Raw genomic sequence first — 113112 nt, 5'->3', positions numbered from 1 at the left:
TGACGGTGACGGGGACGGGGAGTCCGAGGGCGACGGGGACGGGGACGGGGAGTCCGAGGGTGACGGTGACGGCGAAGGTGAGTCCGAGGGTGACGGGGACGGGGACGGCGAGTCCGAGGGTGACGGCGACGGCGACGGGGCGGGTCGGACCTCGTCGACCACCCACGGTGCCTCCGTGGCGAGCAGCGGTCGCGTCGTGCCGTCGGTCTGGCGCCGGTCACCGGCGATGGCGATCTTGTTCCAGGTGCGCTCGCCGCCCTCGAACGGCTCCCCGTCGGGGCCGCGTTCGGGCACGTCCATGGTCCAGCGCAGCGTATAGCGCTCTCCGGCCGAGAACACATGGTCGCCGAAGTCGAAGCGGACCGAGCGGATCCGGCTCCAGTCGGTGACCTGGCCGGCGGGCACGAAGGACGGGTCGGGCCGGCCGTCGCACTGGAAGGGGGCGCTGTCGTCCGGGGTGTTGTCCATCTCGGGGCGGCACGGGTCGGCCTTCTCCGAGTAGGTGAGGGTCACGGGCGCCGAGCCCGCGTCGATCGGCCCGGTGAGCCGGGGCCGCCACTGGCTGGTGACGTCGTCCTCGTACCGTCCGCTGGTGACGCCCGTGGTGCCGGGGGCGGGCAGCAGGTCGTAGGCGACGACGTTGGTGAGGGTGGTGTTGCCCATGTTGCCGAGGACGGTGCGGTACTCGACGGTGCCGCCGATCGTCGACTGGCCGACCTCGTCCTCCTTGCCGGGGACTTCCGCGGAGCCCTTGAACGCGTCGTCCTTGTCGCCCTTGACCTCCTTGGTCACGAACAGCGCGGAGGACTCGGCGATCGCGAAGTCGTCGGTGGCGTCGGCGACGTTCTCGCCGGTGTCGCCGTCGCCGTCGATGTCGTGGCGGTCGGTGGTGCGGGTGTTGATGGGCCGCTCGGCGTCGTAGAGCCCGGCGCGGTTGCCCGCGTAGTCGGCGTCGCCCGGTGAGCCGCCGTAGGTGCCGCTGGCGACGCCGGGTTCGACGGTCGTGCGGAAGGTGTAGACGCAGGCGGAGTCGTCGGCGGGGATCTCGGCGCCGGGTTCGGCGGTGAGTTCGACGCGGGTGCGGCCGCCGGGGATCTCGGGGCCTTCGGTGACGGTCTCGGTGAAGCGGTCGCCCGCGGGGCAGTAGTCGGGCTGGTCGTCCGCGAGGGTCCAGGAGCCCTTCTCGTAGGCGAGCTGGCGGGGCACGAGGTCCACGAAGCGGGGGCGCAGCGGGGAGGAGCCGGTGCGGTAGCGGTCGTTGGTGAGGGTCACGGTCCAGGTGTGGCGCCCGCCGGGGCCGACCGGTGCCGGGTCGGTGGACTTGGCGAGCTCGGGCTGGGAGACCTCGGGTTCGATGTGGAAGCTGGCGCAGGACTCCTCGTCGGCGGTGCCGCTGCCGCCGGTGAGGCCGAGGCGGGCGCAGTTGTCGATGTCGCCGCTGCCGCCGGGGACCTCGGAGCCGTCGGCGCGGCCGGAGATCTGCACGACGAGGTTGGTGCCCGCGGGCAGCCGCGGCACGTCGACGCGTACGGCGACGAGGTCGCCCGCGCCGCTGAGGTCGATGGTCTGCCCGGACGGGTTGATGGTCTCGGTGCTGCCGTCGCGTCGGGTCACGACCACCGACCAGTCGCCGCCGTAGGTTCCGCCGGACGGGGTGGACAGGCTGAGCGTCTGGGGGTCGAACCCGCGGGGCAGGGTGTCGCTGAGGCGGGCGTCCGCGGCGTCGGTGCCGGTGTTGGCGAAGCGCAGGACGTACGAGACGCGCTGGCCGTCCGCGGCGAGCGGCGGGTCGACGGACTTGTCGAGGGTGCCGGACACCTCGCCGCCGCCGGTGCCGACGACGGTGTCGGCCGTGTCGGACTTGGTGATCTTCCCGGTCTCCGGCCCGAACGGGTCGCCGGTGATGGACGCGGTGTCGGTGAGGGTGGTGCCGTCGGCGACGCCGTCGCGCACCTTCACTCGGATCTCGTGCACGACGCCGTAGGGGTAGCTCTTCACCTGCGCCAGCTGGTCGCCGGGCCGGTCGGGTTCGGTGTCGACGGGCCAGCTGATGGTGCGGGTCGCCGCGTCGTAGGTGTAGCCCGCGGGGGTGGCGTCGACGAGGTCGACGCCTTCGGGGAGCACGTCGGTGAGGACGGCGTTCTCCAGGGCGAGGTTGCCGCGCGGGCGGTTGGAGTTACGGGGGTCGTTGGTGGCGGTGACCTTGTACGTGAGGGTCTCGCCGGGCCGGGCGCGGGAGGGGCCTTCCTTGCGGATCGCCGGGTTCGGCTCGGCGCTCACCTCGACGACGGCGTCGTCGGTGCTCGGGGTGCCGTCGCCGTTGGTGGCGGTCGCCGACATCTGCGCCTCCTGGCCGCCCGGCGGCGTCCAGTAGTCCTCGGTGGGCCAGCTCACGGTGAGCTGGGAGCTCTGCCCGCTGGCGATGGAGCTGTACGTGACGGTCACGGTGCCGTCGTCGTTCGCGGTCACGCCGGTGACGCCCGGCGGGTAGGGCTGCGACACCACGCCCTTGCCGGAGGCGCCGGGCGGGGGCGTGAAGGTGACGGTCACCGACTGGCAGTCGCCGGGGATCGAGCACTGGATGAACCCGTTGTACGTGACATGGTCGCCCGCGGGCACGGGCGACGTGCCCGGGTCGAGGCGGACACTCATCCGGGGGTCGACGCGGGCCGCGCTGTCGTGGGGCACGAGGGCGAGCGCGGCGAGGGCGGCGACGAGGACGGCCACCGCGGCGACGAGGGCGCGACGGTACCGGCGGGCGATGGGGACCACAGCACTTCCGACCACGAGGGGACCTGAGGACGCGTCAACTGTGGGGTGGTGGGGGGCGGCTTCGGCCGCTACGACAAGGCGTTAAGCGCACGTTTCACCTGAAAGGCCCTGTCTCCGCACCGGGGCGCGGCCCGGTCCGCCGGCGCCGACGGCCACCGCCGGCGCCCGCCTGACCCGCACGGTCGGCACCGGCCTGGGCTCGCGCAGCAGCTCGCATACCGGGGGTGTCAGGGGCGTGGGCCCATCGGGCACGTCTTAGGGGGAGACGGCAGCGACTCCAGGAGGAACACCGCCGCGTCCCGTACGGACGCCGGGGCGCGGTCCGGTCCGTGCAGCAGGCGGCGCGCGGTGCCCCGCAGACTCTCGGTGGTGCGCGCCGAGCCGAGGGCCGCGGCGCGCGGGGCGAGGTCCACGACGAGTCGCTCCGCTTCGGTCCACGCCCCGGCGCCGGTCAGGGCGGCCAGGAGGTGGGCCGAGAACAGGTGGCGGTAGGACGGGTCGCCGGGCCCCGTGGCGGCGCGGAGCAGCAGCGGGACGGCGCGGTCGAAGTCCCGCACGCGGGCGGCGACCCAGCCCCGGTGGCCGGTCAGCTCCCGCTCGTCGAGCCACCAGGCCCACGCCGGGTCGTGCCGCGAGACGCCGTCCAGGAACAGGCTGTCGGCGCGGGCCATGAGGTCGACCGGCTCGCGCCGGGCGCCCCGCAGCGCCGTCGCGTGTGCCTCGCGGATCAGTACGAGGGCCGCGACGCGCGGCGGCAGCGGGCGGGGGTCCCGGGCCCGGGCGGCGGCCGCGAGGGCGGCCCGTGGGCGCCCGGTGTGGGTCAGGAGCATGCTGTCGTTGAGCAGGGTGAGGCGGGCCGTCCAGCGGTCGCCGCACAGCTCGGCGAGGGCGAGCGCGCGGGCGTTCATCCGGTGGGCGGCCCCGTGGTGCCCCGCGTCGAAGAGGATCCACCCGATCACCTCGCACAACTCCGCGAGCACGGCGAGCCGGTCGCTGCCCGCGCCCGCGAGGACGGCGGGGTCGGCGGTCACCTCGGGCACCTCGCGCACGACCGCCCGCACGAGGGGCACGGCGGCAGCCCCGCCCCCGGTGGAGTCCAGGCCGATCAGACGCCGGGTGACGGCACGGAGGGCACCGAGATCAGGTCGGCCGCGAGGGTCGCGGACGTCCAGGTCCACGCATGTGTCCGTGCCCGCGCATGTGTCCGCGTGGGGGTCACGGAAGCCCAGGCCCGAGCAAGCGTCTGTGCCTGTGCCTGTGCAAGCGTCTGTGCCTGTGCAAGCGTCTGTGCCTGCGCACGTGTCCGTGCCTGCGCACGTGTCCGTGCCTGCGCACGTGTCCGCGCACGTGTCCGCGCGGTGGTCACGGACGCCCAGACGCACGCACGTGCCCGCGCCCGCACCGACTTCCGCGCCCGCACCGACGTCCACGCCCAGCCTCCCCCCACCGGCCCCGACCCGCCCCTCCCTCGATCATGCCAAACCCCGTGCCTGCTCCCGGAGACCCGCCCGAGCGGGCCCGTGCGCGGGCCCGGCCGCCGCCTCCGCCCGGACGGGCGCCTCCGCTCCGCGCCACTCCATCCGTGACCAGGGCAGGGCGAGTTCCGCCAGGGAGGTCACCGTGCGGGGCGCGAGGCCGTCCAGGTCGGCGGCTTCGGCGTGGCGGGCGAAGACCGTGTCGACGTACCGGTGGCCGGTGTCGGCCGCGATGAACACCGTGGTGCCGCCCGGCACTTGGGCGTGTTCCCAGCGGGCCGCCGCGTAGCTCGCTCCGGTGGACAGGCCCGCGAACACGGCGTGGCGGCGCAGCAGGTCGACGCTTCCGGCGAGGGCGGTGTCGAACGACAGCCAGTGGACGGTGTCGTACGCCGTGTGCGACACGTTGGCGAACGGGATCGAGCTGCCGATCCCCGCGATGATGATCTCCGGGTCGGCCACGTGCTCGCTGCCGAACGTGACGCTGCCGAAGGGCTGCACGCCCGTGAGCCGCACCGGGCCCGCGCCGTCCGCGCGCAGGTAGCGGGCCAGGGCGCCGGTCGACGCGCCCGAGCCCACCCCGCCGACCAGGGTGAGCGGCGATCCGTCCGCGGGCGCCGCAGCGCGGACGCGGTCGGCGATCGCGCGGTAGCCGAGATAGTGGATGTCGTCGTGGTACTGCCGCATCCAGTGGTACTCGGGGTGCGCGCGCAGGATCTCGTGCACGCGGGCGACCCGCCGCTTCTGGTCCAGCTTCAGGTCGGAGCTGGGCGGCATCTGCTCCAAGTGCGCCCCCAGGATGTCGAGTTGGGTGCGCAGGGTGTGGTCGACGGTGGTGGAGCCGATGATGTGGCAGCGCATGCCGTAGCGGTGGCAGGCCAGGGCGAGGGCGTACGCGTAGATGCCGCTGGAGCTGTCGAGGAGGGTGTCGCCCCGGCGTACCGCGCCCGTGGCGAGCAGATGGCGGACCGCCGCGAGCGCCGACACGACCTTCATGGTCTCAAAGCGCAGGCAGATGAGCCCCTCGTCGACACGTATCAGGTCGGGGCGGCCGATCGCCTCCGCGATGTGCTCGTCCGTCTCGGCCATGCGGGGACTCCTCGCTGTTGGGTGCACTCGTGCAGGGGGTGGGTGGATGAGGTGAGTGGTGCGGATGGTGCGGGGCGTGCGGGGTGGCGCCCTGCGAGGTCGTCGCGAAGGTGTACGTGGCCGGGATGCCCGCCGCCGCGAGCGCCTGGGAGCAGCGGCGCAGCCGCCCCCGCAGGTCCGGTGCCGCCGGGTCGAAGAGCAGGCCCGCCACATTGCCGCTGTGCGCGACCTGCACGCCCACGGCGCCGACCCGGCCCGCGATGGCCGTCAGCTCGCCGAACTCCTCGTGCGGAAGCACGCGTTGGCCGCGCCGGGCGCTCTCGGTCGCTACATGCCCGAGCAGCACCGGGTCCGCGGTGGCGACGGCCCGCCGCAGCAGGGCGCGCAGCCGCTCGTACGCGCGCACGTCCTCGTCGTCGTACCCGCGCGTCGGCAGCGACAGGGTGTCCACGGGCCGCCCGCCGCCGAGCGCGCAGCCGACGACGACCGCGGGCGGCAGCGCGGCGCCCAACTCCTCCAGGACCCGGCCCTCCCGCTGGGCGAAGAGCAGCGGGCGGCCGTCCAGCATCAGCGGGTCCGAGGCCCGCTCGGCGCGCACCGCGAGCCGCGCGATGGCCTCCGGTGCGAGGAGCATCCCGAACGCGTCCGCGACCGCGCGCACCGCGGCGATCACGTCACTGCTCGACGAGCCCATGCCGAGGCCCACGGGCACGGCGCCGGTCAGCCGCAACTCGCCGCCGCACAGCGGCTCCTGGCAGTGCGTCGCGCACTCCGCCATCGCGTACGTGGCGGCCCGCAGCGCCTTGGTGCGGTCGGCGGGCACCACCGTCACGTCCTGGGCCCCCGGGCGGCGTACGAACTCCGCGCGGGTGCCGAGGGCCGGCATCGGCAGGGTGACCAGGCCCGCGTGGCGCCGCCCGCGGTCGTCGAGGAAGACGCCCTGGAGGATCTCGCCGTGGTGACAGGCGGCGTGACCGGTGCCGACCGCGTCCTCCGGCGCCGCGTCCGTCACGACCCGCCCTTCGCGCGCGGCGCCGCCCGGTACCGGTACAGGGCCGTCGGCTCGGCGCTGAACTGCGAGAACGGGAACGGCTCCGCGGACAGCGCGGTCACCCCGGCGCCCAGGAACGCCCGGGCCACCGCGCTGCCCGACTGCGCGTACACGATCAGCGGCACGTCGCGTTCGCGGCAGCGGGCGAGGATCGTGTCGAAGGTGCCGTTGCTGAGGGTCATGCCGGTGGCGACGACGGTGTCGGCCGCGGCGAGCACCTCGTGCATGTCGTCGCTGACGGGGTCGCCCCACTGGGTCGTGCGCAGGTTGAGGTCGCAGGGCAGCGGGTCGCCGCCGCGCTCGCGGATCGCCGCGACCAGCGGGTTGACGACGCCGATCAGCGCGACCTTGGCGCCGGGCTCGATGTCGAGGAGGCCCGCGATGGCCGTGTCCCGCGCCACCGCGCGGACCTCCGGCGGGCCCGCGGGCAGCGTCACGGGCTCGGCGCCGGGGGCCTCGCGGTGCGGCGAGACGGTGGCCAGGTAGGCGTCGAGCGCGGCCGTCCGCAGCGCCCGCGGCGCCTCCCGGAGGAGCGTGGCGAGCGAACTGCCCGACGCGTCCCGGCAGATGGCCGGGTCGATCTCGCCCGCCTCGAAGGCGCAGCCGCCGAAGGCCCCGCCGACGCGCACGAGGACGTACTGGTTGAGGTAGGTGACATCGCCGCCCGCGAGGCGCGTGCCGTGGTGGATCCAGAACACGCTGGTGGCTGTCAACTCGGCCGGATCGGGGCCGAGTTCACCGGCGAGGACGGCGGACAGGAGTTCGTCGACGGTCTTCACGCGAGGCCTCCGCGGATCAGCTGGGAAGCGGGTTGGGAGGTGGACTGGGGCGTGGGCTGGGAAGCGGTCCGGGACGCGGGCCGGGACGTGGGCTGCGAAGTCGCCCCGGGCGGAAGCCGGAACTTGAGGAGGAGCGTCAGCACGCCGTCCTCCCAGTCGTGCAGATGGTCGACCTCCGCCGTGAAGCCCCTGGCCAGCGCGTCCCCGACGATGGCGCGCAGATCGGCGGTGTTCGACACGATCACGTACACCTCGCCGCCCGGCGCGAGCAGGTCCCGCTCGGCGAGCTGCGCGAAGAACCGCGCGAGCAGCGGCGCCCCCACGCACACGTTCCGTACGACGTCGGGGTCCTCGCTGACCGGCTGGCTGACCGCGGGCGGGTTGAACGTCACGACGTCGAGCCGGACGCCGTCGGGCAGTCCGTCGAAGAGGTCGCCGACGACCGGGACGAGGTCCGCGCCCGAGCGCTCGCCGACCAGGCGCGCGTAGTGCCGGGCCGCCGTGGCGACGCTCTCGGGGTGCACGTCGAGCGCGTAGATCTCACGCGCCCCGCGCACCCCCGCCGCCACCGCCTCCACGCCGAGCCCGGCACCCATCGCCGCGTACCGGCGAAAGCGTGTCTCGATGCGGCCGTCGAGCAGCCGCTCGTGCACGAGACGGCTGGTCCAGCCGGGTATGAACACGCCGGGCGGCACGTCGAAGGACCAGCCGTTCCAGGTGTACGAGCGAGGGGTGTGCAGGTCCGCCTTGGGCTGGTTGAGCGCGATGACGCGCTCGGCGGGCAGCGGCGGCGGCAACTGGTCGAGCAGGGCGGCTCCGGTGGCGGTGCTGTCCATCAGGTCTCCTTCGGGGTGGGGGAGTCGACGAGTTCGGGGGTGGGGTGGCCCACGGGGGCGCGTGCGGGGACGTGGGATGAGGAGGCGGGGGACGTGGGGACGGGGGAAAGGGGGGCGTCCGGGTCCGCGGCGACAGGGGGCGCGGCGGCACCCCGATACGCGACCGCGAGGTGCCCCAGCGCGTCCGGGCCGGTCACCGCGTCCACCTCGAACACCTCGGCGAGGAGCCGTGGCGTCAGGACGTCCCGCGGCGGCCCTTCGGCGACGAGGCGGCCGCCGTGCAGCAGGAGCAGCCGGTCGCAGTACCGGGCGGCGAGGGACAGGTCGTGCAGGGCGACCAGGACGGTCTGGTCGGTGGCCGCGAGCAGGCCGAGCAGCTCCAACTGGTGCTTCACGTCGAGGTGGTTGGTCGGCTCGTCGAGCAGGATCGCGTACGGCTGCTGCGCCAGGGCCCGCGCGATGTGGGCGCGCTGGCGCTCACCGCCCGACAGCGCCTTCCAGGGGCGCTCGCGCAGCTCGGTGAGGCCGAGGCGGGCGAGAGCCGCGGCGACGACGGCCCGGTCCCGCGCACCGAACCCGCGCCACCGGTCGCCGAAGGGCGTACGGCCGAGGGTCACGACGTCCTCGACCCGCAGGTCGCTGTCGGTGTCGGCGGCCTGCTCCACGAACGCCACACGGCGGGCGACGCGGCGCGCGCTCCACGACCGGATCGGCTCCTTGTCGTACGAGACCGAGCCGGACGTCGGCGTGCGCAGACCCGTGAGACAGCGCAACAGGGTGGACTTGCCGGAGCCGTTGGGGCCGATCAGGCCGACCGTCTCGCCCGGCGCGATGTCCAGGTCGACGCCGGAGATGACGCGCTTGCCCGCCACGGACCAGGCGAGGCCTTCGGCGGTGATCCTCACAGCTCCCCCCGCTTGCGCAGGACCAGCAGGAACAGCGGCACGCCGAGCAGCGCCGTGAACACCCCGACGGGCACCTCCTGCGGCGCGAACGCGACCCGCGCGAGCGCGTCCGTCCACACCAGGAACACCGCGCCCACCAGCGCCGACAGCGGAAGCAGCGTCCGGTGCCGCGGCCCGACGAGGAACCGCACGCCGTGCGGCACGATCAGGCCGACGAACCCGATGGCGCCCACGGACGCCACCGCCACCGCCGTCATCAGCGACGTCACGACGAGCAGCACCCAGCGCGTCGTACGGACGTCCACACCGAGCGACGACGCCGTGTCCGTACCGAACGAGAACCCGTCCAGGGCGGCCGAGTTGAGCCACAGGACGAGCAGCCCCGCCGCCGTCACCGCCGCGGTCACCGCCGTGGTGTCCCAGCGGGCCGGGGCCATCGAGCCGAGCAGCCACTGCGTGATCGCCCGGATCGCCTCGGAGTCGCCGGACGCCATCAGGACGAGCGAGGTCAGCGCCGTGAAGAGCTGCGACACGACCACACCGGTGAGGACCACCCGGACCGAGTCCAGGCCGCCCTTCCTGAGCAGCAGCATCAGCAGCCCGAACGACACCATCGCGCCCACGAACGCGCCGCCGGTCACCCCGAGCGAGGCGGACCCGACCCCGAGCACGACCACCGCGACCGCGCCCGTCGACGCCCCCGAGGAGATGCCGAGCAGATAGGGGTCGGCGAGCGCGTTGCGCGTGATCGCCTGGAGCGCCGCGCCGCACACCGCGAGCGAGGCCCCCACCAGCGCCGCCATCACCACCCGCGGCACCCGCAGCTCCCAGATGAGCGAGTCCACCAGGCGCGGCAACGGCTCGACGTCCAGGCCCAGATGGAACCCGGCGGTGCGCACCACGTCCGCGTACGACACGTCGGTGGTGCCGATCCGGACGGACGCGACGAGGGAGACGGCGAGGGCGAGGCCGGCGAGGAGGTGGAGGGTCGCCGCCGAGGGGGCGGACAGGCGCGCGCGGCGCGCCGTCCGCTCCGGGGCGGGGTCCACCGGGGACGCCGGCGCCGCGGTGTCCCGGGCCGAGGGGTGCAGCAGGTCCGGGGCGCCCGGGCTAGCGGGCATACCCGAGGTCCTTCATCCCGGCCGTGAGGCGCGGCAGCGCGCCGACCGTGCGGACCGACGGGTCCATCTCCGTGCCCGGGATCTCGATGAACCGCTTCTTCTCGACGGCGTCGAGCTTCGCCGTCACCGGGTTCGCGCGGATCGCCTTGAGCTTGTCGGCCGCGCTGTCGCCGGGCTTGCCGCGCTCCGACAGATCGCCGATCACGATGAAGTCCGGGTCGCGCTCGGCGATCTGCTCCCAGGTGACGGTCGGCCAGTCCTCGTCGATGTCGTCGAAGGCGTTCTTCGCGCCGACGGCCCGGCTCATCTCGCTGGGGATCGCGCTCTTGCCCGCGACGTACGGGGTGTCGCCGTACACGGAGTACAGCCACACGACGGTGGGCTTGCCCTCGACCCGGTCCGCGGTCCTCGCCGCCTCGGCGAGCGTGGCCCGCTGGTCCTTGACCAGCTTCGCGGCCCGCTTCTCGACGCCGAAGATCTCGCCGAGGTCCCGGTAGTCCTGGAAGAGCAGCTCGAAGGGGGACTTCGTGCCCTTGGCGGCGTTCTGCTTCGGGCAGTCCACGGCGCTCACGAACGACGGCAGGCCGAGGTCGGCCAGCTCCTCGCGGGTGCCGACACGGTCCTTGGTGAAGTAGTCGGTGAAGCCGCCGATGGTGAAGTCCGGTGTGGCGGCGCGCAGTTGCTCGCTGGTGAGGATCTTCGGGCTGAGCACGTCGACCTTGTCGTACGCCTTCTTGTACTCGGGCGCGATCTTCGTCTTCAGGTTGGACGTACCGGCCATGCGGTCCTGGAGGCCGAGTTCGAGCAGCACCTCGGTGGAGGACTGGTCGAGGGCGACGGTGCGCTCGGGCGGCCCGTCGAAGCTCAGCTTCCGGCCGCAGCTCGTGACGGTCGTCTCCCGGCCGCCCGCCCTGTCGTCCGACGCGGAGCCGCCGCCGTCGGAGGACGAACAGCCGACGGCCGTGAGGGCGAGTGCGAGGGCGGCTATGCCGTAGCGGGCGGGGTGGCGGTGGCGCATGGGACCTCCGGTCTCGGGTGGGACGCGATAAGGGTACTGTAATGGCAATCATTTTCATTAATGGGTTCCGGGGTGGCTGTCGTCGGTCGATGGCGTGCCGCTGGTCCGTCTCAACTGCCTTGTGTCGCAGGTCAGTTGAGCGCCGATGTCGGACCGCATAACGATTTCGAGATCCGTACGAGGGCCGCGGGAGGCCCGTGCGGACGATCAGGAGAGGAAGTACGTCACGTGGCGACTACGCCGATACGGACGGGGGCCGAGGGGGCCCGGGAGGCCGACGGGGCTAGCGGTGTCGAAGGGGCTGGCGGTGGCGAAGGGGCTGGCGGGGCCGAGGCGGCCGGGGGAGCGGGCCGGGGGCCGGGTGTGCTGCGGGACCTGGCCTTCCTGCGGCTCTGGTGCGGGACCACCGCGTCCGGGCTCGCGACCTGGGCGCTGCCCTTCGTGCTCGGGCTCGCCGTCCTCGACCGGACCATCGGCGCGGCGACGCTCGGCCTGCTGCTCGCCGCCCGTACCGCGGGCTTCCTCGTGGCCGTCGCCGTCGGCGGGGTCCTCGCCGACCGGTACTCGCGGCGCGGCGTCGTCCTCTGGGCGGGCCTCGCCGCCGCGGCCGCGACCCCGCTGCTCGCCCTGGGCCTCGGGCGGTCGCTCCCGCTGATGCTCGCCGCCGCCGTGGTCGCGGGCGCGGGGCAGGGCGCGTGCCGCCCCGCCTTCCAGGCGCTCACCGCCGAAGTCGTCGACGAGGACCGCCGCCAGGCGGCCAACGCCGCGATGACCCTGTCGGTACGGGCCACCACGCTCGCCGGACCCTCCCTGACGGCGCTGCTCGCCGTCGCCCTCGACACCTGGACGCTGCTGCTCGGGATCGGGGTGCTGTGGCTGGTGGCGGCGCTGATGCCGGGGCCAGGGGCGAGGCGGTCGGGGGGCGCCGCGGCCGAGGGCGCGGGCGCGGACGGCGTGAGTGCGGACGGCATGGACGGTGACGGCGTGAGTGCGGACCGCGTGGACGGTGACGGCGTCCGCCGACGGCCCTCGTTCCTCGCGGAGTTCGCCGAGGGGCTGCGCGAGGCGCGCCGCCACCCCTGGTTCCTCGCCGGGCTCGGCGCGCTCACCGTCGTCATCAGCACCGGCTACTCGGCGACCGGCGTCGCGCTCCCACTGGTCAGCCGCGACAAGTACGACACCGGCTTCGTCCTCGCCGCCGCCATGACCGCGTACACGCTGGGCGCGCTCGGCGGGGCCGTCGTCGTCGCGCGCTGGCGCCCCCGCGCGCAGGGCTGGGCCGCGCTCGCGGGCCTCGGCCTGTACGGCTTCGCGCCGCTGAGCCTGCTGCTTCCCGTGCACTGGGTGGTCGTCGTGGCCGCGTACGCGGTGGCGGGGATCGGCATCGAGCTGTTCAACGTGCCCTGGTTCACGGCGACGCAGCGCGAGGTCGCCCCCGACAAGCTGGCCCGGGTCTCGTCCCTCGACTTCATGCTGTCCTACGGCCTCGCGCCCGCAGGGCTCGCCCTGATCGCCCCGGCCATCGAGCAGTTCGGGCCCCGGCCCGTGCTCGCGGTGTGCGCGGTGCTGTGCTTCGCGGCGCCCGCGGCGGCGGCGCTGGTGCCGAGCGCGCGCGGGTTCGCGCGGCGGGAGTCGCGTGCGGAGGGCGTACGGGATGAGTGACCCCCTGTCGAACGGCGGTCGCCTGTCGGACGGCGGTCAGCCGCCGCACGGCGATCGCTCCTCGGCCGCCGTGCCCGGCCACGGCATCGTGCCGCCCCGCGTCCCGCCCGAGCGCCTCGACGAGGCGCCCGCGCTGCTCGCCGCGCACGGCGCCGTCGTGCTCTCCGCAGACGCGACGGGCGGCGCCGACCCCCTCACCCTCGCCGCCGCGCGAGTGCTCGGCGCCCGGCTGCGCGAGCTGTACCCGCAGCGGCTGCGGACCTCGCGGGACGGCGGCCCCGTCCACCTGCACGCGGACAGCTTCGACGTGGCGGTGGACGTGGGCGGCGTACCCAGCAGGCGTCGCCACCCCGACGAGGACCACGTCTTCGTGCACTGCGTGCGCCCGGCCCCGTCCGGCGGGCACTCCTTCGCGCTGGACGCGGGCCGGTTCGTGGACGGGCTCGCGGCGGCCGACCCGGAGCTGGCGGACTTCCTGACGGGGTGCGACGTGGATCTGTACGGGGCGTGGGCGGGCCTGCGCGGGCTGCCCGCGACGCCGCGCGTCGGACGGCACGTGGAGTGGACGCGCACCGGGCGGCGCATCGTGCGGCGCACCGACGGCGCCGTGCCCCTGCACCGCGATCCGGACGCCGAGCGCGTCACCGCCCTCCTGGAACGCTTCACGCGGACCGTGCACGGCCTCGAGGACGCGCTGCCGCGCTTCCGGCTCGACGCGGGCGACATCCTCGTACTCGACAACTACCGCTGCTGGCACGGGCGGGACGGGCACGCGGGGGAGCGGTCGGTGCGGATCCTGACGGTACGGAGCGCGGAGGCGCGGTGACGGACGGACCCCTCGGCCGCGCTCCCGGGCCGCCTTGGCGCTTCGTCCAGCCGGTGGAGCGCCCCCTCGCATCTGCGATGTAGGTTCGCCTGAACTTTTACAATTGCCAGGCAAACGGGCTTATCGTGCTGCACATGCAGTCCTACACCATCGGTCAGGCCGCCCGGCTCCTCGGCGTCAGCCCCGACACCGCCCGCCGCTGGGCGGACGCCGGGCGGGTCGCCACGCGGCGGGACGACGCCGGGCGCCGCGTCATCGACGGGCGCGACCTGGCGGCGTTCTCCGTGGAGCTGGCCCAGAACGGTCCTGGCACCACCGAGGACGAGGACACGTACACGTCCGCGCGCAATGCCTTCCCCGGCATCGTCACCGCCGTGAAGCTCGGCGACGTGGCCGCGCAGGTCGAGATCCAGGCGGGCCCGCACCGCCTGGTCTCGCTGCTCACCCGCGAGGCGGTGGAGGAACTGGGCCTTGAGGTCGGCATGGAGGCCACCGCCCGGGTGAAGTCCACCAGCGTGCACATCGACCGCGTCTGAACCCTCGAACGCCCTCCTAGGAGTCCCGCTCATGTCCCCCGTTTCCCCTGCCTCGCTCCTGTCCCGCGCCGCGCGCTCCCGGCGGGGCAGGCGCCGCGCCGCCGCCGCGGTGGCCGCCGCCGCGCTGCTCCTCCCGCTCGCCGCCTGCGGCGGTGACGACGACGGCGGCAGCAAGAAGGACAAGGGCGGCAAGGGCGGCAAGAGCGGTGCCGTGCCCGAGGCCGACCTGACCGTGCTCGCCGCCGCGTCGCTCACCGACGTGTTCAAGACCGTCGAGACCACGTACGAGAAGAAGCATCCGGGCACGAAGCTCACCTTCTCCTTCGCCGGTTCGCAGGAACTGGCCGCGCAGGTCAAGCAGGGCTCGCCCGCCGACGCGCTGGTCACCGCCGACACCAAGACCATGGACGGCCTGAAGTCCGACGTCGGCTCGCCGAGCGTCATCGCCAAGAACCGCCTCGTCATCGCCACCCGCGACGGCAACCCCAAGAAGATCAAGAGCCTCGAGGACCTCACCGACAGCGGCCTGAAGGTCGTGCTCGCCGCCCCCGAGGTGCCCGTCGGGCGCTACAGCCAGCAGGTGCTCGACGCCCAGAAGCTCAAGGTCGAGCCCGTCTCGCAGGAGACGAGCGTGCGCGGGGTGCTCAGCAAGGTCGAGCTGGGCGAGGCCGACGCGGGCATCGTCTACAAGACGGACGCCGCGACCGCCCCCGACAAGGTCGACGCCGTCACCATCCCCGACGCGCAGAACGCCGTGGCGTCCTACCCGGCCGCCACGCTCAAGGAGTCCGGCCACAAGGAGGCCGCGGACGCGTTCGTGAAGTGGCTCAGCACGCCCGAGGCGCAGAAGATCCTTCAGGACGCGGGTTTCCAGAAGCCGTGACGCGACCAGGGACCCGGGACCCCTGAGCCCGTGATCCTCTGCCCCTCTGACCCCCTGCCCCTCTGACCCCCTGCCCCTCCGCCCCGTACGTCAGGACCCACCGATGAACCGCTTCCGCAGCCGACCACGGCCGGGCGGGGGCCGCGTCCGCGCGCCGTTCGTGCTCGCGGTGCCGGCGCTGCTCGCCGTCGCGTTCCTGCTGATGCCCCTCGTCGGGGTCCTGGCGCGTACGGAGTGGGGGCAGCTCCGCGCGCACCTGACCAGCCCCGGAGTGACCGAGGCGCTCCAGCTGTCGCTCGTCGTGTCCCTCTGGGCGCTCGGGCTCTCCCTGCTGCTCGGCGTGCCGCTGGCCTGGCTGCTCGCGCGGGTCCCGTTCCCCGGGAAGGCGCTGGTCCGGTCCCTCGTCCTGCTGCCGATGGTGCTGCCGCCGACCGTCGGCGGGGTCGCGCTCCTCCTCGGCTTCGGACGGCGCGGGCTGCTCGGGCCCTGGCTGGAGGACACCTTCGGCGTCGTCCTGCCCTTCCACACCTCCGGTGCCGTCGTCGCGGCGACGTTCGTCTCCATGCCGTTCCTCGTCATCAGCCTGGAAGGCGCGATCGCCGGGCTGCGGCCCAGCTACGAGGAGACGGCCGCGTCCCTCGGCGCGTCCCCGGCGCGGGTGTTCCGCACCGTCACGCTGCCCATGGTCGCGCCCGGTCTCGCCGCCGGGGCCGCGCTCACCTGGGCGCGGGCGCTCGGCGAGTTCGGCGCGACGATCACCTTCGCGGGGAACCTGCCCGGGACGACGCAGACCCTTCCGCTCCAGGTGTACCTGCTGCTCCAGGACTCGCCGGAGGCGGCCACGTCGGTGTCGCTGCTGCTGCTCGCCATCGCGATGGCGGTGCTGGTGGCGCTGCGGGGGCGGTGGACCGGGGGAGGCGGGGTCGCGGGGGCCGGTGGTGGCGGTGCGGAGGGGGTACGTGGGGCGGGTGCCGACGCGGTACGGGAGCCGGGCGCCGATGGTGTGAGCGGGGCGGGCGGCGATGCCCTGCGCGGGCAGGGCACCGACGCCGTACGGGATTCGCCGGCCGGTGATCCCCTCGCCAAGGTGCCAGAACCCGGCGGGAGTTGGGCGCTGCGCGCGGACGTCACCGGGTTCACCCGCCTCACCCTCGACGCCGAACCCGGCACCACCATCGCCGTCGTCGGGCCCAACGGCGCGGGCAAGACCACCCTCCTGCGCGCCCTCCTCGGCCTGACGCCCCGCGCGCACGCCGCCCTGCGCCTCGGCGACGCCGACGTCACCGCGCTCGCCCCGCACCGGCGGGGGGTCGCCTGGGTGCCCCAGGACGGCGCCCTCTTCCCGCACCTGACCGCCCTCGGCAACACGGCGTACGGGCTGCGGGCCCAGGGCGTACCGCGTGCGGAGGCCCGGCGGGCGGCGCAGGCGTGGCTCGACCGGCTCGGCGTCGGGCACCTCGCGCACCGCAGGCCCGCGCAGCTGTCGGGCGGGCAGGCCGGGCGGGTGGCCCTCGCCCGGGCCCTCGCCGCGCGGCCGCGGCTGCTGCTCCTCGACGAGCCGCTCGCCGCGCTCGACCAGACGACGCGGGCGCACGTGCGGCACACCCTGCGGGGGCACCTCGACGGCTTCGGGGGTGTCTGCCTCATCGTCACGCACGACCCGGTCGAGGCCGTGTCCCTCGCCGACCGGGTCCTCGTACTCGACGAGGGGCGTGCCCTGCAGGACGCGCCGCCCGCCGAGGTCACCCGGCATCCGCGGTCGCCGTGGGTGGCCCGCATGCTCGGGCGCAACGCGTGGCCCGGCACGGTGGCCTCCGACGGTACGCTCGCCCTTGCCGGGGCGGGGCGGCTCGTCGTCGCCGATCCCCTCGACTCGGGGGCCTCGGCGCTGGCCGTCATCGCCCCCGAAGCGGTGTCCGTCCACCGGGAGAAGCCCGCGGGCAGCCCGCGCAACGTGTGGCCCGGGACCGTCCGCGAGATCACCACGGCCGGGAGCCGTCTGCGCGTCCTCATCACCTCGCCGGACGCCCCCGACCTCGTCGCCGAGATCACCCCCGCCGCGGCGGCCGAACTCGCCCTGACGGACGGGGCTCCCGTCTGGACGAGCGTGAAGGCGACAGAGGTGTCCGTCGTACCTCTGTAGCCCCCGATCGGCGCTCCGCGCCGATCCGGGGAGGACTGTCCCACCCGCACGGGACACCCACCCCCGGGGTCCAGGGGCGAGGCCCCGGTTTCGGGAAGGGGCGGGACTGGGGAATGCCCCGCAGGGCTACAGCGGCGCCTGCCACGTCACCGTAGTCCCCGCACCCACCCCGTCCGTCTCCCCGTCGTCGTACACAGTGAGCCGCACCCCACCCCGCCCGTCGGGCAACCCGACCCCCGCGTCGACGGCGACGTCGACCCGGGTGACGCCGGCCCGCCGGGACGCCGCGGCGAGGGCTCGCCGCAGGGCCCGCAGAAGCCGCCCCGCGGCCGGATCGGTGACGCGCGTGTCGACGGCGCCGCTGAAGTGGACGGACGGCTGCACACCGAGCAGCGCACCCGCCCCGGCCGTCTCCTTGAGCACCTTCCCCCGGAACGTCGTCGGCGCGTCGGCAGGCGGCTGCTGCAACGCGAAGATGGCCGTCCGCACCTCCTGGATGGTGGACTCCAGCTCGTCCACGGCCTGGTCGAGCGCCGTCTCCACCGGCGCCGAACCGGCCCTGCGCCGCGTCGACTCCAGCATCATGCCGGTGGCGAAGAGGCGTTGGACGACGAGGTCGTGCAGGTCGCGGGCGATCCGGTCGCGGTCCTCGAAGACGGCGAGCCGCTGCCGGGACTGCTGCGCGTCGGCGAGGACGAGGGCGAGCGCGGCCTGGGAGGCGAACTGGGTGGCGAGGAGCCGTTCGACGGCCGTGTAGGGGCGGTCGCCGCGGCGGCGCGGCAGGGCGAGGGTGCCGATGAGGCGGCCGCCCGCCTGGAGGGGCAGCATCATGCTGGGCCCGAAGCGGGACCGCACGTGGGTCGTCATGCGCGGATCGGTCGCGGAGTCCTCGATGAACACCGGTTCGCCGCCGAGGAGTTGTTCGAGGACGGCGCTGCCGGGCTCGATGGTGGTGCCGATGAGGTCGTTCTGGGCGGCTGCGGCGGGGTGCCTGCGGCGCTCGGGCGGGAGCCCGCCGCCCGCGGCGTCCGTGGCGGCCGCCACGATGGACATGCCGCCGGCGGGCGTGGGCTGGAGGACGACTCCGGCCGCCGCGCCCGCGAGCAGCCGCGCCTGCTGAGCCACCGTCATCAGGGCGTCGGCGGCGGCCTCGCCGGTGAGCAGGGCGGTGGTGACGGCCGCGGCACCCTCGATCCAGCGTTCGCGCTGCCGGGCGGTCTCGTACAGGCGGGCGTTGCCGACGGCGATCCCGGCCTGCCCCGCGAGGATCCGCAGCAGCCCGCGGTCGGCGTCACTGAACGGGCGGGCGGCCCCGGGGGCGAGATGGAGGGTCCCGAACTCCTCGTCGCGCACGAGGATGGGAACACTCAACGAGCCCGGGCCGACGCCGGACGCGGAGGCCTCACCGTCGTCCGGGAGTCCGTCACCGCCCGGGGCCTGCCCGGACCCGCGCGCCGTACCCGTGGTGTGCGCCCCGCGGGAGTCGTCCGTCTCGCCATGGCCCGTGGCCCGGTCGGTCTCGTGCGCCGCGCTCACGGACTGCGCCCCGCGGGTGCCGCCCGCTTCACCGTGGCCCGGGAGGCGGTCGCCGTCCGGAGCCCCGCCGGACCTGCGTGCCGCACCGGTGGCGGGCGCGTCGGGAGCTGCGCCCGTCCTGGCGGAGCTGTCCGTCCTGGCGGAGTCGCCCGCCTCGACGCAGCCCTCCACCCCGGCGGAGCCGTCCACCCCGACGCAACCGCCCACCCCACCACCCCCCAAGCCTCCGCCAGCCCCCGCCCCCGCCGTGAACACCTCGCCCGCTCCGCTCCCCGCCCCCTCGCCGACCTCGAGGACCCCCCACCGCGCGCCGGTGAGGCGCACCGCGCTGGTCACGATGTGCTGGAGCGTGGCGTGGAGTTCGAGTTCGGTGCCGACGCTGAGGACGGCGTCGAGGAGCAGGGGGAGCGGGGGTGCGGTGACGTCGTCGGTCATGGCGTCGGCGTACTCCCCGTCGGTGCGGGACCCGGTGTTCGGGACCCGGTGTTCGAGACCCGGTGTTCGAGACCCGGTGTTTGAGACCCGGTGGCCGGGGCCCGGGCCCCGGCCACCGGCCCCGGTCGTGGTCAGCCTGCCAGCGGGTCGAGGACCAGTGGTTGGATCTTGCCTTCGAGCATCGCACCCAGACCGAGCACCGCGCACACGTCGGGCCGCTCCGCGATGCGTACGGGCATGCCGGTCGCGTTCACGAGCATCTGGTCGAGGCCGGGGAGCAGCGCGCTGCCGCCGACCATCATGATCCCGCGGTCGGCGAGGTCGGCCACCAGGTCCGGCGGGCAGTCCCGCAGGACCTTGCCGATGCCGTCGAGGACCGCGGTCAGCGGCGTGTGGATGGCGTCCCGGACGGCGGCCGTCTCCACCTGCACCGAGCGGGCGAGGCCGGTCGCCACGTCCCGGCCGTGGATCTCGGTGGACTCCGGGCCGTGCGGGGTCAGACCGTTGCCGCTGAGGGCGAGCTGGAGCGGGCGTACCGACTGCGACGGCAGCATCAGCTCGTGCTGGTGGCGCAGATGCTGCACGATCGCGTGGTCGATGGCCTCGCCGCCGACGGGGATCCGCTCGGCCGTCACGATCGAGCCGAGGGAGAGGACGGCCACCTGCGTGGTCGCGGCCCCGCACACCAGGATCATCGTCGCCTCGGGGCGCTCCACGGGCAGCCCGCAGCCGACCGCGGCCGCGATCAGCGTGTCCACCAGCTCCACGCGGCGCGCGCCGAGCCCGACCATCGTCTCGACCGCGGCCCGCTGCGCCAGTGGGTCCGCGTCGTGCGGGGTGCACGCGGCGGCCCGCAGCCGCGGCTTGCGGCGCAGCGTGCGGCGCAGCTTCTCGCCGAGCAGGTGCCGCAGCATCCGCTGGCACATCTCGATGTCGACGACGGTGCCGCCGGACACGGGCCGCACCACGCGGATGTAGCCAGGTGTACGCCCCGTCATCTGCTCCGCGAACTGGCCCACCGCGATCAGCGCGCCGGTCCGGGTGTTGACGGCGGCGGCGCTCGGCTCGTCGACGACGAGGCCCGCGCCCTTCACGTACACGCGGGTCCGCGCGGCCCCCAGGTCGACGGCGATATGGCAGCGACGCAGCTGTTCCAGGCTGACGGTCATGGCAGATCCTCCCGAGAGCGCAGACCGTGCGGACCGCCGGACGGCGTTCCTGTCTCGCATCGTGCGGCGGCCCGGGGCGGAGCGCGCGCTGGGGTGCGCCGGGCGGGGCGCCGCCGGGCGGGTGATCCTCGGTTCGACAACGGCTTGAGGCGGGGGCCCGGGTGCCGGTCAGCATCCCGTGTGACACGAGCATCTGGGGAAGACGCACCTGGCGACCGGTCCGAGCGGGACGACCCGCGGCTCGGCGACTTCCTGGCCGGGACGGTCGGCGAGGCGGTGTCGCCCCGGGTGGCGATCGTCGGGGGCGGTGTCGCGTGCGTCCTCGCCGTGGCCCTGCTCGCCGCGCGGTGGCGGGCCTTCCTGCGCTACGACGCGCGCTCGCCGGAGGCCTGACGGCGGCTCAGGCGGGGGTCCGAGGACAGGATCTCAGGGGCGGCGCACAGCCCCTCAGGCCCGGCATACGGCGTCGACGATCTGGGAGAGCGCGCTCACCGCGTGCCGGGCCCCGGCGGCGAGCAGGCGCTCCCGGACGCGGCGGTCGGGGGCGTACCCGACGAACGGGACGTCCAGGGCGCGGGCGGCGGTCGCCTCCGCGACGGTGGCGCCGATCATCAGGCAGCGGTCGGCGGTCACGCCCGGCCGGGCGAGCACGCGGCGCAGGCCCTCCGGGTCGGGCAGGAGCCGGGTCAGGTCGCCGGTGCGGCAGTGGATGCGGTCCGCCCGGACGGCCAGCTCATGGGTGGCCACGTACGTCGCCACGGCGCGTGGGGCGGTGTCGGTGACCAGGCACACGGCGCGGGGCCGGGTGCGGGGGCGGGGGGCAGGACCGGGGCCGGTGCCGTCCGCCAGGAGCCGGACGAGGGCGGCGGCGTGCGGCACGGGCTTCGCGGCGAACACGGCCTGCCGCTCGATGCGGTCCAACTGGTCGGCGAGGTCGGCCGCGAGGGGGCCTTCGGCGGCGAAGGCGCGCAGGACGTCCAGCGGGTGGACGTACTCGCTGCCGCCCTCGACGCGGGACACCGGCGTGCCGCCGAGCGCCGCCTCGGGGCCGCGCCGCTCCACGACGAGGGCGAGCAGCCGGAGCGTGGCCTCGCGGGCCTTGCCGGGGGCGTAGAGCCGGGTGAGGGTGCCGTCGAAGCCGAGGACGACGGTGTCGGCCCGGTCGAGGGCGTCAGGCAGCGAGGGGAACGTGCCGGTGGGGCGGCCCGCGACGGCCGGGACCCGGCAGACCCAGGCGGTCGACCCCGGCACCGGGTTGAAGCGCGTCATGTCGGCCGGGCCTTCCCGGTACAGCTCGTCGTGGACGTCACCCGGGACCACGACGACCGCCTCGTCGGCCCCGGCGGCGGTGCCGGTGCGCGGCTGTCCTGCCGGGGCCGGGGCGTCCCCGACGGTGACGAGCAGCCCCAGGCCCGCGTACGCGCCCACGGTGAACGGCAGTTCGCGCAGGATCGCCGCCAGCAGCGGGGCGCGCGGCACCTCGGCGGAGACCACCGCGTCCCAGCCGCGCTCGCGGGGCAGCAGGTCGAACTGCTCCGCCGCGGCGCCGCCCTGCGTGAGCAGCCGGGCGACGGTCCGGCTGAGCTTCATCAGGGTGTCCGCCTGCCAGCCCGGGCTGGTGGCGAAGGCGAAGGCGAGGGTGGTGGGCGCCTGGGCCGTCGCTTCGGCGGCGCGTAGGCCGGCCAGCTCCTGGCGGAGTTCCCGCAGCACGGCGGGCGGTTCGGTGCCGAGTTCCGCCAGGCACAGGGTGCGGTACTCCTCGTACGCGGTGATCGCCTCGTCGACGCGGCCCTGGCCCTTGAGCGCCACGAGGTGGAGGCGGCGCAGGTCCTCGTCGTGGGGGAACTCGCCGAGCGCGGCCCGGAGGTCGGCCAGGGTCCGGTCGAACTCCTCCATCTCCAGGCCGAGTTCGGCGCGGGTGCGGAGCAGCGCGGTGCGCAGAAGACGCAGCCGTGCGCGGGTGTCCTTCGCCGCCGGGCCGGGGACGTCCGGCAGGGGGTCGCCGCGCCACAGCTGGAGGGCGGACTCGACGAGCGCGCGGGCGCGGGCGAGGTCGCCGGAGGCGCGGGCCTCCTCGGTGTCGGCGGCCAGCCTCCGGCAGCGCACGACGTCGACGTCGTCAGGGGAGGCCGACAGGGCGTATCCGTCACCGCTGGGCTCCACGGAGCCCGGACCGAGGGCGTTGCGCAGGCGGGACGCGTACGTCCGCACGAGGCGGTCGCCGTACCCCGGGTGAAGGGGGGGATTCCACAGCCCGGCCGCCAGCTCGTCCTCGTGCATGGCTTCGCCCTCGCGGAGCAGCAGCATGCAGAGCACGGCCTGTTCCTGGGGGGACTCGACGGCCAGGGGGTGCCCGCCGCGCGTGACGCGCAGCGGGCCGAGCAGGTCGTAGCGGCGTGGGTGCTCTTCACGCGGGGTGAGGCGTGCGAGTCGCTGGGCGCCCCGCGCCTGGAGTGCGGCGTCCTGCGACACCAGTTCCTCCACGGCCCGCCGTAGCTCGTGTTCCAGGTGCTCCGGCAACGAGTGGTCCGCGCCGTGGGGCAGCGTGAGCTGTTCCGGCCGCGTCAGCCAGTCCCCGGTGCGCATCAGGTGCACGAGGCGGCCGAGGTCGCGGAGGTCGGCCGCGCGGGTCGTGTCGTCGAGGGCGAGCAGGCCGAATCCGTAGAGGACGGGGCCGTGGTCGGCGAGGACGACGCAGCGGGATGACAGCTGGCCGTGGGCGATCCCGTGTGTGTGCAGGGCCAGCAAGCCTTTCGCCGACTGACGTGCCAGGTCCACTGGTTGATTGACGGGAAGGCCGCTCGGCTGCCGGTCGAGGGCGGTGTGCAGCGTCTCCCCGTCGTGGTGCTCCAGGATCAGATGGGGTACTCCGCGCAGGGTGCCGTCGCCCAGCAGGGCGGCCACGTTCGGGTGCCGCAGGCCCGAAAGGGCGCGCCGCAGCGTTTCGAAGCGCCAGAGCGAGTCCGGCGGCGCGTCGCGGTAGCGTGCCACGACCACGGTGCGGTCGCCTCGCTGGGTGTCCTGCGCGCACAGGTCGTGACCGTGCCGGAACCGGCGCGTCACCCGGTACCGCCCGTCGATCAGCCCGGAGACCGAGCCCTCGTCCTCTGCCGCCACCCCCGCCAACTGCCGCACGCTCTCCGCGCTCACCGTCGCGAACGGCTCTCCCTCGACCGCCGCCGGGGCGGCCCCGGCGCCCCGCCCGGCCCCCAGCGCCACGGCCCGCAGCTCCCCGGGCGCCACCCCCGCCCGCTCGTCGATCAACGCCCCTACCCGGGCCAGGAGTTGCCGGGTGCGCCCGCGCGCCGACCTCGGCACCGTCCCGAGCAGCACCTCCCGCACGCCGTCCCGGAACGCGTACGACCCCGGCGGTCCTTCGGGCGTGTCCGTGAGCATGCCGCTGAGGATGACCTCAGCCAGGTGCTGGGCGCGGGGGCGCCGCTCCACCGCCGCCTGGACGAGCCGCATGACCGGCAGGTGCGGCTCGCCCACCGCCAGATGCCCGGCCAGGCGGAACGCCTCCGGCGACGCGGTGGAACGGAAGCGCAGGACGAGGTCCTGCGGGGACAGGAGCGTGACGTCCGCGCGCTCCACGCCGTCCTGGGCGAGCGCCGCGGCCGGGCGCGGCGCCAACCACCCGACGGAGCCCGGCAGTCGGCGCCCGCCCACGTCGGCGACGAGCGACGACCAGTTCGCCAGCCACCGCGGGGACGCGTCGAGGACGGGCACGGGCAGGGCGTCCGGGGGGACGGCGGACGGCTCGGCGGCATCGGGGTCGAAGGGCTCGAACGTGTACGTGGCGGCGGGGGCGGCGGCGTGTGGCGCGGCGAGCAGGCCCGGCGTCGCGGGCAGCGCGGTCGTGGACCAGAGGCGTTCGGGCAACGGCTGGAGCACGGCGAGGGGCAGCCGCGACGCCCAGTGCCGCAGCGTGCGGTACCAGCGGCGTCCGGCCCCGCCCTCCCGCCACTGCGGGCCCATGCAGTCGCTGACCAGGAGGACGACGGTACGGCCCGCGGCGGGCGCGGCGGCCGCGCGGGCCGGAACCGTGCCGTCGGGCCCGGCCCGGTGCAGCTCGACCGTGCGGAAGAGCCCCGACTGCACCAGGGCCGCGTGCAGTTCGCGCACCAGCGGCCGCCACACGGGCATCGTCGGCCCGTCGTCGTACACCAGACACAGCCGCAGCCAGCGCTCCTGTGCCGGGCGGAGCACCGGCAGCCAGCCGCGCGGGTGCGCGCCGAGCGCGGCGATGCGGTGCGCGGTCGCCTCCTCGTCGAGGACCCGCCCGACGGGCGCGGGCACCCGGCGCCCGAGCGGACGCAGGGCGCGCTGGAGCGCCAGCGGGTGGGCGATCATCGGCGGTACGGGTACGTGGAGGACGGTGCCGTCGACCGCTGTGCGGGTGGGGTGGGCCGGGCTTGCTCCGGGGTCCGTCGGGGTGTGCCCGGAGGTGTCCGGGCGGTGGCTCGCGGCGGGGAGGTGCAGGGGGACGCGGGAGTCGGCGTGCGGGGTGGGGGCGGCGGCCGGGGGAGTGCGGCCGGGGTGCGGTGACGGGGCGGGGTCCGGGGCGGTCGGGGCCGCCGAGCCGGTGCGGGCCGCTGGGTCTTCCGGGGTGGCCGGGTCGGCGGAGGGTGGTCGGGCCGCGTCGGCGCGGGGCGTCGCGAGGGGGCCGCCCGGACCCGGGGCGCCGGGTGCCGACGGCCGTGCCGCCGTGCCGCTGTCCACTGTCCCGTCCGGGCTCTCGGGCTCCGGGGGCGGCGGCAGATGCCGGGCGAGCCAGAGGAGTTCGGCGAGCTCGGCGGCGGACGGCCCTTCGCCTCCGCCCGCCGCGCCGCTGAGGACGGCGGCGAGCCCGGCGACGGCGGAGGCACGGGTGGGAGCGGGGGCGCGCCCGGCTCCCGGGGCGCCCCCGCCCTCCGCCTGGTCAGAAGGCCGCATCGGAACCCTGGTCCGGAGCGTGCTCCGCGCCCTCGCTCAGATACGGCATGAGCAGCCGCGCCAACTCGTCCCGCGAGGAGGCGTCGAGACCGGCCGCGCCGGTGAGGTAGATGGCGTTGAGCAGCTGGTCGGTGGCCAGCTCGCCGCCGCTGCCCCGGGCCACGAACCGGTCGATCAACTCCCTCGCGTGCGCGTCGGGTTCGCCCAGGTGGGCGCGGACGATCTCCTCCAGGTGCTCGCCGTGCGGGCGGCGCAGGCGCAGGGTGACGCAGCGGCGCAGGAAGGCGGGCGGGAACTCGCGCTCGCCGTTGCTGGTGAGCACCACGAACGGGAACGCGCGGCAGCGCACCCGGCCCTTCACCACGGTGACCGGATCGTCCGAGCCGTCGGCGGGCAGCGAGGCGGACGGCGTGTGCCGGGCGACGCGCGCCAGCTCGGGGATCTCGTACTGGCCCTCCTCCAGGACGTTCAGGAGGTCGTTCGGCAGATCCAGGTCGCTCTTGTCGATCTCGTCGATGAGCAGGGCGCGGGGGTGGGCGTAGGGGAGCAGGGCGGTGCCGAGCGGGCCGAGGCGGAGGTGGTCCTCGATGCCGGTGCGGTCCTGGGGCGGGGCGGTGGGGGTGGTGCCTGCCGTGGCGTCGGTGTCTGGAGTGTCAGGTGCGCCTGGGGTGCCTGACGTGCCGGTACCGGTGCCGACACCGGAGTCGATGCCGGTGCGGGGCCCGGCGCCCGGGGCGCTTTCGGCGGCGGCGCGGCCCGCCGCGTACAGGCGGGACAGCGGGTCGTACTGGTACAGGCCGTCGTGCAGCGTGCTGCGGCTGGTGATGTTCCAGCGCAGCACCGGACCGAGGCCCAGCTCGCGCGCGACCGCGTACGCGAGGCTCGACTTGCCGCTGCCGGGCGGTCCTGTGACCAGCAGCGGCCGGCGCAAGTACAGGGCGGCGTTGACGAGTTGGACGCACTCGTCGGTGGCGCGGTAGGTGCGGGCGCGGTGCGCGCGGTCCGGGGAGGTCGCGGAGCGGTCCGTGCGCGGGGCGTCCAGGACGGGACCGCCGTCGAAGGCGCGCCACGGCGGCGGCGGGGGCAGCCGCGTGATGCCGTCGTGCGGCTCGTTCGTGCCGGTGTAGACGGGCCACAGGGACATGCGGACTCTCTCCTCGGTGCGGACGGGGTCAGGTGACGGGGGAGTGCAGCGGGGCGGCCGCCGCGTCCGGGAAGCAGCGCGGGTCGTCCCACAGGAGCTGGATGTCGCGGGCCCAGTGCAGTTCGGGTTCGTCGGCGGCGTCGGCGCTCTCGCGCAACGCCAGGACGTGGCGCGGAAGTTCGGCGGGCGGCAGCCGGGTCAGATGGGCGGCGAGCTGGTCCAGGAAGGCGGAGCCGGGGCAGGGGGTGGGGGGTGCGGGGTCTTCGGCAGAGCCACGGGCGCCCCCCGTCCCGCCAGCGCCCTCGGCACCCCCAGCACCCCCAGTCTCCCCACCCCCGTGCTCACACCCCACCCGCGCCCACAGCAGCGCCGGCGCGGGCGCGTTCAGGGACACCTCGAAGTGGCGCTTCAGGCGGGGCGCCCGGGGCGGGGCGGCGAACCCCGCGAGGTCGGCCTCGCCGCTGCGCAGGCGGAAGCGCAGCTTGTTCGGCTGTTCCCCGGTGGCGCAGTCGACGCGGTGCACGACCGTCGTGGACTTGCCGTCGAGCCGGTCCCAGGTGCGGGCGAGCTGGTGGCGCAGGCCGCCCGCGCGGCGCGCCCGGTCGGTGACGACCAGGGGGTAGGAGCAGCCGAGCGGCGTCGGGTCGTCGACGCTGCGCTCCCAGCGGGCCACGGGCTCGTTGAGCCACTCCCGGGGCAGTACGAAAGCGATCAACTCAGCGGCGTCCGGGGCGAGTTGGCCGAAGGCCTCGTCGATGCGCTCCTGGACGTACGGCCGCACCTGGCTCCTGGCGAGGGTCCGCGAACCCACCGGGTGCCGGTGCCCGTCGCGGCACGCGGACACCTCGACCAGGACCTGGTCGCCGCCGGCGCCGCTGCGGGCGAGTTCGACGAGGATGGGGGACCAGGAGGGCCAGGGGGAGCTGCCGCGCCCGGCCGTGCGCGGAGCCGCAGGGGCCCCCGGCGCGGCCACGGCCTCCGACACCGCGGGGGCGCCCCGCCCGTCTCCTACGAGAGGCGCGTCCCGTACGTCGCACGCCTGCCGTACGTCCCGTGCGCGCCCCGGCCCGGACCCGAGCCCCGCGCCGGGCCCCTCCTCTAACTCGCCCCTGCCCTCGCCCCGCCCCTCCGCCAGCTCCGCGAGCCGGTCGGCGAACCGCTCCACGGCCCCCGGCACGTCCACCTCCCAGAGCACGTACCAGGCCGCCGACCACAGCGACGCGAAGCCGCCCGGCGGCACCGGCGGTCCCAGCGGCCCGACCGCGTCGAGGTACAGCCGCTCCGGCGCCCACGCGGCCGACCGCCCCGCCGCCGGGCCCGCCTTCTCGGCGTCCTCGACCAGGGCGCGCAGCCGGTGCGGTGTCGTGCGGCCCCGGCCGGGCACCGGGATCAGCTCGGCGAGGCGGGGCCAGTAGCGGGCCATGACCGGCGCGGGCAGCATCCGCCCGTTGCGCACCCCGGCCGCCCCGGCCACCGCCGACACCATGCCGACGACGAGCCCGCTGTCGGCGAGGGCCACCGCGGCCCCGCTGAAGCCGGGCGCGAGCGGCTGGCCGTGCGCGCTCCAGGCCTCCAGCTGGACCCACTCGTCGGCGATCAGCTGGGCGGCGGTGGCGCGGTACTCGGCGATGGTGCCCTCGGCGTACCCGCGCGGGAAGCCGTACACGACCAGGCGCGGGCGGGGCTCCAGGTAGGCGTCGTCGGGGGCGGCGAATCCGGCGGGCGGGATCGGCACGGCCCGGTCGAGTTCGAGGACAGCGAGGTCGCCGGAGTGGTCGTCGTGGCCGCTCCAGCCGCCGTGCGCGCCGACGACGGCCGGTACCGCGCCGAGTTCCCCGCGGTGCGGGAAGGAGACCGCGACCCCGGCGGCGCCGCTGTCCCGCACGACGTGCGCGCAGGTCAGCACGTGCCGCTCCGACACGAGGAACCCGGCGCCGGTCTCGCGTCCGCACTGCACCCGGGCATGCCAGGTCGTACTGCTCATGAGGCGGGCGCGGGCTCTCCGTTCGAGGCCGCGGGCCCCAAGTTCCCTGGAGCGCCCGTGCTCCCCGGGGCGCCCGCGTTCTCGGAGTCACCCAGGGGCCCCGTGGCCCCCGCGGCCTGCGCCGCCCCGGCCGCACCCACGGCCCCGGCCGCTCCGCCCCGCTCGGGCCCCCGCTCCGGCGACCACGAGAGCCGCACCAGCAGATGCCCCTCCCCGGAGCCCTTCACGATGACCGCTCCGGCCTCCGCCGTCATCCGTACGCCGAACTCGATCTCCACGGAGTCCGGCGCGAGTTCGCCGTCGCGGAACACCCGCAGGGCCGACTCGGCGGCGGTGCGCACCGGGCCGAGGGAGGCCTCGAAGGTGCGGGCGGCCAGAGCGGGGCCGTCGCCGCGCGACACCAGGCGGGCGCCCGACCCGTCGTCGTCGACGTCGGCGAGCACCACATGCGCCCCGCCGTCCGTCGTGAACTGCACCAGACCGTCCATGACCGCCCCCGTAGAAGACCCGTGTCACCCGCTCGCCGACATTCTTGCCGAACCGCCGACCTGGCGGGAAGCCGCCCTGGCAGCTTCCCGCCAGCCCCTGGCAACTCTCCCGCAACATCACGCGCCTGACACTTCTTCGCAGCACCCGGGAACCACCCCCCACCCGGAGCCGACGAAGAGAGGTCGCGTTGATGCCGAGACCCCGAAGCGCCCCCAGCCGACGAAGAGGAAGAGCCCCCGCGGGCCGAAGAGCCCGTGGCGCCCGGCTCAGAATCCTGCCCGCGGGACTGGCCCTCGCCCTGCTCCCCGCCTCCCTGGCAGCGACCGCCACGGGCACCCCGGCGGCCGCCGCGGAGTCCGCCAGGGCCTCGGGCAAGGCCCAACAGCCGCACGGCGGCGGCAAGTCCGCGGCCGCACGCGCCCCCAGGACCGTCACCCTCATCACCGGCGACGAGGTCACCGTCACCCCGCTCGGCGGCGGCAAGCAGACCGTCACGGTGGAGCGGCCGCGCGGCGCGAGCGGAGCCGTCCGCACCTCCGTGGCCGACGGCCGCGTCACCGTCGTACCGGACGAGGCACGCCCCTATCTGCGCGCGGGCGTCCTGGACAAGCGGCTGTTCGACGTCACGGAGCTGCTGCGGCAGGGCGGGGACCGCGGCGGCGCCAAGGCGACGACGCCGCTGATCGTCACGTACGACACGTCCCGTACCGCGGCGGACGCGCGGGCCCCGCGCGGCGCGGACAAGGTCCGCTCGCTGCCGAGTGCGCGCGCCGCCGCGCTCAAGGCGGCCAAGGGCACCGCCTTCTGGCGGGCCGTCACCACCGCCGACGGCGAGGCGGCGCGGGGCGGCGGGCGCCGCTTCGGCGGCGGCATCGCGCAGATCCGGCTCGACGGCCGTGTCGAGGCCGACCTGGCCGAGAGCAACGCCCAGATCGGTACGCCCAAGGCCTGGGAGGCCGGGCTCACCGGCAAGGGCGTGAAGGTCGCCGTCCTCGACACCGGCGCCGATCTCACGCACCCCGACTTGAAGGACCGCATCGGCGCGACGAAGAGCTTCATCCCCGGCCAGGAGGTCGCCGACCGCGGCGGCCACGGCACCCACGTCACGTCCACGGTCGGCGGCAGCGGCGCCGCGTCCGACGGCAAGGAGAAGGGGGTCGCGCCGGGCGCGGACCTCGCCGTCGGCAAGGTGCTCAGCGACGAGGGCTTCGGCAGCGAGTCGGAGATCATCGCGGGCATGGAGTGGGCCGCGAAGGACGTCGACGCCAAGATCGTTTCCATGAGCCTCGGTTCGCGGGAGCCCAGCGACGGCACCGACCCGATGGCCGCCGCCGTCAACACGCTCTCCAAGGACACCGGCGCGCTCTTCGTCGTCGCGGCGGGCAACACCGGCGCGCCCTCGTCGATCGGCTCGCCCGGCGCGGCCGACTCCGCGCTGACCGTCGGCGCCGTCGACTCCGCCGACAAGGCCGCGTACTTCACCAGCCAGGGCCCACGCTCCGGCGACAACGCCCTCAAGCCCGACCTGTCCGCCCCCGGCGTCGACATCCTTGCCGCCCGCTCCCAACTCACGTCCGGGGAGGGCTACTACACCTCCATGAGCGGTACGTCGATGGCGACCCCGCACATCGCGGGCGTCGCCGCGCTCCTCGCCGAGCGGCACCCCGACTGGAGCGGACAGCAGCTCAAGGACGCCCTGATGTCCACGTCCGGCGCCCTCGACGCGTCCGTGTACGAGCTGGGCGCGGGCCGGGTGGACGTGCCGTCGGCGATCGACGCGAAGATCACCGCGACGGGCGGCGCCGACTTCGGCTTCTACCGCTGGCCGTACTCCGGGAACAAGCCGGTGGCGAGGACCCTGACGTACACCAACTCCTCCTCCGACCCCGTGGAGTTGACCCTCGCGGCGCGGGGCGCGGCCGACGGCGTGGTCACCCTCGCCGACACCAGGCTCACCGTCCCCGCGCACGGCACCGCCTCGACGACCGTGACCGGCGACGGCGCCAAGGCCCCCGTCGGCGCCACCAGCGGCGCGGTGGTGGCGAGCGCGGGCGGCAAGGAGGCCGCGCGGACCGCGTTCGGCCTGGTCAAGGAGGAGGAGCGGTACACGCTCACCGTCAAGGTCAAGGACCGCGACGGCGCCGCGACCCCCGCCGACCTGGTGGTCCAGCCGCTGATGAAGGGGGTGGACCCGTACCCGGCGACGGTAGGGGGGGCCGGTGAACTGAAGCTCCGCCTCAAGCCCGGGGCGTACGCCCTGTCCTCGTTCCTCGACGTACGCGGCACGCACGGCAAGGACTCCCTGGGCATCGGTTTCCTGACGGCCCCCGAGATCACCCTGAACCGCGACCGTGAAGTCACCCTGGACGCCCGCACGTTGCGCGAGATCAAGACCCAGGTGCCGCGCCGCGCGGAGACCCGCCAACTCGTCATGGAGTACGACCGCACCGCGAACGGATCCGCCTACCAGGGTGCCGTGCAGGTGCCGGTGAAGTACGACAGCGTGTTCGCGGCGCCGACGCCGAAGGTGGCCGACGGGCGCTTCGAGTACCGCACGGTGTGGCGCCTCGGCAAGCCGCTCCTCGACGTCAAGGGCATCGGCGAGGCCGTGGCGCAGCCCGGCTCCACCCTGGGCGAGGGCCGCTCCCGCCTGAAGCTGGCCGACGCGGGCGACGGCTCGCCGTCCGCGTACGAAGGAAAGGACGTACGGGGCAAGGCGGTTGTGGTGACCCGCAAGGGCGGTGCCGGCCAGCTGACGCCCTCACGGCTCGCGCAGGCCGCGCAGGACGCGGGCGCGAAGGCGCTGTTCGTGACGGACGACGTGCCCGGCCGGCTGAACGCCTGGTTCGGCACGGACGACAACGCGGACCGGCCGCTGATGATCGCGACGGTGAACGCGGCGGACGGGGCGAAGCTGCGGGACGCGGCGCGGCGCGGCCGCTCGGTGGAGTCCGAGTCGACGCCCTACACGCCGTACGTCTACGACCTGGAGGACGGCCACGCGGGCGCGATCCCGTCCCGCGACCTGACGTACCGGCCTTCGGCGCGCGAACTGGCCGTGATCCCCACCAAGTTCCACGCCCCCACCCGCCGCACGGAACCCGGCGGCGAGTTCCGCTACTCCCTCACCGACACCTTCGAGATCGGCCTCGGCTTCCCCGAGCGGATCTCCTACCCCGCCACCCGCACCGACTACGTCGCCGCCGGCAAGGGCCGCCACTGGCACGAGTCCCTCCGCTACGGCCCCGACGCCGTGGAACAGCGCAGCGGCCTCGTCGACTACCGCCCCGGCAAGCGCACCCCGCTCGACTGGTTCAAGCCGGTCTGGCACCCCTGGCTCGGCACCGGACTCGGCTGGGGGCAGCAGCGCAGCGGCGACAACCTGGACTTCAACGCTCCCGGCTGGGGTGATTCCGGCCCCGACCACACCGGCTTCGGCGACGTCTGGAACGACGACTCCCTGACCCAGACCACCGCGGTCTACGCCGACGGCGAACTGGTCGACCGCCGCACCAGCTCCGGCGTCTACGTCACCGGCGCGGCTCCCGAAGAACGCCCCTACAAACTCGTCACCGACACCACCATGTCCCCCACCCGCTGGCGCCTCGCCACCAAGGCCCACTCCGAGTGGACCTTCCGCTCCGCCCGCACCCCCGCCGACCGCAAGACGTTCCTGCCCCTCCTGAACCTGGGCTTCGACGTCCCCACGGACCTCTCCGGCGACGTCCGCGGCGGCCGGACCGTGCCGGTCGGCATCTCCGCCGAGTACGTGCGGGGCGCCGTCGGCACGGGTCGAATCGGCACCGCGACCCTGTCCGTCTCCTACGACGACGGCAAGTCCTGGCAGGACGTCCACCTCGCCCGCTCCGGCCGATCGGCCGCCTGGAAGGGCAAGTTGAAGGTCCCGGGCGACGCGGAGGCGATCTCCTTCCGGGCGAAGGTGCGGGACGACCGGGGTGGGGCGGTGTCGCAGGAGGTCGTGCGGGGGGTGGGGGTGCGGTAGGCCTCGCGGGGGCGCCCCAGTCCCGCCCCTTCTCCGAAACCGGGGGCCGCGCCCCCGGACCCCCGCTTGTCGGCGCTCCGCGCCTCGTCCTCAATCGCCGGACGGGCTGAAAATGTGCTCGTGCAGCAAGGTCTTAGCCCCTCATGAGGGTCCCCTGCTCCTTAAGGGCTTGGGGGAGTTTGAGGAGCGGGGTCTGGGGCGGAGCCCCGGTTTCGGGAAGGGGCGGGACTGGGGAAAGCCCAACAGGGCCCCCGGCCTCAGCCCTTCCCCAGCGCCCGCTTCAGGATCTTCCCCATGTCGTTGCGCGGCAGCGCGTCCACGAGGTGCAGGACCCGCGGCCGCTTGTGGGGGGCGAGCCGGGAGGCGACGTGGGCCGCCAGGTCGTCGAGGGTCGGGGGCAGGGCGGGGTCGGCGGGGGCGATCCAGGCGACGACCCGCTCGCCGAGGTCGGGGTCCGGCTCGCCGGTGACGGCGGCCTCGCGGACGCCGGGGTGTTCGAGGAGCGCGTTCTCGATCTCACCGGCCCCGATCTTGTACCCCCCGCTCTTGATGAGGTCGGTCGCCTTGCGCCCGACGATGCGGACGTACCCGTCGGCGTCCCGCACCGCCATGTCCCCGGTGCGGAACCACCCGCCGGGCGCGAAGGCCGCCTCCGTGGCGTCGGGCCGGTTGAGGTAGGAGGTGAAGAGGTTCGGGCCGCGGACCTGGATCTCGCCCACCGCCTCGGGCCCGGCGTCGCGCGGGATCTCGGCGTCGGCCTCGTCGACGAGGCGGAGTTCGACGCCGGGCAGCGGTACGCCGACGGTGCCCGCGCGCGGTTCGCCGTCCGCGCGGACGCTGGTGTTCATGAGCGTCTCCGTCATGCCGTAGCGCTCGACGACCCGCCGCCCCGTCGCGGACGCGATCCGCTCGTGGTCGTGGACGGGCAGCGCCGCCGAGCCCGAGACCAGCAGCCGCGCCCCGGACAGGGCCTTCACCAGCTCCGGCTCGTCGGGCAGCGCCTCGGCGATCCGGTGGTACATCGTCGGCACCCCGAACAGCATGGTCCCGCCGGTGGCCAGCTCCCGGGCCACGCCCTCGGTGCTGAACCTGCCCAGGTGCCGCACCGAGCCGCCGCGCCGCAGCGGGCCGAGGATCCCGAGGATCAGGCCGTGCACGTGGAAGAGGGGCAGGCCGTGCACGAGGACGTCGGCGTCGGTCCACTGCCAGGCGTCCTCCAGGGCGTCCAGGGTGGAGGAGACCGCCCGGCGGGAGAGGACGGCGCCCTTCGGCGGTCCTGTGGTGCCGGAGGTGTAGACGATGAGGGCGGCGGAGGAGGGGTCCAGGGCGGCGGGGGCGGTATACGAGGCGTCCACGCCCGCGCCGTCCACGCCCGCGCCGTCCACGCCCGCCAAGTCCGTGGCGCCCGCGCCCGCGCCACCCACCCGCACCTCCACATCCACCCGCCCCACCCCCTCAAGCACCTCGGGCAACCCGTCCCCCACCCCCGCGAGCACCAGCGACGGCTCGCTGTCCGCCACGATGTGGCCCAGCTCCGCCGCCCCCGACTTCGGGTTCAGCGGCACCGCGGGCACCCCGGCCCTGAGTGCCGCCACCACCGCCACGGCCGTTTCCAGGGTGGGGGTGGCCCAGACGGCCACGCGGGTCGCGCCCGCCGCGGTGAGGCGGGCGGCGAGGGCGGTCGTGGTGGTGGCCAGGTCGGCGTAGGTCAGGGTGCGGTCGCCGAAGGTCACGGCGGGGGCGGGGCCCGGCGTGGTGAGGGCGGGGAAGAGGGGCTCGGAATCCACGGGTCGTACTCCTCGGTGTGTGCACGGCGGCTTAATGAGAGCGTTACGCCGCCGAAGGTGCGGTGTCACAGTGATCGTTGAGGCTGAAGTGGCCGTTTGTCCCTGGTTCTGGGGGCTGTTCGGCGGTTCACAAGTCAACAGCCGGTAGCCGCTGGGCAGCAGCCCGCGGCCCGTGCTCCGGTCGACTCAACCGGTCCTCCCCCCACAATCCGAAACAGGATGGGACCACCCACTTTGCTCACTTCGTACTCTTCATCCGGAACCACTCCGACCTCAACCCCTACCGCCCCCGCACCGGCCACGCCCTCGGGCACCACCAACCTATCCAGCGCCCCGCCCCCGCATGCCCCCGGCCGCATCCTCGCCGTCGCGGCCCCGGGCCCGGGGCGCGAACAGCTCACCCGCACCCTGGAGTCGAGCGGCTACGAGGTCGACCACACCGTCCCCGGTGACATACACCCGCACATACGCCAGACCCCGCCGGACGCCATCGTCGCGCTCGACGACGGCCCTGGCGGGCGGCGCTGCGGGGGCGACGTCATCACGGAGGTGCGGTCGCAGCCTGCCGGGCAGGCGCTGCCGCTGGTCCTGGTGGGCGCGGCGGCGCGCGAGCCCGCCGCGGTCGCCGAGCTGCTGCGGCGGGGCGCCGACGACTGTCTGCCGAGCGGCTGCGCGCCCGTGGAACTGTCGGCGCGCATCGCGGCGAAGCTGCACCGCGTCCCCGTACCGGTGGAGCAGCTGCTGCGCGACCCACGGACGGGGCTGTACTCCGGGCCGCACTTCATGGACGAGCTGGACCGTGAGCTGCGCCGCCCCGCGGCCGCGCGGCGCGGCGGTGTCCTCGCCGTCGTCGGGGTCGCCGAGATGCCCGCCCTGGAGAAGCGGCTCGGGCCGCGCGTGCACCGGGAGGTCGCCGAGCGGCTCGCACAGGTCGCGGGCGGTACCGCGCCCGTCGGGGCGGGAGCCCGGGGCGGCCTGGGGAGCGTCTGCGACCGGCTCGGCTGGGACGACGACGGGCATCTGCTTGTCCTGATGCCCGGCGTCGACGAGGAGAGCGCGCGGCAGGACCTCGCGGCGTTCGCGGCGTCGGTCGCGGGCACCCGGTTCGTCGTCGCGGACGAGAACGTCCGGCTCACCCCGGCCATCGGCTTCACCCCGCTCACCGCGTACGAGGACTCCGGCGGCCACGAGGCGGCCGCCCGCAGCGCGCGCGAGGCGACCGACGAGGCCCTGCGCCACCGCGATCTGCGGCCGGTGCGCTGGCAGCCGTGGATGCGGGCGAGGGCGCAGGACGGGCCCCGGCACGCCCGCGCCCGCGTGGGCCTCGGCGCCCTGCGCGCCGCGCTCACCCCGCTCCTCTCGCCCGTCCTGATGCTGCTCCTCGGCGTCGGCGTACCGTTTCTGCTGTACCAGCAGGCGTACGACCGTCTCGGCTGGGACGTGGCCGCGTACGCCTACTGGGTCGTCGTCGCGGGGCTCGTGGCGTCGGCGCTGCTCATCGTCCTGGAGTGCCTGTTCGCGCTGGACGCGCCGGGGCGTCCGGCCGCCGCCGCGCAGCCGTACCCGCCCGCGAGCGCGGTCATCGCGGCGTACCTGCCGAACGAGGCGGCGACGATCGTCGACACCGTCGAGTCCTTCCTGCGCCTGGAGTACCCGGGCGAGTTGGAGATCGTCCTCGCCTACAACACCCCGCACCCGCTGCCCGTCGAGGACACCCTGCGCGAGGTGGCGCGCCGCGATCCGCGGCTGGTGCTGCTGCCCGTCGCGGGCTCCACGTCCAAGGCGCAGAACCTGAACGCGGCCGTGACGCGGGTGCGCGGCGAGTTCGTGGGCGTCTTCGACGCCGACCACCATCCGGCGCCGGACGCGTTCCGGCACGCCTGGGACTGGCTGTCCCACGGCTACGACGTCGTCCAGGGGCACTGCGTGGTCCGCAACGGCGACAGTTCGTGGGTGGCGCGGATGGTCGCCGTCGAGTTCGAGGCCATCTACGCCGTGAGCCACCCGGGCCGCACCCGCCTGTACGGATTCGGGGTGTTCGGCGGCTCCAACGGCTTCTGGCGCACCGACGTCCTCGCCCGCACCCGGATGCACGGCTCCATGCTCACGGAGGACATCGACTCCACCCTGCGGGCCCTCGGCGCGGGCGCCCGCATCGCCATGGACCGCACCCTCATCTCGCGCGAACTGGCCCCGACGACACTGCGGCCGCTGTGGAACCAGCGCTCCCGCTGGGCGCAGGGCTGGCTCCAGGTGTCGCTGCGGCATCTGCGCGCGGCCCTGCGCTCGGAGCAGTTCACACCCCGTCAGAAGACGGGCTTGTGTGTCCTGTTGGGGTGGCGCGAGGTGCAGCCCTGGCTGACCCTGCAGATCCTGCCGGTGCTGCTGCACGCCGCGTGGCGGGCGGGCGGCGCGGACAAGCTGGACTGGGCGGTGCCGGTGTGCCTGCTCGCCGCGGCGGTCACGCTGTCCGCCGGGGTGGTGCAGGCCGCCTTCGCGTGGCGGCTCGCGGTGCCCGAACTGCGCCGCAGGAAGGCCTGGTTCTGGCGCTACCTCCTCGTCACTACGGCCTTCTACACCCACTTCAAGAATCTCGTGGCCCGGCAGTCACATCTGAAGGAGGCGCTGGGGCAGCGGCAGTGGCGGGTCACACCGCGCACCGCGGCGGCGGACGCGGAGGCCTCATGAGGCCGCCGGACGCCGTGCTCACGAAGGCCGCCCCCCTCCCCGCCGAGCCCCTCCCCGAGCCCCGCACCCGCAGGCCCGCCCGCGCCCGCGCCGTTGAACTCCAGGGCCTGCGCGGCCTCGCCGCCCTCAGCACCGTCGTCTTCCACGTGTGGCAGCAGTACTACACGTACGACGCCACCGGGGCGCACCCACCGGTCGACAACCCCTATCTGGGCGCGCTGATCTCCCTGGAGGTCATCGACCTGTTCTTCGTGATGTCGGCGTACCTGCTGACGCTGTCGTACGCGCGCGCGGCCATCGACGGCCCGGACGCGCCCCCGTCGGAGGGGACCGGGGTGCGCTCGGGCCGGGACTTCCTGTTCCGGCGGGCGATCCGCGTCCTGCCGCTGTACTTCCTCGCGGTCCTCCTCGTCTGGTCGAGCCGCAACCCGACCCTGCCCGGCGACTGGCGCGACCTGCTCGGCCACCTCACCTTCACGCACGTCTTCGACCGCGAACGCATCTTCTACACCCTCGGCCCGACCTGGTCGCTCTCCCTCGAAGTCGCCTTCTACCTGGCCCTGGTGGCCCTCGGGCCGCTCGCGATCCGGGCCTGCCGCCGCCTGGCCACGCGGCGGGCGCGGGTGGCGCTGTGCCTGTCGGGCTGCGGGACGCTGTTCGTGGCGCCGCTGCTGTGGATCGCGGTCGCGCACCACGTCCTGGACGTGCCGTACACCGACTGGCCGGTGTACTTCGGCCCGCAGGCCCGCTTCGGCGGCTTCGCGGCGGGCATGGCGCTCGCCGTGCTCCTGGTGGCGCTCGGGGAGCGGGGGCGCCTGGACGCGCGGGTCGCGGGGCCGCTGGCGCTCGCGGCGTTCGGCGGTGTGTACGCCCTCTCGTACGCGGCCGACCCGGGGAACACCGCGTACACCTACTACCATCCGCTGGCCGCGCTGCTCTGGTCCGTGCTCCTGTACGCGACGCTGCGGCCCCGGGAGCGGGACGGCGGCCGGGCGCGGTGGCTCGGGGCGCTGCGGGCGCGCTGGGTGACCGGCGTCGGCCTGATCAGCTACAGCCTCTACATCTGGCACGAGCCGGTGATGGTGGAGCTGGCCCAGTGGGGGCTGCTGCCGCGCGGTCCGCTCGGCTTCGCGGCCGGGGCGCTGATCGTGCTCGCCGTGGCGGTGGCCGCGGGGGCGGTGAGCTACTGGCTCGTCGAGTACCCGGCGGGGCTGCTCGGCCGGGCCCGGGACGCGCGGGGCGCTCCGCGCGAGTTCTATCCGCAGCGCGCGGGCGCCGGGCCGCCGCCGCGCTGACCCAAGTCCCTTGCCCGGCACCGGACATGACGGCGCCGCCTCCCCGTGGGACGAGGGGAGGCGGCGCCGCGGCTCGTTACCGCTGACGGTTACGCGGCCGTCAGACCAGCCAGCCGACGAAGTGGACGACGCCGGCGAGGATGTCGGTGAGCAGGTTCATGGTGGTGCTTCTCCTTGGGACATGGTGATACGTGTACGAATGGGACCGCGCCAACTACGGTCTGCAGCTCGTCGCTTGCGCACCGTAAGCATCGTCAATCACGCGTGCCGCACGCAATCCCTGCGGCGACGATCACCTGTTCCAGGGAACAACTGCTCCCCTGTTCGCATGAGTTCGCCGCGCGGTGTGCGGGACGCGCGGCCGGGGGCGTCAGTACGACGGCTTGAAGGACGCGAGTGCCCGGTCGAAGTACCGCTTGCCCAGGGCGCGGTTCTTCGCGGGCGCCGACACCCACACGTCGTGCATCTTGCCGTTCTCGTTCCAGCTCAGGTCGTAGGTGACGCGGGGGCCGCCGTCGGAGCCGGCGCCGTCCCAGGCGAAGGTCCACAGGGCGGCGGGGTGGCCGTTGTGGGTGGTGCGGGTGACGGAGCCGGTGCGGTAGCCGGGGTAGTTCGAGGGGCCCTTGCGGTGGGCCCGCAGCATCACCGCGTAGGGACCGGCCGGGGCCTTGGGCTGGGGGTGGACGCCGATGCGGAATCTCTTGGCGGCGGAGTAGTAGTAGACGCGGGGCGGTTCGGGGGAGCGGGTGAAGCCGTCGGGGACGGTGAGGGTGAATCCGGAGGGGTCGGTGACCGTACGGTAGCCCGCGGGGGGCTTGGCCTCGGCTGCGCCAGGGGGCTTGGCCGAGTCCTCGGCCGGGGAGTTGTCCGGGCGGTCCTCGGTGTCCGGTGGCGCGGCGGAGTCGGGGGATGTCCCGGGGCCGGAGGGGGAGTTGTCCTCGGACGGCGGCAGTTCCTTCTTGTCCGCCGCCTCGGTCGTCCGCTTGCCCCGGTCGCCGGAGTCGTCGCCGTTCCAGGACAGCAGCCAGGCCGCTGTGGCTATGCCGCCCGTCGCCAGGACGGCGGCCGCGGTGGCCAGGGCCATGGCCGTGCGGGAGCGGGGGCCGGGGTCGCGGAGAGTGGCTTGCCCGGCGTCGCGGGGTCCGCCTGCGCCCACCTCGGCCGCAGGCGCAGGGGGTACCCCCATCGTCCTCTGGGTGGACCAGCCGCCCACGGGCGGGGTGGTGGGTGTTCCGCCCGCACCCGCGGCCGAGGTGGGCCGGGGAGTCGGGGGGAAGGGGGCCGACGGCATCGGCTCGTCCAGGGCCTCACGGAGCGCCTGTTCCGCAGCCGTCGCGGTGAGGCGTTGCTCCGGGTCGCGTTCCAGCAGGCCCCGGACCACCGGCAGGAGGGGGCCGAGGGCGTCGGGCGGAGCGATCTCGTCCAGGATCACCGCGTGCAGCACCTCGGCCACCGAGTCCCGGTGGAACGGGGATTCACCCGCCACGGCCGCGCACAGCAGCACCCCGAGCGACCACAGGTCGGACGCGGGCCCGGACCGCTGCCCCGACATCCGCTCCGGCGCGGTGTACTCGGGCGAGCCCACGAACGCCCCGGTCTGCGTCAGCCGCGTCTGCCCCGCGACCTGCGCGATGCCGAAGTCGGACAGGACGACGCGGCCGGTCTCCGCCTCCAGGAGCACGTTCGCGGGCTTCAGGTCGCGGTGCAGCACCCCGGCCGTGTGCGCGGCCCGCAGCGCGCCGAGGAGCGCGAGCGCCACCCGGCCCGCCTCCGCGGGCGGCAACGGCCCCTCGGCCGCCACCCGGTCGGCCAGCGACCGGCCGTCGATCAGCTCCATCACCAGCCAGGGCCGCTCCTCGTACCGCACGACGTCGTGCAGCACGAGGATGCCCGGGTGCTTCACCTGCGCCACCGACCGTGCCTCGTGCAGCGTCCGCTCCTGCTGGCGCTGCGCGTCCTCGGGGGTCAGCGCGTCGTCGACGTGCAGTTCCTTGACCGCGACGGCCCGCCCGAGGAGTTCGTCCCGCGCGCGCCACACGGTGCCCATGCCGCCACGGCCGAGCCGCGCCTCGATGCGGTAGCGTCCGGCGACCAGTTCGCCCGTGCTTGCCATGGGCGCATCATACGAACTCCCCTGACCCGCCCCACGATTGGGCCACACACGGCGCACGCCCCCGAGTCGGGGCCGCCTCCACGCGCCCGTCACATCCTGTGCGTGATCCGTTACGTTGAGTGCCTGTCGGGTCGCGCCGGAGCGGTCCGCTCGGCGGAGGGGGTCCACCACGCGCAGCGTCTTCATTCTCTGAGGGGCCCCTGAGGAGGGTGGTGCCGGATTGTTAGCCTGCGGGGGCTGTGACCGCCTACGAAGAGCGCGTGCGACGCGCGTACGGAGAAGGAGTCCCCGTGGCAGGCCCCCGCATCGCGCTCGTCACCCGCCGTCCGCAGCCCGGGCACGACCGTGATCTGCCGGTGCTCGCGCGGGCCCTCGACGAGGCGGGCGCCGAGGTCCGGATCGTCGGCTGGGACGACCCGGACGTCGACTGGGCCGGATTCGACCTCGCGATGATCCGCTCCACGTGGGACTACAGCTGGCGCGCCGAGGAGTACGTGGCGTGGGCCGACCGGTGCGCCCGGCTCACCCGCCTCGCCAATCCCGCGGACGTCGTGCGCTGGAACACCGACAAGCGGTACGTGGGCGAGCTGGCCGCGGCCGGGGTGCCCACCGTCCGCACGGCCTACCGTGCGCCCGGAGACGGCGACGAACTCCCGCCCGCCGGCCGGGAGTTCGTCGTCAAGCCCACATCCGGAGCCGGGGCGCGGTACGCGGCCAGGTACGGCGCGGACGAGCGGGACGCCGCCCGCGCGCACATCGCCCGCCTGCACGAGGAGGGCTTCACCGCCATGGTGCAGCCCTACATGCGGCGCATCGACGTCACCGGTGAGCGCGCCCTCGTCTTCGTCGGCGGCCAGTTCCTGCACGCCATACGGAAGGGTGCGGTCCTTGCGCCCGGCACCGCGTACGACGCCGACAAGGTGTCCCACCCCGACCCGCGGCCCTGGCGGCCCACCGACGCCGAACTCGACGTCGCCGAGCGGGCGTTGGCGGCGGTGCCGGGCTCGCCCGAGCTGCTGTACGCGCGGGTGGACCTCGTGGACGGGGACGGCGAGGGGGACGAGGTCGGTCCGCACGTCATGGAGCTCGAACTCGTCGAGCCCAACCTCTTCCTCGGCCTCCACCCGGACTCGCCGCCCCGGGTCGCGGAACTGATCCTCAAGACCGTCCGGTAGGCCAGGAGCACCAGGAGCCCGCCCGGCCCGGCAGCCCGGGGTCGCGCAGGACCGGAGCCCGCCTCACCCCTCCGGGAACGACAGCCGCTGCAGCAGCCCCCACGTGAACTCCGCGACACAGCGCCGCCGTTCGCCCGACTCCGCGTCCGGCGCGGTGAACGCGAGCCGCCATCGCGTCGGCGCCGTGCCCTCCATCGGGCGTGCGGGCGCGAAGGCGCGGGCGGCCTCGTCGACGGTGCACGACCAGGGCGTGAGGTCGGCGAGGGTGCGCAGGGCGGGGCCCGGCGTGCCGGGGGCGCGGATCAGCCACTCGTTCCACACCGCCGAGTTCGGCCCGAGCAGCACCTCGAAGCGCAGGTCGGGCCAGAGCGGCACCGGCCAGAGCAGCGCCTCGCACGTGAGGTCGCCGATCTTCCGGGGCACGGTCGCCTCGGGCGGGCCGAGGACCGAGCGGATGGGGGTACCTCCCATGCCCTTGAGGCCATGGGGGAGGGATGCCGCCGCGCGCCCCTTGCGCGCGTGCAGCATCGCCTGCCAGCGGCGGTTGGCCTCGCGCATGTCGGCGACGGACGCGCCGAGCGTGTGCCGGGCATCCTCGACGAGGCCCGGGTTGTGGTCGGCCATGCGGCGCAGCAGGACCAACTGGAAGTCGAGCGGCGTGAACGGGCCGGGCGGACGTGCGGAACCCGGACCGGACCCGGCGGCGGAGCTAGCGGACATACGCCCCATGGTCCCGCACGGCCCGCCCGGCCGGCCGCCGTCCGTCCGGCAGGAACAGCACCGAGTTCACATACCGCGGCCGCCGCGGCGTCAGCGCGCGCCGCACCAGGCCCTGCGACACGACGTACGAGGTGGCGCTCTGGTGCGCCTCCAGGTCGAAGGAGTCCAGGGGCAGCCAGGTGTCGTCCGGCAGGACCCAGCCGCGGTAGCCGTGCGTGTGCGCGAGGTGGTCGACGACCGGGGCGATGGGCTGGATGCGGGCCTCCAGTTCGACGAAGAGCGCCGGGCGGTCCCGGCCGAGGAGTTCGCGGGCGCCGCGCAGGACGGGCAGCTCATGTCCGTCCACGTCGATCTTGATGAAGTGCACGTCGTGCAGGCCGAGGCCGTCGAGCGCCACGCACGGCACGTCGAGCGCGGTGCCGTGCACCCCGTCCCTGCGCACCAGCGAGGACACCCCGCGGTCGCCCCGGTCGTCCTCGGGCAGCCAGAGCCGGGCCGTGCCGGGCTCCTCGCCCGCCGCCGCCTGGATCACCCGGACGTTGCCGGGCGTGGCCGCCGCGAGCAGCCGCGCCAGGTGCGGCACCGGTTCCACGGTCACGACGCGCCGGGCCCGCCGGGCGAGCCGGCGCGACCAGGGCCCGTACCAGCCGCCGACGTCCACGGCGGTGCCGCAGTCGGGCGGGCACAGTTCGCCGAGGCGGGCCAGTTCGGGCTCGAAGCGCGGATAGACGAGGCGGGCGAGGGCGGCCACCGCGTGGGTGGGAAGGTGGGGCGCGACGCGGGCGGCGAGGGTCTTGCGCGCGGCGGGCGTCACGACGAGATCAGCTTGAGCAGGCGCTCGTGCTCGTCCTCCGAGACCTGTTCACCGGAGGACGGCAGGAGCTGCGGGATGCCGTCCACGATCGGGTAGCGGCGGTGCAGACGCGGGTTGTACAGGGCCTGTTCGGGCAGGGGCGCCGGGTCCGGTGACGGGTCGGCGGGGAGGGTGGCCTCCGGCGCGAGCAGGATCAGCGGGCCCTTGTCCAGCGGGCAGGCGAGGATCTTCAGCAGCGGGTCGTCGGGGTTCATCAGGGCATCAGCTCCTTGGGTGGCAGATTCGGTTCGGCGGGCAGGGCGGGTGCGGGGTCGTCGTGCTTGGGCATCACCAGGAGCACCGCCACCGCGAGCACCGTCCCCGCGACCCGCAGCGTGAGCCGCACCGGGTCGTGGGGCAGTGCCTCACCGAACGCGAGCGTCCCGAGCACGGCGGTGAACAGCGACGTCACCGTCGTACACACCGGGACGATCAGTGAGGCCCGGCATCGCTGGAGCGCCGCCTGCGACATGATCAGGCCGAACGCGCCGGTGAAGAGCAGCAGATAGGGGTACGGGGAGCGCAGCAGGTCGAGCAGGGCGCCGCCCAGGCCGTCCGACGTCAGATGGCTGGACACGCCCTTGATGGCCAGCGAGCTGACGCCGTAGAGCAGGCCCACGGCGACGCCGTACTCCACGCCCGTCGTCGGCTGGCGGTGCTTGCTGCGCGTGCGGCGCTCGGCCGACGCGTACAGCCACAGACCGGCCGCGAGCGACGGCAGGCAGACCGTGAGGACGAGCGGCGCGGGCGCGTCCCGGCCCACCGTGTCCGTGCCCTCCTTCAGGGACAGCACGACCATCAGGAGCGCGGCGAGGATCGCGCCGACCGCGTACCGCTCGCGCCCCGACGTGCGCTCGCCGAGCAGCTTCGCCGACAGGAGCAGGAGCAGCACGAGCCCGGAGACGAAGATGCCCTGGGCCGCCGCGATCGGCAGCGTCCGGTAGACGACGAGCTGCGCGCCGAAGCCCGCTGCGAGGGCCAGCGAACCGCCGATCCACAGCGGGCTGGAGATCACCTGGCGGAGCAGCCGGGCCGGGTTGCGGACGCTGACCGACGGCATCGCGGTGAGCGCCCGCTTCTCCAGGACGAAGCCGGTGCTGTAGAGCAGGTTCGCGAGCAGCGCCGCGGCCACACCCCACCACATGGCTACGCCTTTCGGGCGTGCAGCAGCAGGATGGAGGCGGCACCCGGCACGGAGCAGGCGAGTCGGTCCAGGGCGCGCAGCGGCCGCGGCACGCCGTGGAAGGGCGCGCCCGCGAGCCGTACGACGTCGAAGCCGGACGCGGCCACGAACTCCCGGAGCGCGCGGGCGGTGTACAGCCGCAGATGGCCCACCACCTCACGCCCGGGGCGGCCGTGGATGCCGCGCAGGCTCACCTCGGAGAACACCGGCTGCACGCCCGCGAGCAGCAGCCCGCGGTTGTACCAGGCGGCGAGGTTGGGCGTGGACAGCATCAGATGGCCGCCGGGCCGCAGCACGCGGCGCAGCTCGTCAAGGGCGCTGTCGGGGTCCACGAGGTGCTCGATGACCTCGCTGAACAGGACCGCGTCCGCCGATCCGTCGGCGAACGGCAGGCCGCCGTCGGTGAGTTCGCCGCGTACGACGTGCGGCAGGTGGCCGCTCGCGCGGCGCAGCGCGTCCTGGGACCAGTCGACGCCGACGACGCGGTGCCCGGCGAGCAGCGGCGCGGCGACGCGGGCGGCGCTGCCGTCGCCGCAGCCGATGTCGAGGACGACACCGGCGCGCGTGCTCGCGGGGCCGAGGGCGGCGGCGAGCATCCGGGCCTGGCGCAGGCTGCGGGCGTCGCCGGACGCCACCGGCACGTCCGGGTTCTCGTAGAAGTCCCGCAGCTCGTAAGGCCGTCGGGCCTCGTCCGTCCCGTCCGTGCCCGACGTCCCTTCCGTGTGCGGGGTGGTGCGTGTGGTCGTCATGAGCCGCCGTCCTCCGGGGTCGGGTGGAGGTCCTGCGTGGCACGCAGATAGTGCTCGAAGAGATCGCGGAGATGGGCCCCGTCGCCGTGGCTGAGCAGCGTCCGCGACCAGCGCAGGGCCAGGTGCAGACGGCCCGCGGTGGAGGCGGTCGTCACGGTCAGGCCGCGCGGCATGCGGGCGGGCGCGGAGAACCACACGGCCCTCGCCGCCCCGGCGTCACCGAAGTCGAGGGCGTACGGCACCCGCCCGATGTTGCTGAGCAGGGTCGTCGACGTCCACGGACCGGCGGCCCTGCGCAGGCCGCGGGTGACGGCGGCCCGCATCGTCACCGGCAGGACCGGCGCGGTGAGCAGCGCGGCGCCGTGGCCGAGCTGCGGCCGTGACAGGGCCTTGAGGGCGCGGGTGCGGTCGGAGGTGCGGCGCAGCAGCGCGTGGATCTCCTCGGGCCCGAGGTCGTCGGGCCCGGACCGCCCGTCACCGCCTTCCGGCATCAACTCGCCCGCGCCGAAAGGCACTTCGACGAGGCGGGTGCCGTTGCCGATGGGCATCGTCATGTCGCGCGGACGGTCGTCGACGGGCATCGTGATGCGCAACGGCCTCGGTTTGGAGCCGTGTTCGTGGTTCCAGTGCGCGATCATCAGGGCGGTCGCGACCATCAGCTGGTCGTTGACGGTGTACGGCGCGCCCTTGGGACGGCGCGGCACGGGCAGCTCGGCGACGAGCATGCCGTTGCCGGACAGACCGGTGCCGGGCACGGGCGCCGCCCCGCCGGGCCGGGCGGCCGGGGCGCGCTCGGGGGCGCCGTGGGCGACCCGCGCGGGCATGGCCCACGGCGAGGGCAGCCCGGCGGGGCCCTGAGCGGGCGTCCCGGACGCGGCGGGAGACACGGGCGTACGGGTCGGGGGCGCGGCGGGCGCGTTGTCCCGGCCGCCGTACAGCTCGGCCGCGGTGGCGAGCACCCGCAGGCAGGCCGGGCCGTCGAGCGCGGTGTGGTTGATGGTCAGGAACAGCACGCTGGACGTGCCGCCCGCGTCCGCGTCGGCGACGACCTCAAGGCGGATCGGCGGGGACGCGGTGAGCGGCGGCGCGTCGCACAGGGCGCGCTCCCGGGCCCGCTTCAGGGCGTCCGGCACCGGCGCCGGGAACGTGACCACCTCCACGTCGGGGCCCTCGGTCAGCTCCCACTCGTACCGCCGGCGGTACCAAGGGCCGCGCGCCTCCCGCACCAGGATGCGCGGGTGGCGCCGCAGCGCCTCGCCGAACGCCGCCTTCAGCCGCTCGGTGTCCGGCGTGCCCGGCAGGTGCACCTCGATGTGGACGGTCTCAGGCTCCTCCTCCTGGAGGCAGTGCCGGGCGACCTCGTCGACGACGGGGAACGGCACCCGGCGCGGCGGACGGCCGGGGCCGTCCGCGCGCCGGGCCGGGTGTTCCAGGGCGGTCACGGTGCGTTGTCCTCTCCCGGGCGCGGGTCCTCTCCCGAGCGGGTACCCCGGCCGGGGGTCTCCTCATCCGTGGGAGCGTCGTCCGGACGGGAGTCCGCCACCGGTCCGGGCGCGTCCTTGCGGAGCGGGTCCGGGCCGCGGGCCGACAGGGTCGGTCCCGCGCTGTACGGGGGGACGGCCGGGGACGCGTCGGGTCCGGGCGCACCGGGCGATCCGGGTGCGGTGGCCTCGGCCGCGCCGTCGCCACCGTCAGGGCCGTCGGCTCCATCCCCGTGCCTGCGGTGCGGCAGCGGCGGTGCCGTCGGCCCGCCCAGGTCCCGGTCGGGCCCAAGCGGCATCGTCACGGCGTCGGGGGAGCCCTGCGGGTGGGGCGGAACGGGCGTGGCTCCGCCCGAACTCCCGGGTCCAGCGGGACCAGCGGGACCAGCAGGACCGGCGGGACCGGCGGGACCAGCGGAACCGGCGGGACCGGCCGGACCACCAAGGCCACCGGGACCACCCGGCCCCACGGGACTGCCCACACCCGCGGCACTCCCAGGACCACCGGCACCACCAGAGCCTCCGGCACCACCAGCACCACCAGAGCCTCCGGCCCCAGCGGCCCCCGCAGCCACCGCACCCCGCGCGTCGGCCCCGTCCCGCACGCTCACCAGCGCCGCGAACAGCGCGACGAACGCGAGGACTTGAGCCGCGTGCCCGAAGGCGCCCTGGTCCGCGGCGGCGGCCTCGCCCGCGCCGGTCGCGGCGGCGATGCCGGCCCCGGCCATGGCCAGGAACGCGACCGGTACGAGCAGCGCGTGCCGCCGCCAGGCGAGCAGCGCGAGGACGGGCACGAGCACGGCGAACCAGCCCGCGACGACCACGGCCACCAGCGTGAGGACCACCGTGCCGAGCACCGGCCCCGGCCCCGGCGGGGTCACGCCGGGCCCGTCCGGGTTCGGCTCGCGGCGCCGCACGAACACGAGGCCCACCAGGGCGAGGACGCCCACGCCACCGCCGATGAGCCCGGCCTCGTACGCCGTGGACGGCTCGTAGCTGAGCTTGATCGTGCCGCCCTCGCCGGCCGGGACGAGCCAGCCCTGCTGCCAGCCGTCGAGCCGCACCGAGCGCAGCTCCTTGCCGTTCAGGGTGGCCTTCCAGCCGTCGTTGACGTTCTCGTACGTCGTCAGGTACTGGGAGGCGCCGTCGCCGACGGTCACCTCGCGGCGGTCGCCGAGCCAGTCGTTGATCTTCAGCTCGCGGGCCTTGGTGACGAGCGTGCCCGGGGTGCCGCGGGTGAGGGACACGTCGGTGACGGCGAGCGGGCCCTCGTCACCGGCCTCCACGCGGTGCTGTCCGGCGGCGAGGTCCACCGACGTCTGCTTCTTGTTGTCGTCGCACAGCGTCAGGTCGACGGGTCGCCGGTCCACCAGGTCCCGCACGGTGCCCTCGGCGCTCGTCGCGTACAGCTTGCCGTCGACCGACACCGCCGGGCCCTCGCCGCAGGCGAGTTCGAAGGTGCGGTCGGGGTCGGGCTGCTTGGTGCGGAACTTGTCGAGCGCCGGGACGTAGGCCTCGGTGAGGCCGACGGGCAGTTGCAGCTTCTCGTCCGCCACCGGGTTGTGCAGGGTGAGCGGTGCCGTCTTCGTGATGGTGATGTCGAGGCGGTCGGTGACGATCGGCGTGAAGCGGGCGTTGCCGTTCTCGTCGACCCCGGCGGTCGCCGCGCCGTCCGGAGAGCTGATCTCGATCTTCTCGGGACGGGTGGAGAGCCCGCCCGCGGGCGGCAGCACGATCTCGCCGACGGACACCTTGCCGGGCCACCGCAGATGGATGACCGGCTTGTCGCCGGCGACCCAGGCGGTCGTCAGATCGCCGTCGGTCAGGTTGCGCGGCGAGAGCCCGCCGAGGTCGGACGTCGAGTCGGCGGTGGCGATGATCTGCTCGCGCTGGTCGGGCGCCACCTTGTAGAGGAGTTCGTCGAGCCCCTGGCCGGGGACGGCGACCGCGCTCGCCTTGACCTTGTAGCTGCCGTCGCCCGTGGTGGTGAAGCGCCGGTGCAGTCCGGCCTCGGAGGTCACCGGCGACAGGCCGGACTGGTCGGCCGAGCGGTGCATGGAGTACGTCGTGGCGTCTGCGTCCGCGCCGTCGGTGCCCGCGGTGTCGGCGGGCATCCGCAGCAGCTTGGTGACCTGCACGTCGGGGATGCTGATCTCCGAGAACCCGGCGCCGGTGAGGCCCTTGTGGGCGATCTGCGCGTCCAGGATGGTCAGCTTCAGCCACGAGGAGTCGCCCGGCTTGACCTTGACGCGCTGCGTCTGGCCGTCGGTCCGCAGGTACGAGACGGCCTCGCCCTGTTCGGTCTCCACGCGCACCTTCGTCGGCGCGGACCGCACGCCCTGCTGCGGCAGCGGCGTCACCTTGATCGACGACGGGATGGCGGTCTTCTTCGTGAACTCCGCCTTGATCCACTCGTCGTCCGGGCTGCCCGGGTTGCCCTCGGTCCAGGCCGTGTCGGGATTGCCGTCGAAGGCGTTCACCGGGTCGAACTGCGGCAGGTGGAACAGCCAGTTGCCGTAGCTGGAGGCCGTCACGGACTTGGCGCCGCGCAGCTCCGCGACGGTCTGGTGCTTGACGCCCTTGGTCGGCAGGATCTGCCGCGGCTTCTCGCCGCCGTCCTGGAGCGCGTCCGGCGCGTTCTTCTCGTCCTTGGTGTACGGGTACGAGGTGTTGGTGTTGACCAGGCCGAAGCGCGTGTCGGCGCGGCGCAGCCCGTCACCGACCGCCTGCAGGGCGGGCGGCGAGCCGAGGCCCGGGTGGTTGTCGCCGGTCAGGACGGCCGGACGGTCCTTCATGTCCGGGTCGGCGGACAGCGGGAGCAGCGCCTCGGGGCCGCCGCTGACGACGGCCGTGTTGGCCACCGGCTTCAGGCCCGCCTGGCCGGGACGCTGGGCGCCGTCGCCGGGCGCGTAGATCTCGACCGCGCGCTGGCGCGGGTACAGGCCCTCGACCTGCACCGGCGTGTCGTCGGCGATGCGCCCGCCGGTCTCGGTCGGCCCGAACCCGGTGACCCGCTTGAACCCGGACTCCTCCAGGGTGCGCTTGACGGTCGCGGTCGGGACGTAGCCGATCTGGTCGGGGTCGAGGTCGTTGCGTACGACGACGTAGTAGAGCCCCGCGCGCGTCAAGTAGTCGCGCAGACCGGGGACTTCGCCGCCGGTCATCAGGGCCTGCTCGACGGCGTCCATGGCGCGCCGGTTGCCCTTGGTGCCGAACGGCACGTAGTCGCGCTGGGCCCAGCGGGACTCGGCGAGCACGTCGAGCGGCTGGTCGATGGGGGAGCCCCAGGTGTAGATGCCGTGCGCGGTCGCGGGTACGACCAGGGCGCGCGAGTCCGGGGAGTACTTGTCCAGCCACTCGGCCGTCGTGTCCCAGTAGTTCGGCAGCTTCTGGAAGGAACCCGGCTGCAGGATCGAGCCGTTGAGGTACGGCCAGGCGAGCCCCGGAAGCACCAGGACGGCGGCCACGAGCGGCGCGTACCGCCGCCCGCGCACCGGCCGCGCCCCGCGTGCCCGCCCCGCCACACCCACCAGGTGCGCGAGGCCGAAGGCCAGGGCGAGCGCGAGTCCGGTCTGGAACTTGTAGATGTTGCGGAACGGTACGAGGCCGCCGTTCAGCCAGTCCTGCACGGTGCCGTGGAAGGGCGCGCCGAACACGCCGCCGTACCCGGCGAGGGTGACGAGCGCGACGGACAGGACCGTGAGCACCAGCCAGCGCCGCTCCGGCAGATCGCGCCGGGCGAGCCCCGCGAGGCCGAGGGCCGCGGCGAACGCCGAGCAGACGATGGTGATCACGGCGGTCGCGACGGTCCACCCGGCGGGCAGCCAGGCCTCACCGAAGTGGAGGTACGCCACCCAGTTCCCGGCGCCGCGCAGCGTCTCGGTGGCCGACATGGTGCCGGTCGTGGTCGCCGAGTTCTCCACGTACGGCAGGAAGTTCTCGCCGTAGACGCCGAGCAGGAGCAGCGGCACCACCCACCAGGCGGTGGCCAGGATGACGCCGGGCACCCACCAGGTGATGAGTTTGCGCTTGCGCGGGCCGTTCGGCCGCGACAGCAGATAGAGGGCCACGGGCAGCAGCGACGCCAGCGTCGACGCCGCGTTCACCCCGCCCATGAACGGAATGAAGAGCGCGGAGCGGAACGCCGCGATCCGCGCGGTCACGCGGTCGTTGGTCAGCGGGATGAGCACCCACGGCAGGAACGCGCCGGGCAGCGCCGCCGCCGACGTCGACCCGACCACGACGGTGAACGTCGGCCACAGCGCGTACACGACCGCGCCGAGCAGTCGCGAGCCGCTGCTGCCGATGTTCAGGCGCTCCGCGAGCCGCAGCGCGCCCCAGAAGGCGACCGCGACGATCACCGACATCCACAGCCGCTCGGCCAGCCACACCGGCAGTTGCAGGAGGTCGGCCAGGGCGTAGAACGGCAGCATCGGGAAGGCGTAGCCGATGTACTGGTCCTGGATGCCGCCGAAGCCGCCCCGGTCGTGCCAGAGCTGGCCGAGGTCGGAAAGGAACTGCCAGGGGTCGACGGCGACACCGAGCTTGGTGTCGAACGTCATCCGCCCCGGTTTGACGGCGAGGAAGCACACGAACACCACGGCCCAGAACCCGGCGAGCCAGCGCCGTGAGCGCGGCCCGCGCCCGGGTTCGGGCGCGGGCGCCGTCGGCTTCAGGGCCGCCGGGGGTGGGGACTGGACCGTGGTGGTCATGGACACCGCCTGAGGATGAGGAGGAGGTTCCAGGTGGCGACTTCGCGCACTCCTGGGACCTTCGCGACCGTTTCGGCCCAGAACGGCCAGTAGCGGGAGCGGGCCGAGACGACCGTGACGTCGTCGCGGGCCCGCACCTGTCTGAGCGTGGGTCCGACGTGGTGGGCGAAGAGGTTCTCGCCGAGCTTGTGCTTGGCGGGTTTTCCGGTGCGGCGCTCGTAGCGGGCGCGGGCCCGCTCGGCGCCGAAGTAGTGCAGGGGCGCCCACTCGTGGCCGCCCCAGGGGGAGTACCAGTTGGTGAACGCCACGTAGATGAGACCGCCGGGCCGGGTGACCCGCACCATCTCGCTGAGGAAGGTGCCGGGGTCGTCGACGTGCTCCAGGACGTTCGAGGAGAACGTGACGTCGGCGACGCCGTCCGCGAGGGGCAGCAGATAGCCGTCGGCGACCACGGAGCCCTCGGGCGGCTTCGCGCCGAGTTCGTGCGGGTCGGGCTCGAAGAGGTAGGCCTGCGCGCCGCGCCGCTGGAACTCCTCGGTGAAGTAGCCACCGCCGCCGCCCACGTCGACGACCACCCGGTCCTTGACGGGCAGGTGCCGCTCGACCTGGTCGGCGGCGTCTCGGGCGAGCAGCGCGTAACACTTCTCCGGCTCCTGCTGTTCGCGCAGGAAGGCCCGGAACAGGGTCACGGAGCGGCGCAGCGACGGGTCCCTCACGCAGACCCCTTCACCGGCGGCTCGTGCGCGGCGACGGCCTCCGCGGCCACCGCGCGGAACTGGCGCACCGTGTTCGCCCAGCGGAAGTGCGCGGCGCGCTCCGCCGCGGCCTTGCCGAAGGCCCGGCGCCGCTCGGCGCTGAGCGCGAGCGTGCACCAGTGGGCGGCGAACGCGCTCTCGCCGTGGGCGAGCAGCCCGGTCACACCGTCTTCTATGGAGTCGCGTACTCCGGGTACGTCGAAGCCGATCGCGGGCGTCGCGCGCGCCGCTGCCTCGGTGACGACCAGGCCCCAGCCCTCGACGGCCGAGGGGTGCAGCAGCAGCCACGACTCGCACAGCAGCCGGTGCTTCTCGGCCTCCGAGACATGGCCGGTGAACTGCACGCCGGGTCCTGCCATCCGCTCCAGGCGCTCCCGCTCGGGGCCGTCGCCGACGATCACCAGACGGCCGCCGGTGACGGGACGGACCCGCTCCCACAGCCGCAGCAGCAGATCGACGCGCTTGTACTCGACGAGCCGTCCCATGGCCAGGAACAGCGGTTCGTCGGAGCGCTCGTGCAGCGGACCGGGCTCCTCCACGCCGTTGTGCACGACGCGGATGCGGTCGGGCTCGACGCCGAGGTCCTGCAGGGCCGTCGCGGTCGACGGCGACACGGCGACCAGGAGATTGCCGCGCTGGGCGCCCGAGAGGGCCCAGTGCTCCAGGCGCCGCCCGAGGCGCGCGGCCGGGGCGAGCGGTCCCTGGAAGCGCATCGACCACAGCTCGGTGTGGACGTGGTTGACCAGGCACAGGGTGGGGCCGCGGTGCCACAGCGGGGCGAGGTAGGGCATGCCGTTGCACACCTCGACCAGCAGGTCGGTGTCGCCGATCTGGCGGGTGAACGCCGACCGGGCGCGCAGGTAGTGGCCGAGGTCGCCGCCCGCCGACACCACGCGGTAGTCGCGGTAGGCGGCGGGGCCGCCGCACAGCAGCGTGACCTGATGGCCCTGCGCGGTCAGCCCGTCGGCCAGCCTGTCGACAAGGAGTTCGGAGCCGCCTGCGGCCGGGTTTCCCAGGTCGCGGCGGGCGAGGAAGGCGATCCGGCGCGGCTGTGGGGGGAGCGCCGGAAGGGGCCACGCGGGCCGTGATGCGACCGGGCGCAGCGACGACGGCACGTGCTGGGGCATAGGTGCTCCAACTCGTCTCGGGGTGCGGAACTGTGGGGGAGTTCGGGTGGATCCGGGGTGGGGCCCGGTGGAACGGGTGGCGCGAATGGATCCGTGGTGCGAGGTGGTGCCGGGTGCTACGGGGTGGTGCGGGTGGTGCGAGTGGTGGTGCGGGAGGTGCTGCCGGGACCGAGGTGGGTCCCGGCGTGCGGGGCGGGACTCCGGTGCTCCGGGGACGGAGAACACCGGGTGGTGTGCGCAGTCGTTGTGCTGGGACTGTGCGGGGACTGTGTCTGGGTGGAGTGGACAGTTTTCGCCGCACCGAACGGTGCGGCTACTCACCGGGGTGACAATTTCGGCCCTTCTTGACGCTGACGTCTCATCACATCGTGGTGGGTTGCAGGGAATTTGGGGACGTATCGGAATGTGGACCCATCGAATCCGGTCCTTCACCGTCCCTCCCCGAGTCCTTCCCCGAGCCGTTCGTGTCCGTCTTCCGGCCACGCAGCACGAGCGCCCCGCCGAGGATCGCGAGCGCCCCGCCGAGGATCACGGAGACCAGCGGCAGCGTCTCGCCGACCAGCTTCAGGCGGGAGCTGTCGTCGTCCGCCAGGTCCACCTGCTTCTGCTGGGTCTTCTTGTTGAACCCGATCCGCTCGCTGTCGAGCAGCACGGTCACGTCCTTCTTGCCGCCGGGCGCGCGCAGCGTCTTGCGGGGGCCGATCGCCGCGTAGATGATCCGGCCCGTGCGCTGGTCGGCGACCAGTTCGATGCCGTGGTTGGCGTACCACTCCTCGGCCATGACCTGACTGCGCCTGGGCTGGCCGACGAGGCGACCGGGGACCTGGCGGGTGCCGGTCCTCGTGGCCTTCACGGTGCCGGTGAAGCGCAGGCCCTCGTAGCCCTGGATCTTCTTCTTGCCCTGGTAGGACAGCGGTACGGTCGCGCCGAGCGTGCTGTCCCACCACAGGTAGGTGCGCTTCTCGACGTCGAAGGGGAACTTCAGATACGCCTCCCCCTCGAAGTACGGCTTCTCGCCGCAGCAATGCACCGGTTTGTTGGTCTTCCGGTCGGTCACCCAGCGCTCCAGGGTCCACTGGAGCGAGTCGTGCGGATCGGCCGCGGGCAGCGACTTGTCGGGGTCGACGGAAGTCGACACGTCCCAGATCGCCCGCCCCGACTTCTCGCTGTCGGCGACGTCGCCGCGCACCTGCCGGGTGATGGTCAGGTCCTGGCCGGTGACGGTTTTGATCTTTCCGGTGTCGAAATAGCTGCCGGTCCCCTTGAAGACCGTTATCTGATCGACATCAATGGGCGTGCGTTTCGCACGCGGCTCGACGTACCAGGCCAGCATCGGGGCCAGGGCGAGCAGAAAAGCGCCCAGGCCGAGCAGGACCAGGGACAAGGGCGAAGCTGTACGGCGCATCCGGCGCTCCTGCCGTGAGGGCGAACAGGGGTCGGTCGGTCAACTGTGCTGGATTACCGACGAGTTAGGGGACTGCTGCGGTGCTGCGGCCGCCGGATTGCCCGAAATGCTGCGGCGCTGTTTCCACGGAGTTACTGGTCCGTATGAGCCGCGAACGTAGGCGGACCCTTGACGCAGTGTCAATGCGTTGTTGACACTGTCCTCCTGTGGAGCGGGGTGGGGACGACCTCCAGCAGAGAGGCTGACCCTGTATGCACCGACTGCTCGCCGCCACGCTGACCGTCGCGGCCGCCGCGGCTCTCGCCGTGGGCGCCGCCCTTGGCATCGTGGCGCTCCTGAACGCCACGCCCGACCAGCCGAACCGGCCGCTCGTGCACTACGAGTCGCCCGAGCGGGACCAGTGACCGACGTGGCCGCCATCTCCGAAAGCCTCTCCGGGAGCGCGCCCGAGAGCATCTCGGACGGCGCTCCCGGAAGCCCGGGCTCCGCGCACCAGCGCTCCGCCTGGCGCGATGTCCCGCCCCTCCAGGTGCGCAGATTCGCCGCGCTCGCCTTGGAGGAAGTGCCCATCCTCGCCCAGGACATCCTGCGTGAAATCCGGGCAGAGTACCCCGGACTGCCGGTCGTTCTCGACGACTCCGGCGAGCCGATGGCGCTCATCGGGATCCGCCGCGCCCTGGAGGGCTTCGTCCAGCAGCTCGCCACCCGGGAGGGCCGGCCGCGCTACCACCCCGAGGTCTTCCAGGAATTCGGCCGCGGCGAGGGCCTGCACGGCCGCAGCCTCGACTCCCTCCAGGCCATCTACCGCCTGGGCGTCCGGCTCGCCTGGCGCCGCCTGGCCGAGATCGGCCAGCAGACCGAGATCCCGCCCCCGGCGATGTACGAGCTGGCCGAATCCGGCTTCGAGTACCTCGACGGCCTGGTGGACCAGTCGGTACGCGGCTACGCGGAGGCCGCCGCCCGGCAGGCCGGCGAGCGACTGCGTCTGCAACGCAAGCTCATGGAGCTGCTGCTGTCCGAGCGGCGCCCCGACACCTCCGCGGCCTCCGCGCTCGGCGCCGAGAACGGCCTGGACGAGCGGGCCGCCCGCGTCGGCTGGCAACTGCCCGAGCGGGTCGCCGTCGGCGTGCTCCTGCGCCCCGCCCGCGAGGCCGTGGCCCCCGCCGTCGGCGAGGGCGTGCTGCTCGACATGGAGGCCGAGCAGCCCCGCATGGTCGTGCCCGACCCGGACGCAGCGGGCCGCCCCGAACTGCTCCGCCGCGCCATGACCGGCTGGTCGGGGGCCATCGGCCCGCCCGTGCCGCTCGCCGACGCCGCCAAGTCGCTGCGCTGGGCGGAGGCCGCGGTCGCCCTGATGGGGCGCGGACTGCTGCCCTCCGGTGAGGTCCTGTACTGCACCGAGCACACCGAGGCCCTGGTCCTGCTCCAGCCCGAGGAGCTCATCGAGGACCTGTCCCGGCGCTGTCTCGCCCCCCTCGACCACTGCGGCCCGGCGCACGGCCGTCGCCTCGCCCAGACCCTGCTCGCCTGGCTGGAAACACGCGGCGGCGCCCCCGAGGTGGCCGCCCGGCTCGGTGTGCATCCGCAAACCGTGCGCTACCGGCTGCGCCAGATCAGGGAGCTGTGGGGCGACGAGGTCGACGACCCCGACCGCCGCTTCGAACTGGAACTGGTGCTGCGGGCGCGCAGGCTGCGGGGGGAACTGGGACGGGCGTGAGGCGGCGTCCGGGCCCGCCCCTCGGCCTGGCCCGGATCGAACTCCGGCTCTCCCTCGGCCTGGCCCGGACCGAACCCCGGCTTACCGTCGGCCCGGCCCGGATCGAACCCCGGCTCTCCCCGTGCGGCAATTCGGGCGAAGCCCGCCCTGCCGTACAGCGCCGGGCGCGCCCTGACGTGAGGACACGCCGAAAGGTTCGACCTCGCACACAACATTCACAGCTTCGGCTTCCTCCGTACCGGCGCGGGACCTAGCCTCCATGCCTCATGGACTACTGCCACGCGTGCCACCGGCACCTCAACGGCGCCCTCGCCTGCCCGGGGTGCGGCACCCCGGCCGAAGCCTGCCGTGAGTACGCGGAGGCGCTCGCCGCCCAGGACGAGCCCGACGACCTCGCCGAGACGGGCGAGGAGCCGTCGCCGGGCGGCCGGGTCCGGGGCCGCGGCCGCCGCAGGGAGCGCGGCCGCCGGGCGGCCCAGCACCGCCGCGGGCGCCGCAAGGTCATCCTGATCGCCGCGGGCGTCGCGCTCGCCGCCGGTGGCCTGAGCCTGGCCGAGCTGGGCACCGAGTCCGCGTCGGACGACCCGAAGGCGACGTCCGCGCGGGACCGCGAGCAGTCGGCGGGGGAGTCGGAGGGTGCCGGGGGCACGGACGGCGGGCAGGGGGCGTCGGCGGAGCCGGTGGCGGAGTCGACGGGCGGTTCGCCGTCGGCGTCCGAGTCGGATTCGGCGAAGAAGACAGCCAAGGACGCCAAGGACGCCAAGGACAAGGACAAGAAGGCCGCCGAGGACGGCAAGGGCACCCAGGGCGCCGAGGACGGCGAGGGCGAAGGCGCCGACGGGGACGCTCAGGGCGCCGACGGCGGCAGCACCGGTACGGCGACCGGCGGCACCGGCACGTCCGGCGGCCCGGACCCGGACCCGACCTCGGGCAACCCCACCACGAGCCCGCAGAACCCGGACCCGAAGCCGTCCGCCACGAAGCCCCCGAGCGACCCGGACCCGGACCCGAGCCCGTCGGAGACGTGCGACCGGTTCCTGTGGTGGTGCACGTAGGGAGCGTTCCCGTGCCGGTGCGCGCGGGGCGTGTCCCCGTAGCGGTGCCCCGAGTGCTCAGCCGCCCAGCATCCGCCGCAGCAGTTCCCGCAGTGACTCCCGCTCCGTGCGGGAGAGTTCGGCCAGCGGCTCCCGCGCGAAGTTCAGGGACTCCCGCAGGCTGTGCGCGGTCGTGAGCCCGTCCTCCGTCGGCGCGGCCAGCTTCACGCGCCGGTCGGCGGGGTCGGGCCGCCGCTCGACCAGGCCGCGCGCCTCCAGGCGGTCCACGATGCCGGTCACGTTCGACGGCTCGCACTTCAGCTTCTGTGCGATGCGCCGCATCGGCATGGGCTCCAGCGAGAGCAGCCCGAGCACCCGCGCCTGTGCGCCGGTCAGCGCGTGCTTGCCCGCGGCGACGTCGTACTCCTCGTGGTAGCGCGCGACCACGGCGCCGATCAGCTCCACGACCTCAAGGGTCAGCGGATCGACGCGCGGGGCGGGGGTGTCCGGATTCTGGGTGGCCATGGCTCCAGGTTACCCATTTACTTGACAACATGAAATATCGAAGCGCATGCTTATTTCAGAACATGAAGCATTAGGGCTCGGAGCCGACCGCTCCCGGCCCCGCCGCCCCCAGCCTGAGGAGGACACCCCTCATGTCCGCAGCCCCCGAGCAGCTCCCGGCCACCGGCCGCGCCTGGCACCTCGTGCGTCGCCCGCACGGCTGGCCGGTCCCGGAGGACTTCGCGCTCCGCGAGGTCCCGGTCGAGGCCCCCGCCGAGGGCCGCGTCCTGGTCCGGAACCTGTACTTCTCGGTCGACCCGTACATGCGCGGCCGCATGAACGACGTGAAGTCCTACATCCCGCCGTTCCAGCTGGACCAGCCCATGGACGGCGGCGCGGTCGGTGTCGTCGTGGCGTCGAACGCGGACGGCTTCGCGGTGGGCGACCACGTGCTGCACTTCGGGGGCTGGCGGGAGTACGCGTCGGTGCCCGTGTCGTACGCGACGAAGGTGGACCCGCAGGCGGCGCCGCTGTCGGCGTACCTCGGCGTGCTGGGCATGACGGGCCTGACGGCGTACGCGGGCCTGCTCGAGGTGGCGTCCTTCAAGGAGGGCGACACGGTCTTCGTCTCCGGTGCGGCGGGTGCCGTCGGCAGTGAGGTCGGCCAGATCGCCCGGCTCAAGGGCGCCGCGCGCGTCATCGGCTCGGCGGGCTCGGACGAGAAGGTCAAGCTCCTCGTCGAGGAGTACGGCTTCGACGCGGCGTTCAACTACCGCGACGAGCGCCCGGTCGTCGACCAGCTGAAGGAGGCCGCCCCCGACGGCGTCGACGTCTACTTCGACAACGTCGGCGGCGAGCACCTGGAAGCCGCCATCAGCCGCATGAACGTACACGGCCGGATCACGATCTGCGGCATGATCGCGGGCTACAACGACACCGAGCCGACGCCGGGCCCCCGCAACATGGCCATGATCATCGGCAAGCGGCTCCGGGTCCAGGGCATGCTCGTCCAGGACCACCAGGACCTCCAGCAGCAGTTCGTGCGCGAGGTCGGGGCCTGGGTGCGGTCCGGCGAGCTCAAGTACAACGAGACGTTCGCGCGCGGGATCGAGAGCGGCGCGGAGGCCTTCCTCGGCATGCTGCGCGGCGAGAACACCGGAAAGATGATCGTCTCCCTGGACGCCTGACCCTCACTCTTCCGTAATCCGATAACCTAATTCCACAATCGCCGGGTCGGCGGGCGCGCGACACGGCACACCCCAGGAGGGATCGGCAGTCATGTCCATCCAGAACATCGACGTCAAGTACACCGCCGTGGCCACCGCGGAGAACGGCCGCGACGGCCGGGTCGCCAGCGACGACGGCAAGCTCGACGTCGTCGTGAACCCGCCGAAGGAGATGGGCGGCAGCGGCGCGGGCACCAACCCCGAGCAGCTCTTCGCCGCCGGCTACAGCGCCTGCTTCCAGGGCGCGCTCGGCGTGGTCGCCCGCCGCGAGAAGGCCGACATCTCCGGTTCCACCGTCACCGCGAAGGTCGGCATCGGCGCGAACGGCGAGGGCGGCTTCGGCCTCGAGGTCGAACTCATCGCCTCCATCCCGAACGTGGACGCCGCCACGGCCAAGGCCCTCCTGGAAAAGGCCCACGAGGTCTGCCCCTACTCCAACGCCACCCGCGGCAACATCAAGGTGGACCTGAAGGTCGCCTGAGCCTTTCCCCAACCCGGCCCCTTCCCGAACCGGGGGCTGCCGCCCCCTGGACCCCCGCTATCGGCGCTCCGCGCCTCGTCCTCAATCGCCGGACGGGCTAGAACCTTGCCGCAGCGGCGAGATATGTAGCCCCTCCGGCGTTTGAGGAGCGGGGGTCTGGGGGCAGCGCCCCCAGTTACGGGAAGGGGCGGGTCTGGGGCGCCCCCGCGAGGGCTACCGCACCCCGAACAACGCCCGCCCCACCTGGGCGAACACCCCCTTCGGGTGCCCCCGGAACAACGGCTCGGTGCCGAAGAGGACGACCTTGGTGGAGCCGCGGGAACCGCTGACCACGGACGCCTCCCCGGCCGCGTCGGCGGGGCCGCCCGCGCCGGAGGAGTCGGCGCGCCAGTGGCCGGAGACCAGCGGCTTGCCGCCCGCGTAGGCCTGCTCGACCCGGACGCCGTTCCCGAGGCCCGTGAACCACAGGGGCGCGTAGACGAAGCCGTACCCGGAGCCGGAACCGGCCACGGGGCCCCCGGCGTTGCGCACCCGGACCACGCCGTTGGCGTCACCGTTGCCCTGGACGGCCGTGACGGGCAGGAGCCCCGCGGCCTCGTTCAGGGCGGCACCCCCGGCGCCCCGCCCGACGAGCCCGCCGCCCCCGGCGAGGAACGCGTCGAGCCGCTTGCGCGCGGCGGGCTTGAGCTTGGCGCGGTCGAGCCCGGAGGACACGAAGAGGACGTCGGCCTTGCGCCAGTCGAAGCCGTCGTTGAGGACGGCGGTCGACACGGGCAGCACGTCGAAGTTCATCTCCCGCAGCGCGAACAGCTCCCCGGGCGTCACGGCCGCGGCGACCCGCGTGCGGCGCACCACGTCCTTGCCGCGCGCCTTGGTCGCGGAGAACGCCACGTCGTACTTCTCGGCCGCGTCCAGGGCGGCCCGCCGCGCCGAACCCGGCACGATGACGCTGCCGCCGTCGGCGGCACGGCGTACCGAAACCCCCGCGGCGGTGAGGGAGTTGAGGGCGGCCACCTCGCGGGGGTCGTCGAGGCGCAGCCGCAGGTTCCCGCGCGGCGCGACATGGCCGACGCGGGCGGCCGACTGGACCGCGCGCGACGGCACGGAGGTGGGGTCGCCCTTGCGGGCGGCGTGCACGGACGCGCCCCAGAGCCGGCCGAGGCTCCAGCCCGAGATGTCGTACATCGCCGAGACCTTGTCGCTGATGTCACGCCCGTCCGCGAGGATCACGTTCGCGATGCCCCGCTTGGGCTGGCGCATGTCGACGACGTACGAGCCCTTCTCGTACGAGGTGTTGCCGAGCCGGAAGTCCCGGGTGGCACGCCGGACGCGGACGTCGTTGGCGAGGAGATGGTCCACCAGGCGGGCGGTGGCGGCGGCGGAGCGCTGGCGCTTGCCCGCCGGGATGACGTACGCACGCGGGAACTCGGTCGTGTAGACGTCCTCCGGGCCGATGCCCGGCACGCCCGGCACGGTCTCCTCGGAGATCTCCACCGGCTGCGCGCCCGCGGCCCCGCGCCGGAACACCTCGATCTGGTCGGCGATCAGCGACGTGCGGTGGCCGCGCGCGTAGTCGAGCGTCGCCTTCATGGCCGCGCCCGCGATGTCCACGTTGATGGCGGAGCGGCGGCGCAGCTCGGCGGCGGGCTGGGAGTCGTACTCCTCGTTGTTGACCTGCATCGGGAACTCGATGGTGTGCGCCGCGACCGCGCCGTGGAACGGCATGTACTGCGGCGTGAAGATCGGCGGCCAGTCGTCCCAGCCCTCCTGCTGGTCGCGGAAGGGGATGACGGCGGGCAGCACGCCGTCCTTCTGCTCGGTGTAGCCGAGGCCGTTGACGGCCTTCTCCATGCCGAGGGCGTTGGCGTAGCTGTTCTTCAGGAACAGGTCGTACTCGTAGTTCTCGCCGTGCGGTGGGGTGGTCGGCTCGATGAGCGTGCCGTTCACGTACCCGTGCAGGTCGAGCATCATCGTGGGCTGCTTGTCGATCGCGATCCGCCGCACCGCGCGCGTCTCGGACTGGGTCGCGGTGATGAAGTCCCGGTTCAGGTCGAAGCCATTGGCGTTCTCGCGGGTGCCCGCGATCCGCCCGTCGGGGTTCATCGTGACGTTGAAGTAGAGGCGGTGGCGGGCGAGCAGGTCGCGGGTCTTCGCGTCCTTGGCCTTCGCCAGCCTCTCGATGAGCTTCAGGGCCGCGTCGGTGCCCTCCCACTCGTTGCCGTGGATGTTGTTGTTGATGAACACCGGAGCCTTGTACGCGGACTTGAGTGCCTTGTCCTTGGCGGCGGCCGAGGGCGCGTTCTCGATGCGGTCGCGCATCTTCTCCTGCCGGGCGGCCTCGCGCGCCGACTCGGGCGCGGTGACCGTCACCAGATACAGGTCGTGCCCTCCGGCCGACCGCCCGGCTATCTCCACGCTGACCCGGTCGCCGATGCCCTGGATCTTGTTCAGCCGGGGAGCGATGGCGTGGTACGGGGTCAGGCCCAGCTTGATGGACTTGTCGGCCGGGTTCTTCGGCACCGCGGCCAGCTTCCGCTCGCGCGGATAGCCGCGGCCCTGGCCGGTGCGGGCCGCGCCCGCACTGTCGTCGAGCGCGCGGTCCGCGGCGCTCTCCGGGGCCCGCGCGGCCCGGTCGGGCGAGTCCAGCGGGGCCTCGTCGCGGATCACCGGCCGGGGCGCGGGGTCCGCGCTCGCGCCGCCGGGGGTGAGCGCGGTGAACAGGAGCGTGCCCGCGGCGGCGGATGCGGTCAGGAGCACGGGTCTTGATGGGCGGGATATCCCCATACGTACCTCCGAAGCGTGGGCCGTTCGCCGACCCGAGGGAGCAGTCGAGAGATCAGTAGGGGAGGTCTACAGGGTGAAATCGCGCGCAACAAGGGGGTATTCACGAAACAGCCACCCCACCCGCACCGATCACGGGCCGCCGCCGCGGGCCGGATAAGGTGTGCCGCATGCGTGAACTGGGTCGTGGCTTCGGCTATCTGGTGAAGGGGCAGCGCTGGGTCGCCCAGCACGGCAAGCAGTTCGGATGGGGACTGCTGCCGGGACTGATCACCCTCGTGCTGTACGCGGGCGCGCTCGTCGCGCTCGCCCTGTGGGGCACGGACGTCGTCTCCTGGGCGACGCCGTTCGCCGACGACTGGTCGGACCCGTGGCCGGGCCTGTTCCGCGGCTTCCTGACGGTCCTGCTCTTCGCCCTGGCCCTGCTGCTCTCCGTGGTGACCTTCACCGCGGTGACGCTGGTGATCGGCGAGCCGTTCTACGAGTCCCTCTCCGAGCAGGTCGACATCTCCGTGGCGGGCTTCGCGCCCGAGTCGGGCCTGCCGCTCTGGCGCGAGCTGCTCATCTCCGTCCGCGACAGCCTCCGCATCGTCGTACGGGCCGCGATCTGGGGCGTGCTGCTCTTCGGCCTCGGCTTCGTGCCGGTCGTCGGCCAGACCGTGATCCCCGTCCTCGGCTTCTTCGTCACCGGTTTCTTCCTGGTGGAGGAGCTGACGGCGGTCGCGCTGCAGCGCCGCGGTGTGCGGCTGCGCGACCGCCTGGCCCTGCTCCGGGCCCGCAAGTCCCTGGCGTGGGGCTTCGGCGCCCCGCTCGCGGTCGTCTTCCTGGTGCCGTTCGTCGCCGTGTTCCTGATGCCGGGCGCGGTCGCCGGGGCGACGCTGATGGCACGGGACCTCATGGGCGAGGACGCCGGGGCCGACGACGACTCCGACGACGACTCCGACGACTCCGGCGACGCGAGCGGGACTCCCCGGCCGGACGGCCGGGGCGCGCCTACCGCCCGTTAGCCTCCACGGCCGTCACCACGATCTGCCGCACCTGCTCGATGATGTCGACCCGGTTGCGGACGAACTCCGCGTCCGTGACCGTGCCCGTCGCCGGGTCGGTGTTCCCGGCGCCGAACTGCAGCACGGGCGTGTGCACATGGCCGCCGGGCAGCCGGTCGTGCAGCCCGAGCCGGTCGCGCAGCAGCGTCGCCCGGTAGGCGATCTCGTTGGACAGGTAGTCCCCGCCGCCGCCCGCCCGCGCCGCCGACCCCGGAGTCGGCCCGTCCGGCCGCTGCACCGGCGTGCTGCCGCCCGCCGGGATCTCGGTCACGGCCGTGTTGTCGTACACGGGGAAGCGCCCGGTGTCCGCCGCCGCGATGTCCTTGTACGGGAGGGTGGTCGTCGTCCACTGCGGCTGCGAGGCCGGGTCGGTGACCGGTACGACGCCGGTGCTCGACAGGTTCTCGTTGTCCCCGAACCCGCCTCGCCAGGCCCCGTTGGTCCGCTCGATGTCGAACTTGCCGACCCGGCCCTGGCTCACCGTCGTGAACAGGTCGACGCGCGGCAGTTGCCGCCGCAGGACCCGCTCCACCTCGCCCTCGGCGAAGTCCGTCCAGCGCACCGGGAACACGGCCGTCTCGATGCGCACCGGACCCTCGGCGGTGCGGACGACTGTGCCGTCGAGGGCGAGCGCGGAGGCCCCGGAGGGGTTGCTGATGCGGGTGTCGCGGTCGAGCGTGAACGGGTCGAAGCCGGTCACGAGGACCCGCTTCATCCGGTGGCCCTTGGGATAGCTGATCGTGTCCTGACCCCGGGACGTCGTCTCCAGCTTCCCGAGCAGCCGCTCCCGCCGGTCGTCCCCCAGCTCGAACCCGCGCGGCTCCCAGCCCCGCAGCGCCCGCGTCATCCCGAGCCGCGCCCAGTACAACGGCCGGTCGTCGTCCCGGCTCAAGTCCCCGCCCAGCGGCCCGCGCCCCTGCGCCCGGTCCACGGCCCGCCGCCACAGCGCCTGCCCCTCGCGCGCGACGAGCCGCTCCGCCTGCGCGTAGGAGCGCACGCGGCCGAGGTCCCGCGCGAAGCCGGGCGCGACCCGGTCGAACCCGGCGCGCCGCAGGATCTCCTGGGGCGCCGCGCGGTCGAGGCGCTGCTCCTCGACGGTGGGCGCGCCGGCCCGGACGGTGTCGGCGGCCGACGCGGGCGGTACGAACGTCCCGGCGAGCAGCACGGCACCGAACACGCCGTACACGCCGAGCCGTCGACCTGATATCCCGGGAGTGGGGGACGTAGCCACGAGAGTCCTTCCGTTGCAGGTGAGGTGGCCGAAGTATCGCGGGACGGGAGGGGTTGGCGCCATGCCTCCACGCCGGTCATTCCGCCGAGGTCCTCACGTTCCGCGCGCGCTGCGGTTCTTGTGCTCCCCGCGCGGCGGGCCGCGCGTTCCGCGGGCAGCCCGAGCCGTACGTTCCGCACACACTCCGGGCCTTACGTCCCGCGCGCACCCCCAGCCCTCAGTCCGCCCCGCCGTGGCCCTGCGCCGAGTCCCCGCACGCCTCCCGCAGCGCCGCCAGGAACGGGGCCACCGCGGGCGGCGCCGTCCGGCCCCGCGCCGTCGCCGCGTACACCACCCGCGCGGGTACCCCTTCGTCGCGCACCGGCACCAGGGCGATGTCCGGCCGCGCCCCCTGCGCCGCGAGCGCCGGGACCAGGGTCACGCCGAGGCCCGCGGCGACGTACCCCTGCTTGGCCGTCCACTCGCCGACCACGTGCGCGATCCGGGGCCGGAAGCCGTGCCGCAGCGCCGCGTCGAGCAGGGTGCCCGCCGGTTCGGGGCTGCCGGAGATCCAGTCCTCGGCGGCGAGCCGGTCCAGGCCTACGCGGGGCTCGGCCGCCAGCGGGTGGCCCGCGGGCACGGCCACGTACAGCGTCTCGTCGAGCAGGTGGTGCAGCTCGTAGGCGTCATCGGTGAGGGGGCCGCCCGTGGTCGACACGACGGCCAAGTCCAACTCGCCCTCCGCGAGCCGCCCGAGCAGCGGCCCGGTGAAGCCCTCCTCGCGCGCGAGGGCCACACCGGGGTGGCGGGCGCGGAACAGCGCGATGGCCCGCGGCACCAGCGCCGCGTCCGCCGTGGCGAACGCCCCGAACCGCAGCAGCCCGCCCGCCACGTCGTCCAGGTCGGCCAACTCCCGCCGCAACAAACCAAGTTGGCGCAGCGCGGCCTCCGCGTGCGGCAGCGCGGCCCGCCCGTGCGCGGTCGGCCGCACCCCGCGCGGCAGCCGGTCGAACAGTGGCGCGCCTCCCAACGCGCCCTCCAGGGAGGCGATCTGACGGGACACGGCGGACTGTGTCCAGCCCAGGCGCCGTGCGGCCACGGTGAAGGACCCGTACCGGGCCACCGTCAGGAACGCGCGCAGCCAGACGGTCGACACATCGGCTGCGACGTCGCTCGACGCGTCACGCGCGGTATCGCTCAAGGCATGCGGATCATGCATGCCTTCCATGCTAGGCATTCGCTTGTGGCATCACCTGCCCGGGCCTAGCGTCGTACGCATGGAACGGAACAGGGAACAGCGCACGGAACCCGGCACCGATCAGCAGGACCAGGCCGTGCGGGCCGGCCAGCCCGCACCCACGCAGCGCCAGCGCGTCGCCTTCCTCGGCCTCGGCCACATGGGCGCCCCCATGGCCCGCCGCGTCCTGGCCGCCGGGCACCCGCTGACCGTGTGGAACCGCACCGCCGCGAAGGCGGAACCGCTCGTCGCGGCGGGCGCAAGCCCCGCCTCCTCGCCCGCGGAGGCCGTCCGCGACGCCGACGTGGTCATCACGATGCTCGCGGGGCCGGACGCGCTGCGGGACGTCGCCGAGGAGATCGTGCCGGTGCTGCGGGAGCGCGTCGGCGTCCACTGGGTGGAGATGTCGACCGTCGGGCCCGACGCCGTACGGGAGCTGGGGGAGCGGGTGCCGGACGGCGTCACGCTGGTCGACGCGCCCGTGGCGGGCAGCACGGACAAGGCCGAGGCGGGGCGGCTCGGCATCCTCGCGGGCGGCGACGCCACCGCCGTCGAGCCCCTGCTGGCCCACCTCGGCACGGTGACCCGCACCGGCCCCCTCGGCTCGGGCGCCGCGCTCAAGGTCGTCGTGAACACCGCCGTGCTCGGCGGGGTCGCCCTGGTCGCGGAGTCGATGGCGCTGGCCGACGCGCTGGGCCTGGACCCGGAGGTGGCGCGGGGCGTCCTGGCGCAGGGGCCGCTCGGGGGTGCCGTCGCCCGCGCCTTCGCCACCGACGTGCACTTCGGCAACGGCCTCGCCGCGAAGGACGTGGCGCTCGCCACGAGCACGACGTGGCTGCCCGCGATGGAGGCGGTCCTCGGCCACTACGAGGCCGCGGCGGCGGACCCGGCCGTGGCCGACGAGGACATCGCCGCGGCCGTCACCCACATCCGCGACACCCGCAAGCCCCGCCCCTGACGCACCACCGGCCACCCACCACCAGCCACCCACCCCCGGCCACCCACCACCAGCCGTCCACCACCCACGGGCCACCACCCACGGCCCGCCCCCAAGCCTGCCCACATCCCGACTTCAGGAGCCCGGCCCCATGCACGTCACCCTCGACAACCCCACCACCGCGCCCCAGCCCCTCGGCCCCTACTCCCAGGTCGCCCGCGTCCAACTCGCCGACGGCGGCGCGCTGTTGTACCTCTCCGGACAGATAGCCGAAGGCGCGGACATCGCCGAGCAGACCCACGGCGTCTTCGCGACCCTCGCCGCCCTCCTGGAGGCGCACGGCGCGACGCTCGCCGACATCATCAACATCCGTACGTTCCTGACGGACATGGACGACCTGCCCGGCTACGCGGCCGTGCGCCGCACCTACCTCACCGGGACGCCGCCGACGAGCACCACGGTGTCGGTCCCGCGGCTGTTCAAGCCGGAGGCCCTGATCGAGGTGGAGGTGGTCGCTAGCTGCCCGGCCGGGCGGCCGTGACCCCCCGGTGGGCCATCTCGGCGAGGCGCGACTGCCCGTCCTTGCTGGGGTGGAACCAGTCCCAGTGGCTCAACTGGTCCCCGTCGAAGTGGAAGCCGAAGACAGCCCCGCCGTCGTACCGGCAGCGCTGATCCTTCGCGCAGACGTCCTTGAGCACCTTGTTGTACGCCACCACGCGGTCCTGCACCGACTGGCGCCGGTCGGTGGCCGCCCGGCCCATGTCGTCCGCGTCGGCCAGCATCGACTTGCAGATGCCGAGCTTCCACACCTGCTTGCCGAGCTGGTTGGTGCGGCCCGTGGACCAGAGCCGCTTCAGGTCCGGCACGCTCGCCACGTACACCTGTGTCCTGGGCTGGGTGCGGCGCAGCGCCCGCAGGGCGTCCTGGAAGTCGGCGCGGAACTCCGCGACGGAGGTCATCTCGTCGGCCGACGACCGGCAGGCGTCGTTGGCGCCCGCCATCACCGTCACCAGCTCGGGGTCGCGCGCCGCCGCCCGCTGCATCTGCCCCGGGAGGTCGGCCATCCGCGCGCCGGTCTTGGCGTAGTTCCAACTGTGCGTCGCCGCGCGCTGCTTGCCGAGCAGCCGCCGCGCGAGGCTGCGCACCTCGTCGTCGCTGCCGGTCGCCCAGGACGCCTCGGGGCAGTCCGAGAGCACCGAGCAGGCGTCGAAGCCGCGTGTGATGGAGTCGCCGACGGCGGCGAGGGAACGAGGGCTGGTGTCCCAGGCGGGGGCCCGCTTGGGGGCCGCTCTGTCCTGTGCCGACGACCCTCCGGGCGCCGCGGAGTCGCCGCCCGACGCGTCACACGCGGTGAGCGTGGCGAAACCGGTGAGAGCCGCCGTCGCGAGGGCGACGGCGGCCCGTGCGCGGTGCCTTGAATTCCGCATCCTCGTCCCCTCTGTCGTCCAACGTGACGTCGCGCGGGCCGTTCAGGTTGCGTCCCGCCGAGTGGTGATATGTCCCGTGCGCGGTCCCGGGACACCCAACCGGGGGTTTCCGGGCCTCCCAGCGAGTGAAACCCAGGGGATTCCCGGCATGCGGACCGACGGTACGTCACACTCCTTGCCTCGCCGCACGGTAGCCTCGCGACCCAGTGGCACCCGATTTTCTCGGTTCCGCTAAATTACATCACGTCACATCTGTCCCCTTTTTTGACTTTCCCCGCTTTTGGGGAATATCGCTCGGCACGGGCGCGAGGCCGCTGGGGAAGGCGTACCTCGTCCCACACTGGAGGTCCCGGTGACGACACGTGGAGTTCTGTACGTGCACTCCGCACCGCGCGCGCTGTGCCCGCACGTCGAGTGGGCCGTCGCGGGCGTGCTCGGCGCACGCGTCAGCCTCGACTGGATTCGACAGCCCGCGGCGCCCGGCACATGGAGATCCGAGTTCTCCTGGCAGGGCTCGGCCGGCACCGCCTCCAAGCTCGCCTCCGCGCTGCGCGGCTGGGACCTGCTGCGCTTCGAGGTCACGGCCGAGCCCAGCGCGTCGGCCGAGGGCGAGCGCTACAGCGCCACCCCCCGGCTCGGCATCTTCCACGCCGTCACCGGCATCCACGGCGACATCCTGATCCCCGAGGACCGGCTGCGCGCCGCCCTCGCCCGCTCCCAGAGCGGCGAGAGCGACCTGGCGGCCGAGCTGGCCAAGCTGCTCGGCAAGCCCTGGGACGACGAACTGGAGCCGTTCCGGTACGCGGGCGAGGGCGCGCCGGTGCGCTGGCTGCACCAGGTCGTCTGAGAGCACGTACGCAGAAGGCCCACCCGGTCGCACCGGGTGGGCCTTCTGCGTACGTACACCGGACGGTGGTTACACCGTTCGGAAGGCGAGGACGACGTTGTGGCCGCCGAAGCCGAACGAGTCGTTCAGCGCCGCGATCGTGCCCTCGGGCAGCGGGCGGGGCTCGCCGCGGATGATGTCCGCGTCGACCTCGGGGTCGAGGTTGTCGACGTTGATCGTGGGCGGGGCCACCCGGTGGTACAGCGCGAGGACCGTCGCGACGGTCTCCACACCACCGGCGCCGCCCAGGAGGTGACCGGTCATCGACTTCGTCGAGGCGATCGCCATGTGGTCGACGTCGTCGCCGAACGCCTGGCGCAGCGCCTTGATCTCACCGACGTCGCCCTGCGGGGTCGAGGTGGCGTGCGCGTTGATGTGCACGATCTCGGCGGGCTTCAGGCCGGTGTTGTCGACCAGGTGCTGCAGCGCCGCGGCGATGCCGTTGCCGGACGGCTCGGGCTGCGTGATGTGGTGCGCGTCGGCCGAGATGCCCTGGCCGACGGCCTCCGCGTAGATCCGCGCGCCGCGGGCCTTGGCGTGCTCCTCGGACTCCAGGACGATCACGCCCGCGCCCTCGCCGAGCACGAAGCCGTTGCGGTCGCGGTCGTAGGGGCGGGACGCGCCCTGCGGGTCGTCGTTGTTCTTCGACATCGCCATCATGTTGCCGAACGCGACGATCGGCAGCGGGTGGATGGCCGCCTCCGTGCCACCGGCGACGACGACGTCGGCACGGCCGGTGCGGATCATCTCGATCGCGTAGCCGATGGCCTCCGCGCCGGACGCGCAGGCCGAGACCGGGGTGTGCACCCCGGCGCGGGCGTTCAGGGTGATGCCGACGTTCGCCGCGGGCGAGTTGGGCATCAGCATAGGAACCGTGTGCGGGGAGACGCGGCGTACGCCCTTCTCCTTCAGCACGTCGTACTGGTCGAGGAGGGTCGTCACGCCGCCGATGCCGGAGGCGATGACCGCGCCGAGCCGGTCGGGGTCGACAGCGGTGTCCTCGCCCGCCTTCGCGGTGAAGCCCGCGTCCTTCCAGGCCTCGTCGGCCGCGACGAGCGCGAACTGCGCCGAGCGGTCGAGCTTGCGGGCCTGCGGGCGCGGGATGGTCTCCGTCGGCTCGACGGCGATGCGGCCCGCGATGCGGACCGGCAGCTCGGCCGCCCAGTCCTCCTCGATGAGGCTGATCCCGGAACGGCCTGCGAGCAGACCCTCCCAGGTCGATGCCGCGTCGCCACCCAGCGGTGTGGTTGCGCCGATACCGGTGACGACCACGGTGCGATTGGTCGAGTTCACTGGATTTCTCTCTCCACGATTTGGTTCAGATGCGGATGCGGCGGCGCCACCGCCGGGTGGCGGCTGGCAAAAGCCCCGGCCGGCACGAGCCTGCGGTCGTCAGGCTCGGACCTGATGTCAGGCCTGGTGCTCGAGGATGTACTTCGTCGCGTCGCCGACGGTCTTCAGGTTCTTGACGTCGTCGTCCGGGATCTTGACGTCGAAGCGCTCTTCGGCGGCGACGACGACCTCGACCATGGACAGCGAGTCGACGTCGAGGTCGTCGGTGAAGGACTTGTCCAGCTGGACGTCCTCGACCGGGATGCCGGCGATCTCGTTGACGATCTCCGCGAGACCGTCGACGATCTCCTTCTCAGTGGCGGCCATGTTGGCGCTCCTTCGTATGTATCCAGAGGGTGTGGCGGCAACCGCGTGGATCCGAAGATCCGCAGCGGGTGCCTAGGGGAGGGTAACGACCGTGGCGGCGTACACGAGACCCGCCCCGAAGCCGATGACGAGCGCGGTGTCGCCGCTCTTCGCCTCACCGGTCGCCAGAAGCCGCTCCATAGCGAGCGGAATCGAGGCGGCCGAGGTGTTGCCGGTGGTGCGTACGTCACGGGCGACCGTGACGTGCTCCGGCAGTTTCAGAGTCTTCACCATCGAGTCGATGATCCGCTCGTTGGCCTGATGCGGAATGAAGACGTCCAAGTCGTCCGCGGTGATTCCGGCCGCGTCCAGCGCCTGCTGGGCGACCTTCGCCATCTCGAACACGGCCCAGCGGAACACCGCCTGGCCCTCCTGCGTAATGGCAGGGAACTTGTCGGGGGCGCCGTTGCGGTACGCCTCCCACGACTCGGTCTGCTTGATCGTGTCGGACTTGTCGCCCTCCGAACCCCAGACCGTCGGGCCGATCCTCGGCTCCTTGGAGGGGCCCACGATCACCGCGCCCGCGCCGTCGCCGAACAGGAACGCCGTGGCCCGGTCGTGCAGGTCGGTGAGGTCGCTCAGCCGCTCCACGCCGATGACGAGGACGTACTCGGCGGAGCCCTCCACGACCATGCCCTTGGCGAGGGTCAGGCCGTAGCCGAATCCCGCGCAGCCCGCGGAGATGTCGAACGCGGCGGGCTTGCCCGTGCCGAGCTTGTCCGCGATCTCGGTGGCGATGGCCGGGGTCTGCTTGAAGTGCGAGACGGTGGAGACGATCACGGCGCCGATCTGCTCGGGCGTGATGCCCGCGTCCGCGATGGCCTTGCCGGACGCCTCGACGGACATCGCGGCGACGGTCTCCTCGTCGGAGGCCCAGTGGCGGGTCTGGATGCCGGAGCGGGAGCGGATCCACTCGTCGGACGAGTCGATCGTCTCGAGGATGACCTCGTTCGGCACGACCCGCGTGGGTCGGTAGCCGCCGACGCCCATGATCCGCGCGTACGGGGCGCCCTGGCTGGGCTTGATCTTCGACATGCGCTACGGCTCCTTGTCTCGCTCAGGAATGCTCGGCGACGAGCGTGCGGGCCGCGTCGAGATGGTCGGGGGTCTTCACCGCGAGCGTCTTGACGCCCGGCAGCGCGCGCTTGGCGAGACCGGTCAGGGTGCCGCCGGGGCACACCTCGATCAGCGCCGTCACGCCGAGCTCCTTGAAGGTCTCCATGCACAGGTCCCAGCGGACCGGGTTGGCGACCTGGCCGACCAGACGGGAGACCACGTCGGCGCCCGCGCCGACCGGCTTGCCGTCGCGGTTGGAGAGGTAGGTGAGCCGCGGATCGGCGGGCGTGAGACCGGCGGCGGCCGTCTCCAGGGTCGCCACCGCGGGCGCCATGTGCTCCGTGTGGAAGGCGCCCGCGACCTTGAGGGGCACCACCTTGCGGACGCCCTCGGGCTTGTCCTCCGCCAGGGCGGCGAGCTGCTCCAGGGTGCCCGCGGCCACGATCTGGCCCGCGCCGTTCACGTTCGCCGGGGTCAGGCCCAGCTTCTCCAGGTGCGGGAGGGTGACCTCGGGGTCGCCCCCGAGCAGCGCGGCCATGCCGGTCTCGGTGACGGCGGCGGCGTCGGCCATGGCCAGGCCGCGCTTGCGCACGAAGCGCAGGGCCTCGTCGTCGGTGAGCACACCGGCGTACGCGGCGGCCGTGATCTCGCCGACGCTGTGCCCGGCGACGGCGCCGGGCGTGATGTCACCCAGTGCCGCGGCGGAGAGCAGACCGGCGGCCACGAGCAGCGGCTGCGCCACGGCGGTGTCACGGATCGCGTCCTCGTCCGCCTGCGTTCCGTAGTGGGCGAGGTCGAGCCCGATGGCGTCCGACCAGGCGGCGAGCCGGTCGGCGGCACCGGGGAGGTCGAGCCAGGGAGTCAGGAAGCCGGGCGTCTGGGCGCCTTGGCCGGGAGCGACGAGTACGAGCACTCTCACACTCTCTCTTGTGGACAGTACGAACCGCCCGTGGGGACAGGGACGAAGAACCGCTGAGGGAATTGTAGGACCCCGACAAAGACTCAGGTCTGGGAATCACCGTCTGCGAGACGTCCCAGGATCAGCGCGATGCGCAGAGTGAACGCCGAGCGCACATCCGAGGGGGACCAGCCGGTGACGTCAGTCACACGTCGAAGCCGGTAGCGCACGGTGTTGGGATGCACAAAGAGCATCCGCGCGGCGCCCTCCAGGCTACTCGCCTGTTCGAGGTAGACGCTGAGGGTCTCCAGGAGCGCCGAACCGGCCTCCTCCAGCGGTCTGTAGATCTCCTCCACCAGCTGTTCGCGCGCCGCCGGATCGCCCGCGATCGCCCGCTCCGGCAGCAGATCGTCCGCGAGGACGGGGCGCGGCGCGTCCTGCCAGGCGCCGCACGCCTTCAGGCCCGCGGCGGCCGCCTGCGCGGAGCGGGTGGCGGCCAGCAGGTCCGGCACGATGGGCCCGGCCACCACGGGACCGGCCGCGTACGGCCCGATCAGCGCCTTCGCCACGGCCAGCGGGTTGTCGTTGCCGCCCGCGATGACGACCAGACGGGTGCCGAGCACACCGGTGAGGACCTGGAGCTTGGCGTGCCGGGCGGCCCGGCGGATGGCCTCGACGGTGAGTTCGCTGTCGCCGTCGGGCGCGGTGCCGAGGACCACGCAGACGTGGTCCGGCGAGTTCCAGCCAAGCGCGGCGGCACGGGAGACGGCTCCCTCATCGGCCTCCCCGGAGAGCACGGCGTTCACGACGAGCGACTCCAGGCGCGCGTCCCAGGCACCGCGTGCCTCGGCGGCCTGTGCGTACACCTGCGCGGTGGCGAAGGCGATCTCGCGGGCGTAGACGAGCAGCGCCTCGCGGAGCACCGACTCGTCGCCGGGCGCGGCGACCTCGTCGATCGCCGACTCCATGACCTCGATGGTGGTCCGCACCATCTCCACGGTCTGGCGCAGCGTGATCGCCCGGGTCAGCTCGCGGGGTGCGGTGCCGAAGACGTCCGTCGAGATCGCCTGGGGGGCGTCGGGGTGCCGGAACCACTCGGTGAACGCGGCGATACCGGCCTGGGCGACCAGGCCGATCCAGGAGCGGTTCTCCGGTGGCATGGCCCGGTACCAGGACAGCGTCTCGTCCATGCGCGCGATCGCCTGCGCCGCGAGGCTGCCGGACGACTTCTCCAGGCGCTTCAGGGTCGCGGCGTGCGCGTGGGCGCGGCCGCCGCGCCGGGCGTCGGCTCCGGCGCCCGGGTGGGCTGAGTTCGCTTCAGGTTCGGGCACGGGGACAAGACTGCCTTATCGGGACGGCGGCGTGCGGGGCCGGGTCTACGGTGGGGGGCGTGATGGAAGTACGGCGTTCCGGTGAGCGGTATCCCGGGGGTGACCCCATGGCGGGGATCGACTCCTTCCACGCCTTCTCCTTCGGGCCCTACTACGAGCCCGACAACCTCCGCTTCGGCGCGCTTCTGGCCTGCAACGAGGAGCATCTCGCGCCCGGTGCCGGGTTCGAAGAGCATCCGCACAGCCACACCGAGATCGTCACCTGGGTCGTCGCGGGCGAGCTGACCCACCGCGACTCCGCGGGCCACGAGTCCGTCGTCCGCCGCGGTGACGTCCAGCACCTCAGCGCGGGCGCGGGGGTCCGGCACGTCGAGCGCAACGCGGGCCCCGAGCCGCTGACCTTCCTCCAGATGTGGCTGGCCCCCCGGGACCCCGGCGGGCCCCCGTCCTACGCCATCGTCCGCGGCATCGCCGACTCCACGCCCTACGCCGTTCCCGCAGCCTCCGCCCTCCTCCACGTCCGCCGCCTCGCCCCCGGCGAGCGCACGGCCCTCCCCGACGCCCCCATGGTCTACGTCCACGTGGTCCACGGTGAAGTGGCCCTGGCTGACGAGGACCTCGGCCCGGGCGACTCGGCCCGCCTGACGGGGGAGCCGGGGTCGGACGTGGTGTCGTACGGGGGCAGGGCGGAGCTGCTGGTGTGGGAGATGGGATAGGGCTCTTTCCGTACCCCGATCCCGGCGCCCCGCGCCTAAAGTCCGGCCAGCACCGCGTCGGTGAACGTCGGCCACACCTCCACGGCCCACGGCCCGAACGCCCGGTCCGTCAGGGCCACGCACGCGGCCCCCGCGTCCGGGTCGACCCAGAGGAACGTTCCCGCCTGCCCGAAGTGCCCGAAGGTCCGCGGCGACGAGGAACTCCCCGTCCAGTGCGGCGACTTCCCGTCCCTGATCTCGAACCCGAGCCCCCAGTCGTTGGGGTTCTGGTGCCCGTACCCGGGAAGCACGCCCTTGAGCCCGGGGTAGGCCACGGACATGGCCTCGGCCACGGTCCGGGGGTCGAGCAGCCGGGGCAGCTGCACCTCGGCGGCGAACCGCACGAGGTCGTCCACGCAGGACACCCCGTCCTTCGCGGGCGAGGCGTCCCCCGCGAGGAACGTGGAGGTCATCCCGAGCGGTTCGAGCACGGCCTGCCGCAGATAGTCCGCGAAGGGAATGTCCGTGGCCTTGGCGATGTGCTCGCCGAGCACCTCGAACCCGGAGTTGGAGTAGAGCCGCCGCGCCCCGGGCGCGGCCACCACTTCGTGGGCGTCGAAGGCGAGCCCGCTGGTGTGCGCGAGCAGATGCCGCACGGTGGCCCCGTCGGGCCCGGCGGGCTCGTCCAGCTCGACGGCACCCTCCTCGTACGCGACGAGCGCCGCGTACGCCGCGAGGGGCTTGGTGACGGAGGCGAGGGCGAACTGCCGCCCGGTGGGCCCGCGCGTCCCGGCGACGGTGCCGTCCGCGCGGACGACGGCGGCGGCAGCGGTCGGGACCGGCCAGTTCTCGATCAACGCCAGGCTCTGCATGCGTACGAGCCTAAGCGCCCGTGAGTTTCAGCTGCATGTAGGGGTCGGGCTTGCGGACGAACCCGAGCGAGGCGTACAGGGGCTCGGCGTCGGGCGACGCGGTGAGGTCGACCTGCCCGGCGCCCCGCTCCCGGAACCAGTCGAGCAGCGCCTCCACACAGGCGCGCGAGAAGCCCCGGCGGCGCATGCCGGGGTCGGTGGCGACGCTGAAGAGGTAGCCCGCGACGCCGTGCGGATTGCCCGCGCGCCCGATGCGGTACTCCAGGGTGCCGACGGCGAGCGCGGCGAGGGCGCCGGGCCGCTCCGGGTGGTCGACGACGAACGCGGCGAAGTCCCCGTCGGGGTCGGCGAGGCGTTCGCGCACGGTGGGGATGGACTCGGCGTGCCAGTCGGTGACGGAGGTGCCGGGCGGGGTGCCGTCCAGGGCGAACACGGAGTCGATCATGACCTGGCGCAGGCGTATGACTTCTTCGGCGTCCGCCGCCGCGGCGCGTCGTACAGGATTCATGGGCCGCACGGTAGCCATCGCACCCCGGCGCCGTCCCGTGGATTACGGCCGGGGCCGGCGATCTTTCGGATGGGCCTTGCTTGGAGTGCGCTCCAAGGTTCTAGCGTGGGGGCCATGACGGTGATGGAGACCACCCCCGCACCCACACCCGCCCCCACCCGCGACCAGGACGGGCCCGAGATCTGCCCGCCCCCGCCCGCCCATCCGCGCCCGGACGGACAGGACCGCTACACGATCAGCGAGGTCGTCGCGGTGACCGGTCTGACCGCGCACACCCTGCGCTGGTACGAGCGGATCGGTCTGATGCCGCACATCGACCGCTCCCACACGGGCCAGCGCCGCTACCGCAACCGCGACCTGGACTGGCTGACCCTCGTCGGCAAGCTGCGCCTGACCGGCATGCCGGTCGCCGACATGGTGCGCTACGCGGAGCTGGTGCGCGAGGGCGACCACACCTTCGGGCAGCGCCGGGAGCTCCTGGAGCGCACCCGCAGGGACGTCCGGGCCCGGATCGCGGAACTCCAGGGCACGCTCGCCGTCCTGGACCACAAGATCGACATCTACTCCTGAGCCCAGCCGCTCCGGAACCCCCAGCTACTCCTGAATCCCAGCGGAGGCACGACCCAGTGAAGATCAACACCACACGGCTCGGCACGGCAGGCCCCGAGGTCGGCGTCCAGGGCCTCGGCTGCATGGGCATGAGCTTCGCGTACGGCCCCACGGACGCCGACGAGGCCCGGGCCACCCTGGAGCGGGCGCTCGACCTGGGTGTCACGCTCTACGACACCGCCGACGCGTACGCGAGCGGCGAGAACGAGAAGTTCCTCGCCCCGTTCCTCGCGGCGCACCGCGACGAGGTCGTCATCGCCACGAAGTTCGCCCTGGCCATCGACCCGGCCGACCCGACGAAGCGGATCATCAACAACGCGCCGGAGTACATACGCGCCTGCGTCGACGCCAGCCTGAGCCGCCTCGGCGTGGACGCCATCGACCTCTACTACATGCACCGCCGCGACCCGAGGGTGCCGATCGAGGAGACGGTCGGAGTGATGGCCGAGCTGGTCGCCGCGGGCAAGGTCAAGCACCTCGGGCTCAGCGAGGTCACCGGCGACGAGCTGCGCGCCGCGCACGCCGTGCATCCCATCGCGGCGCTGCAGTCGGAGTGGTCGCTGTTCAGCCGCGACATCGAGCGCGCCGTCGTCCCGGCCGCCGCCGAGCTGGGCGTGACCCTCGTCCCGTACTCCCCGCTCGGCCGCGGCTTCCTGACCGGCTCCTTCGTGAGCGCCGACAAGGAGCTGACCGAGGGCGACTTCCGCCGCCAGCAGCCCCGCTTCACCGGCGCCAACGCCGAGGCGAACGCGGCCCTCCTGGAGGCGGTCCGCACGGTCGCCGCCGCCCACGACGCGACCCCGGCCCAGATCGCCCTGGCCTGGGTGCACCAGCGGGCCGAGACCCACAACCTCCCCGTGGTCCCCATCCCCGGCACCCGCAAGCGCACCCGCCTGGAGGAGAACACGGCGTCCACCCGGATCGAGCTGACCCCCGACGAACTGGCTCTCCTGGAGCCGATCGCGGGCCGGGTGTCCGGGAACCGGTACGCGGACATGGCGTTCACGTCGGCGGGCAGGGAGTAGGACGCCCGCAGGGGGGCGCGGACCTGCACACCGCGCCCCGTAAGGGGCGCGGGGAAGCGCGCGCCCAGCCACGACGCCCCCGCGGCCGCCAAACCGCAGATGGGCCCGGCCCGGTGGGCTTCTCAAGGCCCAGGGGCCAGCTAAAGCTCGGCCAGCAGCTCAGCCTTCTTCGCCGTGAACTCGTCGTCCGTGAGCAGGCCGGCCTGGTGCAGCTCCCCGAGGTGCCGGATCCGCTCGGCGATGTCGGCGGGATCACGCCGGACGGCGGGCGCGGCGGCGGGAATCACGGCGGGCGCGGGCCCCGACGCCCGCACGGCCGCGAGGACGGACGCGGCGAACGGCAGCGACTCGTGCACGGGCCCGTACCCGAGGCCGAACACGACGGCCGCCGGATCCTGGTCCGCCTGCGCGGGCTGAGCGACCGGCGACTCGCGGCGCAGCAGCCGCAGATGGCCCTCGAAGACCTCCGGCGAGCGCCACTCGACCCCGCTCAGGTCGGTGACCAGGAAACTCTGGTCACCGGCCTTCCACTTCGCCGACGAGGCCCCCGTCCAGAACCACCGGAACGCCACCGTCTTGCCGTCGAAGGACGCCTTCCCGTCGTACGCCTTGAACTGGAGCGGCGCCTCGGGCGCCGCCACCAGATGGCGCTCCGCCGGGCCCGGGTCGTCCGCGGGGAGGACGGCGCGCAGCTCGTCCGCGTAGTACTCGGCGAGCGTCTCGCGCTCCGCCGGGAGCACCAGGCGGTAGGGATCGGAGCCGTCCTTGAGCTGTCCCGCCGCCGCCTCCATGAGCGGATCGGCGCCCGGTCTCGGGATGGCATGCAGGACGGTCGTCCCGCGTTTGCCCGGTGTGAGCGTGACCCCCGCGATCGCCTCATGAGGGATACGGCGCTCACCGAGAGCCTGGAACAGCTTCGGCGTACGGATCCCCCGTTCGAAGCGGATGAGCACGGAGTCGGACTCGAACTCCCAGGCGGCGTGAAATCCGGCCAGTACATCACCCATGCGGCTCATCGTATGCGGCACGCGCTTCTCCGTCTCTCCTGCGGCGGGCCGCTGTTTCGTCGATTTCTACGCGCGTCAGGCCGCTGTCGTACCGGACATACCTTCCCGGCAGGCCACGGACTGAACGGCGCAGCGCACCTTGTCGTACGCGCCGACCCCGATCTGGGCGAAGTTGCGCAGGCTGTCCGTGCCCGGCTCGAAGTAACCCGTGTGGCCCCGGGCGCGGTCGGCGGACACCACGCGCGCGCCGAAGCCCGCGGAGACGGGGTCGGCACCGTGGCCGAGCCCGCCGACTTCCATGTGCGGCACATCCTGGATCCAGTCGTCGCTGTCCCGTGCGGCCCAGATCCGCGCGCGGCTGCCGAGGCCCGTGGCGCTGTCGGCGCGCATGCCGGGGCTGCCCGCGACCGCGATGTCGGTGACCCGCGGCGGCAGCCGGTGGGCCGCGACTCCGCACACCACGGAGCCGTAGCTGTGGCAGTACAGCGCCACCGCGGCCCGGCCGGGCAGCGCGCTCACCAGGGAGTCGAGGCGGACCGCCCCGTCGTCGGCGCGCATCGAGGTGGCCGCGTCCACGCCGAGGCCGACGGGCGCGGTGTAGTCGGCCCAGGCGATCACGGCGGTACGCGTGCGGGGGTCGGCGGCGCGCTCCGCGCGGTACAGCGACCGCGCCATGCCGACGGGCGCCGCGTACTTGCGCTGGGTGCGTTCGAAGGTGAGGACGTTCGTGTCGACTCCGGGCACCACGACCGAGACCCGTCCGGCCCGGTCGAGGTCTCCGTAGACCTCGGCCATGCGCCCCGACCCCATCGGGTCGAAGGCGAGGACCTGGCGGTCCGGGCGCATCATCACGCCGAACCGCTTCATCCTGCGCTCCGCCTCCTGCTTGCCCACGGGCGACAGACGGTCGTCGTGGACGCGTTTCTTCTCGATCGCGCGTGCCTCTCGCAGGGCGACGCGGTTCGCGCGGTAACGCAGTTGGACGGGGGCGCCGTTCATGTTGCCGACGGCGAGGGGATAGCGGGCGGCGAGGCGCGTGCGCTGCTTGGCGGTGAGCGAGGCGAAGAACCGCGCGATCCTGGCCGCGGGGGCACCGGAGTCGGGCAGGTCACGCCCGTCGATGCGCCCCCGGTCCCAGGCGGCGAGGGTGGCTTCGAGCGGCGAGCCCGCGCCGCTGTGCTGGCGCACCGCGGTCCAGCCGGTGGTCGCGAGCATGACGAACACCACGGTGAGCGCGAGCAGTGCGCGCCAGACGCCGAGTTGGGGGGAGGAGTCGAAGGAAGTCACTGCGGGACACCCTAGGAGAAGCGCGAAGCCTCCCGTGCACGGGGTGAGGCAGATCACGTTTCTGGAGGGGCATTTGTGGTGAAGCGGACACTTCCCTTGCGCGTTCGTCACGCTCTGTGCGGGGGGTGCGCACGAGGCGCGTGTGCGGCGCGCGGACACTCGGGGTGCGCCGTGGTCACTCAACGTGGTTGCGTCGGCAGGGAAACGTGAGTCCGCCGGTGAGGGAGCGCGGGTGCGCCGGCGGGGGAACGCTGGTACGTCGCGGGGGTGGCGGTCGGGTCAGCCCGCGCGCCAGTCGGCGGTGAGCGCCGGGCCCAGGTGGTCCAGGTAGGACTCCGTGATCGCCCGGATCGAGTCGACGCTGATGTCCTCGCCCGCGCCCCACCGCCGCCCGGTGACCCGCATGACGCCGCTGAACGCCGCGACGGCCACCCGTGGGCGCGGGTCGACGGCGAGGTCGACGCCCTCGCGTTCGGCGATCACCTGCGCGACCTGCTCCTCGATCTCGATGGAGCGGCGCAGATGGACGGCGAGGAGCGCGGGGGTCGACTCGATCATCCGGTAGGTGCGCATGTGGAGTTCGACCGGCACGACGGCCTCGATGGACTCGCCCACCGCGTCCCAGGAGCCGAGCACGGCGCCGCGCAGCGCCGCGAACGGAGCCTCGTTGGCGGGGCGTTCGCGCAGCGCCCGCAGGAACCGCGCCTCCACCATCTCCTGCATGGCGAAGGCGGCTTCCTGCTTGCCCGCGAAGTGCCGGAAGAACGTGCGCTGGGAGACGTCGACGGCCTCGACGATCTCGTCGACCGTCGTCTCCTCGTACCCCTTGGTGGTGAACAGTTCGAGCGCCGCACGCAGCAGAGCGTCACGCGTGCGCTGCTTCTTGCGTTCGCGCAAGCCCGGCCCGGTCACGCCCGCACCCCGTCTCTTCCGCTGCTCCAGCCCGTTTGGCCAGCTCACCATACCCGCGAGGCCGCACCTGTGAGCTAAATGACAGCGACCGACTTATGCCAGGGCCTGTCGACTGTCAGTCACTGACATTAACCTCGGCGCATGACGAGTCAGACCACCGTCGACAAGGCGGACGAGGCACCGGACCCCGTCCCGACTCCCGCTCCGGCCAGGGCGCTTGGCGGCCCCCGCGGCCTGCGCGGACATCCGTGGCTCACGCTGTTCTCCGTCGCGATCGGCGTGATGATGGTCGCCCTGGACGGCACGATCGTCGCCGTCGCCAACCCCGCGATCACCAAGGACCTCGGCGCCTCCCTCGCGGACGTCCAGTGGATCACCAACGGCTATCTCCTCGCGCTCGCCGTCGCCCTCATCACCGCGGGAAAGCTCGGCGACCGCTTCGGGCACCGCCAGACCTTCCTCATCGGCGTGGTCGGCTTCGCCCTCGCCTCCGGGGCCATCGGCCTGTCCGGCAGCGTCTCCCTGGTCATCGCCTTCCGCGTGCTCCAGGGGCTGTTCGGCGCGCTCCTGATGCCGGCCGCGCTCGGCCTGCTGCGGGCCACGTTCCCGGCCGCGCAGCTCAACATGGCCATCGGCATCTGGGGCATGGTCATCGGCGCCTCCACCGCGGGCGGCCCCATCCTCGGCGGCGTCCTCGTCGAGCACGTCAGCTGGCAGTCCGTGTTCTTCATCAACGTGCCGGTCGGCGTGCTCGCGCTGGTGCTCGGCGTGCTGATCCTCAAGGACCACCGGGCTGAGAACGCGCCGCGCTCCTTCGACATCCCCGGCATCGTGCTGCTCTCGGCCGCGATGTTCGCGCTGATCTGGGCGCTCATCAAGGCGGGCGACCCGTGGGGCTGGGGCAGCGGCAAGACGTGGGCGTTCCTCGGTGCCTCCGTCGTGTGCTTCGCGCTGTTCGCCTGGTGGGAGAACCGGGTCGCGGAGCCGCTGATCCCGCTCGGCCTGTTCCGCTCGGTGCCGCTGTCCGCGGGCACCGCCCTGATGGTCCTGATGGCCTTCGCCTTCATGGGCGGCCTGTTCTTCGTCACCTTCTATCTGCAGAACGTGCACGGCATGAGCCCCGTCGACAGCGGTCTGCACCTGCTTCCGCTGACCGCCATGATGATCGTCTCCTCGCCGCTCGCCGGAGCCCTGATCACCCGGTTCGGACCACGGGTGCCGCTGGTGGGCGGCATGGTGTGCACCGCGGTCGCGATGTTCGGCATGACCACCATGACGACGGGCACCGGCACGCTGCCGATGTCCGTCTGGTTCGCCCTCCTCGGCCTCGGTCTCGCCCCCGTCATGGTCGGCGCCACCGAAGTCATCGTGGGCAACGCCCCGTTGGAGCTCTCCGGCGTCGCGGGCGGCCTCCAGCAGGCCGGCATGCAGGTCGGCGGCAGCCTCGGCACGGCGGTCCTCGGCGCGGTGATGTCCAACACCGTCGACTCCGACCTCAAGGGCAACTGGCAGGACGCCGGGCTGCCCGGCACCCCGCCGCCCGGCCTCGACAAGGCGGCCGCGACCGGGTCCGTGCCGGAGCAGGTCGGCCGGGCCCCCGGGGTGGACGAGGGCGTCCTCGGCACCATCACGGACGTCGTGCACGACACGTTCATGTCGGGCATGGGCGTGGCCTTCACGGTCGCCGGAGTCGTCGGCGTGATCGCGGCGGTGGTGGCGACCCTGACGAAGCGCGGGGCGAATGCGGAGGCGGGCGCCGGGGCCGCGCACCTCTAGGGGGAATCCCCACCGATGGGCGAAGCCGCCTCAGGGACAGCCCTCCGGGTCCGCTCGGGGGGCTTTCGCCTATCAGGGTGAGCGGTACGAGAACCCCTTTCCGGCCCCGTGCCCCACGGTCGAGAGTGGCGACAAGTGAGCGATACGACACGGGGGTTGATGCACATGAGTACGACCACGCGATCCACCTTGCCCGCCAGGACGGCCGCAGCCACGGCTGTCCTGGCGCTGACCACGGCCGCCCTGGCCGCCGTGGTCCTGACACCCGCACACGCCGGGGCCGCCGGGCCACCGCGGCTCGGCGGCTGCGGCCCAGGGGAGCTCTGCCTCTGGGAGAAGGCGGGCTTCAAGGGCCAGCGCCATACGTACGAGCTGGCCGGTACGGACATCGAGAGCTGTGTCGCGCTGCCGGAGGGGGGCAGCGCGCAGGCCATCGCCAACCGCACCGGCCGGCCCGTCACGACGTACCAGTCGGCAGAGTGCGCCGAGACGGGCGAGTTCAACACCTATCCGGGCAACGGCACCTGGGCCCCGGAGTCGCCGTACAAGGTGCGGGCGTTCAAGATCTGGGAGAGCTGAGCGGCGGCCCCGCCTCGCCGACGGAGTCGTCGGCCGCGGCCTGGCGGGGCACGGTGGCCGTCACCGGCGCCCCGGACAGGGCGCTGACCTGCGCGCGCAGGGCGCTGATCTCCGCGGTGAGGGACTCGATCGCGGCGGTCTGGCGGCGCTCCTCGGCGTCGTCCTTCTCGAAACGGGCGATGAACCACGCCGCGATGTTCGCGGTGACGACACCGAGCAGCGCGATGCCCGACAGCATCAGGCCGACCGCGAGCACCCGGCCGAGCCCGGTCGTCGGCGCGTGGTCGCCGTAGCCCACGGTGGTCATCGTGGTGAAGGACCACCACACGGCGTCGCCCAGTGTCTTGATGTTGCCGTCCGGCGACTCCCGCTCCACCGAGAGCACGGCCAGCGAGCCGAACATCAACAGACCGACCACGGCGCCCACCACATACGTCGTCAGCTTGATCTGCGACGCCATCCGGGCCCGCCGTCCGACGAGCAGGAGGGTGGAGACCAGCCGCAGCAGCCGCAGCGGCTGGATCATCGGCAGGACCACGGCGCACAGGTCGAGCCAGTGCGTGCGCACGAACCGGGCACGGCGCTCGGCGAGCGCGAGCCGCACCAGGTAGTCGACGGCGAACGCACCCCAGACGGACCACTCCACCGCGGTGCAGGCGCTCGTCACGGACTCACCCGCCTCGGGCCGCACTATGGGCACGGCGTAGGCGACCGCGAAGGCCACGGCGAGTGCGAGCAGCGGACGCTGCGTCCGACGCTCCCAACGGACCTGTGCCGACTGTTCCTTCATGACCGCATCGTAGAAAGCCCGAAGGGCGAGGGGCCCATGGCCCGCCGCCCTTCGCACTGATGAGGTGTTTATGTACCAGTCGTACCGGTCGGGTCGGCCGTCAGGCGTCGCCCCCGGCGGCGCCCGGGTCGGCCGCCGCGACGTCCAGGAGCTGATAGCGGTCGATCGCCTGCTTCAGGACGGAGCGGTCGATCTTGCCCTCGCGGGCCAGTTCGGTGAGCACGCCGACCACGATCGACTGGGCGTCGATGTGGAAGAAGCGGCGGGCGGCACCCCGCGTGTCCGCGAAGCCGAAGCCGTCCGCGCCGAGCGACTGGTAGGTGCCCGGCACCCACCGGGAGATCTGGTCGGGCACGGACCGCATCCAGTCGGAGACGGCCACGAACGGACCCTCGGCGCCGGTGAGCTTCCGCGTCACATAGGGGACGCGCTGCTCCTCCTCGGGGTGCAGCAGATTGTGCCGCTCCACCTCGACGGCCTCACGGCGCAGCTCGTTCCAGGAGGTCGCCGACCAGACGTCCGCCTTGACGTTCCACTCGGCGGCGAGGATCCGCTGGGCCTCGACGGCCCACGGCACCGCGACGCCGGAGGCGAGGATCTGTGCCGGGATCGCGCCCTGCTCGCCCGGCTTGAAGCGGTGGATGCCCTTGAGGATGCCCTCGACGTCCACGTTCTCGGGCTCGGCCGGGTGCTGGATCGGCTCGTTGTAGACCGTCAGGTAGTAGAAGACGTCCTCGCCGTGCGGGTGGTCCGCCGACGAGCCGTACATCCGGCGCAGGCCGTCCTGGACGATGTGCGCGATCTCGAAGCCGAAGGCCGGGTCGTAGGCGACACAGCCCGGGTTGGTCGAGGCGAGCAGCTGGGAGTGCCCGTCGGCGTGCTGCAGACCCTCACCGGTCAGGGTCGTGCGGCCGGCGGTCGCGCCCAGGACGAATCCGCGCGCGAGCTGGTCGGCCATCTGCCAGAACTGGTCGCCGGTGCGCTGGAACCCGAACATCGAGTAGAAGACGTACACGGGGATCAGCGGTTCGCCGTGAGTGGCGTACGCGGAGCCCGCGGCGATCAGGGACGCCGTGCAGCCCGCCTCGGAGATGCCGTCGTGCAGCATCTGCCCGGTCGGGGACTCCTTGTAGGCGAGCAGCAGATCCCGGTCCACGGCCTCGTACTGCTGACCGAGCGGGTTGTAGATCTTCGCACTCGGGAAGAACGAGTCCATGCCGAAGGTGCGGTACTCATCGGGCGCGATCAGTACGAAACGCTTCCCGATCTCCTTGTCCCGCATGAGGTCCTTCAGGAGCCGCACAAACGCCATGGTGGTGGCGATGGACTGCTGCCCGGAGCCTTTCTTCACAGACGCGTACGTCTTGTCCTCGGGCAGGCGCAGCGGCTCGGAGCGCACCACACGGGTCGGGACGTAGCCGCCGAGGCTCTTGCGGCGGTCGTGCATGTACTGGATCTCTTCCGAGTTCCGGCCCGGGTGGTAGTACGGCGGCGCGCCGTCCTCCAGCTGCTTGTCCGTGATCGGCAGGTGCAGCCGGTCGCGGAAGCCCTTGAGGTCGTCGACCGTCAGCTTCTTCATCTGGTGGGTCGCGTTGCGGCCCTCGAAGTTCGGGCCGAGCGTCCAGCCCTTGACGGTCTGGGCCAGGATCACCGTCGGCTGGCCCTTGTGGGCCTTGGCCGCGGCGAACGCCGCGAAGATCTTCTTGTGGTCGTGACCGCCGCGGCCCAGGTGCAGGATCTGGTCGTCGGTCATGCCCTCGACCATGGCGCGCAGCCGCTGGTCGTCACCGAAGAAGTGGTCGCGGATGTAGGCACCGGTCTCGGTGGCGTACGTCTGGAACTGGCCGTCGGGCGTGGTGTTCAGCTTGTTGACCAGGATGCCGTCCCGGTCCTGCGCGAGCAGCGGGTCCCAACTGCGGTCCCACACCAGCTTGATGACGTTCCATCCGGCGCCGCGGAACTGCGACTCCAGCTCCTGGATGATCTTGCCGTTGCCGCGTACCGGGCCGTCCAGGCGCTGCAGATTGCAGTTCACGACGAAGGTGAGGTTGTCGAGCCCCTCGCGCGCGGCGATGGACAACTGCCCGAGCGACTCCGGCTCGTCCATCTCGCCGTCGCCGAGGAACGCCCAGACGTGCGACTTGGAGGTGTCGGCGATGTCACGCGCCGCCATATAGCGGTTCATCCGCGCCTGGAAGATCGCGCCGAGCGGGCCGAGGCCCATGGAGACCGTCGGGAACTCCCAGAAGTCCGGCATCAGCCGGGGGTGCGGATACGACGAAAGACCGTGGGGCGCCTTGGACTTCTCCTGCCGGAACGCGTCGAGCTGCTGCTCGGAGAGCCGGTCGAGGAGGAAGGCGCGGGCGTAGATACCGGGGGAGGCGTGCCCCTGGAAGAAGATCTGGTCGCCGCCGTCGCCCTCGTCCTTGCCGCGGAAGAAGTGGTTGAACCCCACGTCGTACAGCGACGCCGAGGAGGCGAAGGTGGCGATGTGGCCGCCGACCCCGATGCCCGGGCGCTGCGCGCGGGACACCATCACGGCCGCGTTCCAGCGGGTCGCGTTCAGGACCTTGCGCTCGATCTCCTCGTTGCCGGGGAAGAACGGCTCGTCCTTGGTGGCGATCGTGTTGACGTAGTCCGTGCTGCGCATCTCGGGCACGGCGACGCGCTTCTCGCGGGCGCGCTCGATCAGGCGGAGCATCAGATAGCGGGCCCGCTCGCGGCCGCGCTCGTCGACGGCGGCGTCGAGGGAGTCGAGCCATTCCTGGGTCTCTTCTGGATCGAAATCCGGGACCTGGCTGGGAAGGCCGCCAATGATGATCGGGTTGCGATCGGATCCGGAAGCCACGCTGTTCCTTCGCTGTGTGGTCGCGCGGTGCGCGCGATGCGGTTCGTGCTCGGGCTTGGTCTCTGCTCCGGCCCTGGCCGGGGCTCTGTTCTGGACGCTCTGTGCTCGTGCGTACGACGCTCACCATCGTCTACCCCGGCGCGGTCCACGTCATCTCTACCTCCAGGTAACCGGGACGACGGCCGCCGTCCCTGGGGTAGGCTCGGCCAAATCGCAACGATACGCCCATCCCGCCCAACGGCTCCGCGGAGCCGTCCGGCCCCTTCCGGATGCGGCCACAGTTGCGGTGACACGGTCGGGAACGTCACCGTTTCGGCGGTCTTGACGGCTGGGTACTTGCGCGATCCGTCCCGCCCGTGTGGACTACGGCCAATGCCCCTCGCACGCGCGGGGCCGAAGGCATTCCCAAGAACAAGATCAGGAGGCAATCCGTGAGCGCGACCGCGGACCACGCGGAGACGAACCTTGCCGTAAGGCTGGGGTTCCAGCCCGACATGGTGGTCCAGGAGATCGGCTACGACGACGACGCCGATCAGGAGCTCCGCGAGGCCATCGAGCAGGCCACCGGCACAGAACTCGTCGACGAGGAATACGACGACGTGGCTGATGCCGTGGTGCTCTGGTTCCGAGAGGACGACGGGGACCTGACCGATGCGCTGGTCGATGCCATCGCGTACATGGAGGATGGCGGTTCGATCCTCCTCCTCACACCGAAGACGGGGCGCGACGGGTACGTCGAGCCCAGCGAGATCGGTGAGGCCGCAACCACCGCGGGTCTGTCCCAGACCAAGAGCATCAACGCGGGCAAGGACTGGAACGGCTCTCGGCTGATCACGCCCAAGGGAGCGGCCAAGAAGCGGTAGCCGGCCGTAGGCCCTCTGCAGAGTCCCGTGAGGCCTCCGACGGTTCGCCCCGTCGGGGGCCTCACGCGTTCCGGCGTGCGCCCTTGATCGCGCTGCCGCGCTCGTCCTCGATCGCCGGACGGGCTATTGCCCCACCCACCCTGTCCGGCCCCGCCAGTCCGGGCCCCGCCCTTCCAGCCCGTCCGACCATTTGAGGACGAGGCGCGGAGCGCCGATCGGAGGGGGGCCGGGGGGCGCGGCCCCCGGGTTCGGGAAGGGGCGGGCCTGGGGCGCCCCGCGAGGGCACCGGAGCCACCCGTACGCTGGGGGGCACCCCAATGGCCCAGGCGAAGGGAAGTGGCTCCTCGTGGCGATCGAGGTCGGCGTCAAGGCTCCGGAATTCGTGCTCAAGGACAACCACGGGCGCACGGTGCGGCTCGCGGACTTCCGGGGCCAGAAGAACGTGGTGCTGCTCTTCTACCCGTTCGCGTTCACCGGGGTGTGCACCGGCGAGCTCTGCGCCCTGCGCGACGAGCTCCCGAAGTTCGTCAACGACGACACCCAGCTCCTCGCCGTCTCCAACGACTCCATCCACACCCTGCGCGTCTTCGCAGAGCAGGAGGACCTGGAGTACCCGCTCCTGTCGGACTTCTGGCCGCACGGTGAGACCTCGCGGGCGTACGGCGTCTTCGACGAGGACAAGGGCTGCGCGGTGCGCGGCACCTTCATCATCGACAAGGACGGCGTCGTGCGCTGGACCGTGGTCAACGGCCTGCCCGACGCGCGGGACCTGAACGACTACGTGAAGGCGCTCGAGAACCTCTGAGAACACCCGTGTGGAAGCCTGTGGCCACCGGGAACCGGTTACTAGGATCCACACGTTGATCCGATGGCAAGCACGACTGGGGCTCCCCGCCCCTGGACACTATTTGGGAGGACTCGTGGGAGTCAGCCTCAGCAAGGGCGGCAACGTATCTCTGAGCAAGGAGGCGCCCGGCCTGACCGCCGTCACGGTCGGCCTCGGCTGGGACGTCCGTACCACCACCGGGACGGACTTCGACCTGGACGCCAGCGCCATCCTGACGAACGCGGAGGGCAAGGTCAGCAGTGACGCCAACTTCGTGTTCTTCAACAACCTGAAGAGCCCGGACGGCTCCGTGGAGCACACCGGTGACAACATCACCGGTGAGGGCGAGGGCGACGACGAGCAGATCAAGGTCAACCTCGCGGCCGTCCCGGCGGACATCGAGAAGATCGTCTTCCCGGTCTCGATCTACGACGCCGAGAACCGCCAGCAGTCCTTCGGCCAGGTCCGCAACGCCTTCATCCGCGTGGTGAACCAGGCCGGCGAGGCGGAGCTCGCCCGCTACGACCTCTCCGAGGACGCCTCCACGGAGACGGCCATGGTCTTTGGCGAGCTGTACCGCCACGGCGCGGAGTGGAAGTTCCGCGCCGTCGGCCAGGGGTATGCCTCGGGTCTGCGCGGCATCGCGCAGGACTTCGGCGTCAACGTCTGAGCCGAGCAGTACCCAGCAGGGCCGTCCGGCGCCGCACAGATCTGTGCGGCGCCGGACGCGCTCGGCAACGCACGGCCACCGTGCCCCGGCCCTCGCGCCGGGGCACGCGGCAGCCAAACGTAAGACCTCGGGGAGGATCAGCATCATGGGCGTCACGCTCGCCAAGGGAGGCAATGTCTCCCTGTCCAAGGCCGCACCCGATCTCACGAAGGTGATGGTCGGCCTCGGCTGGGACGCTCGCTCCACCACCGGAGCCCCGTTCGACCTGGACGCCAGCGCGCTCCTCTGCCAGTCGGGCCGGGTCCTCGGCGACGAGTGGTTCGTGTTCTACAACAACCTGACGAGCCCCGACGGCTCCGTCGAGCACACCGGTGACAACCTCACCGGTGAGGGCGACGGCGACGACGAGTCGCTGATCCTCGACCTCACCAAGGTCCCGGCGCACTGCGACAAGATCGTCTTCCCGGTCTCCATCCATGACGCGGACAACCGGGGGCAGACATTCGGTCAAGTCAGCAACGCCTTCATCCGCGTGGTGAACCAAGCGGACGGCCAGGAACTCGCCCGCTATGACCTCAGCGAGGACGCGTCCTCGGAGACCGCGATGATCTTCGGCGAGGTCTATCGATACGGCGGCGAATGGAAGTTCCGCGCCGTCGGGCAGGGGTACGCGTCCGGACTGCGCGGCATCGCTCTAGACTTCGGAGTCAATGTTTCTTAAAGGACTCTCCCCGGCTTCCCCAAACGGCTGACGGTTCACCGCGCAGCCGAGTGGGAAGGCCGGGGGCGTCCCCCGGAAGGCCTGTCACCGGGGACGGCGCGGGGGAGACCCGTACACATACGATTGGGTAGCCAGTGGTACTGAAAACCTTCGGCTGGTCGTTCGCAGTCACTGCGCTCGGCTTGGTCGCAGCGGTGCTCTTCGGGGGGTGGGCGGCGCTCGGGCTCGTGGCGATCCTGTCCATCATGGAGATCTCGCTGTCCTTCGACAACGCGGTGGTCAACGCCGGAATCCTGAAGAAGATGAATGCCTTCTGGCAGAAGATCTTCCTCACCATCGGCATCGTCATCGCCGTCTTCGGCATGCGCCTCGTTTTCCCGGTCGTGATCGTCGCTGTCAGCGCCAAGATGGGCCCGATCGAAGCGGTCCGGCTCGCGCTCAACGACAAGGACAAGTACCAGCAGCTGGTCACCGACGCGCACCCGTCGATCGCCGCCTTCGGTGGCATGTTCCTGCTGATGATCTTCCTCGACTTCATCTTCGAGGACCGGGACATCAAGTGGCTCGGCTGGCTGGAGCGCCCGCTGGCCAAGCTCGGCAAGGTCGACATGCTCTCGGTGTGCATCGCGCTCATCGTGCTGCTGATCTCCTCGATGACCTTCGCCAAGCACGCGCATCAGCACGGCGGCACCCATGCCGACAAGGCGGAAACAGTCCTCATCTCAGGACTCGCGGGCCTGATCACCTATCTCGTGGTGGGCGGTCTCTCCGGCTTCTTCGAGAACAAACTCGAGGAAGAGGAGGAGCGTGAGCACGAGGAGGAGGAGAAGGCCAAGAAGGCGGGCAAGTCCGTCTCGGCCGTCGCGCTCTCGGGCAAGGCCGCGTTCTTCATGTTCCTCTACCTGGAGGTCCTGGACGCGTCCTTCTCCTTCGACGGTGTCATCGGCGCCTTCGCCATCACCAACGACATCGTCCTGATGGCGCTCGGCCTCGGCATCGGCGCGATGTACGTCCGGTCCCTCACGGTCTACCTGGTCCGCGAGGGCACCCTCGACGACTACGTCTACCTGGAGCACGGCGCGCACTACGCCATCGGCGCCCTCGCCGCGATCCTGCTCGTCACCATCCAGTTCGAGATCAACGAGTTCATCACCGGCTCGATCGGTGTGCTCCTCATCGGTGCCTCGTTCTGGTCGTCCGTGCGCCGCAACAAGCGGCTCGCGGCCGAGGAGGGCTCCGGCTCGGACGAGAAGGCAGAGGTCCCGTCCGGCGTCTAGCGGTCGCCCCGCCCCGAACACCGCGATGGCGGCGTCCCCGACCAGGGGGCGCCGCCATCGGCGTACCCGGGGTGACGTACGGTGAGCCGACTTCGGGATCCGGACGTGTGGGGCCCGCTTCGGTGAGGAACGCTCTTGTGCGGGGCGGTAGTTGAGGCGTGGCCCGGGGCCGCCCCGAGAGGTACGGAACAACAGGCGCGGGGCATTTCTTCTGGGGGTGGCATGTCCTTCTGGGACGGTCTGCGGCCGGGGCGTTCGATGGACTTCGCATCGGGCAGCGCCGCGACCAACTCCATCGAGCTGACCAAACGGCATCCGACGGTCTCGCTGACCAAACAGGGCGCCGCCACGGGCAATCTGCGCGTCACCCTGACATGGCAGATGCGCACATCCGACCTCGTCGGCAAGAAGCGCGGGAGCGGCAGCCTGCTGCGGCACCCGCTGAAGCTGTTCCAGCCCGAGCCGGTGCAGGCGCACACCCAGAGCATGGTCAACGTGGACCTCGACCTGGGCTGTCTGTACGAACTGGCCGACGGCAGCAAGGGCGTGGTGCAGCCCCTCGGTCACTTCTTCGGGAGCCTCAACTCCCCGCCGTACGTGAAGGGCAGCGGCGACGACCGGTTCGGCTCGGGCTCCGGCGAGACGCTCTACGTCAACCTCGACCACCGCGAGTCGATCAAGCGGCTGCTCGTGTTCGTCTACATCTACGACCAGACGCCCGCCTTCGACCGCACCCACGCCAAGGTGACGCTCTACCCCAGCAACGGCCCGCGCGTCGAGATCGACCTGGAGGAACGCGCCCCGCAGGCCCGCTCCTGCGCGGTGCTCACGATCGAGAACGTCAAGGACGAGCTGATCGTGCGCCGCGAGGTGCGGTACGTGTACGGCTTCCAGGCCGAGCTGGACCGGCTGTACGGCTGGGGGCTGCAGTGGGGCCGCGGCTACAAGTCCAAGGTGGGCGGCACCTGAGCCGCCCCGCGCGGCCCCGTCAGCGCGGCAGGAACTGCGGCCCCTGCGGAGGCAGCCGGAAGTTCGGGTCCGGCACCGGCGCGGGCGCGACCGGATGCGGGTAGCCGTAGGCCGGCACGGGGGGCTGGGTGGGCGCGGGCTGCGGGTAGCCGTAGGAGGGCTGGGGCGCGGGGTAGCGCGGCGGCTCCGGCGGATAGCCGTACGCGGGCTGGGGTGCCGGGGGCGCGGCGGCCGGGTACGGGACCGAGGGCTGGGCGGGCGGCAGGGTGTGCGCCGGGGGCACCGGGGCGGGGCCCGTCGTGCCCAGGCGCTGCGTCTGCGGCAGGGACGCGTCGGGCGTCGGCTCGGGCACGGCCTCCGACTCGTCCACGGAGATGCCGAAGTCGGTGGCGAGGCCCACCAGGCCGTTGGAGTAGCCCTCGCCGAGGGCGCGGAACTTCCAGCCCTCGCCGCGGCGGTACAGCTCCCCGCAGATCAGCGCGGTCTCGGCGCCGGTCTCCGGGGTGATGTCGAAGTACGCGAGGGGCTCGGCGTCGGCCGCGGCCGGGGAGGCGTCGTACAGCAGGATCCGCAGCGCGCGGACGTGCTCGAAGGGCACGTCGTCGGCGGACGCGACGAGCAGCACCCGGCCGACCGCCGGGTCCAGGCCCGCGAGGTCGGTCTGGACGGTGTCCGTCAGGCCCTCGGCGACCCGCTTCTTGCCCAGGCGCCAGACCTTGCCCGAGGGGTGGCGCGGCTGGTTGTAGAAGACGAAGTCCTCGTCGGAGCGGACCCGTCCCTCGGTGCCGAGCAGCAGCGCCGACGCGTCGACGTCGGGGGCGCCCTGGCGCGGCGTCCAGCGCAGCACGGCGCGGACGGCGGTGGCTTCGAGCGGGACGTTCGACCCCTTCGACATCGCGTGCGTCATGCGGTCATCCTGCCTTCCTGGTCCGGAGCCGGACAACGCGGGGCCCGGGGCCGGGCCCACCATCTTTCCGCTCGGCCGCCCCGCCCCGCGCCGGGGCGTACGCTTTCGGACAGCTGCCCGTCCCGGCGCCGTCCTGCCCGTGTCCTGCCCGTCTTGTGGCCTATGACACCTGCCTGTGCCGGTGTGGGGCACTCGTGTACGACATGGCCGGGTTACCTGAATTTCATGCCCGGAGGGAACCTCCGACACCCGCTCCTACGTACTATTACCGGCCACATCACTTCGGATCGCGTCGACGATACGTCGGGTCGCGTCGGCGATACGGGCGATATCAGGAGAATCCCAGGGGAACCCCATGCGTCATTTCGGGCACATAGCCCCAGAGGTGCGAGAGCGTCTCTTCCATCGGGAGCCGTGTGCCTTCACCGCGGACTCCCCGCCGCAGCTGCTCGCGGTGGCGCTCGGCGCCACGCTGTACAGCCCGGCCACCCGGCCGCGGCTCGCGGACGACATCCTGAAGCAGGCCAGCCGTGGCGTGATCTCGATGGTCATCTGCCTGGAGGACTCCATCGGCGACGCGGACGTCGTGGCCGCCGAGGAGAATCTGATCCGGCATTTCGTGGACCTCGCCGGGCGGAATGACGCCGAGCCGCCGCTGCTCTTCATCCGGGTCCGCACCCCCGGGCAGATCCCTGACCTGGCCCGCAGGCTCGGCCCCGCGATCCGCCTGCTGTCCGGATTCGTACTGCCGAAATTCACCGAGGAGCGCGGCGTCCCGTTCCTGGAGTCCCTCTCGGCCGCCGAGGCCGCCACCGGGCGGCGCCTGTTCGCGATGCCGGTCCTCGAATCGCCCCAGCTGCTGTATCTGGAGAGCCGCGCCGAGGTCCTCGCGGGCATCGCCCGCACCGTCGACAAGTACCGCGACCGGGTGCTCGCGCTGCGCCTCGGCGTCACCGACTTCTGCTCCGCGTACGCCCTGCGCAGACCCCCGCACATGACGGCGTACGACGTCCAGATCGTCGCGTCCGTCATCGCCGACGTGGTCAACCACCTCGGCCGGGCCGACGGCACGGGCTTCACCGTCACCGGGCCCGTCTGGGAGTACTTCCGCGTCCAGGAGCGGATGTTCAAACCGCAACTGCGCCAGAGCCCCTTCCTCCAGGTCCGCGCCGAGGAACTGCGCCAGGCCCTGCTCGAGCACGACCTGGACGGCCTGCTGCGCGAGATCGAGCTGGACCGGGCCAACGGCCTGCTCGGCAAGACCTGCATCCACCCCTCGCACGTCCTGCCCGTGCACGCCCTGTCGGTCGTGAGCCACGAGGAGTACAGCGACGCGCAGGACATCCTGCGCCCGGAGCGGGACGGCGGCGGCGTCATGCGGTCCGCGTACACGAACAAGATGAACGAGGTGAAGCCGCACCGGGCCTGGGCCGAGCGGACCCTGCGCCGCGCGGAGGTCTTCGGCGTCGCGCGCGAGGACGTCGGCTTCGTGGAACTGCTCAGCGCGGGGCTGCCCTCGTGAGCGGTGTGAGGAGGCGCGGGGCTGCTCCCGTGACGGACGTGAGGAGGCGCGGGGCTGCTCCCGTGACGGACGTGAGGAAGACGGAAGACGTGGTGTGGTCGGGTGCGTGGGTCGCTGAGCGGCTCGGGGTCGAGCTGGTCGAGGGCGGAGCCGAGGGCGGCGGCACCGGTGCTGAGGGCGCCGCGGGGCCGGGGCCCCTGAAGGAGCTGCTCGGGCTCGCCCTGCGCCGCAACCCCAAGCGGGCGCACCTGCTCGTGTCGAACGTCCTCGGCAAGCACGTGCCGCAGCACCCGTCGGTGATCTGGCGCTCCGGCTACGACCTCGGGGTCCGCGTCCGCGACCTGCTCGGCCCGGACGAGGCCGCCCGCGCGGTCGTCCTCGGCTACGCGGAGACGGCGACCGGCCTCGGCCACAGCGTCGCCGACGGCCTCGCCCTCGCCCCCTACCTGCACTCCACCCGCCGCCCCGTGCCCGGCGTGGAGCGCGCGGGCGGCTTCGAGGAGTCCCACTCGCACGCCACCTCCCACCTGCTGCTCCCCGAGGACCCCCGGCTGCTCGCGGGCGACGGCGCGCTGGTCCTCGTCGACGACGAGTTCTCCACCGGCAACACCGTCCTGAACACCATCCGCGGCCTGCACGAGAGCTTCCCGCGCGAGCGGTACGTCATCGTCGCCCTCGTCGACATGCGCGCCCCCGAGGACCGCGCCCGCCTCGACGCCTTCGCGCGCGACCTCGGCGCCCGCGTCGACCTGATCACACTCGCCTCCGGCACGGTGCGGCTGCCCGCCGACGTCCTGGCCCAGGGGCAGGCGCTGGTCGCCCGGTACGAGACGGCGGCGCCGGTGCCCGCGCCGGGCGAGGGGCGGGCGCCCGTCACCCGCGTCGACCCGGGCTGGCCCGCGGGGGTGCCCGACGGCGGCCGGCACGGCTTCACCGCCGCGCACCGGGCACGCCTGGACGCGGCACTGCCGGACATGGCGGAGCGGGTCGCGGCGGCGCTGCCGGACGAGGCCCGCCGGGTCCTCGTGCTCGGCTTCGAGGAGCTGATGTACGCGCCGCTGGCGCTGGGTGTGGCCCTGGAGGAGCGGCTCGGCCGCACGGGCACCGAGGTCCGCTACTCCACGACCACCCGCTCACCGGTCCTCGCCGTCGACGACCCCGGCTACGCCATCCGCACCCGCCTCGTCTTCCCGGCGCACGACGACCCGGCGGACGGGCCGGGCCCGCGCTACGCGTACAACGTGGCGGGCGGCGGCTTCGACGCGATCGTCGCGGTCGTGGACTCAGTCGCGGACACGGAGCGGCTGCACGCGGCCGACGGCCTGCTGGCCCAGCTGTCCGCGCACACCGGACACGTCCTGCTCGCCGTGGTCCCTTCGTACGTGCCGTCACCCGCGTCCGTGCCCGAGTCCCCGGACCCGTCCGTGCCCGCCTCCCCACCCGTCTCCTCGTACGCCCCCCAGGATCAGGAACCCCGCATGCTGCCCGACCCCCTCCGCGGCCCCGACTTCTCCTCCTACGCGCCCGAGGACGTCGGCTGGCTGCTCCAGGACCTGTCGGACGTCACGCTCGAAGCGCCCACCGAGGAGCGCGAGGAGGCCATCCAGAGCGGCGGCGCGCACTACGCCGAGTCGCTGCCGGTGGAGTACCAGCCGAGCCCGCGCTACCAGGAGCTGTTCCGGGCCGCGCTCGACACCTCGGCGGCCCGGATCGCGCAGGCCGTCGGCACGGTCACCGAGACGGTCCTCGCCGAGCTCCCCCACAGCCGAAAGCGTGGGGGGACCCCCACCCCCCGCCCCGACGGCACCGGCCGCCCCGTGCTGGTGTCCCTGGCCCGCGCGGGCACCCCCGTCGGCGTCCTGATGCGCCGCTGGGCACAGCACCGGCGCGGCCTGGACCTGCCGCACTACGCCGTGTCCATCGTGCGCGGCCGCGGCATCGACGCCAACGCGCTGCGCTGGCTGGCCGCGCACCACGACCCGGCGGACGTCGTCTTCGTCGACGGCTGGACCGGCAAGGGCGCCATCACCCGTGAACTCGCCGCCGCGATCGAGGAGTTCGAGGCGGCGGGCGGCGCCCGCGGCTTCGACCCCGCGGTGGCGGTGCTCGCCGACCCCGGCTCCTGCGTGCGCACCTACGGCACCCGCGAGGACTTCCTCATCCCGTCCGCGTGCCTCAACTCCACGGTGTCCGGGCTGATATCGCGTACGGTGCTCCGCGCCGACCTGGTCGGCCCCGACGACTTCCACGGCGCGAAGTTCTACCGCGACCTCGCGGACGCCGACGTCTCCGGTGACTTCGTCGCCGCGGTCGCCGCCCGCTTCGACGAGGTGGCCGACGCCGTCGACGTCCAGGTCAAGGAGCTCCTGGCCGCGGACCGTGAGCCCACCTGGGAGGGCTGGGCCGCCGTCGAGCGCATCAGCGAGGAGTACGGCATCCACGACGTGAACCTCGTCAAGCCCGGCGTCGGCGAGACCACCCGGGTGCTGCTGCGCCGCGTCCCCTGGAAGATCCTCGCCCGCCAGGGCGCGGGCGCCGACCTCGACCACGTCCGGCTGCTCGCCGAGCAGCGCGGCGTACCCGTCGAGGAGGTGGCCGAACTCCCTTACACCTGCGTGGGGTTGATCCACCCCAAGTACACGCGCGGCGCGACCGGCGCCGACGGCAAGGCGGTGGCGAGCGCATGAGCACCCTCCGTACCCCCGCCCCCGGCGCCCCCCGCCCGCTCGTCGCGAGCGACCTCGACCGCACCCTCATCTACTCCGCCGCCGCCCTCGACCTGCGCATGCCCGACGCCGACGCGCCGCGGCTGCTCTGCGTCGAGGTGTACGAGGGCAAGCCCCTGTCGTACGTCACGGAGGCCGCCGCCGCGCTCCTCGTTCAGCTCGCCGAGCGCACCGTCTTCGTGCCCACGACGACCCGCACCCGTGAGCAGTACCACCGCATCCATCTCCCCGGCCCCGTACCGGAGTTCGCGATCTGCGCCAACGGCGGGCACCTCCTGGTCGACGGCGAGTCCGACCCGGTGTGGCGGGCCGCCGTCGACCGCCGCATCGCCGCCGAGTGCGCGCCCCTCGCCGAGGTCCGCGCCCACCTCCTGCGCACCGCCGACCCGTCCTGGCTGCTGAAGGAACGCGTTGCCGAGGACCTTTTCGCCTACCTCGTCGTGGACCGCGCGCTGCTGCCGTCCGGCTGGGTCAAGGAACTGGGGGAGTGGGCCGCCGGGCGCGGCTGGACCGTCTCCCTCCAGGGCCGCAAGATCTACGCCGTGCCGCGACCGCTCACCAAGAGCGCGGCCGTGCGCGAGGTCGCCCGCCGCACGGGCGCCACCGAGGTCCTCGCCGCCGGCGACTCCCTCCTCGACGCCGACCTCCTCGAAGCCGCCACCCGCTCCTGGCGCCCGTCCCACGGCGAACTCGCCGACACGGGCTGGACGACACGGGGTCTGACGGTGCTCCCGGAACAGGGGATCGCGGCAGGCGAACAGATCCTCCGCGAGTTCCTGGGGGACCCGGGGCCCGCGTGACCGTCCCGGCCCGACCGCCCCGGTGGGCGGTTGGGCCCACCGCGGTGCCCCGCCCCCGGGCCACCGCACGCACGGGCCGCCCCCGCCCCCGTACCCTGTTCCCATGCCCCGTTACGAGTACCGCTGCCGCCCCTGCGGCACCACCTTCGAGCTGAGCCGTCCCATGGCGGACTCCGCCGCCCCGGCCACCTGCCCCTCCGGCCACGAGGACACGGTGAAGCTCCTGTCGACCGTGGCGGTGGCGGGGACGGCCTCGGCGCAAGCACCGGCCCCGGCGGCCGGTGGCGGAGGCGGCTGCTGCGGTGGCGGCTGCTGCGGCTGACGCGTCGGCGGGGAGGGCCTGACCGGGGCTGAGGCGTCGGCGAGGAAGGCCGGACCGGGGCTGACGCGTCGGCGAGAAGGGCCGGACCTGGGCCGACGCACCCGCGCTAGCGCAGCACAGCCCCGTCCCCGCCCTCCAGCATCCCCAACTCCCCCCGAGTGGGCGCCCCCTCCCAGTCCCCCAGGGAGGCCACGGCGAACGCCCCCGTGGTGACACCGCGCCCCAACCGCTCGCCCGCGCCCGCCCCGTCGAGCAGCGCGGACAGATACCCGGCGACGAAGGCGTCCCCGGCCCCCACGGCGTCCACGGCCCGCACGGCCCGCGCGGGACAGTGGAGTTCCCCGTCCCGCGTGTACGCGGTGGCCCCGCGGGAGCCGAGCTTGACGACGACCTCGCGCACCCCGAGCCCGAGCAACAGCCCGGCCTGGTCGGCGGGTTCGCCGGGAGCGCCGTCCGTGGGCAGGCACAGCGGCACCTCGTCGTCGGAGGCGACAAGGACGTCGACGTACGGGATCCAGTCCCGAAGGACCGCCCCGGCCTCCTCGTGACTCCACAGCCGGGACCGGAAGTTGACGTCGAGACAGACCCGCACGGAGTGCTCCCGGGCAAGCCGCAGCGCCCGCTCGCAGGCGGCCCGCGGCCCCGCGCCCAGCGCCGGGGTGATCCCGGTCAGATGCAGCACCCGGGGCGGCGGCCCCGCGGCGAAGGCCCGCTCCACGGCGTCGGGGCCGAGCCGGGAACCGGCGGACCCGGCACGGTAGTAGTGCACCCGCGTCACCTCCGGCAGCCGGGGCTCGAAGAGCAGCAGACCCGTCGGCGCGCCCGCGTCCCGGCCCGCGCCACGGACGTCCACTCCCTCGGCCCGCAGCGTGCGCAGCACCAGCTCCCCGGCCTCGTCGGCGCCGACGGCCCCCGTCCAGCGGACGGTGTGCCCGAGCCGGGCCAGGCCGATGGCGACGTTCGACTCGGCCCCCGCGACGGACACCGCCATCGACCCGCCGAGCTTCAACGGCCCGTCGCCGCGCAGGGCGACCATGCTCTCGCCGAAGGTGAGGACGTCCGCGCCCGCGCTCACCCGCACACCGCCACGAACCGCGCGGCCCGCGCCCGCAGCGCCCCCACGTCCCCGCCGTCCGCCGCGTCACCGACCAGCGGCGAGCCGACGCCGACGGCGACCGCGCCCAGCTCCAGATACTCCGCCGCGGCGGCCGCGTCCACGCCCCCGACCGGCACGAACGGCAGGTCGGGGAACGGCCCGCGCAACGCCTTCAGATACGCCGGACCGCCCACCGCCGACGCCGGGAAGATCTTCAGGGCGCTCGCGCCCGCCGCCCCGGCCGCGATCACGTCGGTCGGCGTGAGGACCCCGGCGAGCACGGGCAGCCCCCGCCCGACGGCGGCGTCGACACCCGGGCCGAGCCCCGGCGTCACCACGAGGTTCGCGCCCGCGTCGGCCGCGCGCGCCGCGTCGTCCGCCGTGAGGACCGTGCCCGCGCCGAGCCACGCGCCCGGCCCGAGCTCGGCCCGCGCCCGCCGCAGCACCCCCAACGCGTCACTGCCGCTCAGCGACACCTCGACCAGCGGCACACCGCATTCGACGAGCGCCATGACCGTACGGAACGACGCCTCCGCGTCCGTGCCGCGCACGATGGCGACGAGCCGCCGCGCCCGCAGCTCCTGCATGAAGTCGACCATGCTCCCCAGGCTCGCACAGCGCCCCGGGCGCGCCTGGGCGCCCCCGGGGCAACGGCCCGGTCAGGCCCGGTCGGGGTGCCGCGCCTTCCAGTACGGGTTGTCGTGCGGCAGCGTCGCGCTGACGCGCCCGTACATCCCGAAGAACATCAGGAGCACGCCCACCACAAAGCTGAACAGCACGTTCTGGATGCGGAACGCGAGGAAGTTGAGGCCGCTCTCGAGGAGGGCGAGATTGACGAAGCCGCTGAGGACGAACGCGATGCCGAGGACCATGTTCAGCGTCGACGCGAAGTTGCCGCCGATCACCATCCCGGCGAAGAGGAGCAGCCCGACGCAGATCGACAGGACGCTCAGCGCCCCGTTGGTGTTCAGGCCCGCCACGGTGTCGCCGCGGGTGTCGAAGAACCCGATCCTGTCGATCAGGCCGAGGACGCCGAACGCGAGCAGGACCAGGCCCATCAGACCGGCGCCGAAGCGGTAGATCCGGCTCAGCCGGTGGTCGACGGGGAGATGCTCGTCGAGAGTGACGTGCCGCCTGCGGTCCTTGGACCGGGGGCCGGGGTGAAGTACGTGCGTGGCCATGTCCGCCTCCCTGAATCCTCACCTGCGCGCGGAGGCCCGTCCTTCGTCCTTCCAGGATCCGTCAGGGGACCCCCGATCGCCAACAAGAGCGCCGCTGACCAGCACCTTCGTGGTTTCCCGGCGGGACCGGACCGGACTGGTCCAGCCCTAGGCCCCCTGCCCCCGCTCCTCCCTGATCTGCGCGACGACCCGCGCGACGGTCGTGCGCACCCCTTCCGTCTCGGTCAGGAAGTGCCAGTAGTCGGGGTGGCGGCCCTCCAGGGCGGCGACGGCGCGGTCCAGCCGGGCCACCGAGTCGTCGAGGGGGCGGGCGTGGCGCGGGTCGGGCTTCTGGCGGCCCGCCATGGCCAGGCGCTGGGCGTCCCGGATGGCGAAGCGGGTGCGCTCGATCTCGGCCTGCGGGTCCTTCGACACGGCGTTCAGCCGGCGCAGCCGGTCACCGGCGGCGGACACGGCCTCGTCGGTGGAGTTCAGCAGCGCCCGTACGGTGGAGAGCAGGGCCGTCGCGTCCGGCCAGCGCTGGTCCTCGCGGGCCCGCTGCGCCTCCTTCAGCTTCGTCTCGGCCTGCCGCACGTTCTCCTCCGCCTGCTGCGGCACCCGCTGGAGGTCCTGCCAGCAGGCGGCGGTGAACCGGCGCCGCAGCTCGCTGAGGATCGGCTGCACCTGCTCGCTGCGGGTGGTCAGGGCCTGCGCGCGGGTACGCAGCGACACCAGGCGCCGGTCGATCTCACGGGCCCGCTCCGGCAGCCGCTCGGCCTCGGCGCGGACCGCTTCGCCGTCCCGTACGACACGGTCGGCGCGCTGCAGGGTGTCGGCGACGCCGTGCTGCCCGGCGCCCTGGTTCAGCTTGGTCAGCTCCGGGGCGAGCGCGGCGAGGCGGCCCGCGAGGTCGTCGGCCTTCAGGCCCGCGGCCCGGACCGTGTCCAGGGCGTTGCTCGCGGCGAGCAGCGTCTGCCGGGCGCGCTCCACGGCCGGGGCCAGGCGCGCCAGTTGGGTCTCGGCCTTGTCGAGCAGCGGCGACAGGCCCTGCGTGAACCGGTCCAGGTCGTTCTTGGCGCTGCCGAGCGCGTCCTTGGCCTGCGTCAGTTCGGCTCGGGCGCGCGCGGCGGCCGACGCCTCCAGGTCGTCGCGGTCGAGGTCGTGCGCGTCGACCGCGGTGATGTACTGATGGCTCACCTCGTCGATGCGCCGCCCGAACGCCTCGAAGTCGGCGGCGGCCTTGCGGGCGGCCGGGGAGGAGTCGACGGCCGCGATGGTCTCGATGGAGATCCGCAGGTCGCGCTGCGCGCTGTCCAGCTCGTAGAACGCGGCCGCGGCGGCGTCCTTCGCGGCCTGCGCCTCGGCCCGCACGCTCTCCCCGCGTCCGCCGAACCAGCGTCGCGTACCGCCACCGGCGAAGGAGGCGGGCAGGGCCGCGGCGAGGAGGGGCAGGGGCAGCAGGACGAGGGCGAGGGTGTCGCGGGCGGCGGACCGCAGGGGCGGGCGCGACACCTGCCGCCGCCCGTCGCCGGGCGCGGCGCCGCAGCGCGAGACGACGGCAGCCGCGGCGGACACCGCCGACGACGTCCATCTGTTCCTTGTGTACGGCCGCGGAGGTGTCGCCGTCACTGTCCCTCTCCCGTGCTGTTCGCCCTGCCCGGTTCATTCTCCCACCGGTTAGGGACGAACACACGGGCCGGTCAGTTCGCGCTGCGCACTGTGACGTTGCCGTCGGCGCTCCGCACGGACACGTGGTGGGGGCTGTGGTCGTCGCGGGGAACGGTGACGTCGGTGCCGCCGTCGACGGTCTCGGTGTCGACACGGTACGAGGCGGCGCCACCCTTCCCGCCGCCCTTCGTCACCGGCAGCGCGATGTCCACGGACCCGTCCTGGCTTCGGGCCCGGAGACGGTCGGGGGCGGCGGCGAGGTCGAGCCGCACGGAGCCGTCCTTGGAGGTGGCGCTGACGCGCTTGGAGGTGACGCCGACGGCGCGCACGGACCCGTCGACGCTGCGCAGGTCGAGCGGCCCGCTGACGTCGCGCAGGCGCACGGACCCGTCCGCCGTACGCACCTTCAGCGGCTCCCGGAACCCGGTGGCCGTCACCGAGCCGTCCTTGTTCACGACGTTCACGGCGGTGCCGCGGGGGACGACGACGCGGTGCTTGGCGGAGCAGTTGCTGATGACGCCGCTGCACTTGACCCGGAAGGTGAGCCGATCCCCGTCCATCCTCCACGTGACCTTGGGGCTCTTCCCGAGCACGGTCCGCCCGTCGAACCACCGGGTCACGCGTACGTCCTTGGCGTCCGCGTCCCCGCTGACGGCCAACTCCACGGCCGAGTCGTCCGCATCCACCGTGAGGGTCCGCCCCGACAGCGCGAACGACCGCTGCTCCGGGTCGGAGTCGTCCGAGGCGTCGGCCCCGCACGCCGCGACGAGCCCGACGACGGCGGTCGTCGTCCCCACCGCGACCAGCACCCGGATCCCACGCGGACTCCGCCCCTGACGCGGACGACGGCTGCGGACGGCCATGACACTCTCCCCTTGTTCCACCGGCCCACAGCCCTTGCCGCAAGCACAAGACGACCGTACGAACCCGCGCCCACCAAGGGGATCCGGACCACTACCGGATCCGGGGTGGGGCTAGCCCCCGCATCCCAGGGGACCTCCGTCCCCACCCCCGACAGGGGTTTGCGAGGCCGACCCGCCGGCAAGGTAGGCTGTCGGAACATTCCGGGCGCGTAGCTCAGGGGTAGAGCGCTGCCCTTACAAGGCAGATGTCGGCGGTTCGAAACCGTCCGCGCCCACCTGAACGAGGACCCCCAGCCGAGATCGTGGCTGGGGGTCCTCTGCATTCAGGTCCGGCCTCAGCGGCCCCGATCGTCGCGGGCGGCGTCGGTGTCGGCGACCAACGCGGTGTAGTCGTCCTCCTTGACCCCGTCGCACGTGCCCGGTCGGCCTTTGCCGCCCTCGGCGTACTGCTTCTCCAGGGCCTGGGCGCAGCCCTCGACGCGGTCGTCGTACGTGGAGTGGTTCAGCCAGAGCACGAGGCCGGTGATGCCTGCTGCGATGGTGAGGGTGGAGGCGGGAATGAAGATGGTCGAGCGGCGCATGGGTCCCCCCGGGGAAGGGTGTTGAGGGCCCGGAGCGTAGCGGCGCGGTTGGTGTGATCGGGCGGGAACGGCGCGGGAACCCATCGAAGTGGCTGCCGTGCGCTGTCGTCGGTGAACTCGGCGCGTGGGCTGCTACTTCGGCTCGTCCGCCGGGGCGAACAGGCCCACCAGGGTGCGGAACGCCGTGCGGTACGCGGTGGGGGTGGTGCCGTTGAGGCGTTGGAAGTGGTGGCGGAGGTTCGCGGGGGTGCCGAGGCCGGTGCGGGCCGGGATCTGTTCCACGGGGGTGTCCGTGTGTTCCAGGAGCCATTGGGCGTGGCGCACGCGGGCGCGCAGGAGGTACTGGAGCGGGGTCAGGCCCGTGTGGACGCGGAAGCTCCGGTTGAGGCTGCGGACGCTGGTGTGCGCGTGGGCCGCGATGTCCGCGAGCGTCAGGGGGCGGTGGAGGTTGGCCTCCAGCCAGGTCGTGGTGGAGGTGAGGGGGGTGAGTGGGGTGGCTTCGGGGGGTGGTGGGCTGTCGGGGGGCGGTGAGTTCTCGGGCGGTGGTTCGGTGGCGGGTGCGTGGGGTGCGTGGGGTGTGGCTCTCAGGGCGTCCGACGGGTTCGGGAGCATCAGGAAGAGTTGGCGGTCCGCCTCCAGGGCGGCCTCCTTGCCGTGGTCCTCTTCGATGATCCGTACGCAGACGTCCTTGCCGCCGAGCACGCCCGCGGAGGTGAGGAACCGGCCGTCGGCGACCGGCCAGTCGGTCAGTTCGACCTCGATCCGGGGGTGACGGCGGGCCAGTTCCGGTGCGTGGGACCAGGCCGTCGTGGCGCGGCGGCCGTCGAGGAGGCCCGTCGCCGCGAGGGCGAAGGTGCCGGTGCCGATCGTCGCGACCCGGGCGCCGCGGTCGGCGGCGGTCCGCAGCGCGTCGAGCACGTCGGGCGGAGGCGGGCCCGGACAGTCGCCGTACCCCGTCACGAGCACGGTCCCCGCGTCCGCCAAGCCGTCCAGACCCCGCTCCGGCGTCACCCGGAGCGGACCCGGCGGAGCTGTGGTGATCGCCTCCCGCGCGGCGCACACCCGCAGCTCGTACGGCGGGCGCCGGTAGAACGTGCGCGAGGCCGCGCCGAACAGCAGCGCCGGAGTGCTGAGCTGGGGCGCGGGCACCCCGTCGAGCGCGAGCAGCGCGACCACGGTCATGGCCAGAATTTAGCCCAGGGTGGCAGCAGGCCGCTTTTTCCTGGCCCCTGGGCCCACGGAGCATGGAGGAACACGCGGGGGAGACCACGGCGGAGGCCACGGTGATGCCTGGTCCGACCGCAGGTTCATGCCGCGATCCACATTTCGCGTTCCGTCCAGATTTCACGTTCCGTGTACCAGGTGAAGGGCACCTTCATGTCTACTTCCGCCACTCCGGCTACTCCGGCCACCTCGGCCCAGCCGCCCCGGGCCTCTCGTCCGTCCCGTACCGCCCGGCGCGTGCTCGGCGGCCTCGGAGCCGTCGGCGCCGCCACCGCCCTGTGCGCCACCGGCCTCACCGGCAGCGCCCAGGCCATCGTCGGCGGCAAGGACGCCACCAAGGCGTACCCGTTCATGGTGTCGATCCCGATGACCGTGGAGCAGGAGGACGGCAGCAAGCTGAAGGGCGTGTGCGGCGGGACCCTGATCGACCCCGAGTGGGTCGTCACCGCGGCCCACTGCGCCCAGGACGACTTCGTGGCCCGGCCGACCGGGAAGGTCCGCGTCGGCAGCGACCGGCTGAGTTCCGGCGGCACGGTGCGCACCATCGTCGAGAAGGTGGTCCACCCCGCCTACGACATCAGCGGCGACAAGCGCTCCCACGACGACATAGCCCTGCTCCGCCTCGACCGCCCCGTCACCCGCCACGCCCCGATCCGCGTCGCCGACCACGCCCCGAAGGTCGGCGCGCACACCCGGATCCTCGGCTTCGGCACGACGGTCGACAGCACCGACCTGGAGGAGTGGAGGTTCTCCGAGCGCCTCCAGCAGCTCGACACCCGCAGGGCCGCGGCCGGCAAGTGCCTCGACATCAAGGGCAGGACCGAGCTGTGCACGCAGAGCCTGGTCCGCGACGCGATGGCCTGCAACGGTGACTCCGGCGGGCCGCAGGTCCAGCGCGTCGGCGGGCGCTGGCAGCTCGTCGGCGCCACCTCCGGCGACGGTGACGCGGCCGTCGACCGGCGCTGCGCGGGCGGCCCCGGAATCTACACCTCCGTACCCGCGTACAAGAAGTGGATCGAGAAGACGATCGCCTCCCAGCGCTGACGTCGAGCGGGCGGCGCGTCCGGTCAGTGGGAGGTGGGTGAGTTGGGCGGGGCGTGCGGGGCGTGCGGGGCGTGCAGGGCGTGCAGTGCCTGCGGGGCATTCGCGGCTTCCGGCGGATGCGGATAATGCCGGGCATGTCAGTCATCGCGCTGCTCGTCCTCGACGGCGTCCCCGCCCACCAGCTCACCACCCCCGGCCTGGTCCTGGACGCCGTCGCCCGCGGCGCCCCCGAGGGCGCGTACGAGCTGCGGGTCTGCGCGGTCCCGCACACCGTCACCACCGCCCGGCCCGCCCCGCTGACCGTCACCGCGGACCGGGGTCTCGACGGGTTGGACGGTGCCGGGACCGTGCTGGTGGCCGGGCACGACGGCTTCCGGGCGGAGCCGCCGCCCGGGGTGGCCGAGGCCCTGCGCGCGGCCGTCGGCCGGGGGAGCCGGATGCTCGCCGTGGGCACCGGCGCGTTCACGCTCGCCGCGGCCGGGGTGCTCGACGGCCACCGGGCCACGACCGAGTGGAGCCACGTCCCCGAACTGGCCGCGCGCCACCCGCGGGTGGCCGTCGACCCGGCGGGGACCCTGGTCGTGGACGGGCCGTTCCGCACGTCGGCCGGGTTCCTCGGCGGGCTCGACCTGTGCCTGCGGATCGTCGAGGAGGACCTCGGCGCCGAGGTGGCCGCCGCGACCGCCCGGCAGCTCGTCCTGCCCGTGTACGACGACGCCGGGGCCGCGCGCGCCGAGCTGGCCCGTGCCCTCGCCGGGACCGGCGGCCTGGAGCCGACCGTCCGGTGGCTCGAGGCGTCCGCGCACCGGCCCCTCACCCTCGCCGACATCGCCGCGCACGCCCGCCTCAGCCCCCGCACGCTCGACCGCAGGTTCCGCGCGCACACCGGCCTCAGCCCGCTCCAGTACCTGCTGCGTGTACGTCTCGACCGGGCGCGCCACCTCCTGGAGCACGACGACGCGACGATCGAACAGATCGCCGCACGCGTGGGGTTCGGCTCGTCGGCGGGCTTCCGCCGGCACTTCCGCGACGCGACCGGCCAGACGCCCCGGGACTACCGCGCGGCACGGCGCGACTCCGACTGAAGATGGGCCTTCGCGTTGATCAGGGCCCTGGCGCGCAGGCGGCGCCACTCGGCGAGGTCGGTGCGGTGGCGGTCGCGGATCTCGGTGAGCGGCCGGTCGCGGAAGGCGGCTTCCGGTTTGAAGTTGTTGACGACCGTGGAGACGCGGAACCAGCGTCGTCGGTCGCCGTAGAGGGTGCGTTGGGCCGAGGCGAGGCAGCCGTCGGTGTGGGCGCTCACCGAGTGGCCGGTGGGCAGGGTCAGGGACAGCTCCGCGCGGCCGGTGCCGAACAGGGCCCGCGCCACCCGCTGTTGCTCGGCCGTGGACGCCGGGCGGCTGCCGGGGCGCGGCGGGGTCAGGCCCTTGCGGGTCAGACAGGTCTCGGTGAGCTGCCGCTGCGCGCCTTGATCATGCCGCCGGGCGCCAGTGAGGACGTCCGCTCGGCGGGCGGCGCGCGGCCGACGGCCAGGACGGTGAGCATCAGCAGGGGGAGGGCCGCGAGGGTGCGGAGGCGGGGGTCCGGTACGGACAGGTGCGCGCGCCCGACGGCCTGCGTCGGCCGGACATGACCGGGGCGGGCGTCGCCGCTTCGCCCGGCTCGCGCCCCCGCCTCTCGGGGCTCTCGGGGGGTGGCTTCTCGGCGCATGCGGGCGGCTCCTGGGGCTGGTTCGGTGCGAGGTGCATGCGCACCCTGCCCACGGACCGCCCCGCCAAGCGCCTTGTCACCCGGACCGGTGAGCGGCCGCGCCGGACGCTGCCGACGGCCGAGCGGCGCGCCGACCGCTACCTGCGGCGCGTGGCCGGGCTGACCACTACCGGCGGCTGAGCCGCGGGCCGACCGCTACCCGCGGCGCTGCTGCGACGCCGGGTGCGTGCGCCGGTACCTGCGGTCCCAACGCTCCTGACGGGCCCGCCGGATGCGGTAGTCGCGGTACGAGGAGGGGGTGCCCCCACCCCCGCCCGAGCCGCCCCCCGCTCCGGCGCCCGCACCCCCGGCGCCCGCGCCGACCCCGCCGCCCGCGGGTCCCGGCCGGGCGGGGCCGCCGTCGTGACGGCGGACTAGGAAGTAGACGAGCACCGCGGCGGCCACCCACAGCAGGGGCTCCTGGAATCCCAGGGCGATCAGGACGGCTAGTACGGCGACGATCAATACGTTCATGGCTGAACCTCCGCACGCTGGACGCGGGCAGCCTGGGTCGCTTGGCGTCAGTGGTGATCGATGACAGTTGTGATCGATGACAGGGACCGCACGGGCGCGGGGCGGCTCCGGAGCGCGGGCCCGCTGTCACGGGGCGTACGAGGGCTCGTTCGGCCCTCGTACCGGGAGTCAACGCCCGCCGCCACCGCCTGTCAATGCTCCTCGGCGGAGGTGCCTGGCGCGGCTTCCTCGGCGTGTTCGTGCGCGTGCTTGAGCAGCATCCGAGTATCCACCGTGTCCGGGCCCGAAACCTGCTCCCAGAAGCGGTGGCAGCTCACGAACACCGCGAGCTCCCGCTCCCGCGCGCGCAGCTTCTCGACCTCGGCCTGCTCGTCCGGCGTCCAGCCGGGGGAGGCGGGGCGCTCGACCTTCCGCCAGCCGTTGTCGTCGCTGAAGCCGTCCAGGGGCTCGACCGACCAGGGCAGCCGCCGCAGCAGGGCGTGCAGCTCCGATCTGACCTGGTGCAGCTCCTCCTGGCCGGCGAGGAGGTCGCTCGGGAACTCATACGCGGGGGTTGGGGACACCCCGTAATGGTACTCCTGTTCGAATTCGTGGGGCGAGTGGTGCGGGGACGTGTCGGTCGGGGCAGGGGCCCGCATTTGTGTGATCGGTTCCCGTCGGGGGCGCGTACGCGCGAAGCTGGAGGCATGTGCCGCAGCATCAAGACTCTCCGCCCGCCCGCCATCCCCGAGAAGGCCACCGAAGACGAGATCCGGGCCGCCGCGCTCCAGTACGTGCGCAAGGTCTCCGGGTTCCGCGCCCCGGCCGCCCACAACCGCGAGGCCTTCGAACGCGCCGTCGACGCCGTCGCCGAGGCCACCGCGGACCTGCTCGCCCACATCGAGGTGCGCGGGGCGCGCGCGGCTTCCTAGGGGTCGGGGCGCGTGCGATGCCGTAGGGGCCGGGCACGTGCGATGCCGAAGAGACCGGAAACGCGCGACGCCGTAGGTCCCCGCTCCCGCGGGACCTACGGCGTCGCGCGCCCTCGGGCAGGCCCTAGCCCGCCGTCGACTCCCGCGGCCGCCGCACCAGGAACGCCGCCCCCGCCCCCGCCAGGAACAGCGCGAGGAGCGAGACGCCGGTGGCGAGCCACGTCGCGCCCAGCCACTGGCCGCCGAAGTAGCCGAGGCCCACGCTGTAGCCGGCCCAGGCCACGCCCGCGAGCGCCGACCAGGGCAGGAACTCGCGCACCCGGCGGTGGGCCGCGCCCGCGCCGAGCGAGACGATCGAGCGGCCCGCGGGCGCGAAGCGGGCGATGACGAAGAGGACGCCGCCGCCGCGCGCGAGCGCCGTGCCGAGTCGTTCCTGCGCGCTGGTCAGGCGCCGGGAGCGGGCGATGGCGCGGTCGAGGCGTTCGCCGCCGCGCCAGGCTATGCGGTACGCGACGAGGTCGCCGAGCACGGACGCCGTCGCGGCGCAGAGCATGAGCAGCAGGATGTCCGGCACGTCGTGCGGGACCCGCCCGGTGCCGGAACCGGCGGCGGCCGCCGCCGTGGCCGCGGTGATGACGAGCACGCCGCTCGGCAGCAGCGGCAGAAAGACGTCGAACAGGACGGAGAGGGCCACGACCGCGTAGATCCATGGGCTGCCGGTCAGCGCCCCCACACTCTCCAACACCGAAACTCCCCCGTTGTTACTCCCCAGTCGGCAACTCGTCGCCGCGATGTTCGCGGGAGCGGCGGGTGGCGGCCTGATAACAGCTGTACAGCGTACGCCGCGCCCCCGGCCGTAGATCCACTGGGGGCTCAGATGTTCGCTACATCACGTTCACCCGGCTGCCCTTCCCGATGCGGCGCGCACCCCTGAAGTCCCGTACGAACGGAGCAGAAGCGCACACAACGGGCGCTCGATCGCAGACAAGTCGACATATAGGAGAAGGGGAGAACTCGACAATGGTGGCAGGGATACTCACCGCGGCCGTGGCGGCCGCCGTGCTCGCCGCGAGCGGCGGCGTGCCCAACGAGGGCGGCGACTGCGTGCGCGCGAAGGGACGGTTCGCGCCGTCCAAAGCGCTGTCGCCCGCGCTGACTTACGACCGGCGACTCGTGCCGCCGGGCGCCCGGATCGAGGTGACGCAGCGCCACGAACGGTCCGGCACCCGGGTCGCCCTGCGCGTGCGGGGCGTCAAGCCGGGCCACGCGTACGGCGTGCACGTGCACCAGAAGCCGTGCGGCCCGGACCCGGCCGCGGCGGGTGGCCATTACCAGCACCGCCGTGACCCCGTGCAGCCCTCGAAGAACCCGGCCTACGTCAATCCGGCCAACGAAGTGTGGCTGGACTTCACCGCACGGCCGGATGGTTCGGGGAAGGCGGCGGCGGTCCACGCGTGGGGCTTCCGGCCGGGTGGGGCGTCGTCGGTGGTGCTCCACCGGGAGCAGGGCGGCGCGGGGGACCGGGTGGCCTGCTTCACGGTGCCGTTCGCGCCGCGCGCGTGAGCGGACGGCGCGGGTAGGCCGTCGCGGCGCGCAAGCGGAACCGGGCGGACATGGAGCGACATGGAGCGACATGAAGCGGACATGAAAGCGCCCCCTCCTCCGTACCGGGAACCACATACGGAGAAGGGGGCGCCGCTCAGGCGGACTGCGGGTCAGGCCGCGATGAGGTCCTGCGCGTCAGGCCGCGACGGGCGTGCGCTCCGCGTCCGCCGTCGCCTTCGCGCCCCGCTCGCCGCGGGCCGCCGCGATCACGCGGTCGAGGCTGAACGCGCCGGAGCCCGTGAAGACGAGGAGCAGGAAGACCCAGCAGAACATCGCCGAGGCCTCGCCGCCGTTCTGTATCGGCCACAGGGCCTCCGGCTGGTGGACCTTGAAGTACGCGTAGGCCATCGAGCCGGACGAGACGAGCGCGGCGCCGCGGGTGCCGAGGCCCAGCAGGACCAGGCTGCCGCCGACGAGCTGGATGACGGCCGCGTACCAGCCCGGCCAGGTGCCCGCGTCGACGGTGCCGCCGCCGCCGTCCGTGCCGCCGAGGACTCCGAAGAGCGAGGCGGCGCCGTGGCAGGCGAAGAGCAGGCCGACGACGATGCGGAACAGGCCGAGGGCATAGGGCTGGGCGCTGTTGAGACGTCCAGTCATGGTGGGGGACTCCTTCGGTCTTGACTCGGTTTGGGGACGGGAACCGATCGAAGACCCAAGATTAGGTCCGCCTAATTAGTACTTGCAACTTCAACATCTGAGTGTTTCGTGAGAATCGGCTGTATCCAGCCGTCGCAGTCGTCCCCGGAGTTCAGCGCCCCGGCCGGAACCACCACCGCCCCGGCCGCAGCCGACCCGGCCGAACCCGCAGCCGACCCAGCCCCCGTCACCGCCCGCAGCGCCGCCCGCGCCACCGCGTCCGCGTCGGACAGCGTCACCGAGTCCACCCCCGGCCTTGCCCCGGCCGCCGTCACCCAGTGCACCCCCTCCGTCGGCACCCCGAACGCGAACCGCCGCGCGTGCGCCCGGCCCCGGCGGTCGAGCAGGCGGTAGGGGCGCGGGGTGACGTCGAGGCCGCCCGTCTCGTGGCCGTCGACGGTGTGCGGGCGACACCGGCCCGACCGCAGCAGCCCCGCGAGCAGCGCGTCCCCGGTGCGCCGCAGATCGGGCTCGGGCAGCCGCGCCTCGACGAGGGTGGTCACCCGCACCCCGGACCCGGGCACGTCCGGCGAGTACGCGTAGAACGCCCCGGCGGACTCCTCGCCCCCGTCCCCGCACCGCACTTCGAGCCGCGGCCCCAGCACCTCCACCACCCCCGCGTCGATCAGCGCCGTCAGCTCCTCGATGCGCCGCCGGGGCGGGCCGATGGACAGGAACGCGTTGAACGGCGTGTACCAGCCGTCCAGATGGGCCCGGCGCGACGCGCCCGTCAGGCCGCCGTGGTCGACGACGAGCCGCAACTCGTTGCGCAGGTCGCGGAGCACGTCCAGGGCGGCCTTGAGCGGCCCCGCGACGTTGCCGAGGGCGGCCTGCGCGGCGTCCTCGCGCAAGTGCCCGAGCAGCCAGCCGCGGAAGTCCCCGGGCGAGCGGAAGACCCGCCCCGCGTACGGGCGCGCGAGGCGCTCCCAGGACCACCGGTCGTCGTCGGCGAACCCGAACGCGTCCAGCACGGCGGACTCCTCGGGGCTGCCGTGCGCGGTGTCGAGGAAACGGTCACGGAAGGCGGCGGCCCGCCCCGCCGCTCCGGCCGCCGCGAGCCGTGCCTCGTAGTGGACGGTCTCCACCTCCTTGGCGACCAGCGGCCAGACCTCGGTCAGGAAGTCCGGCGCGTCCCCGCTGTCGGCGCGCTTGCGGAAGCGGGCGATGGCCTCCGGGGTGAGCACGGCGGGCCGGTGCCGCCCGTAGGGGCCCTTGGCGTTGTCGCCGCGCGCCTGGTACGGCACGCCCCGCCGTGAACCGGCGTACAGGCGCGGCTCGTTGCCCGAG

At 73.5% G+C, this 113112-nt stretch carries 97 protein-coding genes, 1 tRNA gene and 1 pseudogene (2 of these 99 cut by a window edge); 40 read left to right on the top strand and 59 right to left on the bottom strand.

Features of this window, described 5'->3' with window-relative positions:
* The 9 genes from ACZ6BG_RS03720 to ACZ6BG_RS03680 all read right to left on the bottom strand — a co-directional run.
* A protein-coding gene (locus ACZ6BG_RS03720; RefSeq protein ID WP_468996505.1) for a hypothetical protein crosses the window boundary here: on the bottom strand, positions 1 to 2787 show its 5' portion. 378 nt of this gene lie to the left of the window's left edge; the window shows 2787 of its 3165 coding nt (coding positions 1-2787); the start codon lies at positions 2785 to 2787; its stop codon lies off the left edge, out of view.
* 212 nt (positions 2788 to 2999) lie between these two features.
* Positions 3000 to 3950: a DNA-binding protein gene (locus ACZ6BG_RS03715; RefSeq protein WP_468996503.1), complete on the bottom strand. Its 951-nt coding sequence runs from the start codon at positions 3948 to 3950 to the stop codon at positions 3000 to 3002.
* A 294-nt stretch (positions 3951 to 4244) separates the two neighbouring features.
* Positions 4245 to 5336, bottom strand: coding sequence for a pyridoxal-phosphate dependent enzyme (locus ACZ6BG_RS03710; protein ID WP_468996499.1), 1092 nt, complete (start codon positions 5334 to 5336; stop codon positions 4245 to 4247).
* Positions 5248 to 6348 (bottom strand): GHMP family kinase ATP-binding protein, encoded by a 1101-nt coding sequence (locus ACZ6BG_RS03705; RefSeq protein ID WP_468996497.1) that lies wholly within the window; start codon positions 6346 to 6348, stop codon positions 5248 to 5250. The genes ACZ6BG_RS03710 and ACZ6BG_RS03705 overlap by 89 nt, the downstream gene beginning before the upstream one ends.
* A complete protein-coding gene (locus ACZ6BG_RS03700; RefSeq protein WP_468996494.1) occupies positions 6345 to 7166 on the bottom strand; it encodes a Rossmann-like domain-containing protein in 822 nt (273 codons plus the stop codon). The genes ACZ6BG_RS03705 and ACZ6BG_RS03700 overlap by 4 nt, the downstream gene beginning before the upstream one ends.
* Entirely contained in the window at positions 7163 to 8002 is an 840-nt protein-coding gene (locus tag ACZ6BG_RS03695; RefSeq protein WP_468996491.1) for a methyltransferase, read from the bottom strand. The genes ACZ6BG_RS03700 and ACZ6BG_RS03695 overlap by 4 nt, the downstream gene beginning before the upstream one ends.
* Positions 8002 to 8907: an ABC transporter ATP-binding protein gene (locus ACZ6BG_RS03690; protein WP_468996488.1), complete on the bottom strand. Its 906-nt coding sequence runs from the start codon at positions 8905 to 8907 to the stop codon at positions 8002 to 8004. Before ACZ6BG_RS03690 ends, ACZ6BG_RS03695 begins: the two co-directional genes overlap by 1 nt.
* Positions 8904 to 10028 (bottom strand): FecCD family ABC transporter permease, encoded by a 1125-nt coding sequence (locus ACZ6BG_RS03685; RefSeq protein WP_468996486.1) that lies wholly within the window; start codon positions 10026 to 10028, stop codon positions 8904 to 8906. The genes ACZ6BG_RS03690 and ACZ6BG_RS03685 overlap by 4 nt, the downstream gene beginning before the upstream one ends.
* The gene (locus ACZ6BG_RS03680; protein WP_468996484.1) at positions 10018 to 11046 is read right to left on the bottom strand and encodes an ABC transporter substrate-binding protein; all 1029 of its coding nucleotides are present in this window, start codon (positions 11044 to 11046) and stop codon (positions 10018 to 10020) included. Before ACZ6BG_RS03680 ends, ACZ6BG_RS03685 begins: the two co-directional genes overlap by 11 nt.
* Before the next feature lie 363 nt (positions 11047 to 11409).
* Here ACZ6BG_RS03680 and ACZ6BG_RS03675 point away from each other — a divergent pair, with 363 nt between their 5' ends.
* The 5 genes from ACZ6BG_RS03675 (at position 11410) to ACZ6BG_RS03655 (ending at position 17096) form a co-directional block, all read left to right on the top strand.
* Positions 11410 to 12708 carry an MFS transporter gene (locus tag ACZ6BG_RS03675; protein ID WP_468996482.1) on the top strand — a complete coding sequence of 433 codons (1299 nt, stop codon included), beginning with the start codon at positions 11410 to 11412 and terminating at the stop codon, positions 12706 to 12708.
* Positions 12701 to 13534: a TauD/TfdA family dioxygenase gene (locus ACZ6BG_RS03670; RefSeq protein WP_468996479.1), complete on the top strand. Its 834-nt coding sequence runs from the start codon at positions 12701 to 12703 to the stop codon at positions 13532 to 13534. Before ACZ6BG_RS03675 ends, ACZ6BG_RS03670 begins: the two co-directional genes overlap by 8 nt.
* Positions 13535 to 13668: 134 nt before the next feature.
* Entirely contained in the window at positions 13669 to 14070 is a 402-nt protein-coding gene (locus ACZ6BG_RS03665) for a TOBE domain-containing protein (protein WP_468449561.1), read from the top strand.
* 31 nt (positions 14071 to 14101) lie between these two features.
* On the top strand, positions 14102 to 14953 hold the full coding sequence (gene modA / locus ACZ6BG_RS03660; protein ID WP_468996473.1) for a molybdate ABC transporter substrate-binding protein: 852 nt from the start codon (positions 14102 to 14104) through the stop codon (positions 14951 to 14953).
* 103 nt (positions 14954 to 15056) lie between these two features.
* Positions 15057 to 17096 carry an ABC transporter permease gene (locus ACZ6BG_RS03655; protein ID WP_468996469.1) on the top strand — a complete coding sequence of 680 codons (2040 nt, stop codon included), beginning with the start codon at positions 15057 to 15059 and terminating at the stop codon, positions 17094 to 17096.
* 126 nt (positions 17097 to 17222) lie between these two features.
* Here ACZ6BG_RS03655 and ACZ6BG_RS03650 read toward each other — a convergent pair whose 3' ends face one another.
* Positions 17223 to 19067: a GAF domain-containing protein gene (locus ACZ6BG_RS03650; RefSeq protein WP_468996466.1), complete on the bottom strand. Its 1845-nt coding sequence runs from the start codon at positions 19065 to 19067 to the stop codon at positions 17223 to 17225.
* 131 nt (positions 19068 to 19198) lie between these two features.
* Positions 19199 to 20236 (bottom strand): rod shape-determining protein MreB, encoded by a 1038-nt coding sequence (gene mreB, locus ACZ6BG_RS03645; RefSeq protein ID WP_468449557.1) that lies wholly within the window; start codon positions 20234 to 20236, stop codon positions 19199 to 19201.
* Positions 20237 to 20470: 234 nt separating this feature from the next.
* Between mreB and ACZ6BG_RS03640 the strand changes: the two are divergent.
* Positions 20471 to 20629: pseudogene (locus ACZ6BG_RS03640) on the top strand (MFS transporter); the annotation flags it as partial.
* Between the two features lie 54 nt (positions 20630 to 20683).
* Here the strand turns inward: ACZ6BG_RS03640 and ACZ6BG_RS03635 are convergent.
* The 4 genes from ACZ6BG_RS03635 to ACZ6BG_RS03620 are packed head-to-tail and all read right to left on the bottom strand — an operon-like array spanning position 20684 to position 28787.
* Positions 20684 to 25171 (bottom strand): SAV_2336 N-terminal domain-related protein, encoded by a 4488-nt coding sequence (locus ACZ6BG_RS03635; protein WP_468996461.1) that lies wholly within the window; start codon positions 25169 to 25171, stop codon positions 20684 to 20686.
* On the bottom strand, positions 25158 to 26315 hold the full coding sequence (locus ACZ6BG_RS03630; protein ID WP_468996458.1) for an AAA family ATPase: 1158 nt from the start codon (positions 26313 to 26315) through the stop codon (positions 25158 to 25160). Before ACZ6BG_RS03630 ends, ACZ6BG_RS03635 begins: the two co-directional genes overlap by 14 nt.
* A gap of 28 nt (positions 26316 to 26343) precedes the next feature.
* Positions 26344 to 28299: a VMAP-C domain-containing protein gene (locus ACZ6BG_RS03625; protein ID WP_468996455.1), complete on the bottom strand. Its 1956-nt coding sequence runs from the start codon at positions 28297 to 28299 to the stop codon at positions 26344 to 26346.
* Positions 28296 to 28787, bottom strand: coding sequence for a CU044_2847 family protein (locus ACZ6BG_RS03620; RefSeq protein WP_468996453.1), 492 nt, complete (start codon positions 28785 to 28787; stop codon positions 28296 to 28298). The genes ACZ6BG_RS03625 and ACZ6BG_RS03620 overlap by 4 nt, the downstream gene beginning before the upstream one ends.
* A gap of 191 nt (positions 28788 to 28978) precedes the next feature.
* Between ACZ6BG_RS03620 and ACZ6BG_RS03615 the strand changes: the two genes are divergently transcribed.
* A complete protein-coding gene (locus tag ACZ6BG_RS03615) occupies positions 28979 to 32791 on the top strand; it encodes a S8 family serine peptidase (protein ID WP_468996450.1) in 3813 nt (1270 codons plus the stop codon).
* Positions 32792 to 33048: 257 nt separating this feature from the next.
* Here ACZ6BG_RS03615 and ACZ6BG_RS03610 read toward each other — a convergent pair whose 3' ends face one another.
* Complete coding sequence (locus ACZ6BG_RS03610; protein ID WP_468996446.1) at positions 33049 to 34578, bottom strand: acyl-CoA synthetase; 1530 nt, start codon at positions 34576 to 34578, stop codon at positions 33049 to 33051.
* Between the two features lie 219 nt (positions 34579 to 34797).
* Between ACZ6BG_RS03610 and ACZ6BG_RS03605 the strand changes: the two genes are divergently transcribed.
* On the top strand, positions 34798 to 37266 hold the full coding sequence (locus tag ACZ6BG_RS03605; protein ID WP_468996444.1) for a glycosyltransferase: 2469 nt from the start codon (positions 34798 to 34800) through the stop codon (positions 37264 to 37266).
* Positions 37263 to 38561: an acyltransferase family protein gene (locus tag ACZ6BG_RS03600; RefSeq protein WP_468996441.1), complete on the top strand. Its 1299-nt coding sequence runs from the start codon at positions 37263 to 37265 to the stop codon at positions 38559 to 38561. Before ACZ6BG_RS03605 ends, ACZ6BG_RS03600 begins: the two co-directional genes overlap by 4 nt.
* Before the next feature lie 370 nt (positions 38562 to 38931).
* On the opposite strand, the gene ACZ6BG_RS03595 is transcribed toward ACZ6BG_RS03600, so the two are convergent.
* The gene (locus ACZ6BG_RS03595) at positions 38932 to 40674 is read right to left on the bottom strand and encodes a serine/threonine-protein kinase (protein WP_468996439.1); all 1743 of its coding nucleotides are present in this window, start codon (positions 40672 to 40674) and stop codon (positions 38932 to 38934) included.
* A 290-nt stretch (positions 40675 to 40964) separates the two neighbouring features.
* On the opposite strand from ACZ6BG_RS03595, the gene ACZ6BG_RS03590 reads away from it, so the two are divergent.
* On the top strand, positions 40965 to 41849 hold the full coding sequence (locus ACZ6BG_RS03590) for an ATP-grasp domain-containing protein (RefSeq protein WP_468996436.1): 885 nt from the start codon (positions 40965 to 40967) through the stop codon (positions 41847 to 41849).
* A 63-nt stretch (positions 41850 to 41912) separates the two neighbouring features.
* Here the strand turns inward: ACZ6BG_RS03590 and ACZ6BG_RS03585 are convergent, their stop codons facing one another.
* From ACZ6BG_RS03585 to pgfA, 10 genes are all read right to left on the bottom strand, one after another.
* A complete protein-coding gene (locus ACZ6BG_RS03585; protein ID WP_468996434.1) occupies positions 41913 to 42578 on the bottom strand; it encodes a hypothetical protein in 666 nt (221 codons plus the stop codon).
* The gene (locus ACZ6BG_RS03580) at positions 42559 to 43383 is read right to left on the bottom strand and encodes an FkbM family methyltransferase (RefSeq protein ID WP_468996432.1); all 825 of its coding nucleotides are present in this window, start codon (positions 43381 to 43383) and stop codon (positions 42559 to 42561) included. Before ACZ6BG_RS03580 ends, ACZ6BG_RS03585 begins: the two co-directional genes overlap by 20 nt.
* On the bottom strand, positions 43380 to 43637 hold the full coding sequence (locus ACZ6BG_RS03575; protein WP_468996428.1) for a Trm112 family protein: 258 nt from the start codon (positions 43635 to 43637) through the stop codon (positions 43380 to 43382). Before ACZ6BG_RS03575 ends, ACZ6BG_RS03580 begins: the two co-directional genes overlap by 4 nt.
* On the bottom strand, positions 43637 to 44554 hold the full coding sequence (locus ACZ6BG_RS03570) for a hypothetical protein (protein ID WP_468997900.1): 918 nt from the start codon (positions 44552 to 44554) through the stop codon (positions 43637 to 43639). The genes ACZ6BG_RS03575 and ACZ6BG_RS03570 overlap by 1 nt, the downstream gene beginning before the upstream one ends.
* 14 nt (positions 44555 to 44568) lie before the next feature.
* A complete protein-coding gene (locus tag ACZ6BG_RS03565; RefSeq protein WP_468996426.1) occupies positions 44569 to 45354 on the bottom strand; it encodes a class I SAM-dependent methyltransferase in 786 nt (261 codons plus the stop codon).
* Entirely contained in the window at positions 45351 to 46796 is a 1446-nt protein-coding gene (locus ACZ6BG_RS03560) for a condensation protein (protein WP_468996423.1), read from the bottom strand. Before ACZ6BG_RS03560 ends, ACZ6BG_RS03565 begins: the two co-directional genes overlap by 4 nt.
* A complete protein-coding gene (locus ACZ6BG_RS03555; RefSeq protein ID WP_468996421.1) occupies positions 46793 to 51547 on the bottom strand; it encodes a DUF3367 domain-containing protein in 4755 nt (1584 codons plus the stop codon). The genes ACZ6BG_RS03560 and ACZ6BG_RS03555 overlap by 4 nt, the downstream gene beginning before the upstream one ends.
* A complete protein-coding gene (locus ACZ6BG_RS03550) occupies positions 51544 to 52263 on the bottom strand; it encodes a class I SAM-dependent methyltransferase (RefSeq protein ID WP_468449538.1) in 720 nt (239 codons plus the stop codon). The genes ACZ6BG_RS03555 and ACZ6BG_RS03550 overlap by 4 nt, the downstream gene beginning before the upstream one ends.
* The gene (locus tag ACZ6BG_RS03545) at positions 52260 to 53429 is read right to left on the bottom strand and encodes a glycosyltransferase family 4 protein (RefSeq protein ID WP_468996418.1); all 1170 of its coding nucleotides are present in this window, start codon (positions 53427 to 53429) and stop codon (positions 52260 to 52262) included. The genes ACZ6BG_RS03550 and ACZ6BG_RS03545 overlap by 4 nt, the downstream gene beginning before the upstream one ends.
* Before the next feature lie 361 nt (positions 53430 to 53790).
* Complete coding sequence (gene pgfA, locus ACZ6BG_RS03540; protein WP_468996416.1) at positions 53791 to 54834, bottom strand: cell envelope lipid trafficking protein PgfA; 1044 nt, start codon at positions 54832 to 54834, stop codon at positions 53791 to 53793.
* A gap of 251 nt (positions 54835 to 55085) precedes the next feature.
* Here pgfA and ACZ6BG_RS03535 point away from each other — a divergent pair, with 251 nt between their 5' ends.
* The 3 genes from ACZ6BG_RS03535 to ACZ6BG_RS03525 all read left to right on the top strand — a co-directional run bounded on the left by ACZ6BG_RS03535 (position 55086) and on the right by ACZ6BG_RS03525 (position 57606).
* Positions 55086 to 55238 carry a hypothetical protein gene (locus tag ACZ6BG_RS03535; protein WP_193560699.1) on the top strand — a complete coding sequence of 51 codons (153 nt, stop codon included), beginning with the start codon at positions 55086 to 55088 and terminating at the stop codon, positions 55236 to 55238.
* A 50-nt stretch (positions 55239 to 55288) separates the two neighbouring features.
* Positions 55289 to 56551 (top strand): PucR-like N-terminal domain-containing protein, encoded by a 1263-nt coding sequence (locus ACZ6BG_RS03530; protein WP_468997898.1) that lies wholly within the window; start codon positions 55289 to 55291, stop codon positions 56549 to 56551.
* A 266-nt stretch (positions 56552 to 56817) separates the two neighbouring features.
* Positions 56818 to 57606, top strand: coding sequence for an SCO2400 family protein (locus ACZ6BG_RS03525; protein ID WP_468996414.1), 789 nt, complete (start codon positions 56818 to 56820; stop codon positions 57604 to 57606).
* A 57-nt stretch (positions 57607 to 57663) separates the two neighbouring features.
* On the opposite strand, the gene ACZ6BG_RS03520 is transcribed toward ACZ6BG_RS03525, so the two are convergent.
* Positions 57664 to 58110 (bottom strand): MarR family winged helix-turn-helix transcriptional regulator, encoded by a 447-nt coding sequence (locus tag ACZ6BG_RS03520; protein ID WP_468996412.1) that lies wholly within the window; start codon positions 58108 to 58110, stop codon positions 57664 to 57666.
* A 131-nt stretch (positions 58111 to 58241) separates the two neighbouring features.
* Here ACZ6BG_RS03520 and ACZ6BG_RS03515 point away from each other — a divergent pair, with 131 nt between their 5' ends.
* Both ACZ6BG_RS03515 and ACZ6BG_RS03510 read left to right on the top strand, forming a co-directional pair.
* On the top strand, positions 58242 to 59276 hold the full coding sequence (locus ACZ6BG_RS03515; RefSeq protein ID WP_468996410.1) for an NADP-dependent oxidoreductase: 1035 nt from the start codon (positions 58242 to 58244) through the stop codon (positions 59274 to 59276).
* A gap of 91 nt (positions 59277 to 59367) precedes the next feature.
* Positions 59368 to 59796, top strand: coding sequence for an organic hydroperoxide resistance protein (locus ACZ6BG_RS03510; protein WP_468996408.1), 429 nt, complete (start codon positions 59368 to 59370; stop codon positions 59794 to 59796).
* A gap of 213 nt (positions 59797 to 60009) precedes the next feature.
* On the opposite strand, the gene ACZ6BG_RS03505 is transcribed toward ACZ6BG_RS03510, so the two are convergent.
* Positions 60010 to 62580 carry a M14 family zinc carboxypeptidase gene (locus ACZ6BG_RS03505; protein ID WP_468996405.1) on the bottom strand — a complete coding sequence of 857 codons (2571 nt, stop codon included), beginning with the start codon at positions 62578 to 62580 and terminating at the stop codon, positions 60010 to 60012.
* A gap of 167 nt (positions 62581 to 62747) precedes the next feature.
* On the opposite strand from ACZ6BG_RS03505, the gene ACZ6BG_RS03500 reads away from it, so the two are divergent.
* On the top strand, positions 62748 to 63584 hold the full coding sequence (locus tag ACZ6BG_RS03500; RefSeq protein WP_468996403.1) for an EI24 domain-containing protein: 837 nt from the start codon (positions 62748 to 62750) through the stop codon (positions 63582 to 63584).
* Here the strand turns inward: ACZ6BG_RS03500 and ACZ6BG_RS03495 are convergent.
* Positions 63571 to 64830, bottom strand: a complete 1260-nt coding sequence (locus tag ACZ6BG_RS03495) for a pyroglutamyl-peptidase I (protein WP_468997895.1) — start codon at positions 64828 to 64830, stop codon at positions 63571 to 63573. The genes ACZ6BG_RS03500 and ACZ6BG_RS03495 overlap by 14 nt on opposite strands.
* Before the next feature lie 241 nt (positions 64831 to 65071).
* Positions 65072 to 66052 (bottom strand): LysR family transcriptional regulator, encoded by a 981-nt coding sequence (locus ACZ6BG_RS03490; RefSeq protein WP_468996401.1) that lies wholly within the window; start codon positions 66050 to 66052, stop codon positions 65072 to 65074.
* Positions 66053 to 66110: 58 nt separating this feature from the next.
* Between ACZ6BG_RS03490 and ACZ6BG_RS03485 the strand changes: the two genes are divergently transcribed.
* Positions 66111 to 67028 carry an NAD(P)-dependent oxidoreductase gene (locus tag ACZ6BG_RS03485; RefSeq protein WP_468996399.1) on the top strand — a complete coding sequence of 306 codons (918 nt, stop codon included), beginning with the start codon at positions 66111 to 66113 and terminating at the stop codon, positions 67026 to 67028.
* A gap of 130 nt (positions 67029 to 67158) precedes the next feature.
* Positions 67159 to 67548, top strand: coding sequence for a RidA family protein (locus ACZ6BG_RS03480; RefSeq protein ID WP_468996396.1), 390 nt, complete (start codon positions 67159 to 67161; stop codon positions 67546 to 67548).
* Here ACZ6BG_RS03480 and ACZ6BG_RS03475 read toward each other — a convergent pair.
* Positions 67523 to 68434: an SGNH/GDSL hydrolase family protein gene (locus ACZ6BG_RS03475; RefSeq protein ID WP_468996393.1), complete on the bottom strand. Its 912-nt coding sequence runs from the start codon at positions 68432 to 68434 to the stop codon at positions 67523 to 67525. The two genes, ACZ6BG_RS03480 and ACZ6BG_RS03475, sit on opposite strands and share 26 nt — an antisense overlap.
* 352 nt (positions 68435 to 68786) lie before the next feature.
* On the opposite strand from ACZ6BG_RS03475, the gene ACZ6BG_RS03470 reads away from it, so the two are divergent.
* Entirely contained in the window at positions 68787 to 69281 is a 495-nt protein-coding gene (locus ACZ6BG_RS03470) for a DUF3145 domain-containing protein (RefSeq protein WP_380857411.1), read from the top strand.
* Positions 69282 to 69350: 69 nt separating this feature from the next.
* Here the strand turns inward: ACZ6BG_RS03470 and fabF are convergent, their stop codons facing one another.
* From fabF to ACZ6BG_RS03445, 5 genes are all read right to left on the bottom strand, one after another.
* Positions 69351 to 70613: a beta-ketoacyl-ACP synthase II gene (gene fabF / locus ACZ6BG_RS03465; protein ID WP_468996390.1), complete on the bottom strand. Its 1263-nt coding sequence runs from the start codon at positions 70611 to 70613 to the stop codon at positions 69351 to 69353.
* Between the two features lie 117 nt (positions 70614 to 70730).
* A complete protein-coding gene (locus ACZ6BG_RS03460; RefSeq protein ID WP_030358543.1) occupies positions 70731 to 70979 on the bottom strand; it encodes an acyl carrier protein in 249 nt (82 codons plus the stop codon).
* 72 nt (positions 70980 to 71051) lie between these two features.
* Positions 71052 to 72053, bottom strand: coding sequence for a beta-ketoacyl-ACP synthase 3 (locus ACZ6BG_RS03455; RefSeq protein ID WP_468449524.1), 1002 nt, complete (start codon positions 72051 to 72053; stop codon positions 71052 to 71054).
* Between the two features lie 22 nt (positions 72054 to 72075).
* Positions 72076 to 72987, bottom strand: a complete 912-nt coding sequence (locus ACZ6BG_RS03450) for an ACP S-malonyltransferase (protein ID WP_468996385.1) — start codon at positions 72985 to 72987, stop codon at positions 72076 to 72078.
* Positions 72988 to 73076: 89 nt separating this feature from the next.
* The gene (locus ACZ6BG_RS03445) at positions 73077 to 74303 is read right to left on the bottom strand and encodes a PucR family transcriptional regulator (RefSeq protein ID WP_468996382.1); all 1227 of its coding nucleotides are present in this window, start codon (positions 74301 to 74303) and stop codon (positions 73077 to 73079) included.
* Between the two features lie 62 nt (positions 74304 to 74365).
* Here ACZ6BG_RS03445 and ACZ6BG_RS03440 point away from each other — a divergent pair, with 62 nt between their 5' ends.
* Entirely contained in the window at positions 74366 to 75019 is a 654-nt protein-coding gene (locus ACZ6BG_RS03440) for a pirin family protein (RefSeq protein WP_468997893.1), read from the top strand.
* 35 nt (positions 75020 to 75054) lie between these two features.
* Here ACZ6BG_RS03440 and ACZ6BG_RS03435 read toward each other — a convergent pair whose 3' ends face one another.
* Complete coding sequence (locus ACZ6BG_RS03435) at positions 75055 to 75870, bottom strand: serine hydrolase domain-containing protein (RefSeq protein ID WP_468996379.1); 816 nt, start codon at positions 75868 to 75870, stop codon at positions 75055 to 75057.
* Positions 75871 to 75880: 10 nt separating this feature from the next.
* Positions 75881 to 76378 (bottom strand): GNAT family N-acetyltransferase, encoded by a 498-nt coding sequence (locus ACZ6BG_RS03430; RefSeq protein WP_468996374.1) that lies wholly within the window; start codon positions 76376 to 76378, stop codon positions 75881 to 75883.
* A 114-nt stretch (positions 76379 to 76492) separates the two neighbouring features.
* Between ACZ6BG_RS03430 and ACZ6BG_RS03425 the strand changes: the two genes are divergently transcribed.
* Together ACZ6BG_RS03425 and ACZ6BG_RS03420 are read left to right on the top strand one after the other, a co-directional pair.
* On the top strand, positions 76493 to 76948 hold the full coding sequence (locus ACZ6BG_RS03425) for a MerR family transcriptional regulator (protein ID WP_468996369.1): 456 nt from the start codon (positions 76493 to 76495) through the stop codon (positions 76946 to 76948).
* A 122-nt stretch (positions 76949 to 77070) separates the two neighbouring features.
* Positions 77071 to 78012, top strand: coding sequence for an aldo/keto reductase (locus ACZ6BG_RS03420; RefSeq protein WP_468997891.1), 942 nt, complete (start codon positions 77071 to 77073; stop codon positions 78010 to 78012).
* 140 nt (positions 78013 to 78152) lie between these two features.
* Here ACZ6BG_RS03420 and ACZ6BG_RS03415 read toward each other — a convergent pair whose 3' ends face one another.
* The 3 genes from ACZ6BG_RS03415 to ACZ6BG_RS03405 all read right to left on the bottom strand — a co-directional run bounded on the left by ACZ6BG_RS03415 (position 78153) and on the right by ACZ6BG_RS03405 (position 81218).
* Positions 78153 to 79028, bottom strand: a complete 876-nt coding sequence (locus ACZ6BG_RS03415) for a DUF4429 domain-containing protein (protein ID WP_468997887.1) — start codon at positions 79026 to 79028, stop codon at positions 78153 to 78155.
* 66 nt (positions 79029 to 79094) lie between these two features.
* Positions 79095 to 80306 (bottom strand): alpha/beta hydrolase, encoded by a 1212-nt coding sequence (locus ACZ6BG_RS03410; RefSeq protein ID WP_468996365.1) that lies wholly within the window; start codon positions 80304 to 80306, stop codon positions 79095 to 79097.
* A gap of 279 nt (positions 80307 to 80585) precedes the next feature.
* A complete protein-coding gene (locus ACZ6BG_RS03405) occupies positions 80586 to 81218 on the bottom strand; it encodes a TetR/AcrR family transcriptional regulator (protein WP_468996362.1) in 633 nt (210 codons plus the stop codon).
* A 141-nt stretch (positions 81219 to 81359) separates the two neighbouring features.
* On the opposite strand from ACZ6BG_RS03405, the gene ACZ6BG_RS03400 reads away from it, so the two are divergent.
* Positions 81360 to 82994 (top strand): MFS transporter, encoded by a 1635-nt coding sequence (locus tag ACZ6BG_RS03400; RefSeq protein WP_468996360.1) that lies wholly within the window; start codon positions 81360 to 81362, stop codon positions 82992 to 82994.
* Between the two features lie 165 nt (positions 82995 to 83159).
* Entirely contained in the window at positions 83160 to 83573 is a 414-nt protein-coding gene (locus ACZ6BG_RS03395; protein ID WP_468996356.1) for a peptidase inhibitor family I36 protein, read from the top strand.
* Here the strand turns inward: ACZ6BG_RS03395 and ACZ6BG_RS03390 are convergent.
* Positions 83554 to 84363 (bottom strand): potassium channel family protein, encoded by an 810-nt coding sequence (locus ACZ6BG_RS03390; RefSeq protein WP_468996352.1) that lies wholly within the window; start codon positions 84361 to 84363, stop codon positions 83554 to 83556. The genes ACZ6BG_RS03395 and ACZ6BG_RS03390 overlap by 20 nt on opposite strands.
* 100 nt (positions 84364 to 84463) lie before the next feature.
* A complete protein-coding gene (aceE, locus tag ACZ6BG_RS03385; RefSeq protein ID WP_468996349.1) occupies positions 84464 to 87211 on the bottom strand; it encodes a pyruvate dehydrogenase (acetyl-transferring), homodimeric type in 2748 nt (915 codons plus the stop codon).
* A 431-nt stretch (positions 87212 to 87642) separates the two neighbouring features.
* On the opposite strand from aceE, the gene ACZ6BG_RS03380 reads away from it, so the two are divergent.
* The 6 genes from ACZ6BG_RS03380 to ACZ6BG_RS03355 all read left to right on the top strand — a co-directional run bounded on the left by ACZ6BG_RS03380 (position 87643) and on the right by ACZ6BG_RS03355 (position 92537).
* Entirely contained in the window at positions 87643 to 88074 is a 432-nt protein-coding gene (locus tag ACZ6BG_RS03380) for a DUF3052 domain-containing protein (protein WP_468996346.1), read from the top strand.
* 346 nt (positions 88075 to 88420) lie between these two features.
* The gene (locus tag ACZ6BG_RS03375) at positions 88421 to 88879 is read left to right on the top strand and encodes a peroxiredoxin (RefSeq protein WP_468996343.1); all 459 of its coding nucleotides are present in this window, start codon (positions 88421 to 88423) and stop codon (positions 88877 to 88879) included.
* A 115-nt stretch (positions 88880 to 88994) separates the two neighbouring features.
* Positions 88995 to 89570, top strand: coding sequence for a TerD family protein (locus ACZ6BG_RS03370; protein WP_016642563.1), 576 nt, complete (start codon positions 88995 to 88997; stop codon positions 89568 to 89570).
* 145 nt (positions 89571 to 89715) lie between these two features.
* Positions 89716 to 90291, top strand: a complete 576-nt coding sequence (locus tag ACZ6BG_RS03365) for a TerD family protein (protein WP_468449510.1) — start codon at positions 89716 to 89718, stop codon at positions 90289 to 90291.
* Positions 90292 to 90425: 134 nt separating this feature from the next.
* Complete coding sequence (locus ACZ6BG_RS03360) at positions 90426 to 91568, top strand: DUF475 domain-containing protein (RefSeq protein ID WP_468996338.1); 1143 nt, start codon at positions 90426 to 90428, stop codon at positions 91566 to 91568.
* A gap of 222 nt (positions 91569 to 91790) precedes the next feature.
* Entirely contained in the window at positions 91791 to 92537 is a 747-nt protein-coding gene (locus tag ACZ6BG_RS03355; protein WP_468996336.1) for a TerD family protein, read from the top strand.
* Positions 92538 to 92556: 19 nt separating this feature from the next.
* Here ACZ6BG_RS03355 and ACZ6BG_RS03350 read toward each other — a convergent pair whose 3' ends face one another.
* Positions 92557 to 93444 (bottom strand): TerD family protein, encoded by an 888-nt coding sequence (locus tag ACZ6BG_RS03350; RefSeq protein WP_468996333.1) that lies wholly within the window; start codon positions 93442 to 93444, stop codon positions 92557 to 92559.
* A gap of 355 nt (positions 93445 to 93799) precedes the next feature.
* On the opposite strand from ACZ6BG_RS03350, the gene ACZ6BG_RS03345 reads away from it, so the two are divergent.
* The 4 genes from ACZ6BG_RS03345 (at position 93800) to ACZ6BG_RS03330 (ending at position 98814) form a co-directional block, all read left to right on the top strand.
* Positions 93800 to 94966: an HpcH/HpaI aldolase/citrate lyase family protein gene (locus ACZ6BG_RS03345; protein ID WP_468996331.1), complete on the top strand. Its 1167-nt coding sequence runs from the start codon at positions 93800 to 93802 to the stop codon at positions 94964 to 94966.
* Positions 94967 to 95037: 71 nt separating this feature from the next.
* Positions 95038 to 97653: a phosphoribosyltransferase gene (locus ACZ6BG_RS03340; protein WP_468996327.1), complete on the top strand. Its 2616-nt coding sequence runs from the start codon at positions 95038 to 95040 to the stop codon at positions 97651 to 97653.
* Positions 97650 to 98492: an HAD family hydrolase gene (locus ACZ6BG_RS03335; RefSeq protein WP_468996325.1), complete on the top strand. Its 843-nt coding sequence runs from the start codon at positions 97650 to 97652 to the stop codon at positions 98490 to 98492. The genes ACZ6BG_RS03340 and ACZ6BG_RS03335 overlap by 4 nt, the downstream gene beginning before the upstream one ends.
* 103 nt (positions 98493 to 98595) lie before the next feature.
* On the top strand, positions 98596 to 98814 hold the full coding sequence (locus tag ACZ6BG_RS03330; protein WP_468996322.1) for an FmdB family zinc ribbon protein: 219 nt from the start codon (positions 98596 to 98598) through the stop codon (positions 98812 to 98814).
* A 106-nt stretch (positions 98815 to 98920) separates the two neighbouring features.
* On the opposite strand, the gene ACZ6BG_RS03325 is transcribed toward ACZ6BG_RS03330, so the two are convergent.
* The 5 genes from ACZ6BG_RS03325 to ACZ6BG_RS03305 form a co-directional block, all read right to left on the bottom strand.
* Positions 98921 to 99850: a sugar kinase gene (locus tag ACZ6BG_RS03325; protein ID WP_468997885.1), complete on the bottom strand. Its 930-nt coding sequence runs from the start codon at positions 99848 to 99850 to the stop codon at positions 98921 to 98923.
* 35 nt (positions 99851 to 99885) lie between these two features.
* Entirely contained in the window at positions 99886 to 100509 is a 624-nt protein-coding gene (locus tag ACZ6BG_RS03320) for a bifunctional 4-hydroxy-2-oxoglutarate aldolase/2-dehydro-3-deoxy-phosphogluconate aldolase (RefSeq protein ID WP_468996320.1), read from the bottom strand.
* Between the two features lie 60 nt (positions 100510 to 100569).
* Complete coding sequence (locus ACZ6BG_RS03315) at positions 100570 to 101091, bottom strand: DUF4383 domain-containing protein (protein ID WP_468996318.1); 522 nt, start codon at positions 101089 to 101091, stop codon at positions 100570 to 100572.
* 147 nt (positions 101092 to 101238) lie between these two features.
* Entirely contained in the window at positions 101239 to 102699 is a 1461-nt protein-coding gene (locus tag ACZ6BG_RS03310; RefSeq protein ID WP_468996314.1) for a hypothetical protein, read from the bottom strand.
* Positions 102700 to 102770: 71 nt separating this feature from the next.
* Positions 102771 to 103601, bottom strand: a complete 831-nt coding sequence (locus ACZ6BG_RS03305; RefSeq protein WP_468996311.1) for a DUF4097 family beta strand repeat-containing protein — start codon at positions 103599 to 103601, stop codon at positions 102771 to 102773.
* A 203-nt stretch (positions 103602 to 103804) separates the two neighbouring features.
* Here ACZ6BG_RS03305 and ACZ6BG_RS03300 point away from each other — a divergent pair.
* A tRNA-Val gene (locus ACZ6BG_RS03300) sits at positions 103805 to 103876 on the top strand.
* 60 nt (positions 103877 to 103936) lie between these two features.
* Here the strand turns inward: ACZ6BG_RS03300 and ACZ6BG_RS03295 are convergent.
* Positions 103937 to 104182, bottom strand: coding sequence for a hypothetical protein (locus ACZ6BG_RS03295; protein WP_468996308.1), 246 nt, complete (start codon positions 104180 to 104182; stop codon positions 103937 to 103939).
* Positions 104183 to 104314: 132 nt separating this feature from the next.
* On the bottom strand, positions 104315 to 105364 hold the full coding sequence (locus tag ACZ6BG_RS03290) for a GlxA family transcriptional regulator (protein ID WP_468996303.1): 1050 nt from the start codon (positions 105362 to 105364) through the stop codon (positions 104315 to 104317).
* Between the two features lie 195 nt (positions 105365 to 105559).
* On the opposite strand from ACZ6BG_RS03290, the gene ACZ6BG_RS03285 reads away from it, so the two are divergent.
* Positions 105560 to 106450, top strand: coding sequence for a S1 family peptidase (locus ACZ6BG_RS03285; RefSeq protein WP_468996297.1), 891 nt, complete (start codon positions 105560 to 105562; stop codon positions 106448 to 106450).
* A 134-nt stretch (positions 106451 to 106584) separates the two neighbouring features.
* Positions 106585 to 107535: a GlxA family transcriptional regulator gene (locus ACZ6BG_RS03280; protein WP_468996295.1), complete on the top strand. Its 951-nt coding sequence runs from the start codon at positions 106585 to 106587 to the stop codon at positions 107533 to 107535.
* On the opposite strand, the gene ACZ6BG_RS03275 is transcribed toward ACZ6BG_RS03280, so the two are convergent.
* Both ACZ6BG_RS03275 and ACZ6BG_RS03270 read right to left on the bottom strand, forming a co-directional pair.
* Positions 107505 to 107819 (bottom strand): hypothetical protein, encoded by a 315-nt coding sequence (locus ACZ6BG_RS03275; protein WP_468996292.1) that lies wholly within the window; start codon positions 107817 to 107819, stop codon positions 107505 to 107507. The two genes, ACZ6BG_RS03280 and ACZ6BG_RS03275, sit on opposite strands and share 31 nt — an antisense overlap.
* A 65-nt stretch (positions 107820 to 107884) precedes the next feature.
* Positions 107885 to 108160: a hypothetical protein gene (locus ACZ6BG_RS03270; protein ID WP_468996288.1), complete on the bottom strand. Its 276-nt coding sequence runs from the start codon at positions 108158 to 108160 to the stop codon at positions 107885 to 107887.
* A gap of 36 nt (positions 108161 to 108196) precedes the next feature.
* Between ACZ6BG_RS03270 and ACZ6BG_RS03265 the strand changes: the two genes are divergently transcribed.
* On the top strand, positions 108197 to 108340 hold the full coding sequence (locus tag ACZ6BG_RS03265; RefSeq protein ID WP_468996286.1) for a hypothetical protein: 144 nt from the start codon (positions 108197 to 108199) through the stop codon (positions 108338 to 108340).
* A gap of 15 nt (positions 108341 to 108355) precedes the next feature.
* Here ACZ6BG_RS03265 and ACZ6BG_RS03260 read toward each other — a convergent pair whose 3' ends face one another.
* Together ACZ6BG_RS03260 and ACZ6BG_RS03255 are read right to left on the bottom strand one after the other, a co-directional pair.
* Positions 108356 to 108673, bottom strand: coding sequence for a hypothetical protein (locus ACZ6BG_RS03260; protein WP_468996282.1), 318 nt, complete (start codon positions 108671 to 108673; stop codon positions 108356 to 108358).
* A gap of 191 nt (positions 108674 to 108864) precedes the next feature.
* A complete protein-coding gene (locus ACZ6BG_RS03255; RefSeq protein WP_468996279.1) occupies positions 108865 to 109236 on the bottom strand; it encodes a hypothetical protein in 372 nt (123 codons plus the stop codon).
* 123 nt (positions 109237 to 109359) lie between these two features.
* Here ACZ6BG_RS03255 and ACZ6BG_RS03250 point away from each other — a divergent pair, with 123 nt between their 5' ends.
* On the top strand, positions 109360 to 109584 hold the full coding sequence (locus tag ACZ6BG_RS03250) for a DUF2277 domain-containing protein (RefSeq protein WP_468996275.1): 225 nt from the start codon (positions 109360 to 109362) through the stop codon (positions 109582 to 109584).
* 124 nt (positions 109585 to 109708) lie between these two features.
* Here ACZ6BG_RS03250 and ACZ6BG_RS03245 read toward each other — a convergent pair whose 3' ends face one another.
* A complete protein-coding gene (locus tag ACZ6BG_RS03245) occupies positions 109709 to 110329 on the bottom strand; it encodes a DedA family protein (RefSeq protein ID WP_468996272.1) in 621 nt (206 codons plus the stop codon).
* 275 nt (positions 110330 to 110604) lie between these two features.
* Here ACZ6BG_RS03245 and ACZ6BG_RS03240 point away from each other — a divergent pair, with 275 nt between their 5' ends.
* Positions 110605 to 111147 (top strand): superoxide dismutase family protein, encoded by a 543-nt coding sequence (locus ACZ6BG_RS03240; RefSeq protein ID WP_468996268.1) that lies wholly within the window; start codon positions 110605 to 110607, stop codon positions 111145 to 111147.
* 177 nt (positions 111148 to 111324) lie between these two features.
* Here ACZ6BG_RS03240 and ACZ6BG_RS03235 read toward each other — a convergent pair whose 3' ends face one another.
* Entirely contained in the window at positions 111325 to 111786 is a 462-nt protein-coding gene (locus tag ACZ6BG_RS03235) for a DoxX family protein (protein ID WP_468996265.1), read from the bottom strand.
* Positions 111787 to 111857: 71 nt separating this feature from the next.
* Positions 111858 to 113112, bottom strand: partial view of an FAD/NAD(P)-binding protein gene (locus tag ACZ6BG_RS03230; protein WP_468996262.1) — the 3' portion only. The gene runs 779 nt beyond the window's last position; the window shows 1255 of its 2034 coding nt (coding positions 780-2034); its start codon lies beyond the right edge, outside the window; it ends in the stop codon at positions 111858 to 111860.

It is taken from the genome of Streptomyces sp. NPDC041205 (assembly GCF_055591765.1).
This window is presented reverse-complemented; position numbering and strand designations above follow the sequence as displayed.

Coding starts and splice junctions, on each gene's coding strand:
- ACZ6BG_RS03335 (WP_468996325.1), top strand. CDS start 97,650: ATGAGCACCCTCCGTACCCCCGCCCCCGGCGCCCCCCGCCCGCTCGTC.
- ACZ6BG_RS03260 (WP_468996282.1), bottom strand. CDS start 108,673: ATGAACGTATTGATCGTCGCCGTACTAGCCGTCCTGATCGCCCTGGGA.
- ACZ6BG_RS03650 (WP_468996466.1), bottom strand. CDS start 19,067: ATGACCGACGACGTCACCGCACCCCCGCTCCCCCTGCTCCTCGACGCC.
- ACZ6BG_RS03490 (WP_468996401.1), bottom strand. CDS start 66,052: ATGCATGATCCGCATGCCTTGAGCGATACCGCGCGTGACGCGTCGAGC.
- ACZ6BG_RS03665 (WP_468449561.1), top strand. CDS start 13,669: ATGCAGTCCTACACCATCGGTCAGGCCGCCCGGCTCCTCGGCGTCAGC.
- ACZ6BG_RS03600 (WP_468996441.1), top strand. CDS start 37,263: ATGAGGCCGCCGGACGCCGTGCTCACGAAGGCCGCCCCCCTCCCCGCC.
- ACZ6BG_RS03545 (WP_468996418.1), bottom strand. CDS start 53,429: ATGCCCCAGCACGTGCCGTCGTCGCTGCGCCCGGTCGCATCACGGCCC.
- ACZ6BG_RS03365 (WP_468449510.1), top strand. CDS start 89,716: ATGGGCGTCACGCTCGCCAAGGGAGGCAATGTCTCCCTGTCCAAGGCC.
- ACZ6BG_RS03350 (WP_468996333.1), bottom strand. CDS start 93,444: ATGACGCACGCGATGTCGAAGGGGTCGAACGTCCCGCTCGAAGCCACC.
- ACZ6BG_RS03630 (WP_468996458.1), bottom strand. CDS start 26,315: ATGTCCCTGTGGCCCGTCTACACCGGCACGAACGAGCCGCACGACGGC.
- ACZ6BG_RS03325 (WP_468997885.1), bottom strand. CDS start 99,850: ATGGTCGCCCTGCGCGGCGACGGGCCGTTGAAGCTCGGCGGGTCGATG.
- ACZ6BG_RS03475 (WP_468996393.1), bottom strand. CDS start 68,434: ATGCGGAATTCAAGGCACCGCGCACGGGCCGCCGTCGCCCTCGCGACG.
- ACZ6BG_RS03510 (WP_468996408.1), top strand. CDS start 59,368: ATGTCCATCCAGAACATCGACGTCAAGTACACCGCCGTGGCCACCGCG.
- ACZ6BG_RS03305 (WP_468996311.1), bottom strand. CDS start 103,601: ATGGCCGTCCGCAGCCGTCGTCCGCGTCAGGGGCGGAGTCCGCGTGGG.
- ACZ6BG_RS03565 (WP_468996426.1), bottom strand. CDS start 45,354: ATGACGACCACACGCACCACCCCGCACACGGAAGGGACGTCGGGCACG.
- ACZ6BG_RS03420 (WP_468997891.1), top strand. CDS start 77,071: ATGGGCATGAGCTTCGCGTACGGCCCCACGGACGCCGACGAGGCCCGG.
- ACZ6BG_RS03395 (WP_468996356.1), top strand. CDS start 83,160: ATGAGTACGACCACGCGATCCACCTTGCCCGCCAGGACGGCCGCAGCC.
- ACZ6BG_RS03620 (WP_468996453.1), bottom strand. CDS start 28,787: ATGGACGGTCTGGTGCAGTTCACGACGGACGGCGGGGCGCATGTGGTG.
- ACZ6BG_RS03235 (WP_468996265.1), bottom strand. CDS start 111,786: ATGACTGGACGTCTCAACAGCGCCCAGCCCTATGCCCTCGGCCTGTTC.
- ACZ6BG_RS03440 (WP_468997893.1), top strand. CDS start 74,366: ATGGAAGTACGGCGTTCCGGTGAGCGGTATCCCGGGGGTGACCCCATG.
- ACZ6BG_RS03480 (WP_468996396.1), top strand. CDS start 67,159: ATGCACGTCACCCTCGACAACCCCACCACCGCGCCCCAGCCCCTCGGC.
- modA (WP_468996473.1), top strand. CDS start 14,102: ATGTCCCCCGTTTCCCCTGCCTCGCTCCTGTCCCGCGCCGCGCGCTCC.
- ACZ6BG_RS03525 (WP_468996414.1), top strand. CDS start 56,818: ATGGACTACTGCCACGCGTGCCACCGGCACCTCAACGGCGCCCTCGCC.
- ACZ6BG_RS03680 (WP_468996484.1), bottom strand. CDS start 11,046: ATGCGCCACCGCCACCCCGCCCGCTACGGCATAGCCGCCCTCGCACTC.
- ACZ6BG_RS03520 (WP_468996412.1), bottom strand. CDS start 58,110: ATGGCCACCCAGAATCCGGACACCCCCGCCCCGCGCGTCGATCCGCTG.
- ACZ6BG_RS03500 (WP_468996403.1), top strand. CDS start 62,748: ATGCGTGAACTGGGTCGTGGCTTCGGCTATCTGGTGAAGGGGCAGCGC.
- ACZ6BG_RS03455 (WP_468449524.1), bottom strand. CDS start 72,053: ATGTCGAAGATCAAGCCCAGCCAGGGCGCCCCGTACGCGCGGATCATG.
- ACZ6BG_RS03330 (WP_468996322.1), top strand. CDS start 98,596: ATGCCCCGTTACGAGTACCGCTGCCGCCCCTGCGGCACCACCTTCGAG.
- ACZ6BG_RS03485 (WP_468996399.1), top strand. CDS start 66,111: ATGGAACGGAACAGGGAACAGCGCACGGAACCCGGCACCGATCAGCAG.
- ACZ6BG_RS03425 (WP_468996369.1), top strand. CDS start 76,493: ATGACGGTGATGGAGACCACCCCCGCACCCACACCCGCCCCCACCCGC.
- ACZ6BG_RS03635 (WP_468996461.1), bottom strand. CDS start 25,171: ATGCGGCCTTCTGACCAGGCGGAGGGCGGGGGCGCCCCGGGAGCCGGG.
- ACZ6BG_RS03240 (WP_468996268.1), top strand. CDS start 110,605: ATGGTGGCAGGGATACTCACCGCGGCCGTGGCGGCCGCCGTGCTCGCC.
- ACZ6BG_RS03595 (WP_468996439.1), bottom strand. CDS start 40,674: ATGGCAAGCACGGGCGAACTGGTCGCCGGACGCTACCGCATCGAGGCG.
- ACZ6BG_RS03265 (WP_468996286.1), top strand. CDS start 108,197: ATGCGCACCCTGCCCACGGACCGCCCCGCCAAGCGCCTTGTCACCCGG.
- ACZ6BG_RS03270 (WP_468996288.1), bottom strand. CDS start 108,160: ATGCGCCGAGAAGCCACCCCCCGAGAGCCCCGAGAGGCGGGGGCGCGA.
- ACZ6BG_RS03505 (WP_468996405.1), bottom strand. CDS start 62,580: ATGGGGATATCCCGCCCATCAAGACCCGTGCTCCTGACCGCATCCGCC.
- ACZ6BG_RS03250 (WP_468996275.1), top strand. CDS start 109,360: ATGTGCCGCAGCATCAAGACTCTCCGCCCGCCCGCCATCCCCGAGAAG.
- ACZ6BG_RS03670 (WP_468996479.1), top strand. CDS start 12,701: ATGAGTGACCCCCTGTCGAACGGCGGTCGCCTGTCGGACGGCGGTCAG.
- ACZ6BG_RS03435 (WP_468996379.1), bottom strand. CDS start 75,870: ATGCAGAGCCTGGCGTTGATCGAGAACTGGCCGGTCCCGACCGCTGCC.
- ACZ6BG_RS03605 (WP_468996444.1), top strand. CDS start 34,798: ATGGGACCACCCACTTTGCTCACTTCGTACTCTTCATCCGGAACCACT.
- ACZ6BG_RS03655 (WP_468996469.1), top strand. CDS start 15,057: ATGAACCGCTTCCGCAGCCGACCACGGCCGGGCGGGGGCCGCGTCCGC.
- ACZ6BG_RS03415 (WP_468997887.1), bottom strand. CDS start 79,028: ATGAGCCGCATGGGTGATGTACTGGCCGGATTTCACGCCGCCTGGGAG.
- ACZ6BG_RS03430 (WP_468996374.1), bottom strand. CDS start 76,378: ATGAATCCTGTACGACGCGCCGCGGCGGCGGACGCCGAAGAAGTCATA.
- ACZ6BG_RS03280 (WP_468996295.1), top strand. CDS start 106,585: ATGTCAGTCATCGCGCTGCTCGTCCTCGACGGCGTCCCCGCCCACCAG.
- ACZ6BG_RS03575 (WP_468996428.1), bottom strand. CDS start 43,637: ATGAACCCCGACGACCCGCTGCTGAAGATCCTCGCCTGCCCGCTGGAC.
- ACZ6BG_RS03625 (WP_468996455.1), bottom strand. CDS start 28,299: ATGAGCAGTACGACCTGGCATGCCCGGGTGCAGTGCGGACGCGAGACC.
- pgfA (WP_468996416.1), bottom strand. CDS start 54,834: ATGCGCCGTACAGCTTCGCCCTTGTCCCTGGTCCTGCTCGGCCTGGGC.
- ACZ6BG_RS03515 (WP_468996410.1), top strand. CDS start 58,242: ATGTCCGCAGCCCCCGAGCAGCTCCCGGCCACCGGCCGCGCCTGGCAC.
- ACZ6BG_RS03695 (WP_468996491.1), bottom strand. CDS start 8,002: ATGGACAGCACCGCCACCGGAGCCGCCCTGCTCGACCAGTTGCCGCCG.
- ACZ6BG_RS03320 (WP_468996320.1), bottom strand. CDS start 100,509: ATGGTCGACTTCATGCAGGAGCTGCGGGCGCGGCGGCTCGTCGCCATC.
- ACZ6BG_RS03460 (WP_030358543.1), bottom strand. CDS start 70,979: ATGGCCGCCACTGAGAAGGAGATCGTCGACGGTCTCGCGGAGATCGTC.
- ACZ6BG_RS03535 (WP_193560699.1), top strand. CDS start 55,086: ATGCACCGACTGCTCGCCGCCACGCTGACCGTCGCGGCCGCCGCGGCT.
- ACZ6BG_RS03290 (WP_468996303.1), bottom strand. CDS start 105,364: ATGACCGTGGTCGCGCTGCTCGCGCTCGACGGGGTGCCCGCGCCCCAG.
- ACZ6BG_RS03685 (WP_468996486.1), bottom strand. CDS start 10,028: ATGCCCGCTAGCCCGGGCGCCCCGGACCTGCTGCACCCCTCGGCCCGG.
- ACZ6BG_RS03390 (WP_468996352.1), bottom strand. CDS start 84,363: ATGAAGGAACAGTCGGCACAGGTCCGTTGGGAGCGTCGGACGCAGCGT.
- ACZ6BG_RS03555 (WP_468996421.1), bottom strand. CDS start 51,547: ATGACCACCACGGTCCAGTCCCCACCCCCGGCGGCCCTGAAGCCGACG.
- ACZ6BG_RS03585 (WP_468996434.1), bottom strand. CDS start 42,578: ATGGGGCGTATGTCCGCTAGCTCCGCCGCCGGGTCCGGTCCGGGTTCC.
- ACZ6BG_RS03285 (WP_468996297.1), top strand. CDS start 105,560: ATGTCTACTTCCGCCACTCCGGCTACTCCGGCCACCTCGGCCCAGCCG.
- ACZ6BG_RS03315 (WP_468996318.1), bottom strand. CDS start 101,091: ATGGCCACGCACGTACTTCACCCCGGCCCCCGGTCCAAGGACCGCAGG.
- ACZ6BG_RS03400 (WP_468996360.1), top strand. CDS start 81,360: ATGACGAGTCAGACCACCGTCGACAAGGCGGACGAGGCACCGGACCCC.
- ACZ6BG_RS03615 (WP_468996450.1), top strand. CDS start 28,979: ATGCCGAGACCCCGAAGCGCCCCCAGCCGACGAAGAGGAAGAGCCCCC.
- mreB (WP_468449557.1), bottom strand. CDS start 20,236: ATGACCGTCAGCCTGGAACAGCTGCGTCGCTGCCATATCGCCGTCGAC.
- ACZ6BG_RS03710 (WP_468996499.1), bottom strand. CDS start 5,336: ATGGCCGAGACGGACGAGCACATCGCGGAGGCGATCGGCCGCCCCGAC.
- ACZ6BG_RS03345 (WP_468996331.1), top strand. CDS start 93,800: ATGCGTCATTTCGGGCACATAGCCCCAGAGGTGCGAGAGCGTCTCTTC.
- ACZ6BG_RS03355 (WP_468996336.1), top strand. CDS start 91,791: ATGTCCTTCTGGGACGGTCTGCGGCCGGGGCGTTCGATGGACTTCGCA.
- ACZ6BG_RS03295 (WP_468996308.1), bottom strand. CDS start 104,182: ATGCGCCGCTCGACCATCTTCATTCCCGCCTCCACCCTCACCATCGCA.